This is a genomic window from Anaerocolumna xylanovorans DSM 12503, assembly GCF_900143645.1.
Lineage (GTDB): Bacteria > Bacillota > Clostridia > Lachnospirales > Lachnospiraceae > Anaerocolumna > Anaerocolumna xylanovorans.
Genome location: NZ_FRFD01000014.1, coordinates 57,672 through 158,289 on the forward strand (window position 1 = coordinate 57,672; position 100,618 = coordinate 158,289).

Below are 100,618 nucleotides of genomic sequence, written 5' to 3' on the forward strand. Positions count from 1 at the left end.
GGGCATCAACTCCCAGGGCATATACCACTGTGTTATCTTTACCTAACAGTAAGGTTACAACATCCCCGGTTTCATAGATGCCGCCTGCTGCAAACTGCTCCGCTGCAGCTGCCGTACTTAACGTATATTGGGTCCCCCCAATCGTCACATGGTCCGGTATAAGAGTATCACTTCCTATGGACTGAACGGTTCCGGTAACTTTGTTATCATAAGCCCAGATGGTTTTTTGCTTCGTGGAATAGTACAGTACATTATATTGATCAATTGCTGTTAGGGTGGATTTCTTCCCATCTTTATAATATGTAGCCCCAGCCAGCGCAAAAGGAATCTTCTGTTTCCAGTTATCCATTACGACTACAGGACCTTTCATAGAAGAATTAACTAAGGAAAGATAGTTGATATCACCGTTTGTATCAACCTTAATCCCAAGTGTTTCTCCATAAACCTTTCCGTCTTTTGTGCTTGCAGTCAGAACATTATAAAACAGATTGATACAGTCAGTTCTTGTTAACTTCTGACTGGCTGTCTTAGATATATTCTCATTCAGATTCTTCTTCGAATACAAGTTCATCATACCGGTGTATACATTGCCGGTAAAATCCGCATCGGTATATCCAAGGAGTTTAATGACACTATATACTGCTTCTTTTAAGGTAATAGCTGACGATGGCTTAAAGGAACCGTTTATGTAGCCGGACATATAACCCGCTTCAACTGCTGCCTGAATATAACCGGCGGCCCAATAGGTCTTCTTTACATCACTAAACAAGGTTACATTGGTTTTGGCTGTTACATAATCTTTCTTTGCGGACATATTAATTAGCATCTGTGAAAATTCTGCCCTGCTCACAGCTGCTGATAAAGCGTTGGTGCTTCCTTTATCCGTATTCATAATTCCCAGTTCATTCATTACTTTTTGTGCATTGCCGCTGTCTGCTTTTACTAAAACAGACGGATAAACTGCTGTAACAAGAACAGCTGCAATAAGTATTACCATTAGTAGTTTTCGCTGCATTTAATGTCTCCTTTTCAATAAAATTACTAATATCCACCAGTAAAATACATCTTAATTTTAAGAATAAGTAGTGATTTTTCTGTGAAGAAACCGTGAAAATTTTAAGGATAAATTAAGAATTCCGAAAAAATATCGTAATACTTTTGAAAGAATTGTAAGATGCTAAAGAAATGTGCCCCAAACTATTCACCGACTTAAACGGTAAAACTTAAAATCCCGTAAGATCATAACTTCGGCAATAATTCAGGATTAAATATGTGCTTTTACGACTCATAGTGTTATAATAATATCATTGCTGAAACATATAGGAGGACTTACGATGAAAAAACAAGATACTTACGATTATAAGAGAGTTGATGTGGTTAACTTAATTATTACAATTGCACTCGTTATATTACTCTGTATACAGAATGTCATTACCTACGGTATTGCCGGCAGTATTACTTCTTTATTATCCGGAGCTCTTATTTTGGTAATTTCATTTATTAATTACCTGGTTCCTATTAAACAAAATGTAAAAGCGTTAATATTTTCCATCCTTCCGGCATTGGTTATTACAGCCCTAATGTATACTGATAAATTTGAAGTGAACAACCATTATATACTGATATTGACAATTGCAATGGTGGGTCTTTATTTTAAAAAGGAGCTAATTGTGATTCACGGTATTTTCCTTAATGTTGCTCTCAACCTCGTATATGTTTTAAATCATGAAGGGGTTATGGGAATGGATACCGGTACAGGCAGTTATGTCAAAATCCTGCTTCTGATGAACGGTATTCTGGTTTTGCTGTTCTTTCTTGCAAAGTGGGGAAACGAGGTTGTAGGGAAAGCAAATGAAAAAGAGACGGAAGCCAGAAAGCTGTTGGAAACACTGGAGATTACGTTTCAGGCAATGGAAAAGGGATCAAAATCCTTAGATACCAATGTCAGTACTGTAAACACGCAATTATATGGAATCAGCACGGCCAGCAAGGATATTTTGAATTCGGTACAGCAGATGGCTGCTGCAATACAAGAGGAAGCAACCGGTGTATACCGGGTTAATGAATCCATGATAACTTCTATGCAGGTAATGAATCAAAGCATTGACATTTCGAAAGGTGTTGTGGCCAAATCCAGCGATATGGCAAATAAAGTAGAGGATGGATGGAATAAAATACATGAGGTTTCCAACCATATGAATACGGCAACCACAGCAATCGGTATGACGGCGGCAACCGTTAACGAACTGAAAGACAGTCTTGGGGAAATCAATACACTGTTAAACGGAATAAAAACAATCGCAGGACAGACTAATCTGTTAGCATTAAATGCATCCATTGAATCTGCCCGTGCAGGCGAGCAGGGAAAAGGCTTTGCCGTTGTAGCGGAACAGATTCGCGCATTATCGGAACAAAGCAAAGGAATCGTTGCAAATATTAATGATGTAACGGAGAGTATCTTTACAAAATCTGAACTCGCCTCAAAAATGTCTGTGGAGGGAGAAAAGGCTACAACAGATGGAATTAGCATTATTCAAGAGGTTGCAGAATATTTTACAGATATCAGGAATTCCTACATTGAAACCAATTCGGCATTATCAAAAAATATGAATCAAATAGCTGCAGCTGCAAAAGACTTCACTGAAATCCAGGAACAGATTACCCATATGGCCAGCATAGCAGAAGAAAACTCCGCATCTACACAAGAAATCTTTTCTATTATAGAAGATGAAAATTCCCAAATTAATGGAATCAATTCCTCTGTACAGGAGGTAACTAATCTAAGTAAGGTATTAAAGGAACTTTCTGTGAGATAATTATAAATGCATCCATATTGAGCTTTCTGCTTAATATGGATGCATTACTTTGACTTTATTTTTATCTTACAGCAACCCGGCAGGTTAAGAGCTTTCCTTCAACCTTTGCATAGATTACTACCCAGCCCTTTTTCTTTGCTTTTACCTTGCCAAAACGGCTTACTGTTGCTATTTTCTTATTTCCGCTATACCACTTTACTCTGCCATTTGGCCCCTTTATATAAAGTCTGCAGCTATTTCCTCTTGACAGCGTAAGCTTTTTGTGGCTGATATCAATTACCCTTACCCTGCATTTACGCTCTCTGCCGTCAAAACGGATACGGATAAAGGTTGTTCCCGGCCTGTACGCCGTTACCGTTCCAAAGATGCTGACATCTGCAACTTTTATATCAGTAGAAGAATAGGTTACTCTCTGATTGAGCCTGATAAGATAAAGATGGAATTCTTCACCTTTCTTTAAGACAACATCCTCTGCATTCATCTTCTCTGAAAACGGATCAAAGAGATTGGTTCTGTAATAAATGGAAGTATGGGGAATTACCAGATACCACAACAGCCCTACAAAAGCAATATAATAAATAATTGAGACTGGTCCCTGAAAACGGAATAAGCGAAAAAACTTGCTTTTCATTTCTTATCCTTTTTCGCTTTTCTTACTATATCTTATTCCAAAAGTCCAAATTTATTCAAAGGCCACACTCTAAGTATTACTTTCCCTCCGATATTATCCTTCTTAACAGGTCCGACCTCTTCATACCGGCTGTCAAAGCTTACTTCCCTGTTATCTCCCATAACAAAATATTCATCCTCTGCCAGGGTAATAGGATTCGCGGCAATTCCGGCTTTGGTTATAGGCTCCTTGCCGTAATGCTCTGATATTTTCTTATCATTGATATAGATGTCTTCCCCTTTAATCTGCACGGTTTCGCCCGGAAGCCCGATAACACGCTTTACATAGTACTCCTTATTCTCCCTGCCATAGGGATAGAACACGATAATATCAAAACGCTTTAAACCATCCAAATGGTAACTGATTTTCTCAACCATTAACTGGTCACCGTTGTGAAGGGTATCTTCCATAGAAGGTCCGTCTACGATTGTCTTTTGGATGACATAGGTAGGAATTATATATAAACAGACAAAGAAAATAATTGCATAGGTGATTAAGTCCTTTATAATAGACCGCCGCCTGGATTTTTTCATCTCTTTGGTTACATCACTGTCTAAAACCTGTACTTCTTCATTTGTTCCATTATTATCAGCCAGCTCCTCGTTTGCTTCCTTTGCAAAAGAATCGGCATATTCTTTTGGCTCCTGTTCCATATTCCGGTTTCCTTCCATTTCAATAATATAACTACTGGTGCTTTAAAACACCCACGCCATTAAGAGGCCATATTCTGACCCATGCTCTTCCTAAGATACTCTTTCTCTTAATCACGCCTACAGCAGGATTTCTGCTGTCCTTACTGTTATTGCGGTTATCTCCCAATGCAAAATACTCGTCAGATGCAAGCTTAACAGGTTCATTTGCAATACCGGCATCTTCTATTAAAGCATTCCCATAATCTTCTTTTAGTATTTCGCCATTGATATAAATATCGCTTCCGATGATTTGAACGGTTTCTCCCGGAAGTCCAATAACTCTTTTTATATAATATGTCTTTTTGTCCTCTGCGTAAGGCCTGAAAACAATAATGTCAAAACGCTTGGGATCTCCCGTTTCATAAGATATCTTTTCTAATATTAAATGATCTTCATTGTGAAGCGTCGCCTCCATGGAGCTTCCGCTTACCTCAATCTGCTGTCCCACATAATTATGGATTAACAGCACCGCTGCAATAATCAGTGCAAAATAGATTAACATATCCCTTATATCTTTGCCGTAACCGGATTTGCTGCTATCCTCTGTCTCTTCCTTCTTAGGGCTTTCCTGTCCGCCGGCAATTTCTTTCTCTTTTGCCTCCCCTTTAACCCGGGAAGCTTCCTCGTCTTCTATTATCTTCTTATCTTCCATTTTAACCTACCCCATGCATTTCGCAAACCAGAACCCCTGTTCATAAAAGAAGGCACTCCCGCTAAACAAGAATGCCTCTCTCTATTTATTCGGATTTGCTATCCTTTCCCGCTTCTTCATCATTTAGTATCTTAACCTTAGACTGATACATTTCTTCTACTGCTATGGATAAGGGCTTGGAAGTAGTAGTACGAACCAATGGTTCTGCTCCGCTGATTAACTGTCTGGCTCTTTTTGCTGTAGCAAGTACAATGGAGTAACGGCTGTTGACTACCGGCTGCTCTCCGGGTTCAACGTCACTGTTGACTACCTTCATTAAGTCTGTATAGGATGGATGTAACATATTGTTTTTCCTGCCTTTCGCTTTATATTAATTGAATTTATTATCAAATGGTATTTTTATTCTGAAATCTCTTTCATATTTACACGGTTTGAAATGGTGTCCGGCAGCAGGGATGATAACACCAGATGCCCGCTGTCCATAACCAGCACTGCTTTGGTTTTTCTTCCGCAGGTCGCATCAATAGCATTGCCTGCATCTTTGGCATTCTGAACCAGTCTTTTGATTGGGGCCGCCTCCGGACTGATGATACCGACTATTTTATCGGCATTTACTACATTTCCAAAACCAACATTAATTAATCGATTCACTTTGCCTCACCGCCTCATTTATTCAATGTTCTGAATCTGCTCTCTGATTTTTTCAATCTCTGTCTTTAAATCAATAGCCATATTGGTAATATCAATATTATTGGCTTTTGAAAGGATGGTATTGGCCTCCCTGTTCATTTCCTGGGCAATAAAATCCAGTCTTCTTCCGACTTCTTCCCCCTGATTTAAGCATAAGAGCATATTTTCAATGTGGCTTTTTAATCTGACGGTCTCCTCGTCCACGCAAATCTTATCTGCATAAACAGTAACCTCTGTAGCTAAAATACTTTCTTCTACCATGGTATCCCCCAAAAGCTCTTCCACCTTGCTTCTAATCTTTTCACGGTATTCGGTTACAAGCTGGGGTGATTTTTCTTCAATAGTATAGACTACTAAAAGCATACCATTTAATTTATCACTTAAGTCTTTCCTTAGATGTTCACCTTCCTGACTGCGGGATTCCACCATCTGCGTACAAGCACCGGTAACGGCTTCCTCAATCAGATGCCATATCTCCTGTTCATCAGACTGCTCTTCTTCCAATGTAAAAACTTCCGGATAGGAAGCCAGAACAGATACTGTTATATCATCCTTTATTTCAAAGGTAGCAGCCATCTTCTTTAGATTATCGTAATATTCCTTCGCTATGGTCTCGTTATATTTCACACAGACACTGTTTTCCTGATGTTCTTCATAGCTGATAAATACATCGACCTTACCACGGCTAAGGTATTTCTTCAAAATGCTTCGAATCCCAGCCTCATAAAAGCTTAGTTTCTTTGGTATCTTGATATTAATATCAAGGTACCTGTGGTTTACCGCTTTCATTTCCACAACAACCTTGCGCTCTGCATCTGCCTTCTCGCAGCGCCCGAAGCCAGTCATACTTTTTAACATGATTTCACGTTCTTTCATTATTCATTTTTATACCAGCCTTTTAAAGGCATTTCATCTAATTATAATGGAAATACCTGTACAAGTCAAGGTTTGAGTTTGAATTGATTACAGCAAATGCGGCCAGATAAATATTCACCGCTTCTTGCATGCCGCTTCATCAAATGGTATACTCTATATATCTGCTGGTTTCACTGATAAACCAGGTATTTTACAGATAGGATTAAATATTTGAAGGAGAATAAAAATGGCTCTGGACGGATTTGTAGTAGCCAACGTCGTTTCGGAATTAAGAGATAAGCTGGTTGACGGAAGAATATCCAAGATATCCCAGCCCGAAAAGGATGAATTGGTATTAACCATAAAAAGAGGAAAAGATAGTTATAAGCTTTATTTATCAGCCAATGCAAGCCTGCCGTTAATCTACTTAACGGAGGAATCCAAGCAAAATCCCATGGTAGCACCGAGCTTTTGCATGCTTTTGCGTAAGCATTTGAATAGTGCCAGAATTCTGGATATTTTACAGCCGGGACTGGAACGTATTATCCTGATTAAAATTGAACACTTAAATGAAATGGGGGATTTATGTATTAAGTACCTCATTATCGAAATTATGGGAAAACACAGTAACATTATCTTCTGCGATGAAAATGAGATTATTGTGGACAGTATCAAAAGAATCTCCCATATGGTAAGCTCTTTAAGGGAAGTACTTCCGGGAAGAACCTATGTAACCCCTAAGACCGGCGAGAAAGCAGACCCCCTTACCGTAACCTTTGATGAGTTTAAATCCAGCGTTCTTAGTAAGCCTATGCCCTTAGATAAGGCCATCTATTCTGGACTTACAGGCTTTAGCCCCCTTATGGCTTCGGAATTAATACACCGCGCTTCCTTAGACTTTTCTCCTGCTGCCAATGGACTGACAGAGGAAGAAGGCTTGCATTTATTCCGTAATTTTGAGCATATGAGGGAGGATTTAGTTAATCTGAAATTCACACCGAATATCGTCTATAGCGGCAAGGAACCGGTAGAATTTTCCTGCTTTCCCTTAAGCTGCTATAAGGATCTTGAAGTACGCACAGAGAATTCTGTGTCAAGGGTTTTGGAGACCTTTTACTCCTCCAAGAATACAGTCTCAAGAATACGCCAAAAGTCTACGGACCTTCGAAAGATTATAACAAACGCCATGGAAAGGGCGGTTAAAAAGTACGATTTACAGCTTAAGCAGCTAAAGGATACGGATAAAAGGGACAAGTACCGGATATACGGCGAGTTGATTAATACCTATGGCTATCAGGTAGAACCGGGAGCCAAGTCCTTTCAGGCTCTTAATTATTACAGCAATGAAGAAATTACCATTCCTTTGGATGAAACTCTTACACCTGCGGAGAATGCCAAGCGTTACTTTGAAAAGTATAACAAATTAAAGAGAACCTATGAAGCCCTGACAAAGCTTTCAGAGGAAACAAGGACAGATATCGAGCATCTGGATTCCATTAAGACTTCTTTGGATATTGCCCTGGCAGAGGAAGACCTTGCTGCTTTAAAAGAAGAACTTATGGAGTTTGGCTATATGAAGCGCAAATTTTTAAAAGCTCCCGGAAGCAAAGGCGGTGGTAAGGCTAAGGCTGCAAAAAAAGTCAACAGCAAGCCCTTCCACTATATTTCTTCCGATGGCTTCCATATGTATGTGGGTAAGAATAATTATCAGAATGACGAATTAACCTTTAAGTTCGCCACCGGTGGGGACTGGTGGTTCCACACCAAAAAAATCCCCGGCTCTCACGTTATCGTAAAGGCCAATGGAAGTCCCCTTCCCGACCGTACATTTGAGGAAGCAGCCAGCCTTGCTGCCTACTACTCCAAGGGCCGTGAGAATGACAAGGTAGAAATTGACTATACAGAGAAAAAGAACGTCAAAAAGCCAGGCGGAGCCAAACCCGGATTCGTTGTATACTATACCAACTATTCTATGGTAGCACCCCCAAGTATTGAGGGGCTAAAGAGCGCAGACTAAGGAGGCATTGTTTTGATAAGAGCAGATTACCATGTACATTCTGAATTTTCCAGTGACTCTACTACCCCTATGGAGGATATGATAGAGAAAGCAATTGAGATCGGCCTTGAGAGGATTTGTTTTACAGATCACATGGATTATGATTTTCCGGTAATATCAGATTATACTTTTGTATTCGAGCCAGAGGATTATTTTCGTAAACTGGCAGAATTAAAGGATAAGTACGAAGGAAAAATAAAGATACTACAGGGAGTCGAATTAGGCCTCCAACCCCATCTGGGTGAACGCTATCAAAAGCTGATACAGGATTATCCTTTTGATTTTATGATTGGTTCCACCCATTTGGTGAACAAGCTTGATCCCTATCTGCCAGAATACTGGGAAGGCCGCCTAAAGGAAGAAGGAGTACGCCTGTACTTTGAAGAAATAACAAAGAATCTTATCAATAATCCCTGCTTTCTCATAAACGGACACCTGGATTATATGATACGCTATGCCCCGGATACGAATAAGGATTTTACTTATAAGAATTACGCCGATACCATTGATACCATGCTTCAGACTATCATTGAAAAGGGCAAAGGTATTGAGATTAATACCTCCGGTTTTAAATACGGCCTGTCCGTTCCGCATCCTCATACGGATATCCTAAAGCGCTACAGAGAACTTGGCGGAGAATTGATAACCATAGGCTCCGATGCCCATAAAACAGAACATCTTGCCTTTGATTTTGACCGGGCAGAAAAACTTCTGCTGGATTTAGGCTTTCGCTATTATGCGGTATATGAAGAACAAAAACCAATCTTCCTGCCCTTCGGATATTAGACGGCTTAGAATGTCATTTATAAGGAGGAAAGTTATTTGGCACAGCAATATACCAGAAAAATGATTCGTGATGTATTTGTCAGGATGTTGAATGACCGGCAGCTTAATAAAATTACGGTTACAGATATTGTCACGGCTTGTGAAATCAACCGGAATACATTCTACTACCACTATCCTGACATCTACTCGGTACTGTCCGAAATCTTTCAAACAGAAATGCAAAAAGTAATCGATGAATATAACGATACCCGCTCCTGGGAAGAAAGCCTGGTATCGGCAATGAGTTTTGCTATAAAAAATAAAAAGGCCGTATATCATGTATATAACTCCATTCAAAAAGAGGAATTGGAAAAATATCTGTTTGAAATCTCAGGCAATGTAATGACGCATTATGTGGATACCGTCTGCCAGAATATTAATGCTTCTCCTGATGATAAGCACATAATTGTATTATTCTATCAATATGCCCTCACAGAAATGCTTATAAATTGGGTTGCTTCCGGCATGAAAGAGGAGCAAAAGCAAATCATTTACCGGACAGGCCTGTTATTTAACGGCAATATAGAACGCTCTTTGCACAAAAGTGCTGAACTAAGTGAGAAATAAATAATTTTTATACCAGGCAAATAGAGAGAAATGTCTAAAAATTCATCACGAAAGCGGATGTGCCCAAAATTCATACACCCGCTTTCTTTTACCTGTTGTCCCCCCTCCCCTTTCCCTATAGAATATCTCTATGATACAAAATTAAAGGAGGTATTCTTATGTATTACAGTAATGGCAATTATGAAGCTTTTGCACGTCCATTAAAACCGGAAGGAGTTGATAATAAATCCGCTTATCTTATCGGTTCCGGTCTTGCTGCACTGACAGCAGCCTGCTATCTGGTACGTGACGGTCAAATGAAAGGTGAACATATTCATATTCTGGAGAAAGATAAACTTCCAGGCGGCGCTTGTGACGGTTATAACTATGAAAATATCGGTTATGTGATGCGCGGCGGCCGTGAAATGGAAAGCCACTTTGAATGTATGTGGGATATCATGCGCTCCATCCCGTCTATAGAAACCAAAGATATTAGCGTATTGGATGAATATTACTGGCTTAATAAGCGCGATCCCAACTATTCCTTAATGCGTGCAACCATCAACCAGGGGGAGGATGCCCATACAGACGGTAAGTTCGGCCTGTCAGAAAAAGGTTCTATGGAGATCATGAAACTGTATTTTACTCCCGATGAAGCCCTCTATAATAAGCGCATTGATGAAATGTTCGACAGCGAAGTATTTGACAGTAATTTCTGGTTATACTGGCGCACTATGTTTGCCTTTGAGAATTGGCACAGCGCCCTGGAGATGAAGCTGTATCTAAGACGTTTTATTCATCTGATTCAAGGTCTGCCTGATTTTAAAGCCTTGAAATTCACAAAATATAACCAATATGAGTCCTTGATACTCCCTATGATAAAGTACCTGGAATCCCATAATGTCCAGTTCCATTATGATACAAAGGTTGTAAATGTGGAATTCGATATAGAAAAAGATAGGAAATTGGCCAAGAAAATTGTATTTATTCGTAATGAAAAGGAAGAACATATCCGCCTGACAGAAAATGATCTCGTATTTATTACAAACGGCGGCTGTGTTGAGAATTCCGCTCTCGGAGATCAAAACCATCCGGCACCCTTTCATTATGAGATTAAGACAGGTGGCGGCTGGGATATGTGGCGTAAAATTGCGGCTCAAGGCCCTGCTCTTGGAAATCCTGATAAGTTCTGCTCTAATCCCGAGCAAAGCAACTGGATGTCTGCTACTGTCACCACCCTTGATGATAGGATTCCGCCATACGTTGAGAAGATCTGCAAGCGTGATCCTTTCAGCGGAAATGTTGTTACCGGCGGTATCGTAACAGCAAAAGATTCCAACTGGCTCCTTAGCTGGACCTTTAACCGCCAGCCCCAATTTCGCAATCAGCCAAAAGACCAGCTGACCGGCTGGATTTACGGATTGTTCAGTGACAAGCCCGGAAATTATGTAAAGAAAACCATGCGCGAATGCACCGGTAAGGAGATCTGCATGGAATGGTTATACCATATGGGTGTACCTGAAAGCCAAATCGAAGAACTGGCACAGCACAGTGCAAATACAATACCCTGCATGATGCCTTATATAACAGCCTTCTTCATGCCCCGCAGCAAAGGAGACCGTCCCGATGTTGTTCCCGAAGGCAGTGTAAACTTTGCATTCCTTGGACAATTTGCGGAGATTAAACGAGACACGATATTCACTACGGAATATTCCTGCCGTACCGGTATGGAAGCGGTTTATACACTGCTTGATATTGACCGTGGCGTCCCTGAAGTATGGGCAAGCACTTTTGATGTGAGGAACCTTTTGAATGCAACGGTTCAGCTGCAGGATGGCAGGAGCTTATCAGAAACCAATCTTGATGAAAAACAAAAGGCTGCTATAAAAGAACTGCTTGGCAAAATCCATAATACAGATATTGAAAAGCTGCTGAAAGAATACCATGTTATTTAAATAATACCCTTATATATCGAAACAGACTTAAATTACGGTACGGATAAAAGTGAGCTTTGCAGGTACCAGACGGTCAGTCCCTCCGTTTGCTGCCTGCAAGGCTTTCATTAATATTATTCCACACTTCTTTTTTTAGAATTGTATTATGTCCCGATAAGCAGATGTCAAACTCCAATTCCTTATATTTATTGACCGTATCCTCATAAACTTCTCTGTCGCAATACAGGCTTGGTACGATATCCTCCTCGCTGTCGCCGACATTATCTCCTGCAAACAGCACCTTCTCTTCCTCGTCCAAAACGCTGATGGAATCAATTGTATGCCCGGGCGTATGGAATAATCTTATTCTGTCTTCTGTAAATATAAGTTCCTTATCGAATACCAGATTAGGAAGCCCCTTAAGAATCTCACCCATACGGTAATTGCCATTCTTTTGAAGCATTTCATCCCATTTGCTTTGAATCATATCTTTGCACAGCTTATGGGAGACTATTATACCTTCTTGAAAAGAACCGTTTCCCCATATATGATCCCAATGGTAATGGGTGTTTATCACAATGGTTTCTTTTCCTTTTAAATACTCTTTCATTGGTTCAATGCAAAGAGAACCCAGTCCTGTATCTATCAGGTAATTGTATTTTCTCCCCCGGATCAAATACAGGTTTAAGTCCCAGCCCGGCTCATCGTAGGTAAACAAAATCCCCCTGTTCTTTATTCTATTAATTCTCATCAAATCACTCTCCTCTTCCGTTTTATATACCCATTAAGTTTTCTTCCCCTTGGCTTTTGCCCACTAAAAAAACCGGATTTGTCATATTAATGAATACAAATCCGATTTCAATTCTTAAGCCCTTATGATGGTTCCTCCGCCAAGCACATAATCCCCGTCATAGAACACTACTGCCTGTCCGGGTGTTACTGCCCTTTGAGGTTCTTTAAAACAACATTCTACAAGGTCTTCACTGTTTTTGCGTATAACTGCCTTCGCGCCTCTGTGGTTATACCGGATCTTAACATCTACCTCCATCTCACCCTGTAAATCTTCTACAGACATGAAATTAAGATTGTTGGCATAAAGTTTCTCGGAAAAGACCTCTTCTCCCGTACCGATTACCACTTCATTCGTATCCGGACGGATATCTATTACAAATACCGGGTAGCCCAATGCAAGGTTTAGACCCTTACGCTGTCCGACGGTATAATGGATGATTCCCTTATGTCTTCCGATAATCCTTCCATCCGTAGTTACAAAATCACCTGCCTTGGCTTCCTCCCCTGTATATTCTTCAATGAACTTTGCGTAATCCTTATCGGGAATAAAGCATATTTCCTGGCTGTCCGGCTTGGAGGCAATCCTTAGATTAATCTTCTTTGCAATTTCTCTTATCTCATTCTTATTGTAGTCACCTACAGGCATCAGAGTATGGGATAATTGATGCTGAGTCAGGTTATATAAGGCATAGGTCTGGTCCTTTTCTGTCGTAACGGATTTTTGAAGTGTATACCTTCCATTCTCTAATTGCACTACCTTGGCATAATGTCCCGTTGCGATATAATCAGCTCCGATATCCAAAGAGCGCTTCAAAAGAGATTCCCATTTTACGTACCTGTTACAGGCAATACAGGGATTGGGGGTATTACCGCTTTGGTACTCCTTTACAAAGTAATCCATGACGGCACACTTAAACTCCTGTTTAAAATTCATAACATAGTAGGGAATCTCAAGGGCAAAAGAAACTCTTCTGGCATCATCTACAGCACTTAAGCCGCAGCAGCCGCCGCTTTCTTCCTGAAGAGACCTTTCCTCATCCTGCCATATCTGCATGGTAACTCCGATAACCTCATATCCGGCTTCCTTTAAGAGATAAGCAGCTACAGAGGAATCCACTCCTCCTGACATCCCGACTACTACTTTCTTCTTGTCCAAACTAATCCTCCTAGCTCCTATTGCGATACTGCTTAGTACTCTTCCCTTGGCTCTTCTTCACTGATATCAGACTTCGGTTTTTCCAGTCCTTCAATTACAATACTGTTCTTTTCTGCATAATCCCAAAGTGCTGCATGGATTGCTTCTTCAGCCAACAGAGAACAGTGAACCTTAACAGGAGGCAGCCCATCGAGAGCATCCATAACTGCCTTATTCGTAATCTTTAGTGCTTCATTGATGTTCTTACCCTTTACCAGCTCAGTTGCCATGCTGCTGGTAGCCACTGCAGCACCGCAACCAAAGGTCTTGAATTTTACATCCTTTATAATACCCTCTTCATCAATATCCAGATAGATACGCATGATATCACCGCATTTAGCATTTCCTACGGTACCGACACCACTGGCATCCTCTATCTCTCCAACGTTTCTGGGATTTGTGAAATGGTCCATTACTTTCTCACTGTACATCTTAATTCCTCCGCTATTTCCTACCATTTAGGAATTCTTTTATAATTTATATCTGTTCTGTATTTATTTTTATTTTGGGTTTATTTTATATTCCCATCCTGTTATTACTTTTCTGAAAACCACACGCAATGCATTTCTATGCTCTTACTGCCTGCTCATACCCTTTACAAAATCCTCATAAAGAGGTGACATGGAACGCAGCTTTGCAACAATCTCTTTGGTAGTATCCACTACATAATCCATCTCTTCTTTGGTATTATCTTCACAAAGTGTAAGACGCAAAGAGCCGTGTGCAATCTCATGAGGAAGTCCAATTGCTAAAAGCACATGGGAAGGATCCAGTGACCCGGAGGTACAGGCAGAGCCGCTGGAGGCACAGATATTTTGCATATCCAGCATGATTAAAAGGGATTCACCTTCAATAAATTGGAAAGCAAAGTTCGCATTGTTAGGCAATCTCTTGGTTCTGTGTCCGTTTAACCTTACATAAGGAACTTCCTTTAAAACCCTCTCTATGAGATAATCTCTTAATTCAATTTCTTTTTTCTGGCGTTCCTCCAGTGTACTCATGGCAATCTCAACCGCTTTGCCAAAGCCTACGATACCCGGTACATTTTCTGTTCCGGCTCTTCTTTGCCTCTCCTGGGCTCCGCCGTGTACAAAGGATCTTAACTTAAGACCTTTCCTTATATATAAGAAGCCAATGCCCTTAGGGCCGTTAAGCTTATGTCCGCTGGCACTAAGCATATCAATATTCATGTCTTTTACATCAATATTTACCTGTCCAAAAGCCTGAACCGCATCCGTATGAAAAAGAATATTGTTGGCCTTTGCAATTTCACCGATTTCCTTAATGGGCTGGATTGTTCCAATCTCATTGTTTGCTGCCATAATGGATATTAATATAGTAGTAGGTCTGATAGCCTTTTTTAATTCCTCTAATTTCACAACACCATTTTCATCTACATCAAGATAAGTAACTTCAAATCCCTTCTTCTCCAGGTATTCGCAGGTATGAAGGACAGCATGGTGCTCAATCTTGGAAGTGATAATGTGATTTCCCTTATCACTGTAGCTTTCAGCAGTGGCTTTTAAAGCCCAGTTATCAGACTCTGTTCCTCCGGCAGTAAAATAAACATCACTGCTCTCGGCATTTAATGCCTTGGCAATTGTATTCCTGGCTTCATCCACAGCTTTTTTATTCTGTGTGGCAAGCTCATAAACGCTGGAGGGGTTTCCAAAATACTCTGTAAAATAAGGTAACATAGCCTCCACTACAGCAGGACGTGTCTTTGTTGTAGCTGCATTGTCCAAATAAATCTTTTTTTCCATCTGTGTCATCTCCTAAATTGATATCTTATTGCCCGCATGAAGGCTTAATACGGGGTTCTCTGCCCTCAGACGCACTTTCATTTGTTATGCGCCTGCCCTCTTCCAGCAGTTCCGAGAGGAGCATAGTATCCACCGTATTGTTTATACTATCACTAATACGCATCCAGACATATTTTGTTACACATGAATTAGCCCCTACGCAGGTATTACTGCTGCCTTCAATCTCTGCACAGTCTACAGGATTTAAGTCTCCCTCAAGAGCTCTTAAGATATCTCCTACCGAAATTTCCTCCGGCTTCCTTGCCAGAACATAACCACCCTGGGCGCCACGGATACTGTTAACTATCCCCGCCTTCTTTAACTTGGCAATTAACTGCTCCAAATAGCTGATTGAGATACCCTGTCTTTCTGCAATAGAACTTAGAGCCACAGCTTCATCCTCACTGTTTAAAGCCAGGTCAACTACCGCTCTTAAGCCATATCTTCCTTTCGTAGATAATTTCATTGTACCACCTCTCTATTAGCTGCTGAAATCCCTACTATTTTATTTCCGAGTAAAATAGTGTACATTACACACATAATAGCATTGTCAATTATAAAAGTCAATATACTTTACCCTCTATTTTCTATTCTTTCTCCTTGCCGCCCTGAATATATTAATATGAATCAAAAGACTTCTAAAGGTTTGTGTAATCTATGTCGAAAAGCAAAAGTAACTTGATTAAAGGTACCATTATCCTAACCTTAGCCGGATTTTTAACCCGCATAGTCGGGTTCTTCTACCGCATTTTTTTATCCAACGCAATGGGTGCTGAGGCCCTTGGTGTATATCAGCTTGTATTTCCTATTTACAGTATATGTTTTACCATATTTGCTTCCGGCATACAGACTGCTATTTCTACTTTGGTAGCCAATGAGTTGGGAAAACAGCGTTATACGGGAATTATGAAGGTATTAAGAAACGGAGGGATCATATCCTTTTCTCTGGCACTTCTTCTCTCTTTCTTTACCTATCATTATTCCACCTTCCTCGCCGTACATATATTAAGGGAGCCGGCCACAGCCTCCTCCCTTAGAATTCTTGCCATATGCTTTCCCTTCTGCGGAATCACATCCTGCATAAACGGTTATTATTACGGGCTTAAAAAAGCCGGAATCCCTGCGACCACACAACTCTTAGAACAAATCATAAGAGTACTTGCCGTATACTTTATCGCTGCTTCTGCCGGCGGCGGCAACTTAAAGGTAACTTGCGACCTTGCCGTTCTTGGTATTGTATTCGGAGAAATAGCCTCACAGCTGTATAACGTAGGCTCCATGTTTTTAACTAAAACTTCCCGAAATATCAGACACTTATCCTCATCCTATGCAGCACTCAATACCTCCGGTTCCAGTCCTATGAATACCAAAGGCGACGGCTTAACCAGAGGCCTTATAAAGATGAGTATCCCTTTAACAGCTAATCGTCTGTTAATCAGTATTCTCCACAGCGTCGAAGCTATTTTGATCCCCGCTATGCTGAAAAAATATGGCTTAAGCAGCGAAGAAGCCCTAAGTATATTTGGTGTTTTAAGCGGTATGTCCCTGCCTTTTATATTATTTCCTTCCGCTATCACCAATTCTCTCTCCGTACTTTTGCTTCCTACTATCTCCGAAGCCCAGTCTGCCGGTCAAGACAGCCTGATAAAGCGGACTTCTGCCATCACTATAAAATACAGCCTGCTTATTGGTATCTTAAGCACCGGAATCTTTATAAGCTTTGGCAATGAACTGGGGAATCTGGTATATCACAACAGCCTGTCAGGAAGCTTTCTTATTATATTGGCATGGCTGTGCCCTTTTCTTTATATAACCACAACTCTTAACAGCATTATCAATGGCCTTGGGCTTGTTCACCTTACCTTTGTCGGTACTGTACTTGGGCTTATAATACGGATAGTTATCATAATTGCCCTCGTTCCTATGCAAGGAATAAATGGCTACCTGATAAGCCTTTTAGTAAGCCAGCTTATTATGACAGTCTTTGGAGCATACCTGGTTGTCAAGTACATCCATCCACCCTTTCAGGCAGCTGAAGTTATTGCAAAGCCCGGCATTATCGTTGCTTTATGCAGCTTCATGATCCACCGGTTCTATTTACATCTGCCTGCCGCCAGTCAAAGTCTGAAATCAGTATTACTTTTATGTGTTCTGCTTCTTTGCTCCAGTATGCTGCTTATGTATTTGACTAAAACTATAAGTTCTGAAGATTTTAAGTAAAAAGCTTAAAACTGCCCTTCCCCTCATCCTTTACGGAATAAAGAGCCTTATCCGCACAATTAATCAATTCCGTATAAGTAGTACCGTCTTCGGGATATAAAGAAATCCCGATACTGCCTGATACATATACTTCTTGCTCATCAATTGCATAGGCAGTGTCCAGGGCTTCCCGAAGAAGGTTGGCTTTATTAATAATACATTCCATGTTCTCCACATTCTGGGAGAATACAATAAATTCATCACCGCCGACGCGTCCGATGACCTCTTTAGGAAATATCCGTTTGATTTTGTCCATTATAAACACAAGGATATTATCACCGGCCAGATGCCCGTAGTTGTCATTCACATGTTTGAAATCATCAATATCTATCATCATTAATATATGTTTGGAGTTATTATTGCGTCTTAAATAATCGTCTATAATTTCTTTTGTAGTAACTTTATTATAAACACCCGTCAACAGGTCTCTTTTTGCCTTATATTCAAGCTTTTGCAATTCCTTTTTATGTAGATCAATATTTACCACTTTGCCGATAACGCTGACAGCATCCTTGTACTCATCATAGATAGTCTTTCCTCTGATATGGCACCATACAAATTCATTGTTTATATTTTTAATACGAAACTCTGCTTCAATCATTCCCTTTCCGCTACAGAGCGTTCTTGCAAAGAGTTTAAGGTCCTGATAATCTTCCGGATGGACCATGGATTTCTTATATGTATCCACCGCTGTAAAATTCTCAATTACAGGATTGCGTCCATAAACTTCCTTATACTTATCTGCAAAAATCATAATATCCCTCTCAACTTTGTATTCAAAAAGTATATCATTTGATATTTCTGCAGCAATCCGGTACCTTTCTTCCTCCAGCGTAAGCTTGTCCTGCATATCCTTTAGACTGGTCACATCCAATAAAACAGCCGACAGAGATTTTTCTCCATCTTTGTCAAGAGCAAAATTACCATTCAGCAGAATATTTATAACCTCTCCGCTGCGGGTAACCATGCGCAATTCAATCTGTATATAAGTGCCATTGGAAAATTCCTTCTTTAGACTTCGTATCTTCTCTTTATCCTCCTCATAAACAAATCTTAGGAAACAATTATCATATTCCAATTCAATTTCATTCTGTCCATAACCTATAATCTCATAGAATTTGGGGTTGGCATAGGTAATCTGATATCCTGACCCCAGTAAAAAATTGAAAAATCCTGCATGAACGCTTTTTGTTATATGTGCCAGCTCCGTTGTGGCTTTCTTCACCTGATTATTACAAAGGATGCTGCTGATAAAGCTTATTATCAACGACAGCAGGAAAAGCAAAAAAAGAAATACCACGCCACTCTTCCTGGTTGCCTCATATAACATTTCATTATCTTTTACTGCAAAATTTATCAAGAGTAAAATACTTGCCAATACTGCGAGTCCAAGAGAAATCCCAATGGTATTATTCAACCGCGGGATTCCCTTTTTAAGAATATTGTCTGTATTATTCTCCTTCATTTATCATCACCCTTCCAGATTAGTACAACAGCCCCCTAAACTACATGCAAAAAAAGCCCGTGCATATACATCGAGCTTAGCCTGCCGTATATCCTATTTCGTGCAACTGGCTGCCATATCTGTCTTAATACAGATTTAGACCCTAAGCTTTGCGTCCTCATCTTTCAATGAGTTTGCCAATATAGGTCTATTTTACTATATCATACTGCTATTTGCAAATTAAATCACATACCAAAATATTACATAATTCATCTTTTATCAGTGTCTGCTAATGTTTAGGGCTTCAGGAACTGTATTGACAAAACTTGATTTGTTCCTATTGCATAAAAAAGCCCCCGTTAATAAACGAGAGCCATAAGTAATAATATTTAGGTTTAGGTTAATGTCAGTTACATAGTCAGTTATACACTCCATCCCAGGCTGTCCTGCTGCATCCGGTAAAGCCGCTCATACAGTCCTTTCTTCTGCATTAATTCAGTGTGGTTTCCTTCCTCTGTGAGCTTTCCTTCTTCTAAAACGATGATTTTATCTGCACCTTCCACCGTTCGAAGCCTGTGTGCGATTACAATAACGGTCTTTCCCCGAATAAGCTTTGATATAGCCTGCTGAATCAGAACTTCATTTTCCGGGTCAAGAGATGCCGTTGCTTCATCCAGCAGGACAATGGGAGCATTTTTTAGCAAAGCACGGGCTATGGATATACGCTGCCTTTCTCCTCCCGAAAGGGTATATCCGTTCTCCCCCAGCATGGTATTATAACCCTCCGGTAATTTTGAAACAAATTCATCACAGCATGTGGCCTTTGCAGCCATCCTGACTTCCTTTTCCGAAGCATTCATATTTCCGATCCGGATGTTGTTATATACGGTATCATTAAATAGAATGACATCCTGAAAAACAAAAGACATATATCCCATCAGGTGCTCCGGATCCAGGGTTTTTATATCGATGCCGCCGATTTTAATGCATCCGCTGTTAACATCCCAGAATCTCGCTATGAGCTTTGAAACCGTACTTTTCCCGCAGCCCGAGGGTCCCACCAGTGCCGTAATGGCATTTGCAGGTATGGTCAGGGATAAATTCTTTATAACCGTATTTTCTTCCTGGCTTTGGTTATTATACGAAAAGGATACATTATCAAGCTGGATATTCCAGTCTTTCAGATGCTTCCCTGCATCCCCCTCCATTACGGAGGCATTCATCAGTATCCTCATACGCTTTGTAGCCGTCCGATGGTAGAACAGCTCCGGAAGCAGTGTAAGCTCAACGATAAGCGGACCATATATTTTTACTACAATTACAAAAAACATCAATAGGGGGATAAATTCAATTTTTCCCTTCGTCAGCAGGTAAGTCCCTGCGAATACGGTAATTCCTATTCCTGCCTGTAAAACCATCTGTGCGCCGGTAATAAAAATACCTGTACCCAGCTCCATCTGTATAGCCATCTTTTTTAGGAGGAGCAATGCCCTGTTAAGGGAAGAAAATTTGGCTCCGTCAAGCCCGCAGGATTTAATGACCTTAATTCCTTCCAGATATTCCTGTATCTGACCGGAGGCGTTTAATTTAGCCTCTATCTGCTTTTCGCTAAGACGTGTCTGGACCTTTTTGCTGCCCCAAATGATGCAGACCGAAACAGGGACCGTACAGAACATGGAAAGAGCCATCCTCCAGTCATATAACGCTGTCAGTATGCAGATGAACAGAATGGAGACGGCATTTGCAAACAACTGGGGAACAATATGACTTAGGACATGCTCTGTGGTTGCACAGTCTGCCATAATATTAGTTGTAAGCTCCGATAAGTCCCTGGTATTAAAAAAGCTCATAGGAAGCTTTCTTATCTGCTCTGCTACGCTTAATCGGGAATTTTCTGCTTCCAGATAGGAGGTAACATAGGTTTTCTTATACTCATACTTGCTGGCTAAGAAAACCACTATGGCTGCTGCAATCCCCCCTCCCCATAACATCCACAGGGCCGGGAGGTCAACGGCTTCACCGGTTAAGGGCTTTAATAACTGTGCGAAAATCTGTATGGTAATAATAAATGGCAGCATAAGTGCCAGATTCGACAAAGTGCAGGCTCCAATTGCTTTTTTTAAGTCAGCGTAACCTTTGTCCGTAAGCATCAGAAAACTTTTAAGCCTATGCATAGGTTTCCTCCTTTCTGTCCATCTTCCAGGAAAGTGTTTTGGTATACATGTTCCACATGTCATGATATTTTCCCTGTGCGTCCATTAGCTCATCATGGGTTCCCTGCTCTATAAGCATACCGTTATCCATCACAATAATCTTTCCGGCACTTCGTATTGTGGAAAGCCGGTGGGCAATCATAATAACCGTTTTTCCCTTCATAAGCCTTTCAAAGGCTTTCTGTATCAGGTGCTCATTTTCCGGGTCGGAAAATGCAGTCGCTTCATCCAGAACTATGATGGGCGCATCCTTTATAATTGCTCTTGCAATTGCGATACGCTGCCTTTCTCCTCCGGACAGATGTATCCCCTGGCTTCCGATAACTGTTTGATACTTTTCCGGCAGCTTTTCCACAAATTCATGGCACTGTGCGGCCTTTGCGGCTTCTATGACCTGTTCATCCGTCGCATTCAGATTCCCCATGCGGATATTTTCCATGACACTTAGCTTAAAAAGAAACACATCCTGAAAAACAAAAGAAACCTTCTCCATCAGATAATCACTTGCCAAGTCCCGGACATCTCTTCCCCCGATTTGGATGCTTCCCTCTGCCACATCAAAAAAACGGGGAATAAGACTTGCAATGGTAGTTTTTCCTCCGCCGGAGGGTCCGACAATGGCTGTAACCTGTCCCTGCTCTGCCTGAAAAGATACATCTGAAAGTGCCATTGTCTCCTGGTCTGTATAGGCAAAACTTACGTGCTTAAATTCAATATCATAACTTTTTATCCGTCCTCCCTGCTCCGGCTGGGGCAGCGGCGGCTGCGAAAGCACCTTATCCATTCTCTCCACACCTCCCATTATCTGCATGCCATTGGTGGTTACATACATGATTTTGGTCAGAATTGCCGCTATGGAGGGAACAAAGACCAGGTAAAAAATAAAGGTTCCCGCATAGGAGGTATAATCCTTTGTCCTCTGACTTAAAAGAATACCCACCGGCACCAAAAAGAGATAAACGTTATTTACTACGGTAATAAAGGCCGACATGGTATTCTCCCAGCTAAGAGTATATGGGATTACCATCTTTGTGTAATTCTTTATCGCATCATGCATCCTATGTAAAGAATATACCGTCTGTCCGAATGCCTTCACAACCGTAATGCCTCTGATGTATTCCACGGACGCATTATTCATATCCTCCAGGGCATCCTGATACTTTCCCATCATTCTTCTGGCTCCTTCGTTACTGTATCCCTTTATCTGTATATACAGCGCCAGTATAATACCTGCTATGGAAGCAAATCCCATACGCCAGTCGATTGCCAGAAGGATAATCAGCATAACAACCGGTGCCACAAGGGACGCCACAATATCCGGAAGCTGATGGGCAATAAATCCTTCTATTTTTTCTATATTCTCATCCATAATCTTACGCAGTTTCCCGCTGCCTGCAAGCACATGAAACCCAAGGGGGACCCTGGCAAGATGGGAAGCGAAGTTGACCTTTAGCTCATAGAGCGTACCAAAGGCTGCCAGATGGGAACACATTAATGCGGCAAAATAGATGAGGATGTTAAGCAAAATTCCTCCAATCGCAAGCCATCCGAGGCCTATAATACGCTGTACACTCATGGCAGAAAAATCCGGATACACCCCCACCAGCTCCAAAATAATATAATAAATTGCAATATAGGGAATAAAGCTGCATATTGCCGCCAGGGAAGACAGACACACAGAAGCTATGACCAATGTCTTTTTGGTGGCAGCCAGCTCAAGCAGCCTTGACATTCCAGTCTTTGATGCCACGGCCTTTTGTTGCTTCTTTTTCATGATAACTCCTTTCTACTCTTGGATTTTCTCCGGTTACATGATATAATCAAGTAGTTAGTTCTATCTAACCCATATATCTTATATTTCCAGAATTCAAAAAGCAATCTCTTTCCGTCAATTGTGAACGCAAGACGAAAATATATGAATGCAAGAAGAAAAGAGGTGCCATTTTATCAGTACAATATTAAATGAGTTGATTCTTCCTCCTATTTTTCAGCTTGATATGCAATTAGAGAAAGCCTTCCCTTATAAAAGCTGCGGTACTACATATTCCTTATTACCGGAGGCAGGTAAAGGATATTATTGGGTATACGGATATTCCGACCAGTTCGCAGTAGTTGTGTATAATATGTCTTTTAAAAAAACTATCACATCCGTATATGAACATCCCGCCTTCTACTCCATTGGAAGCTATGATAACACTACTGCCAGACTCGTTTCCTGTCAGATGAATACTTCCGCCCGCACGCTCCTTGGCTATTCCAGACCCAAAGAAATCTGGAAAGAAGTTCTTTACAAAGGGTATACAGGAAAAGGGGTCAGCATCTCCCTCTTAGAACCCTATGCAAGGAAGATGGCCGGTTTCTTTGATATCAGCATACAGGAGCTGGCACAGCGCTGTTTTTGCCTGGACGGGACGGCGAGAATTCCGGAGGCCGATATTATTTTAAAGCAATTGGAATCCTACACACCTACCGAGCGGTATGCTCATCATTATTATGAAAGCAAGTTAGTTGAACTTCTTACCGTCCTCTGCCAGCAATATGAATCAGCACCTCTCTTCCTGCCCAAAAAAGTCCTTCCGAAAAATGAAGCAGAGAATCTAAGCCGGGTCACTGACTACATTAATGCTCATTATACGGCTCCGGTTGATCTTGATGTGCTTTCTTCCACCGCATATATGGGCCGGACAAAGCTTTCTTTAGCTTTTAAACAGATGTATGGCATTACGATTACCCAATATGTCAGACAGCTGCGTGTTGAACACGCAAAATCACTTCTGAAAAACAAAGAGCTGTCCCTTGGAGAAATCGCCGCACAGGTAGGCTACCAGACTCAGGGAAGTTTTACCGACCTGTTTAAGGAAGCCACTGGCTTAACTCCTCGGGAATACCGTCATTTATTCTATTGATAAATTATCTCAACTAGGATAAAATGAAAGTAACTTTATAAAGTGGAGGTAATTCTATATGCAGATAAAAGAATCCGCAGAAAACTATTTAGAAATGATACTTATCCTGAAAGAACAAATCGGCCGGGTACGTTCTATCGATATTGCAAATGAATTAGGCTTCACAAAACCAAGTGTCAGTGTTGCAATGAAAAAGTTACGGGAAGGCGGATATATCCATGTAGACGAAAACGGATATATAACTCTAGAAGAAAAAGGCTATGAAATAGCCTCTCAAATATATGACCGTCACCAAACTCTTACCAATCTGCTGGTATCTGCAGGCGTCAGCAAGGATACCGCTGCCAAGGATGCCTGTAAGATTGAACATGTTATCAGCAGCGAAAGTTACCAGTGCATCAAACGTTATTTTCTGCAAAATAAATGATAGTCCTTATTAAACAGGGGATGCCGCAAAATCCTTCGGCATCCCCTGTTTTACTAAAATATTATGCTAGACTATTCTCCACCCCTCTGCCTTTTCTCTAATGGATATAAATTTCCGATAAAGTCCCTCACTTCCTACAAGTTCTTCGTGTCTGCCCTGCTGGGTTATTCTGCCTTCCTCCAAAACCAGAATCTGATCGGCTTCTTCAATAGTAGCCAATCTATGTGCAATGATTATAATCGTTTTATTACGCGTTAATTCACCGATTGCAGTTTGAATCTGGGCCTCATTTTCCGGATCAATGCTCGCCGTTGCTTCATCCAGGATAATAACCGGGGCATCTTTTAATATAGCTCTGGCTATGGAAACCCTCTGCTTTTCCCCTCCTGAAAGAGAAGCTCCTCCTTCTCCTATCACGGTATCATAACCATCCGGAAGTGCCAGGATGAAATCATGACATCTCGCTTTCTTCGCAGCTTCTACAATCTCTTCCATGGAAGCATCTTCCTTCCCAAACCTGATGTTGTTTGTAATTGTATCACGAAAGAGATACACGTTTTGGAACACCATTGAAATATTCTGTAACAGACTGTCACAGGTAAATTCTCTGACATCGTGTCCTCCCACCTTAACAGCTCCTGCATCCACATCATAAAACCTTGCAACCAGACTGCAGATTGTACTCTTCCCGCTTCCGGACGGCCCTATAACCGCTGTCGTTGTTTTCTCCGGTATCCGGAACGTAATATCATGAAGTATCTCCCGGTCCCCATAACCAAAGGAAACCTTATCAAAGACTATATCATAGCTGTTTAGATTGATTTCTTTTCCATCCTTGTCTAAAAACGGGGCCTTTTCCATATCCTCTAATTTATCTAATACTTCATCGATAACAGAAAGGATATGGGCAGCATCATTAATAGACTCTGCACCTCCAAAAATAGTAAAGGAGAAGAAGCATATCATCAAAAACATGGGCCCTCCCATTATTCCCTGCAATGCTTCCCATGCAGCTATAGTAACAAGTGCCACAGACGCACTTTTTAAGGAGAAAAGATGCAGGCAGTTCCATGGAACAAACCCATATTCATTTTTAATACAGATATTTTTACTATCCTTTGCTGCCTTCTTAAAATAGTTTATGGAAGCTCCTTCCTGCCCGAAAGATTTCACTACTGCCAATCCCCTTATATATTCGATGGAAGCTCCTGACAAATCCTCATTGGCTTTATGGATAACCGGTGCTGTTTCGGCACTCTGTTTTCCAATACCATGAAGCGCAAAAGCAGAAAGGATTACCCCTGCCATACATACTGCAGCCGCAGGGAAGGAAACAAAGGCCACAAAACAAATAATTGCTGCCACCTGCAGGTATCCGTTTACAACGGCATCAATCATCTTCATACCCTGCAGTTCCAAGGTCGACAGCTCCGTGGTAACAGCCGCCAGAATGTCTCCGGTTTTCTTTTCCGAAAAATATCCAAGGGAAACCCTTTTTAAGGTATCTCCTATTTGAATCCGCTGCTTTGCTGCCACTTCATATCCGATACTTTCCTGAAGTTTGTTTTTCCAATAGGTAAACAGAAACCGTAAGAAAATTGCAAGCACCATTCCTGCTATACTGTACCCAACATATGCTCTGCCTAAAATAGCCTCCCCTTTACTGTCTTCTATCATTTTCTCCAATAACCATGCGGCAAGCATAATTGGTGCAGCTGTACACCAGGAAGAAAGAAAAGAGCAGATGTATCCCAGATAAAGGCGCTTATTGTATTCTTTGGTCCAGCCTGTAATTCGTCCGATTGTATGAAACATTAACAGTCCTCCTTTTGCTTAGCTGTGCCGTAAGTTTTTTTGTCCATCGACTTCACAGCCCATTTTCTGGCTCCAATATGGGATTCCCACATATTTTTATAAAGCTCACATTTGGTTAATAATTCTTTCTGCGCTCCTGAATCTATAATTTTTCCGTCTGATAAAACCACAATCTGGTCCGCATTTTGAATAGTACTTAATCTATGTGCAATCACAAGCAGCGTCTTTCCCTTGGTTAAGGATAATATCGCCTCCTGGATTTTGGCTTCATTTTCCGGATCTGTAAAGGCAGTTGCCTCATCCAAAATTACAATCGGCGTATTTTTTAATATCATTCTTGCAATTGCAATCCGCTGCTTCTCCCCGCCTGAAAGCTGCTTTCCGGCCTCTCCGGCCGGTGTATCAAATCCTTTCTCAAGCCTGGTTATAAATTCCTCGCACTGTGCTGCTCTTGCTGCTGCTAGCACCTCTTCCTCTGCTGCTTCCGGCCTACCCATTCCAATATTTTCTTTTATAGAACAGTCAAAGAGGAAATTATCCTGTGTAACAAAGCTGACCAGATCTGACAGCTGTGAAAGCGGCAAATCCTTGATATCTTCTCCGCCAATCTCAATACTTCCGCCCGTTACATCCCAGAACCTTGCTATCAGCCTTGCTATTGTAGATTTCCCCCCGCCGGATGGTCCAACCAGCGCAGTAAAGCTTCCTTCCGGCAATGACATGGATATGTCCTTTAACACCATATCTTCTTTATTGCCAGTATAGGAAAAAGAAACATGTTTTAGTTCCACTCCATACCGGTTAATCTTTAGCCTCTGCTTTTTTTCTGTCAGTTCTTCCATATGAAGAATTTCATTAGCATCCTTTACCCCATACTCCATGGATTTACATTCATTGATAAACTGAACTGCCTTCATCAGCGGACCAACGATTCCCATTGCAAGTATCAGACAAAACGCAACCTCTTCTATAGCCAGCTTTCCGCTTATGTATAATGCCACACCTGCCGGAAGGGTTCCAAGAAAAGTACTCGGCAAAATAGACAAGGTCAGATTCATGGATTTCCAGGTACTTTGAAACCACGCTAATGTAAATTTTTGAAAAGACACTACTGCATCTGTAAATTTCGCATAAGATTTAGTCGTCTGGTTAAAAGTTTTTACAACTTCAATCCCCTCCACATATTCAACAATTACACTGTTTACATGGTCATTGGCCTTCATATAAGCCGCATATTGCCTGTTAAAGGTTTTCATCCCAATTGCCATCGGTATGGCTGCAGCCGGTATTGTTGCCATGGAAGCCAGTCCCATTCTCCAATCCACAGAAAACAGCGTAATAATAACTACTACCGGCAGCAGCAGATTTGAACTAAGCTCCGGAATCATGTGTGCCAGAGGCGGCTCAATGCTTTCTATTCTGTCTACGATCGTATTCTTTAAGTTTCCAATGGATTTGGCTTGTACTGCCCCAAGGGGTGCATGCATCAGTTTATCTGCTGTTTTAAGCCTTAGCCCCTCTAAAATCGTGTAAGCCGAGATATGTGACAGAACTGTTGAAATTCCATAAAAAAGGACTTTCAGGATATATCCCAGAAGGCATACTCCGCTCCACATAAGAATATTATCAAAACTTTTTTCTTCCGACAAAAAGCTTTTGATAATCTGATACACTCCCAGATATGGCAGGAATCCCCCTGCAACGCTGATGACAGCAAACAAAACGGACGCTGTCATTTTTCCTCTGCATGGCTTTGCAAAAGAAAGCAGTATTTTCAGCCAGTTTTCTTTTTTCATTTTATGATTTTCCTCCTATGACAAATAGTTCCTCTTCCTGATTTCCTGTAAGATAAAAAAATGGATTGCCAGTGTTACCTGACCACCCATATTTTATCGTGTTTTCCTGTGCAATTCCGCTCTCTAAAGACTATATCATACCATTTAGACCAAAGGTATTCCGGTATTCCAACGGGGATTTTCCCATTACTGCTTTAAATGCAACTGCAAATTTGCTTGGACTGTCATAACCAAGGCAGCCGGCAATTTCAGTCACAGTCATATCTTTTTGATTCTTAAGCATAACAGCAGCCCTGTTCATACGGTATACCCTCATATAGGTATTAATCGGACTTCCGTATACATTCTTAAAGCAGTTTTTCATGGGAGTGAGCGGTATATCAAAGCGTTCTGAGAGTTCTTCCTGAGTAAAGTGCTTTTCCGCATTTTCCGTCATCAGTTTTTGCATGGCTTTTATCTTCTCTACCTGGCTCTTATAAAAATACGGCTTCTCCTCCTGGTTTTGAGGCAGTTCCAATGCATCCAGATAGAGTAATAATTCAAATATTTTTATCTTGAAATAAGGGAGCCGGATTTTCACCGGAACCATATATAATTCACTGAAGATATGTTCGATGGAAGGTGCGTTGTGAATTATCATAGGATGTTCTCCGCCGCAGTATTTCTTTTGCAGAAAAGCAAGGTTTACAGGGAAATCCTTCATTTCTTTTGGCAGCGCTTCGGCAGCCAGATCCATATCAAACGTAATCATAAGCCCATGGTAATGGGATAACGGGAATTCAAAATGCCCCTGATGTGAAATCCTCCGATCCAGCTTTAAATCACCTGCTTCCACGTAGGAATATGTCCCCTGGCCGGAAAGATATTCAAGCCTTCCCTCCCTGCAATGGTCAATACAGAGCAGATTGCGGTTAGTAACAAAGGTGGAATCACAAAACCCCATATGATAATCATTATAGGAAATCGAAACGCCGGGAAACACCTGATACATTGTCATAATACCTTCACCGGATTCATTTTTCATCTGATAGATACAGCATTCTTCCGTTTCCATCAGAGGAACCAGCTGTGACTCTCCCAAAATTATATTTGACTGCATTCTAACTCCGCCTTTCTATGTTAATCCCCATGCATTTCGCAAGCTCGCTTGTGATACTGCCCAAATAGAAATTTGAAAAATGCAATGCATTTTTCAATCTATCCTCTTTAGTTACTTTATCTCCAATACCCTGTCACAGGCACACTGCATAAATTCCCTGTCATGTGTCACAACAAGTATAATATGGTTTGCATCAGCTAACTGTCTGATAACCTCCGATACTGCTCTCATATTGACATAATCCAGGCCGCTGGTCGGTTCATCAAAAATCAGGATTTTTTTTCCTGACAATATAGCAGTTGCTATAGCAAGACGCTGCTTCTGACCGCCGGAAAGCGCCATAGGGTGCTGTTCCAAAAAAGGAAGAAGCCCTAACTTCTCAAGTACACATCTTATCTGCTCCTCTGTATGCTCTCTGCCGGCCATTTTGCATTCTTCCAATACACTGTCTGAAAAAAGCTGATGGTTCACATCCTGCATGACCAGAAAACTCTGCTTTCTTCTTGACCTTGCAGACATTTCTTTCCCTTCCAAAAAGACCTTTCCGTCCCTTTCCCGTACTAATCCGCACAGGCAGCGGATTAGAGTAGTTTTTCCAATCCCATTATAACCGGTAATGGCAAGAATTTCTCCGGGAATGGCAGAGAATGAGAGCTTCCCAAAAACCGGGGGAGCTTTTTTATACCCGCAGGAAAGCTCTTCTGCAGACAGTCCATCCCGTCTCCCGCCAGGAAGAGCTTGGGGAAGAGTCACTTCCGCCTGTTGGATGCTTCTAAGACCCATGGATATCCGTGCGTCATCTGTCAGTTTATGAAACTCTTCTTTGGAAAACACACAGAGAATCTTCCCATTCTTTAGATAGAAAGCCCGGTCAATACAATCATATAAAAAATAAAGCCTGTGCTCTGCAACAATTACCGTATGTCCTTCCCTTTTCAATATACCGATTTGCTTCCTTAACCTTTCAATCGCCTGGGTATCCAGATTCGCAGTAGGTTCATCCAATACATAAACAGCCGGATTCATTGCATACACGGAGGCAAATGCAAGGGTTTGCTTTTCTCCCCCCGAAAGGCTGAAAATATTTCTTCCAAGGAGCTTCTTAAGCTGAAGTTTTTCTATTGTATCCTTTAACCGCTTTTTCATTTCTTCCGGCGGCATACCTTCATTTTCCATTCCGAATGACAGCTCGCTGTCCGTATCCAGATTAAAGAACTGGCTCTTTGGATTCTGAAACACAGAGCCCACTGATTTTGCCAGTTCATACAATTCCGTACCTGCCACATGCCTCCCCGACAGAAATACCTTCCCTTCCAGATTGTGTTTTTCACAAAAATGCGGTATCAGCCCATTAATCAGCTTTGTTACAGTCGTTTTCCCGCATCCTGACTCTCCGCAAAGCAGGATGCATTCTCCCTGCTTTATGTCAAGATTAATATTCTTTAATATTTTTTCCTTGTTTTCATAGCCAAAGGATATATTTTCAATAGATACCATAACCTTACTCCTTATTTTATCACAAAAGCTCCTGCCGTGAAAAGCAGCCCGATAAATCCGTATAAATAATCCGGCAAACGGAATTTTATTTCTGTAACACTTGTCTTCCTGATCGGATTCTCAATCCCCCTGGTCACTGCTGCAGCGGACAATTCTTCCGCTGTTGCAGTTGCCGATATCATGAGGGGAACAATAATTGCTTCTAATTTATCCGCACTCCTTATGTTCCTAAGCTTTATTGCATCTCTAATATAATGCACTTCCTCTTTTATAGCCGGAAAATACCGTATCGTCACGGATATGGGAATAATCAAATTTTGAGGAATACGCATTTTTCTCATTGCCAGAATAAACTGCCGTAAGGATATTACTTTTATCATGAAAGCACCTGCCATAAGACACGGAAACATCCTTCTTGAATAGTTAACCAGAAGGGTAAAGGCCGTAGTTATTGCCTTAGGCGCAGCCGGAAGCAAAAAGTATTGCAGCAGTAAAATGAATCCATAGGTAAAAATCCACTTAACAGCCATTCTATACTGTCCCATAAACAACATGATACACCCTAAAAAGCATATCCAGCCAACCTCTATCCATATGCTGCTCTGAAAAAAAGTAATCAAGTTTGCAAATATCAGCAGCATAAGGCAGGTTCGTGGATCCAGCACCTTAATTACAGATTCTTTTTCTTTCATGTTATACAATTCCCGCCTTTATGAAATGCTTCTGGAACATCTTTTTGCTGATTAACGATCCTGCGATTGCCCCGATAACCGGTGCAAGGAATAATACCAGCAGCATAGCAGGTGAGGAGAGTTTTTCCAGGGTAGTTATGTATTCTGCCGGCATTCCCTGCTCACTGATTTGTGATATGAATTTATCATGCATAAGCCAGATTGGCAGGGGAGAACCGGTCATTCCAAGCGAAAAACAGATAAAGGCAAGAAGATTTCCTTTAAAAGTGCTATAGCCGCTTAATGAACGAACTGCTTCACCCAGAATACAGCTGGCAGCAAAAGTTACTAGTATCACAACTGTGAACATGCCTGTAACAAAGTAAATCAAACCTGTTATAGTTCCCATTAAAATAACAGCTCCCATCTTTTGAACCTTTGAACACATAAGCATAAATGGAATTCCTGTAAGCAATGCGATAAATCCGGGCATGAGTATCCACATCATGGGATGCAGTCCGCCCATAAGCATAAAAATAAAATTGATAACAAAGTAAATTGCGGAAAAAATACCAATTGTAATGAGATCCTTTCCTTTTAAACTTCCCTTACCTGATGATTGAGCCATTTCTAATTCCTCCTACCGATTAGTTTAAACTAACTATTGTTGAAAATAAAAACGCCGTAAAAGCGTTCCCATTTTCAAATAGTAATAAAAGAAGTAAGAAATATCTGTCCCGATTAGACTTTTCTGTCCCATTCAGACATGGTTATTTTATGTTTCCAGGTATATACAGTCTTATGTGAATTTCTTGAATTCAGTTCCTTACTGCTGGTGTCCATGACCGGCATATTCGTTACATTTTCTAAGCGGTCAAGCTCTTTGCGCCATCCCCCATCTGCTTCATTTTCGCATATACCGCACCCTCTTTTCTTCCACGGAAAAAGCACGCATGACTGCAATTCCACGAATATATTCCAAGCATAGAAATGAACCAGTATGTCTTGACACACACTGGTTCATCTCCGAATTATATCCATTTTCTGTGCTTTCTGAATTTATGCCTCCAATTGCAGTATTCTGGTACATGCTTCTGCCATCAATTCAGCGTCGTGGGTAACGACAAAGATTATTTTACCCATTTTAGCAAGCCTCTTCATAAGTCCTGCAACAGACAGCATACTCTCATAATCCAGTCCGCTTGTCGGCTCATCAAATATCAGAATTTCTTTCTTACATATCATACTGACCGCTACCGCAACCCTCTGCTTTTGTCCTCCTGAGAGCGTATTCGGATGCCGGCTGCGGTATTCTGACAATCCCAGCTCCTGCATTGTCTTAGCCGCCAGTTCATAATCCGGATTTTGGATACCAAAGCTGCATTCATGTTCCACACTGTCCGCAAAAAGCTGGTAATTCACATCCTGCATTACCATATAGGAATGGGACAGCCTGGCTTTTTCTTTTAATGCAGTATTATTCCAGAGTATTTTTCCTGCCAGAGGCTTTAACAGTCCGCAAAGCGTTCTTGAAAAAGTTGATTTTCCAACTCCGTTATGTCCGGTTACTGCAATGATATCTCCTGTAAATGCCTTAAAATCAAGCTTGGATAAAACTACTTTTTTCCCATATCCAATAGCCAGGTCTTGAAATTCCAGCATTTCTTCCTTTTTTCCGCTGCTTTTTCCGTCAATACGCAATAATCCCTTATCCTTTTTATGTTCCATAGAGCGTAGCCCCATATGCTTCCGGTCTTCCATCGCTATCTTAAAAAATTCTTCTCCTGTCCATGTATGCTTTAATTCTCCTTTTTCAAGGTAAAAAATACGGTCTGCAAGCCCTCTTAGGTAATAGATACGATGCTCTGCAATGATAACTGTTTTCCCCTGCTGCTTTAACAGCGCTATATGCTTTCGCAAATCATCAATTGCATCTTCATCCAGGTTAGAAGACGGTTCATCCAGCAGGTATATATCCGGATTCATGGCATAAACGGAAGCAAATGCAATTTTTTGTTTTTCTCCTCCTGACAGCGAAAAGATGCTTCGTCCAAGAAGCTTCTCTATTCCAAGCTCCTCTGCTGTCTGATTAACTCTCTGCTGCATTTGCGTCTGCGGTACTCCATTGTTTTCCATCCCAAAGGCAATTTCTCCGTCAGTATCCATATTGAAAAACTGTGTCTTTGGATTCTGAAATACAGAACCTGCTTTTTCTGCTATCCGGTAAATCGGTTCTTCCGAAACTTCCCTGCCATCTATCCAAACTTCCCCGCTTAACTTTCCGGGAAAGAAAGCAGGAATCAGCCCATTGATTAACCTCGTAACAGTAGTTTTTCCACAGCCGCTGCGTCCTGTAAGAAGAATACACTCTCCTTTTTTTACCGTAAAATTCAAATCACGCAGTTTTCCCTCTCCTGAGCCTTCATATGCAAAGGATACCTGTTTAAATTCAATCATAACAAGCCTCTCCTTATCAACAATCCTATAATGAAATAAATCAGGATAAAGCAAACTGCCAATACATCCTTTACAGAAAAATTTATTTTTGTCAGGCAGGTTCTCGGATTTGGATTCTCAATCCCACGGGTTACCGATGCAATCGATAATTCATCTGCCGTATTCGAAGCTGCCATCATCATGGGAACATAGAGACATTCTGCGGTCATAACCGGGTGCATAATTGTCCCTTTTAACGAAGGAGAAACATCCCGCATTTTCATGGCATCTGTTATAGAGTTCCAGTCTTCCTTTACAACCGGCAGATAGCGCATCATAACGGCAAAGGGAATGACAAAGCTGTCGGGCATATGTATTTTGTAGAGTGCTGCCATAAATTCGCCCGTTTTTGTAGTTGCTATCATAATTCCCGCCATAAAACCACAGGGATACACTTTATTTACAAGTCCAAAGAACGCTATGAAAATAGCCTGCCATATTCCTGTCAAATGATAGATGCTAAGCTTTGTAGCAAGAAATATCAAACAGTAAGCAATCAGTCCAAAAAAAGTATAACGGTATTGCCCTGACAGCAGACCGAAAACTGCTGCCAGAATAACCAAAAACAATTCATAGGTAAGAGAGGGTGCAAACATCGTACACAGCACACACATGAAGAGCAGAACCAGCTTTGTACGCGGATCAAAACGGATTGCACTCATGCTGTGATTCCCGCCTTCTCAAATTGTTTCTTTAAAAGCTTAAGCCCGATTATGGCACTAAAGGCTGCAACTAAGATTGTTCCTCCCAAAATCACCGCCAGCATCCAATTCTGTGCTGCCGAATTCATGGTATCAATATAGCTTTTTGCTGTTCCCCCGTTCAGCATGTACTGGCTCCATGCTTTTTTATCCGCAAAGTAGCAGATATAAGTCCCTGTTGCACCAAGACTGATACAGATATAGGCAAGAACATTAAAAACCTTGCTCTTATAATTTTTACTTCCGGCAATAAGGTCTCCTGCAATCCCGCCGATAATATAACCAAGATCCATCGCCCAGTGCATTCCTGTTGCAAACCAGATGACGCCGCACAGGATACCCACAATTGCAATGGGACCTCTTTTGGGCACTTTTGCAATCAAGAGCATCAATACCGGACCGCCTAAAAGAGCCGAACCTAATGGCATATAGAAAGTAAGAACAGGATTTGGTGCAAAAACAATACCTCCTACTAGCATTGTAACAAAAAACAGTGCCGTAAAAATCCCGGTTGTGACAAGATCTTTTACCGTAAGACCTTTCCTGTTATAATATGACTGGCTCCTCATAAGATTATCCTCCTTGTGTTATGCACTACGATTGACGTTATTGCAATAACATGTTATTATTTAGTTAGTCGTTTCTAACTCCCATAACAAGATAGCATAATCAAATTGCTGTTTCAATATCACCCTCTCACTTTCGGCTAATCGTGATGGTAATACGTCCGATTGAGGTACACAAAATAATAAAATTTATAGCAAATCATAGTTTACTATTCAGGAAAGAGGTTAACATGAAAGATAGCCTGAATGAATTTTACAGCTCCCTGCTCACAGAGCGTGGATTTCTCCCGGTACCTTCCGGATCCAAATTCAGCACTTTGGGGCAAACCTTTGCTTTGTCTTCTGAAACCGGCAATGGCTACTACTGGGTTTATACGGAAAAAGATTTATTTGATATTAAGATACATGATTTTTATTTCCATGAAGACTATATATTTGAATGTAATATGCCGGAATGCTTAAGTGTTACTTATTACTATTCCATTTCCGGGCACGAATTAAATCCCTACCGGCGTATTAACGCAAACTGCGTCAAAAGCTATCTTGGCGGATATACTCCCTATAAAGCAATGATACATAAAAAAATACCGGTTAAATCCGTGGGCATCGAAATCCTGCCGGAATACTATAATAATTATTTAAAAGAAAAATATCCTGCAGAATATATCAGCCCTTATAAAGCCTTTTGTGCAATCGATGAAACTTCCAGCTTTCCTGAAATGACATTTCTCTTAAACCAGGTCTGGGATTACCGGGGCAGCGGTATCAGTGCCAAACTCTTCTACGAAGCCAAGGTTGCTGAAGCAGTTTCTCTTGTGGTTGAGCGTTTTCACAAGCTGTCTTCTTCGCCAAAGCATCTCTCCAAGAAGGACCTGGAACAGCTTCATAATGTTACCGCCTATATCAACGACCACGCAGCTTTTCCTTTACCTTTAGACCAACTGGCTAAGATTGCCTGTATGGGAATAACAAAGCTAAAGCAAACCTTTAAACAGGTAAACGGCTGCACTATTACAGAATACATCCAGCAGCAGCGCATGGAGCAGGCTGAGTTTTTGCTATCCCATACGGATTTAAGCATCTCCCAGATTTCCCAGACGGTGGGGTATTCTAATGCAAGCCGTTTTGCAGAGCTATTTCAGAGAAATGTAGGCATCCTGCCCGGAGAGTACCGGAAAATTATGAATTAACGGCTTGCAGATGTGGCACTGCCATGCCTTCCTTCGTACACCTCAAGTTTGTGCCGAGGATTTCGCAGGCACAAACTTGTGCGAAATGTTTTTTGATTCACACTAACACCCATGCATTTCGCAAGTTTACTTGCGAAACTGCCTAAATCAAAAGTGAAAAATGCTTTCTATTTTTCACACTACTCCCCAGGAGGCTGCTTCTTTTCTTTCGCTTACAAACCTCTTATAGATACCTTCTTCCTTTATTAATTCATCGTGCTTTCCCTTCTGCACAATACGTCCATCATCTACTACCAGTATCTGGTCTGCATGGCGTACTGTTTTCAGGCGGTGGGCAATCATGATAACTGTTTTATCTCTGGTCAGCTGCTCAAATGCCCTCTGCAGACGGTCTTCATTTTCCGGATCCACATTTGCAGTTGCTTCATCAAAAATGATAATCGGAGCATTCTTTAAAATAGCTCTTGCTATGGATATTCTCTGCTTTTCACCGCCGGAAAGGGCGAATCCATTTTCTCCGATTACCGTATCGTAATTCTGGGGCAGCTGCATGATAAACTCGTGACAGCAGGCTTTCTCTGCCGCTGCTATCACTTCCTTTCTGGTTGCCTTTGGATTTCCAAAGCGGATATTATTTTCAATTGTATCCTGGAACAGATACACATTCTGAAACACCATACTTATCTGGCTCATTAAAGATTCCAGTGTATATTCCCGTATGTCTGTTTTCCCTATGCAAATTTTTCCACCATCTACGTCCCAGAATCTTGCAATAAGGCTGCATATTGTTGTCTTGCCGGAACCGCTCGGCCCGATAATTGCAGTCATTGTTTTGTCTTTCATACTGACACTGACATCCTTTAAAATCTGACGCTGTTCATAGGAAAAATCTACGTGCTCTAAAATAATATCATGGGTCTCTGGCATTTGTTCTTTTCCCTTTTCATCCATAACCGGCGTATCATCCATTTGATTTGCCTGCTCAATAGAGCTTCCGCAAACACGAAGAATTGCTACTCCATGCCCCGCAGACTCTATTTGTTCAAAGATAATAAAGGATATGACAATAAACATAAGCGCATAGGTAAGCTCCATAGTTCCGTCAAAATAAAACAGCAGGGCAGCCGCCATCATGATTACACTGAAAATTCTTAAAATAGATTCCTGCATAATGTTATACGGTGTCAGCAGCTTTTCCATGGCAAGGTTGGTATTTTTACTGCTCTCGATAGCACGGTCAATCTTTTTATCATCTATCCTGGTCAAATTAAAGGACTTTACAATACTCATTCCCTGAATTGTTTCCAGAACTTTTTCTACAAGTTCGGCTTGTGCCTTCTGCCTTTTGGGGGCAGTATTCCGTGATTTCTTCTCCATGGAAGAAGTCACTATACAAAACAGCACAATCCCAACCACTGCAATTAGTCCCATTCTCCAGTCAAAAACCAGCATGTAGGCTGTAAATACAACGGTGGTGATAAATCCGCTTAATGTCAATACCATAACCATCGGTGCAGTCATCTCCACATCAGAAAGAACCGTTGTGCAGATACCGGTAATATTACCAAGGCTGCTCTGGTTAAAAAATCCCATTGGTATCAGCTTCATCTTATTGCCGATATAGACCCTTTTATTGGCAGCCATAAAATAACCTGCATGTGTCTGCTGCAGCTGTGAAAAATAGTTTGTGGCAATCTTTCCCGCAATGCTGATAACCATCAATATCAGAATATACCATATTATTTTTTTATCCACAGTTTTCGATACCAGCGCCTGTATTGTCAAAAAAATCGCACCAATCTGGAGCATATGGAATACAGCATTCAAAAATCCCACTGCAACTGATTTCTTAATGTTCTTTTGTTCTTCCCCTGCAAACCGCCAGATTTTTTTAAATATCTCTATCATGCCTCTTCACCATCCTTTACTCCAATATGTGCTTCCCACATTTTCCGGTAAAGCCCGGATTCTTCTAACAGCTGTGTATGGGTGCCCTTTGCAGGGATACTTCCCTGATCCACAAGCAGAATCTGGTGTGCACCTGTTATAGTAGACAGACGGTGTGCTATTATAATCAATGTTTTTCCCTGCACCAGCTTAGAAATAGCTTTCTGGATAACCGCTTCATTCTCCGGATCAATATACGCTGTCGCTTCATCAAGGATAACGATTGGCGCATCCTTTAACATTGCTCTTGCAATCGCAATTCTTTGCCTTTCACCGCCGGAAAGATGTGCTCCTCCGCCGCCTACAAGGGTGTCGTATCCATGTTCCAGTCTGCGGATAAATTCGTCACAGCCTGCCTTCTTTGCAGCCTCTTCCACTTCTCTGTCCGTAGCATTTTCCCTTCCCATGCGGATGTTTTCACGGATAGAATCATCAAAGAGGAAGTTGTCCTGGGATACATAGGCAATATTGTCTGATATCTGTGCAAGAGGCATCTCTCTGATATCTTTTCCGCCGATAAAGATATTTCCCTCTTCCACATCCCAAAAGCCGGCAATCAGTTTTGTAATTGTTGACTTTCCGCTTCCGCTTGGACCTACAAAAGCATTCACAGTCCCCTGCCTGATTGTCAGGCTGATATCATTTAATACATTTTTCTTTTCCTCTTCATAGGTAAAGGAAACATGCTCCATCCTGATATCTGTTCCATTCAGCTTTACCCTCTCTGCCGGATGATACTGCTCCTTGGCATTTAAAATAGTCTCTATGGATTCTATGATAGTTCCTGTCTGGGCAAGCGAATCCACATAGTTAGAGGCCGCCATAATCGGTCCTGCAATTCCCATGGACAGGATCATTACCATGATAAAGTCGGAAGAAGATACACTCCCATTCATATAAAACGCTAACCCCAAAGGTAATACGCCGATTAAAACTGCCGGGCTGATATTTCGATAGCAGGCCGAACCAATCTGGGCACTTTTCATCCAGTTATAAAAGAAGCCTGCATTTGCATTGACTGCATCCACATACCCGGCGTAGGCTTCCTTCCCCTGGTTAAATGCTTTTATTACTTCAATTCCATTTACATATTCCACAATAGAATCATTCATTTTTTTGCCCACCTGAACCGATTCTTTATACTTTTCCGGATATGTCTTCATGGTGGACATCATAAAAACCATTCCTATCGGCAGCGTTACTACAGAAATAAGTGCAAGCCTCCAATCAATATAAAACAGGGCAGCCAACAGCACTAAGGGAGCAAGGATATTGGATGTCATTTCCGGGAGTAAATGTGCCAGTGTCTTTTCCATGCTCTCAATCTGATCTACCAGTATACTTTTCCACCGTCCTATGGATTGCTCCTGCAGGGTTCCCATAGACAGGTTGGATAGTTTATGTACACATTTATTTCTCACTTCAGCCAATACAGCAAAGGTGGCAATATGTGACTGAGCAATAGAATATGAGGTAAGCAGTACTTTTCCTAAGCTTCCTGCCAGGGCCAAAATAAGCCATGGGATACACTTCTTCATATCTGCCGCCCCCTCAATCAGCATAATAATAATTTTCCCCGCGCAAAAGTATGGGATAAATCCCGCTGCAACACCAAGGACTGCCAATACCATCGATACCTTTAATCTGGTGTGCTGCGATTTTGCCAATAACCATATTCTCTTCAACGGACTTTCTTTTCTTTGTTCCATAAATCCTCCTTAAGTTAGTTTCATCTAACCTGAATTCAAAATAAAAATGTGCCATGGCACATTCTTAGCAGAGCGTCTTATACATGTATTCTCTCTATGATTCCCATTGATAGATTTTTGCAAAACCCGCATAATAGAATTCTCTTAACTGTTTTGCATACTGCATGCCGTCTTCCTTTTTCATATTATGACGCACCATTTCAAAAATACCGGAATAGTAAGCACTGGTTACAATATGGAGAAATTCCGGGCTGATATTTCCATTGCTGATTACATCATCTCCTGTACAGTCCATGTATTTAACGGTGTAATCCATTTCTATTTCCACCAGTTCATTCAGAAAATCTGAAAACTCTGTGCCCTCAGCGCACTCAAGAAGCAGTTTGAAAACATCATAATGCTTATAGATATATTCAACAAACTGCTCTGCTCCAGTCCCGCTATACCTAAATACATTCTTTTTCTGATAATCCGCATCTCTCTGATGAAAAGATTCCTGCACCTCTAAGAACCAGTCTTTAAACTCTTCTACTACCGGAGCAACAATGGCCTGGAACAGTCCTTCTTTGCTATGAAAACGGGTATAAATAGAACTGGTGCTGGTACCTGCTGCCAGTGCTATCGTACGCAAAGATGCATCCTTAAATCCTTTACTTAGAAATTCCGTTTTTGCGCATTCATACACCTTCTCATAAACTCCCTCAATCTGCTTTGCCATAGTTTTTCTCCTTTGATATATTTAAAACAGTGTTTCATAACACTGTTCTGAATATATAGCTTTCTTCCTCAAATGTCAATATTTATACAAGAACTTTTCTATTAATGATAATTCTTCTCATTAGTATCCGTTAGATGGTAATGCAGGATGTAAACCACCAGCTTTTTACCGAAAGTATTATGGACGAGGTCCTGCTTAGCATGAATGACAGAAAGGATATATCAGAGGAAGAGAAAGAAAAGCGTTCGGCTTAGATTACACCCATATGCACATGGATTTTTTTATATCCCCTTTTTAGCAATGAACTTCTCCTATTTATAAAAACAATGTCCGCTATCATCCTGGAACAAAAATATTAACTTTTTAAACCAAGACTTATTTCTTTCTGATTTTACATCTGCCGGATTACAAAAATATAAAGCTTTATTTATAACACCATTTTTTAATACTTTATCCACCGCTTCTTTTGTACTTTTTGCTATATTCACTGAATAATACCTTTTATCCCGTATTGGTGAAAACTGATTCTTTTGGAACACAACAGACTTTATATTATCCGGGAACACATCTGATCCAACTCTATTCAAAACTACGCTTACTATGTTCATTTTTGCTTCTAAGCTTTGGTTTGTACATTCCGCTTCCGTAATTCGCTCTAATATTTTTCTTTCTTTAGCAGTAATATCATAAACATATTCATCTATATCAAAGTCGTCTGAAATGAATGAGGCTAATTTAATTTCATCAACTCTACCTGATTCGGAGGTTATATTATTCTTGTCTGACTTATTACTATTACCCTTTACTTCTATAGGTGTGGGTGCACTGATCACCGATTCCAGGCGGTAAATCTCACCTTGTATTAGTCTTCTGCTCCCTGTTTGAACGGAAACTTTTTGATTATTAACCTCCCACTTAGAGCCGATCAGTAAGGTCGTAGCTGTTAATAGTACACAGCCACTTAGTAGACTTTTTCTTCTCATCGTGTCTATCCTTTCTTTTATATTTCATATTTTATTTATTACTTTTGAAGAATCCCTTTGCTAAAAACTTATAACTTGCATAACAATCTCCTATTGGCGTTACACAATAACCTTTCTCCTCTTAAAGAGGAATGCGCATTCCGAAATTTATATAAAGCGTTTGCAACCGCTAATTTTTGTTCCATTTTATGTTGTTTATTTGATTTTAAAAAACTTACCTAATTTATATACTCCCTCATATGAAAGGTTGTAATTGTTATATGTAAAATTTATTAATCCAAAACTTCTGCTGCCACATTCAGGACATCTTAGTTCTTCTCCATAGATATCATTATGTACTCGGTTAATTTCACTCTGGTGAAACACATGATTACATTTTCTGCATTGGCACATTTCCTTCCTACGTTCTTCCTTGTTTAAAATATTATCACCCCTTTATAGTTATCTTTTGGTCTATATTAATGATTATATTGCGTTTTTAATATTTGTTGCATATTTTATTGTTTATTGTTTTCTTTTTATATTTCAACATTTATATTTATATATCCAGCATCATTTTTAAAAACTAATTTGATATTATTTTCTCTAAATAATATATCTTCTAATAAATTTATGCCTATAGCACTTAATACATATGCATTATCAAATAATGTATATTGAAAGTCATCAAAAATCAAAACGTCATCATTCAATTCGGCAGTCAATATATTTAATTCGTATGTAATATTACTCTGACATTTTTCAGTGACTTTATACTGTTTTACATCGCATAACAGATTATAATACTCCAATTTCTCGATTAGTTCTTCGGCTTTGTCTAACATCATTCAGTAACAATCCCCCTTCTATTATTTTACTTGTATGGAAGGCAGATTTATGTTAGAATTAAATCATACCATCCGACTATGGATTATGGTAGCTTATAGAAGTGCAGATAACTTTGGACGGTGTTCTGCACTTCTATTTTTATTTTTTATCTAGAATCGAACGTTTGTTCTAATTCATTCTATCACACTATTCTGTACTAATCAACCCATAATGTTGAATTTTATGTTGAATATTTTCTTTGTTATCAAAATATAAAGGTGGTTTCCCACCGTTATATTTTACTCTATTAATTCAAGTATGTCTTTTATTTGCAGCCTGAACATTCTTGTAGTCATATTGGAACCAAACTCATAAATATAGTTCTGTATTTCACTTTCAAATTCATAATCTCTTCTATTAACTTTATTATACAGAGCCTGCTTAAATGTAATACCTCTCTCCGCAAACTTGCTTTTAATATAATTTATTAAGCCGCTTCTGTATATATTAGTTCCGTTAAACCATCTGTTTTTGATGACTTTTTGGGCGTCCCGCAATCTTTTTCCTAAAACAACATCACTTGCAGGTAAATCTTTTGCTCCTGTGCTGCACACCTTAAAAACATAGCAACTTTCATCATAATATTTTTTATCTAAACGTTTTATTTGTTCAAGTCCTTGCGGATGATAATAATGTTCTTCGTTGGCTTTTTTCATCAGCTTAATAAACAAATCGTCAACCTTAACAATTCTTCCGGTAATTAATTTTACTGTATGTTCTGTCTCATTTAAGTCATCCATTTTTAGATTTGATAGTTCTTCAAATTCATTACCGAGTACACTCATAAAAATAGCGTATGAAATAAATTTTAATGAATAATCATCGAACATATCAATGTACTTATATAAAGTTTCTCTTGTAATAAACTTACTTTCTAAAAATTCTAATGGAACTATCTCTGCAATAAAAGGCTCCATTATTTTTCTGTCATAAAAGTTTATTATGTTGTTACTCTCCACCAATCCTTCTTTCAGACACCATTGATAGTAATTAGTAAAGTAACTAAGAATTAAAAATAATGTTTTACGTGATCTGGAATTAAAAGATTTCAATAATTTTACTACCTCATCCATTGTAAAATTACATAAATCCTTTTCAAACTGTGCTTCGATTTTTTCAACACTTATGAAGTATCTTCTAATAATGGGTTTCGTGTTGACATCATATTTACAAAATGGGTCTGATAAATAACTCTCTTTTCTCTTTCTTCCTTCTACAATATCAAACATTTCCACCAACCTCTTTCATTATTTTATTTAAATCATTGTAGTTTCTTGGTACCGGTTTATCTTTAATTACCATTGAATTTAAAGTAGTTTGAAAAGACTCATCAGATATAATCTTTATTATATCTATTTTTCTGTTCCTATTTTGTTTTAATAAGTAGATATAACAAAACCACTCTTCTTTACTGAATGGCGTATTATCCCTACCGGTCTTTACTATTATACGATTCAAACTTTCTAATAAATATTCACTTACTAATATTTTTTGATTCTTCTCTTTCACAACTTCATTAAAAAATTCTGGTAATAAATCGTATAAGTACACATACATATTGTCATCTATAGTTCCATGAAGTAGATAGTCTCCAGAAGTATTAAGATGATTAATAATATACGTATAGGGGTTTCCCACATTTAATCTCACAACTTGAGTTTCTTTAAAATGATTCTTTTTGTCCATCTGTTCAATGTATCTGTTAGCGCTTTTTGTAGACAAAAAAACAATCCTAAATTCACACGGGAAATTCCAATTTCCATTCTTAATTTTGGAACGTATCTCTGCTAAATAATTGTGAAATCCTTCAATTAAATCTAATTGTATACCTTCAGGAATAATCAAGTCTTTTCCTCGAATTTCAACGGTCTTCTCATTAATTTCCGGATTAATATTTATGGTTCCCTGCACCGGAAAATACATACCGTCTACCATTCGATCCTGAATTTCTCCAACAGACCTCCAGTTAACGTCTAGTTGGCTTACCGGAACCCCGTTAGATTCTATCACAATTAAATCCCTTTGTGTTTCAGGATTAAATTTAAGTAAACCAAGTTTAGCCCACCGATATACTTCATTAATGTCAGTGTGGATGGTTATATAATTGTAGGGATTTATATCGGTTAAGTGCCAGTTTCCATCCTTTATTACGATGTTGAAATTTTGTTCTTTCTTAGGAATTGGCTTTTTGAATTCTTTCATTTCTATCTCGGTAAAATACTCTTCCTCATTCAAATCACTTGAATCTAATTCGGTATAATTTTCTAAACATAATGCTTTAATGGAACTCATTAGTTTATACAGCATGTCATAAGACAATGTCTCAATTCGAATTATTTCGTTTAATATATCAACGGTTATATTATATTCAACGCGAAAGTCACGAAACATTATTTTTTGTAATTCTTTTACTAATGTTTTTGGATGCAAACTTATATCTGTTAATTGAGCAATTTTTTCTTGTAAGACCATTCGTAACTTATCCTGAGCATCTTTATTCCGCATACTATTCTCCTCCTACAAAGATAATACAACATAATAGTATCATTAAATAATATTTATGTCAAACACTTTTTGTTGCATTATATACTTATTATATTGATATGCCCTAGCATATTGATAATCATTATAAGTTTTTATTTCAGATATATCTTACAGCAATTGAATATGAACACTCATATTTATGTTAAACATGTCTTTATCAGATATTACGCCTATTTTCTCCTAAAAAGAGATTTATCCATTCACTAACACATTCACATGGTATAACACCATTCTGTATATTTGTTGCATTTATTACACATTAAAATATAATGCCACAAGAAGAATATGTCAATACATTTTTATATTTTAATTCATTTAATAGCAGTTCTGCCTCTTTGATTTCAACCGTCTTCCCTTTCAATTGCCGGTTTTGGCATATGTCCCCAATGCGTAACTTCCCAGGTACCAGGAACTTTTATACCATCTATATACCAAACCCAGATTTCTTTGCGGCCATGCATTTCCTTTACGTATTTAGCTGCTTTCGTTTGAATTTCAACATTCCAGTAAGGACTGTAGACAGTTACTAAATATTCTATACCTGAAGCTAACTTGGGCGGTTCTTTTACGTTAATATTTATCCAAGAAAATTCCATACTTATTCTCCATAACTTTATTTAAGAAAATTATACTATAATATTAATAACATATTCAATCATTTAGATAAATCATATTGATAACTTTAAAACTATTCCTTTAAGAAAAAATCACTTAAAAATATTTAAAGCAAGGATTAACAGAAATAATATGCAACATATATTGACACAGAAATAATATAATGATATTCTGAAAGTGTGAGAATAACTAAAATACAATGTTAAAGGAGGAATGACTTATATTAAAACAAAAGTCTTCGCAGAAATTTATATTTAAAATTCATTCCACAAGATTAAGAAAATCACGTTGGGATTTAGAATTAGATATAAAAACAGCAATGTTAGGAGGGGAATTAATTTCATTAGCTGACAGTACCGTTCTTCGATTCATTGATGAGTTAAACGGATTTGAAGATAACGAAATGAAAGTAAAGGAATTAAAGGATAAAATAAAACAGGAAAGAAAGACCGGTAATAAAAAACCTTTAAAAGAATTATATGAGCAATTAAATACGCTTCAGTTTAAACCAGATTATATGTGTCTCATTATAGATAAAGGATCGGATTATTGGCATGCTTACAAAAATGGGTTTAAAATAAACGGGATAAAATATAAAAGACTGCTTGCTACTACTGGCGGAGTGAAAGGTAAAACTATAGTTTTTGTAAGTGAACGATTAAAGGATGCCTTAAGAAATAGAATTGACAATGGAAGGAATTTAAAAAAAGAAATAATACCGGCTAAATTCGGAGCATATGAAGCTTTAAGCTGCTCCTCTTCTGTTGTTGTTTCGGATCCATGCAATATTTTAGTCGTAAAAGATTGCGAAATTGACATTGTAGATGACGTGATTGCCTTAAATGACTTTAACGAAGGAGAACCAGAAATATTATACAAAAAGAATGAAGTGATACCTAAAAATGCAAGTGATGGTTTTGGATTGATGCTGCCATGGAGAGCTGCCAGATGGGCCCTGGATTTAGGAATAGATTATATCCCGTCCGGGTTTAATACAAGGGCATACGCATTTGAAAAGGGAATGTTGGTTACCTTTGACTTCATTGATTTTGCAAAAAAGCATAATAAATTTATAACTCATGATGCCTGGGGGAAAGAAGTTGACATTAGAGATTATGATGTTATTTTAACTACTTCTATGCTGAAATTATGGGATAGTTATTCCAGTTTTGATGACTACATATATAATTGCAAGAAAAACAACTACAAATTCTGTATTTCTAAAGTATGCCCGGAGGCATTGGATAACGAACGGGATTTGAATTATCAGTTTATACAAAGTTACAGATTGACTGATGAAGACATTCAAGAATTAATACAGCCTACGATTGATGAAATAAAAGATATCTTAGGAATGGATTATCGGAAAAGTTTATTGTTTTTAAAGGGAATTGGGCTTAATAGTGATAATATAAATATTTATGATTCAGATTTTATTACCTCATTAATGATAGATAAAAACATGATCAACGATCCTTATGTCAGAAACAGAATCCATTACTTGATTAAGAAAAGAATAAATGAAGCCAAAACCGGGGTTGTTAAAGTAAATGGGAATTATCAGATAGCTTGCGGAGACCCCTATGCATTATGCCAGAGTATTTTAGAACTGCCTGTTACCGGTATTCTTAAAAAGGGAGAGTTTTATTCTAAGTATTGGGCTGATAAAAATATCAACGAAGTTGTTTGTTTCCGTGCCCCAATGACATGCCATAATAACATTCGCAAATTACAAATTATTGATAATGATAATATCAGATATTGGTATAAATGGATTAAAACCATGCTGGTTTTTAATTCATGGGATACTGCTACCGATGCTATGAATGGAGAAGACTTTGATTCCGATCAGAATTTTACAACTGACAACGAAATTCTTTTACGGAATACAAGAGAGTTACCTACGATTATGTGTGCGCAGAAAAAGGCTGATAAAAAAATTATTATGGAAGACGATTTAGTTCAGGCAAACATCGATAGTTTTGGTGATGACATTGGGATGTACACCAATGGAATAACCGGTCAGTTTGACATTCAATCGCAATTTGATATCGAAAGTGAAGAATATAAGGTTTTGGGCTATCGAATCATGTGCGGGCAGCTATTTCAACAAAACGCAATTGATAAAGCAAAAGGGATAATATCAAGGCCAAGACCCTCTGAATGGTTTGATTACAGATTTAATGAAATAAAATTAAATGATACCGAAGAAGAAAAAAGTAAAAAAGAATTTAATCAAAATATCACCGCAGATAAGAAACCTTATTTCATGCGTTATATCTACCCGCAATTAATGAAATCTTATAATGATTATTTGGAAAGTTCAAATCAAAAATGTATTTGTGAATTCAAATTAACTCTAAATGAATTAATAGAAAAGCCAAATAAAACTATACAGGAATGTGATTTTTTAGACTATTACGAGAAGCGTATGCCGGTAAGTAATTATAATTGTATTGTTAATAAGATATGCAGAATACTTGAAGATCAATTTGACAATTACTTAATTAACTTTAAATCAGACGCAGAGTTTGATTATTCTATTCTAAAATCAGATTCTACCTATACTAAGCAGCAATATAAAACAATTAATACTCTGTATAAAGAATATTGTGATGAACTACAAAAGCATCAACAACGGGCAAAGAGAGAAAGGCTTAACAAAGACGATATTAATGAAACAAGAAATATATTAATGCAAAATTTCATGCAAAAATGTTTAACTGCCTGTCCTGATGACAATGTATTAACAAATATTGTTTTAGATATATGTTACAGTTCAAAAAAATCGAAACAATTTGCCTGGGATATTTGCGGCAGAACTATAATAGAAAATCTATTAAAACAAAATGATTATATGATCTGGTATCCTAAAGAATCAGATGAAGGCGATATTGAATTTAATGGGAAGAAATTCATTATGAAAAATAAGAAATTGGAGTGGAAAAATGATTAGAATATTATTAAATGAGAAAATATATGCTGAAAGATTATTAGAACAAGATACTCTGGATAGGAAAGCAACATTTGATTTGCGCATTCTGGCAAAATATCTTTATTATGAAAGAAACCTGACTCCAAATAAAATATATCTGGAATTAATAAAAATAATGGAAGAAAAGTATACTAATTTTTCTTTAGCGAAATGGCAGCCGCTTTTATTGGATTTATCAAAAAATGCAACAAAATATAATCTCATAGAAATTGAATACATACCAATTACTAAAAACGAGTTATTAACTATTGATAATGTAGCAAGTAAACCCATGCAAAGATTAGCATTTACTCTTCTTTGCCTTGCAAAGTATAGGAATATCATTAACCCCAATAATAATGACTGGGAAAATTATGAATTTAAAGAAATATTCAAAAGGGCTAACATACAGGCTACAAAGAAGGAACAGGGATTTATGATTCATGACCTAAGAAATACCGGACTCATAAAGATGAATAAGCTTGTTGATAATTTAAGTGTTAATGTTTGCTATATAGATAAAGAAGCTTCAGAAGAAGTTTTAAAGATTATGGATTTTCATAACCTGGGATATGAGTATTTAGTATATTGCGGTGAAAAATTCATTAGATGCAATAAATGCGGTACCTTAGTAAAGCAAAATAAACAGAACAATAGACTATACTGCAATGAATGCCAATTAGAAAAACAATTGGAATGGAACAGAAACTATATGAAAAAAGCACGCGAATGATAACTGTGGAGTTTTTTCAACCGCACTAAAGCCTGTAAAATCAATACTTCCAGACATCATGACATTATTTCTTATGTGTATAATAAACATAATATGCAACATATATTTCTAATCCGAGTGTAATATATTATCTTAGAGCAGAGGGTGCGGTCAATTGCTACGCACTCTTTTGCTGTCCAATTGGACTCAACAATTTATAAGTGAAAGGAATGATTAACCTGTTTTTAATCCGAAAACATGAAGCCATGTATTTAAGGTCGAAGGGAGTTTTTGTGCCGGAGTTTAATAAGACTCATAAACAAAAATACCTCCTTGTAGAAAATGGCAGAAATGAAAAGTTATTAGAAGCTTATAGAAAAAGCTTGAGCATTCATTAGCTCACAATAAAATAATAAAAATACTAAACTAAAAGGTTGGTGCTGCTTTTGATGATTGATGAATTAAAGATTTATAGAGGTGACGATTTGGCAGTTAGCAAAAATATTGTTCTACACCAGCCAACTCTTAATGAAATTTGTGATTATGGAGAAAAAGAATATTTCCATATGGTTTCTACTTTGACTTCGGTTGGCGCAGATTTAAAGTGGCAGCTTGATAATATAGGGATTGATTATACGAAAATAGATGATTTTGAATTATTCTACAAATTATTTATCAAAATGTTTACAGTCCGGCAAACCAGCATAATTTTTGGTGATACTCTGGACTTTACCAAGTTTGAGTTATGTACCAATACCTTAAACAACGAATTATGCTTAGTACAGCAGATATACAGCGAGGAAGAAGAATCCGAAAATATAGTAATTGATAAATTTACTTATTCAGTAATAACCGATTATTTACGAAAAATCCACGGCTTTAAAACAAATGAACAATTGCCGGCGAATGAATCCACTAAAAGAATACTTATTGAAGATGACAGAGATGCTTATTTATTAAATAAAAATAAAGAGCATCACTCATATTTATTAAATTTAATATCGGCAATGATAAATTCCGAGGGATTCAAATATGACCATACAAAAGTATGGAATATGAAAATAAACGCTTTCATGGACAGTATAAAGAGAATATCGAAAATCAAAAATGCAGACTTGTTACTGCAAAGTGGATATTCGGGTTATGGCATTAATTTAAAAGAGATAGACCAAAAACAATTAGATTGGTATGGAGAACTCAATTGAGTTTTTTATATATAATAAAAATCAAAATCTTAAGGAGGAATAACAATGTCTTTTAATCCTAATGAATTAGTATTAGAAAAAATCCGCGCCGTAGAAGAATATGACGTCGCAACCAACGAATTACTGGGTAGATATACTCAGATAGAATCTCCCACTCTTGCTACTACCGCAACTGGTACAAACGTTGTTGATAGTATGGGCAGTTCCATTATGACATTCTATAATGCTCAGTCTGGAACATTCGGATTCACAAATTCATTATTCAGCTTAGATTTGGCTGCAAGTCAGCTTGCATCTGAAAAAGCTGTTGCTTCCGCATCCAAAAAACTCACTATGCCTGTATCTGAAATTGTAGATATCAGTGCAGATAATAAGGTAGTTCTAAAGTACGCTCCGGTTGGTACTCCTGGTGCAGAGGTGAAATATGTTAAAGTAATTAATTCAGATAATACTTTTGGGGAAACCTATGAAATTTCCGCTACTGCCGGTGAAGGGAAGTTTACATTAGATGTTGCTACTAAAACGCTTACTCTTCCTTCCGGAGTAACTGGCCGAGTTTTCGTAAATTACACCAAGGAAACTACAACCGCTGTAAAGATTACGAAAACAACAGATGGTGTACCGGAGGTTAGATCACTTCTTATTCATGCCATTTTCCATGATCCTTGCAATAAGAATATTGTTTATTCCGGAGCTATTTGGTGTCCCAGAGCACAGATCGATCCTACAAACATAAGCATTAATTTAACATCTGAAGGAAAGCATGCAGCTTCTTATGTTTTACAGAAAGAATATTGCGCTAAGGAAAGTAAATTGTTTGAAATTATGGTTTCTGAAGATTAATACATAAGAGGTGATTTGGTGCCAAAAAATCAATATCATAATTGTGCCATATGCGGTGCTAAGTATCATTTTTGTTCAGGGTGCATGAATGTTAAAACTTATACCCCCTGGAGGACTATTGTAGATAATGTTGAGCATTATAAGATTTTTATTATTTTAAGAGATTACAATAATAAAAACATAGATAAAAGTACCGCAAAAAAACAATTGCAAAAATGTGATTTGAACGGATTGGAAAATTTTGTTGCAGAAGTAAAAGTTCTTATTGAAGACATTCTTTCTTATGAAGAATAAATGAAATAACCAAAGCAGCAAATCAAGAAAGTAATCCGCATTCTAACAGTGTGAATAGTATTTTATACGATAGGTATGTAAAATTCGCACATTACGAATTTTACATACCTATTTTTTTTACAAAAAAGATTTGAAAGGAGTTATTTTTTTGAAAGCAATAAGTGAATTGACCGGAAAAGAATATGAAACAGATGATTGTCATTTCTTTGGTAACGCAAAACAATCAGCAGCTTATAAATTATGGGGAGCTGCATTGATAGATTTAATTGCGACAGATGAAATGCGTTGGATATTTGTATTTACAAAGGCCGACCATCAAAATTTAAAAGCAAAATGGAATAACAATAAGATGTAGGAGGCAATTAAAATAAAACTATTAGCCTTAGATCAAAGCACGCGATTATCCGGATGGTGTGTTATGGATAACAGAATTTATGATTCAAGCGGCGTACTTTCAGTCGAAGATTTACATGATACATCAGAAAGAATGAAGTTAATGTATAACGAAATCAAGGAATTAATAAATAGAGTGAAGCCGGATATTGTACTTATTGAAGATACTCAATATCACCAAAACCCAGCAGCATTTAGAACATTATCACAGCTGCAGGGTCTCATAATGGCTTATTTGTTTGAATTTTATTTACCTTTTTATATAGTACCTGCTACCGCCTGGAAAAGCTGCTGTGGCATAAAAGGGGCACACAGAACAGAACAAAAAAAGAACACTCAAATTTATGTAAAAAATACATTTGGTATATCAGTATCGGAAGATGAAGCAGACAGTATTGGAATCGCAGTATACGGAAATCAACATATAGAGGCCACAAACAAGTAGGCCTTATTTTTATGAAAAATTGGAGGAAATATATGATTAAAACAAATCCCGGATTAAAAGAAATTACAATAGATATTAGAGGTGCTATAACAAGATTTATTACAGATGGATATTTCACAGAATTCGAAGATGGAAGTATTGAATATACGCCATATTTTAGAGATAGAAATGATGTGCTGGCATTTGCACTATTTGCACTAGACGGAGTTCAGTATGAAGATGGTGATGATATATTTGAATCTATAATAAAAGATGAAGAATTAGCAAATAAATTCAAGCTTTATAAAAACAACGGCAATTACCAATCTATTACTGAAGATATTTCCGATATGGTTGAATTTAAGAAACAGCAATTATTACATAAGTCAAAATTAGATGAAGCATTTGAATCCCTTAATACTCTCCTTGGGACTATGAATGAGAAATTAAGTCAGATCGATGCTAAGAGTATGGAGAAAGTCATCAAGAAATTCAACATTAAGGAAGTAATGAAGGAATATCAAAAATCTGGTGCCGGTGATGCTGTTAGAGACAAAGTAATCCAGGAGCAGGCCCAAAAAATAAAAGAATTAACAAATGAGATTTCAGCTCAAAGTGTATTGACTGATAAATAAACTGATTATAGCTATTATAAAAACATAGCTAATTTAAAAGGCCTCTCTCCTGCTGCCAATATATGGCGGTGAACTGGATGAATATTAGCACCTAACCACTGTTACTTCTAAATTTTATCCTGCATATGATAGCAGAAAAATAAGCAAAAATAAATCCTGCCTTTATTTTTGCTTATTCTCTACTATTAATATATCACCGACTTCACATTCAAGTATTATACACAGTCTTTCTAAAGTTTCAAATTTAATCGACTTCGTTTTACCATTACAAAGATTCCAGAAATTCGCATACGTATATCCCACTTCTTTTGCTACATCGGTGATACTTAATTTTTTCTCATATATTAAATTTATTATGTTTACTACCATATAACAACTCCTCTCGACTATAGTAATAGTCTAACATTATATCCTAAATCTGTCAATTTTATGTGATTTTCATTTTCTATTATAATATATATTATTATCAGTTTTTTATATTGTTTTCAATATAATTATTGACAAATAACTACTATGTTAGTACAATCATAGTATAATATTGGGAAGGAGTGGAAATAAATTTTAGAATTATGTAAATATATAAGAAATAATGCTATAAAAAGGGGGAATTTATACGGATTACGAAGATGTTGATATTTTTGAAATGCTAGAAAAACTAACAATGTTAAAATTTTATCGCGGAGTGCAAAATTTTAAACTAACTATAATCGATGATTATTCTGAATATGTACATAATACATTTGGACTGGAGTTTAGTGTTGATGATGATATTGTAACAATTTTCGATTATGATACGGAAACACTTCAAGAAAATTATATTACAGGGTTCATACTTGATAATATGACGAAAATTGTTTTCACTAAAAATCAATTTGAAATATATTTAAATACAGGCAAAATCATAATTAATATTATATAACTGACTAAGAGCTATTTGTTAAAACAGATGGCTCTTTTTTAATTGAACGCGCCCTCTTTTCTGTGGGCGTTTTTTGTTTACAGAAAATGTCTACCCAGAGAAAGGAGATAACTATAATGGACACAGTACTTTTGCAAGCTACCTTAGACATGCAGAAATCTCAGCAAGAAATTAATAAACAGATCAAAATACTAAAGATAGATCCAGTAAAAATGAACATTGATTTGGATAATAAGAGTGCTAAAAAAGGAATTGCGGAACTATCAAAGGAAAGTAAAGTTTTCCTGGAACAAAATAAATCTATTCTAAAAAATACAATAACCTCTTTTATGAATGACAATCCGGCTTTTAACGGTGAATTGAAAAATAGACTATTAGAAGTTCAAAAACAAATAGCTTCTGCAGATAATATAAAGCTTAGCGGATTGGAGAATGAATTCAAAAGTGTTACGGCTGAAGCCAAAGCTTTTGGCAAAACAGGAGATACATTCTTTTCAAAATTCAAAAAAAACATCCCCCAGATCTTAAGTGACCTTGGCTCAACAATGATTAAACAAATGATTTCCGATGTAGTCAATCTGGATAAATCTTTGGTAAACTTGCAGATAGCTACAGGTTATAACCACTCACAGGCAAAAGAATTACTCGGCACATACATTGATTTAGGTCAGCAGTTAGGCGCTACCGGAACAGAAGTTGCTGACATAGCTTCAGATTACCTTAATCAGGGAAGAACCGTCGCAGAAACAAATAAACTGGTAAAAGACTCGTTTATACTTTCAAAAATAGGAAATATGGAATCTGCTGATGCAACTTCCTACCTTACTACAATTATGAAGGGATATAATGTCGCTGCTTCAGATGTAATTGATATCATAGATAAACTGTCTGCCGTAGACACTGCATCAACTGCTGACCTTAATGGTTTAGCAGAAGGAATGAGCAAAACTGCCGGCAGTGCCAAGAGTGCCGGAGTAGAAATAGATAAGCTTGTCGGCTATCTGGCTGCTATTAGTAAAAACTCCGGTGAATCCATGTCTTCCGTCGGTGATGGATTAGATTCCATTTTCTCTCGTATGGAAAATATAAAATCAGGCAAATTAGCGGGTGCACAAAATAATGGAGAAGACCTTTCCAATGTTGAAACCGTATTAAAAGGTTTAGGCGTTAATTTAAGAGACTCCACTGATGGTTTCAGAGATTTGGATGATGTTTTAGATGAAGTAGCCGGTAAATGGGACACTTATGGGGAAACCAGCAAAAATGCATTGGCAAGTTCCTTTGCAGGCACGAATCATATGGAAGAATTTTTGGTACTAATGTCAAACTATAGAAACTCTGTGGAATATGCAAATACTGCTACGAGTAGTTCTGGAACAGCTATGGAGCAATTCGCTAACTATGAAGAATCCGTAGAGGCCAAAACAAAGCGTTTAACTGCATCATTTCAAGAATTCGCTAATAATACACTTGATAGTGGGGTTGTCAAGGGATTTCTTGATGCAACCAATGGAATAATTCAATTTGCTGATGCCATCGGAGCTTGGAATATTGCTTTACTTGCTGGGTTTATTGCATTAACGGAATTTTCAGACAGTGGACTTTCCAAATTATTTCTATCTCTTTCGGAAGGTATTAAAAATTTCGCTTTATCTGCAATAGGTAAAAGAACTGAAACAGCTGCAACAATAGAAGGAACTAGCGCAACACAAGCAAGTGTATTATCTAAAAACGCAGAAAGCTTATCGATAGATGCTAATACTTTATCTCTCAATGCAAATACAATTGCTACTAACGCTAATGCTGTTGCAAGAGGAGAATCTGCAACTACCAACTCAATATTATCATCTGAAAAGATGACTGAAGCAGCAACTGAAACAATGAATACTGCATCGGTAACAGCTAATACAGCTGCACAACAAGCTAATGCATTGGCTACAGGCACTGCTACGACAGCCACTACGATGCTTGGAACTGCGATGAAACTTGTTCCTTTGCTTGCTGTCGTTGTTGGAATAACAGCAATAGTGTCAGGAATCAAAGCACTTGTAGATTCTATTGAAACTGCTGATGAAAAAATAGACAAAGCAAATAAAATCGTTACAGAATTTACTTCTAACATAAATGATATTACTAGCCATAAAAAAAATTTAGAAGATTTAACAAATAGTTTTAATGAATTATCCAAAGGTGTTGATGAATATGGTAGAAATGTATCTCTAACCGCCAGTGAATATGAAAAGTATCAATCAATCATCAAGACTATAACAGACTTAAATCCTACATTAATTACTGGATATGATGAGGAGGGAAATATTCTTGTAAAGAAAAACGGATTAATTCAGGATTCTATTAATTTATTAAAAGCCGAATATGATCAAAAAATTAAGAATATGGCTAATTTTAGCAATGTTGAAACTGTAATAAATGGTGCAGTTGGTGAACATCAGAAAGCTAAAAAAGCACTTAATGAAATAAATGTTCCTGATGACTTAGCTTATTCTGGAACAAAAATTAATAGTGACGGTAGTACTGATTCCGGTTATATAAATCAGATTGATACTTATATTGCTGACGTTATCGGTAAAAAAAGATCTGATTGGGAAAATTTGTCTGAATACATAGTCAACAATTATGATGAGATATATGCTAATCTTGACAAAATCACTGCACGAGCCGGACAATCATCTAATGGTTGGCAAGGATTAGATAAAAATCAATTAAATTCACTAGTGTCTTACTTTCAAGAGTTAAGAATAGCTATTACTGACATGGATACGGCATCTAAATCCGCTGATTCTACTTTGCAATATGTAGCTATGGCTGAAGAAGCTTATAATAATTTATCGGATGCTCAAAAAAATTTTATTTCAAGCTATATAAATGGAATTTCAATTACAAGTGATACTACAGAACAAGACATAAAAAGTATTAGAAATAATATAATTGGTCTTGTAAGCACCTTGACATCTAGCGATAGTGAAGTAGGAAATTTAGCAGAACAATTATTTTCTCTCGATGAATCTGCTATGTCGCTGCAAGAGTACGAAAATCAAGTAGATTCTTTAATCACGTTAATTGCTAATGAATTAAAGGTCGATCCGGTAGAATTAAAGATTCAACTTGGTATTAATACGGATGAAGATCAACGGTTGCTAGAGAATATTAAATCAAAGGTATTAGAAACTAATGAAGAAGTTCAAGATTATATTACCACATTACCGAAATCAGACTTACTAATATTGTCCAAGTTAGACTTTAATCCGAGTGCTACAAAACAATCTCTCCAAGATGCAATAAATACATCTAAGGAAAGAGCAAGTCAAGAAGATAATAAAATAACTCTCTTTACTGATATCCAATCAACTGCAATAGATGATTTTCAATCTGCCATGTCAAAAATAAAATCTGCTTTATCAGATACATCATCACTATCTACTTCTGATATTCTTGATCTTATGCAACAATTCTCTTCCTTTGATTGGAAAAATTATGGAGTAACTGGCGTTGCTGGTGTTGGTGACATAACAAATGCATTAAGGGATTTAGCTAAACAACAATATGATGCACTCCCATCTGATATTGAAAGTAAAGAAGCACTTACTAAATTATATATTGATACAATTAGTACATCAGTAATTTCTGCTGAAAAACTTGCACAGCAGAAAGAAATACTGGCTGAAGCTGGCATAGATGCAAAAAACATTACTGCAGAAGAAATATTCCAATTATTAAGCGAAAAAACTGCATCTGAAGATACAAGAATTGCTTTAATGAATTTAGCCGCTCAAAAATTGAGTGTAAATAATGTTGCATTGTCCACTTCTGGTGACTTAACCAATTTGATATATCTAATGTCTATGGCAAACGCTACGACTGACGCATTAGTTGCATTACAAGCGGTAAAAGACCATAAAGTAGGAGCCGGTAAACCTGGAGATTTTGACAATTTAGTAAAAAAAGCTCAAGCGGAAGCTGATACTTTTCTAAAGAATTTTAACATTTCTCAAACTAACAAAAAATATTCTGGCAAAGATCAATTTTCAGATAAATTACTCGATGAACCCGAAAATGAGAGTACATTTTCTCAGCAGATAGACTGGATATCAAAATCTATAGATACCGCACAAAAAAAAATATCAGATTTTCAAGCAACTATGTCTGATACCGATTCTTATGAGAAACAAAAAGAGGATATTACTAATTTAATAACTTTGCAAAACGAATTGTCTGATACCTATTCTAAAGCAGCTGGCAAATATAACTCCTATTACACAGACGCTTTGAAAAAAATACCACGTAACTTACGAGCAGAATATAAAAAACGTATTGAAAATGGTGATACATTTGAAATAGAAGACTTTAGTGGTATTTCCGGTGATACCAGAGAACAGATTCTGAATGCAGTTACAGCAGCTCAAGGTTATTGGGAAAGTTATCAAGGTGTTTTGGATAAAATACAAGGTAATCAGAAGAATATTATTGAAAATAATGAAAAACTTAAAGGTATCCATGATTTAGAATATCAACAAAGCCAAAGCACTGTAGATTATAGAATAAGCAATACTGAAAATTCCAAAAAGAATATACTTAATACTATTGATGAAGCTGACGGTAAAGGAACTATAGATCAATATGAAAAACTAAAGAAAATTAATAACGAACTAATTGACTATTATGAAAATAAGAAGGAATTAGCTCAGGCAGAATTACTAAACACAGATAGTGAAGAGGAATATTCCAAAATCAATAAAGAACTTCAAGATGCTAAGGATAACATATCAACGCTAAAAAAGGAACAAAATGATTGGAATAATTCTATTTTACACATACCAATTAGTAACTTAGAGAAAGTAAATGAAGAATTACAAGATACTATTAGTACTTTAAACGATTTAAAGGATGATTATAATTCTGTAATCAGTGCTGTTACAAGTTCTTTAGATGATCAAATCAAATCTTATCAGAATGCTAAAGGTGAAGACGAAAAATATTATAATGGATTGATCAAAAATAAACAAGCTGAATTAGAAGCCTTTCAGGCTACTAATGATGCCAGAGAAAAAGAATTAGAGCTGCAGCAAGCGCAGTATGATTTGCAACGTGCACAAAACCAAAAAGTTAATAGGGTCTATAAAAAAGGCGAGGGATTTACGTATGAAGTAGATACTGATGCTATTAAAGAAGCACAAAGTAAAATAGATAGCCTCACTTATGATGCTATTATTAAAAATAAGCAAGATGAAATCAATGATCTCGAAGATGAAAAAGACAAGGTGCTGTCTTCCTATGATGTTCAAATTGATAAACTTAACGACATCAAAAATTCTTGGGATAATATAGCTGAAAATATTAAAAAAATAAATGATATGAATTTAGCTGATATGTTGCTTGGAAGCGGTTGGGAAAATAGGGTTTCAAATGGTGATACATCTGATTTTAATCTTATGGAAACACTTTATGGTTCAGTTGAAAAACAATTAGGTGATTTAGAAGCTCAAAAGGAATGTAACGAAAAAGCTATCCAGTCGTTAAACGAATATGCAAAAGTGTGGGAAAAAACTGAAAGTACAATTAATGAAGCTTACAATAAAATTCAAGATAAGGTAACCTCCACTTTAGATGAAACGGGTGCAACTGAGGCTCGTACACAAAAAACCAAAGATTATGCTAATGAATGGGAAAACGCAAAAGCGACTGTTTCAACAGCTCTAACATCTATAGAAGACTCAATGCTTGTCACCAAAGATAACGAAGCGATAATATTTGATGAAAGAATAACAACAGCCCAAGCCTTTGCAGAACAGTTTAAAGCTATCGCACAAGAATGTGCCAATGCTCTTGCTTCAATTCAGACTAACCTTGAAAAAGCTAAAACAGCTCAAGCGGAATTGGATAAGATTAATTCAAGTCCCCCTCTCTCTGCACCTTTAAAAGCTTCCATTGCGGCAACAGCTATTGTTTCTGCAAAGAAACGTCATTCAGGATTAGAATTGGGCTATGTAGGAGAAACTCCTTCTAATCATCAAGCTGACACATTCAAAATGCTTGCTCTTGATAAGTTAAAACCAGATGAGTTTATTAATGTCCTGAATACAGGTGAAGGTGTTATAACTCCCGAACAAATAGATAACGTAATGGCTAACTATACAACAGTTTTTAATGCAGGAGTTATTTCTGGAATATCACCGCTGAATAATATGATTCCTGATAATTCCAATTCCGGATTTTCTTATTCTATAGGGGAATTACATTTGCATGAAGTTCAAAACGTTGATAATTTAGCAGATGAAATTATATCTACGTTTGGTTCAAAAATTAATCAAAAGATTCACCGATAAATTTTTGTATTAGGCATCCATTATAAGAGGATGCCTTTTTTGAAAGGAAGGGAAAATGGGTAAAGCAACAAAAGCAATTGAAGAAATGCAAGATGCTATTTTACTTTCAATTAAAAAATTAATAGCCGATTCTGAATCGGTAAAGGTTATTAAATGTCGTGTAACGGAAGTAATAGACAGCAATAAATATAAAGTTTTTAATAATGGGAGTATTTATACAGTTAAAGCCAGATGGACATATAATATAAATGATATTGTTTATGTAATGGTATTGCCAAACAACTATAACGATATGTTTATTATTTATTAAATCATAGAAAGGAGTGATTAAAATAAAACCTATTATTTACAATATATCTGCATTTGATGCATTACTGGAACATACAATCACATTTATATACAATGGAAACCAACCATTTAGTAATACTTGTATTATAAGAAATAATACTACAAATATAGTGGTTTACCAAAATACACAAGAAACATTACAATTAAAGCATATTATACCCTCTAATGCATTAGCCAACGGTGCCCTATATAATATTAGTTTGTATATAACTGACCAGAGTGGAATCGTATCCGAAATGTCAGACGCAGTTCTTTTTTATTGTTATTCTACCCCCTCTTTTACAATTGATAATTTAATTCCAAATCAAGTTGTTAGGAATTCCTCTTATGAGATTACGCTAACATATAATCAGCCAGAGGGAGAAAGCTTACAGTATTTTCAGGTATTATTATATAACACTAATAAAAATCAAATTTGGACGTCTGGTGTCAAATATAATACAAATACTCTTTCGGCTAAGTTGAGTAGTTTGGAAGACAATGCCGTTTACTATGTTAGAGCTACTGGTTTAACAATTAATGGAATGGAGTTAGATACCGGATATATTTATTTTAGTGTTAATTATGTTCAGCCAAATGTTTATGCTCTTATTGCATTGGAAAACTTAAAAAATGAAGGTAGTGTAAAAATACAAAGTAATATTATTGCATTATCTGCGAAATGTAATGGAGGTGCTCCTAAATATATAAGCAATGATTATATAGATTTATCTTCTGGTAGTTACCTATATTTTGATGAAGGATTTTCTTTAAATGATAATTTTACAATTAATATAAAAGGTTATGGATTTAATTTATTTTCTACTATATTAGAAATGACAAATGGAAATGATACAATAAAATTACTCATGGGAAGAGGTGTATATGAAAGTGAAAATAATGGTCAGAGGATTTATTTCGAGTTAAATGTCCCAAGTGCATTTTCATATTATACCATAAGGAGCAATTATATAACCGTTTTTGCTGATGTCGTTTCTATATGGATTCGCAGAAAAAATAATGTGTATGATGTATATGCTGAAGTTTTATCTACAAATAATGTTGTTGATGGCGGCTCACCGACAAGTACTGATTATTATATAATAGATGGCGGCTTTCCAATGAGTAAAGATACTTTAATGGTTGACGGTGGAAATATATCGATTTAGAAAGGGGTGTAATAATGGTTTTATTATCAGGATTTTGTGGGGATAATCATAGTTTTGATTACACTCCAACAAATATAGAAAATTTAAATTATTTAAAAGTAAGAAATGGCGCTTACGATGAAGTGTTTATGTCAAAAACAGCAGATATTGAATACAAGGAAGAATCAAAAAATTGGGATTATGATACTTTATTTTATGCATTATTTCAAAACAATTTATTTGCCGGTAATGTCTCTTTTACAGCAGATATTGTATCAGCAATGCGGATTAAACGACGTAAAAGCAGCGAATACAATTGGGATACATTATTCGAAATACCAATAAGAACCAATAAGGACTTTGCATTTGAAAGATTCGATAAATATGTGCGAGGTAACACAGATTACGAATATTCTTTAGTGCCTATAATTAATTCTATAGAAGGAAACCTAAGTACTTCCTCTATTACTGCGAATTTTGAGGGTTTCTTTTTTATTGAGAAAGATACAATAATTTGTGCCATGTTAAATACAGAATTATCTCATCAAAGAAATAATAATGGAACCACTATTACTACTCTTGGAAGGCAATATCCTTTCAACATAAAAAATGGGAATGCAAATTATACGAGTGGTTCATTGAAAGCAACATTTATAGATATGATTGGATGTGATTTTGATATAAAAAATGGTTGGAACTTTAGAGAAAAAGTCGATAATTTTCTTACCAATGGGAAGCCTAAAATATTTAAAAATGCTGAAGGGAAAATGTGGATGGTATCAATTATTGACTCTATACCACAAGATTTTTCACATCATTGGCAAATGCCTATACATACAATAAATTGGGCAGAAATAGGAAATGCAGAAAATGTAGATGATATGTATGACAATGGATTTATCGATATTGACAGCAGATTAATTTAAGGCGGTGATTATATGTCAAATTATATTATAAAACAACAAGATATAGATATTCTTCGCCAATCAAATAAACAAATATTTTCGAAAATAGAATTACTGAATCATAATTTTAAAATTATAGATTCAATTGAGGGTAATTTAATTAGCGATTCTTTTTCGATAGATTCAAATTCTACCATTAGGCGCACTTATAACTGCGAGATTTATTTAAGCGATAAATCTTTAGTAGTTGGTGCAAATAAAAAAATATGGATTGACAAATTTATTAGACCGTATATAGGAATTATTCATCAGCGTTCAAATGAAATAGTTTGGTATTTAATGGGTACCTTTACTTTCAATGACAACACCTACTCTTTTGATTCTACATCGCGTAATTTATCTATGAAATGCGATGATTTGATGTGCACATTAAATGGAGATAGAGGTGGAGGAATGGAAGGATTAAACATTAAAATTGATGCAAACGCTTATATCCGAGATGTTTTAGTATCATTAATGAAAGATGCCGGTATGGCCAAATATCGTATCGAAGATATAGGTAAGACAATTCCACATGATTTAAAATATGAAACCGGAACTACATATTACCAAATATTAAAAGATATTGTCGAGTTATATGCTGGATATCAAATGTATTTTGATGTAGAAGGTGTTTTTGTAATAGAAAAAATACCGACATTAAAAAGTGATGGTGTTATCTTAGATGAAAATATAATTAATCCTTTGATTATATCTGAACAGACTAATAACTCCTTTAATAATGTATATAACGTTACACAAGTCTGGGGTTCTACAATTGATACAGATTATTATAGCCAAAGTTCATCTTCTATTGATGGGACAGCTTATACTGCTATCGTTGATAAAGTAATAGATCAATTAGATAATTTCAAGAAATATAGTGTAAAAATTTGTATAACTAATAAAGATAATCCCACCATAAACTTGAATAATTTAGGAGCAAAAAAAATTGTAAATGATAATGGGGAAGGCATTCCTAAAGGAAGATTATTCCCAAATACTGACTATGTTTTTAAATATAGGAAAGCAACGGATGATTTTTTATTATTAGGACAGTATCAAGCATATGGAGAATTTAAACAAACAGCATCTGATTGCATATTTTCAACTACAAATTTGAAATATGAAATTAAGCAAGTTTTATCATTCGATAATCTAGAATCTGATGATTTATGTCAACAACGAGCAGAATATGAAACATGGTTATCTACAAGAATGCAGGATTCAACAGCACTAAATATGGTCTGTATCCCATTTTTAGATGTAAATTCAAAAATATCATATACTTCATTTATAACGGAGATGACCGGTGATTATATAATTAAATCAATTAGCGGTTCTAATAGTGATTTTACGATGAATCTTACGATGATTACATTTAGTGAATTATATCCAGATATAGTTGGTAATACATAATTAAATAGAAAGGAGTGAAGATATTGGAGACAAGTATAATTAAACTGAAAAAAGGCACTACTTTTGAATGGAAAAATTCTACTAAGATTTTATCTGTGAATGAATGTGGAATAGAAGAAACCAGCGATGGTAAACTCTTACTGAAATTAGGAGATGGATTAAATAAATTCGACTCACTTCCATTTGTGCAAGATCCATATCGTAATGTGAAAGTAGTTGGTTTTGATAAAAAAATAGCTGATTATATTTGTGATGGAATAAGAGATGATGCAGAGTTGCAAAAGGCTATTGATGATTTAGACATTGCTAAAGGCGGAAGTATTTATGTAATGGCCGGTGAATATCACTATTCAAAAGCAGTGCGATTAAAATCAAATATTAAAATTGAGTTTAATAAAAATGCAAAAATCAAAATGGACGATCAAATTTTATCTATTATTACTTCTGATGTAAATGTAGGTAATACCACTGTTTCTATATCACCTAATGATATAAATAAGTTTCAAATCGGAATGGAAATAGGATTCATTCCAGACAACGTATTAGGCTATCGTGCAGGAGAAGATGCGTGTGTGATTACTGATATTAAAGATAATATAATAACATTTTCAATTTCTGCAACAAAACATCATTTAGAAAATGTCACGAAAATAGTTTCTCTTAATAGTTGCTTGGTTGCAGTAGATACAGTAACTACTACCCTTCATGATATTGAAATTATTGGTGGAAATTTTGATGGTAACAGAATAAATAATCCTATATGGGTTAGGGATATGCATCAGAATGGGATTATAACCGGCGGAGTACATAATCTTAAAATTAAAGATGTAAAGATACATAGTTTTAATTTTCAAAATATACATGTCAGCGGAACAATATTAAATGGTAATAATATAGGAACTGTAATTGAAAATTGTATTAGCTACGATAGTTCTGCATCCGGAATTACTTTAGATACTATACCAGAGGAAGTATGCATTATTAATTGTATCAGTTACGGTAACGGAAATTCCGGATTACAGTTGGTAGATGTAGATAAATGTACCATAATAGGCGGCTATTATAATGACAATTCATTTTGTGGAATTCGTTCAGCCCATGATGATATTCCCGTCACAGAAAACAAATTTATCGGGGTAACTGCTGTAAGAAATGGTCGCGGATTTGGCATTAGAAACAATTCCGGAACGATAATAAGTGGATGCAGTACTAAAGATAATAAGGAAGCTGGAATTTATCTAGAGGAAGACTGTATTGGGGTTCAAATATCTAGCTGCTTACTCGAATCAGAAGCTGTCGGAATCAAGGAATTAGAAATCGGAACATCTAAAAATGTTATATTTAATCCAATTTTTATTAATTGTATTACCAATTATTCTTTATCAAACGCTGGATTATTAGGAATTACCGATGGAATGTTTAATAGCAATAAAGTCGGAAAATTTAATAGAATAATATCCGATTCTATAAATAATCAATTTCAATTTGCAGAAAATGGAAGGACCAAATGGCATGCAGAATCAGTTGGCGGAATATTTAATCTTGTTGAATCTGGTGTATTAGAAAGACTTATAATCGCAGGAAACGAAACCAATTTACAGTCTAATTTCAAAACAAGAAAATTTGGATGCAATGGCAAAGAGAGTCAAGGCAGTGTTACTGTTAATCCTGAATTACCAACAAATATCACAACTGTTGATGCAGATACTTTGAATAGAACTAATGCTTTATTAAACCAGATTAGATCTACCCTTATCAATTGTGGGATATGTTCTTAATTATAAAATAATAATTACCAATCAATTCAAAGTCTTATTAATTAGAAAGGAGGAATTAACATATGTCAGTTTTATATCCAGAGTTGACAAACACAAAATTCCCAGATGAAATAGATACAATAAATAATTTTGTAGATATAACCCTTAGTACTCTCCCACTCGCAAAACGATATTATGAAAAATATAATTCAGGAGATATGGAAGGTGCTAAGCAAATATTAGCAGATAATCCAGATTTAAAATATTCGTATATTGGTGCTGCTACATTAAATCCAATTGTAGATTCAATTAAAGCACTTGAACTTTTTTATACACAAGATGTTCAAGAATATTTAGTTAATATAGTACAGCATAAAGGTGCTTTTTCTGCAAGTGCAAAATATAAGAAATATAATACCGTTAGTTATGTACATAATTCTGCTTTAGAAACATTTATGTGCATATCAAACAATACTCCTATCGGTATTATACCAACTGATACCTCTTACTGGGTTCCTTTAACTATGAGGGGTGAAAAGGGTGAGGCTGGTATTGGTCTAACAGCTTATGGTGATTGGAATTCAATTACTACATATCCCAAAGATGCGCTGGTTGCTTATAACAATGCATTATGGGGTGCAAAAGTTTCAAATACAGCCATAACTCCTTCAGTTGATACTATAGCTACATGGTATAAGGTAATAGATTTTTCATCTGATTATGCCGCATACATAGATAAAACAACAGGGGTTCGAAGAAAATTAGTGGTAGATAACAATAGAATTTTTTTAGAAGAGGTGATGTGAAATGGCAATTGGAGATAGAATTGAAATAGCATTGAAGTCTGATATACCAACTCAATTACCAGCTAATGGTGGTATAGCTGAAACAATTAGTACTACTCTTCCTATTACTAAAGGTGGAACTGGAGCTACAACAGCTGGAGGGGCACTAGTAAATTTAGGAGCTTGCCCAAGAGTTTCAAGGGCAAACTGGGTTGGTAATAGTGATACGATGGTAGTCGGAGAAATAGCCTGGAGAAATTACGGCAACAGCCATACTATATTTGATGCTTCCAGCTCTACTACACCTAGCGGTACAGCATGTAATCCTTCAAACTCAACCAATGCCTGGGCACTAGGCTATCCAACTTTAATGGGATTTAATGGAACCTCTACTCATGGCGTTAGGGTAGATAGTGCCAGAGTTGCGGACAGTGCCAGTAATATGAGTTTTGGAACCAATGATTTAGCTCCTGGTGTATCTGCATTATCTCATGGTTCATTTTACTTTATGTATGAATAGGAGGTATTTATGGCAAAAGGAATGTATGTCGGAGTAAATGGTGTTGCAAGAAAAGTTAAAAAGATGTATGTCGGTGTGAATAGTGTTGCAAGAAAAGTTAAAAAAGTTTATGTGGGAGTTAATGGAGTTGCAAGACTTGCATGGCAAGGAACTGTACCAGCTGGACAAGTTACCTTTACATCTTCTCAGTTATGGACAGTACCAGAGGGTGTTAGTAAAATTGATATTTTTTGTGTTGGTGGAGGCGGAGGTTCTTTGTCTACAGGTGGCTCTAAATATACTGCAATCACTGGTGCTGGAAGTGGATATACATCAACTGTTAAAAATATAAACGTTGTACCAGGTCAACAAATTCCTATAACTGTGGGCGCTGGTGGAACAGTAATAGAAACTAGTTCTTCTCCTAGCTATGGAAATGCAGGTGGTCAGAGCGTTTTTGGTTCATATTGCCATGCAAATGGAGGAGAGGGTGCCATGAATAATTCTAGCTATAACCACCCTATGTGTTTCTACCGTACCGATTCTAGTTCTTTACCCCCAAATCCAGACAAACCAAATAATTCAAATGGTGGTTCTGGAGGTGGCGGTGTAGGACTGGCATATTATTATGATAATGGCGAAACATATGTACCTATAACAATGTCCGGAGGAGTAGATGGAGCTATATCAGCTGCTTTTGGTTCTTATGCAAACAATACATATTTATACTGGTGGGGACATGGGCAAGGATATACAACTAAAGCTTTCGGAGAAGCTCAAAATACGCTATATTCCACTGGCGGTAGTGCAAATGCATCAACACCTCAAACTCCAAATACAGGCAATGGTGGAAATGGAGGACTTTCATATATCTGGACAGTAAATCCTGTTTATGGTACATCAGGTCAATCAGGTATAGTAATAGTCCGTTGGGCAGAACAAGAACAATAGAATAGAAAGGAAAAATAATATAGATGTGGTGTAATCAAATATTTAGCTTAATTAAAGATAAAGAAATACAAAATATAATTGTTTGTGATAATTATGAGGTCGCAAGTCAAATAGCACGATTCCAATATGGAGATGACGCTATTGCTATAGATACAACGCAATATCCATTAGGTGTAGGTTGTAAATACATAGATGGGTTATTTTACGAAGAAGATGGTGTTGCTATTATTAATAGAACTCTTACCGCGGATGAAGAAGCTGCTATTGCAAAAAAGAAGGTCGAAGCACTTGATGCCCAAATTAATCCTCAAATTAATTTTGATACATGTACTTTAGATGAATGTAAATTATGGCAGATTTCTTTAAGTAAAAAGAATCTTGAATTGTACTTAGCTGAACATCCTATTACTTCTAAGTGTCATGGTGGAGCAGAAAAACAGTATACAATCACAAAAGATAAACAAACACTACTTACACAAGAAATTATGGTAGCCCAATTAGCAGCACAGCCAGAAATAGAATATCGATCTAGTTGGAATGCAACTGGGGAAGAGTGCACCTATGATTGGACAATCACTGAATTGCAGCAACTTGCAACTGAAATGGCAATTGTTATAAAGCCTCTTATTAGTAAGCAGCAAAATATGGAAATTTCCATAAATTCCAAACAAACCAAAGAAGATATATTAACAGTTGACATTACATTTTAAAAATCTTGAATACTTTTTCTAGACTATTTGGAATTTTTATTTATTTAGGTGATACTGTCTCCCGCTCTCTGATAGAAATTATTTTAGATGATTTCCATCAGAGAGGTTCTTATAGATAAAGGCTAAGCTTGAGTGAATATTAATAAATAATTCCATAAGCTCCAATAATGGCTTAAATATTATACCTCTCATCTTATTTATTTCCAATTTAGAATGAAATTAATTAGAAAGGGGAACGTGATGTGATATGGAATGGTTATATAAGAATGCAGGACTTATTATAATTATATGTATTGCTTTAATTAACATTGGGGGATGGATTTGGTCTAATTTTAATAAGCTTTATAAAATCAAAAAAGACAACGAAAAATTCCATGAGACTGTGGTAAATCATACAAATCAAATAGATGATATGTCATTGATGCATAGAAAAGACTATGGGAAGTTAGATATCAAACTTGATACTATATCTTCTACACTCTCTCATTTTATAGAAGAAACAAAGAAAGATAATCAAGTTGCTTTACGAGATAAAGTATATGAAACATATAAACTAACTCTTCAAAAAGGCTATATACTGGAAAAAGATGCAAAAAATTATCATTATGCTCTGGAACGTTACAAGGCCAACCAAGGGAATAGTTATGTTTGCGAGGAAATTGAACCACGAATGAAAGATTTCAAAGTGTTCAACACCGATGAAGAGGCTGTTGATTATTTTGGGAAAGTAAAATGAAATTCTAACTAATAAAAAAAATTAAGGAATTCGAAGCAATCAAGAAATGAATAAGGTTACTATCATTGAGCCAACTACAGGCTCTTTTTTATTATAAGGAGATATCTTATGGATATTACATTATTTTTAATATTATTTACAGTTTGTGAGGTATTGACTCCACTTGTTGTAGAGGGGATCAAAGCTGAATTTAAAGGAATTGGAAAGTCATATAATGCCACCCTTATTGCATTAATTGTTTCTATTGTAGTTAGCGGGCTGTGCGGGATATTCGCATATATGGCAAAAGGAATTGATTTTACTGTTGTCAACGTATTTTATATTGGATTCCTTATGGCAGCTAATTGGCTTGGCTCAACATTGGGATATGATAAGATTAAGCAAACTTTGACAAATATAAAAAGTATAGATGCTACTGACGTAACCAAAGAATGATTTTAGCTTTTTATATTGTGTTTCAGCTTTGAGAGTGGTGAACTTTAACAACTTACTGCTCTCATTTCCCATGCCTAGAAAGGATAATTTCATGTTACCTATAATAAAATACTTAACTAAAACTAATTATACGGCAATGTCAAGCAGAAAAATTGAATACATAGTAATACATTATGTGGGAGCAGTTTCTTCTGCGAAAAATAATGCTATCTATTATAATTCTGTAAATAGAAATGCTTCCGCCCATTATTTCGTAGATGATACCGCAATTTATCAGGTTGTTGAAAATAAAGATAAGGCCTGGCACTGCGGCGGAGGCCTCCAGGGCACTGGGGGGCATAAATTCTATCAGCTATGCACAAATTCTAATAGTATAGGGATTGAAATGTGTTTAGATAAACCCATGCATATATCAGATATTACTATTAAAAATGTTACAGGACTCGTCCAATATCTAATGAAAAAATACAATATTCCGGAATCAAAGGTCATCAGGCACTATGATGTAACCGGAAAACTATGTCCAGCCATGTATGTAGATGAAACAAAGTGGATGGCGTTGAAGAAAATCTTAATAGGAACAAAGGAAGCCGCTTCCGCTATAGTTCCTGCTGTTTTCAATAATTCCGGTTGGTTAAAGCGATTACAGAAAACGATTGGAGCCAAACAGACCGGAATAGCTGATGAACAGACATTAAAAAAGACTCCTACTGTTAAGCGTGGTGATAATAGTGAGGTCGTTAAACTTATACAAGAGAAGCTCAAGGAAATAGGATTTAATCCTAATGGTGTTGATGGAGATTATGCAAATGAACCATATCATGGTATGTATAATGCTGTAATCAACTTTCAAAAATTTAAAGTAGGATTATTAAATCCAGATGGAGAATTTACTTCCGGCAAAAATTCCTGGAAGGTATTATTAGGGATTAAATAATTTTCCTTTTCATTCAAAATTAAACCCAAATTCTTGTTACTATTTCTCTTCTTTATGAAAAAATAATCCTCTTGAAATGATTAAGATTAAAAGTTATATATCATTTTTTGTCCCCTAAGACCGGTTAGCTTGCACCATGCCGGACACACAACGCAAAAATGCCCGGCTGAATAAAGTCAGTCGGGCATTTTTGCGTTGTTAATTTTAAAAGATGAAATATATTTTGGTGAGTAGAGCCTTTTTAAGAGCAAAAATTCAATGAAGCTTGGTTTATAAATCATAAAGAGTTACTCTGATTATTACCAAGTACACCTTATAGTTCATAGGGCGTTACCTGGTACACGTAATAATTGAGCCAGTTTGTATACAAGGCATTGGCATGTGCCCTCCAGGTAAGTTCCGGCCTTACATAGGTAAGTTCGTCCGGATAATAATTTCCCGGCAATTCTATTTCAAGGCCCTTATCTACATCCCTCTTATATTCCTTATCCAGGGTAAGCCTGTCATATTCGGGATGACCTGTAACAAATATCTGCTTACCGTTATCAGCTATTACAATGAAAGCCCCTGCTTCCTGGGACTTTGCAAGGATTGTAAGTTCCGGCTTCTTTAATATTTCCTCGGTAGATACGGTTGTGTATCTGGAATGAGGTGCATAAAAGACATCATCAAATCCTCTGACTAACGGTATCTTGCGGTTTAATACATGGTGCTTGTAGACACCGAATAATTTTTTCTCCAGATTTACCTTGGGGATACCATAATGATAGTAAAGCCCTGCCTGGGCTCCCCAGCATATATGGAAGGTGGAAGTTACATTGGCCTTTGACCAATCCATGATAGTCTTTAATTCTTCCCAGTATGTAACCTCCTCGAATTCCATCTGCTCTACCGGTGCTCCTGTGATAATCAAACCGTCGAATTTCAGATGCTTCACTTCGTCAAAATTAAGATAGAACTGGTCCAGATGATTGGAGGCGGTGTTCTTTCCAACATAGGAGGCTGTTGTCAGCAGAGTAATATCAACCTGTAAAGGAGTATTGGATAAGCTGCGCAGAAGCTGTACCTCTGTATCCTCCTTTAACGGCATGAGATTTAAAATGGCTATACGAAGCGGACGGATGTCCTGATGAATAGCCCTGGCTTTATCCATAATAAATATATTTTCATCTTCCAGCACACGTTTTGCCGGTAATTCACTTTGTACCTTTATTGGCATACTAACCTCTTTTCTAAGTATCCAATCTTTGATTGGATACTCGTTAATAGAATTATTACTCTCCCTGTTTCACCATTTTAAGTAACTCATCCTCTGTGATTATCTGTATCCCAAGCTCTTTTGCCTTCTTATTTTTGGAAGAAGAAGAGAGATTATCATTGTTTATCAGATAATCGGTTTTGGCTGTCACCGATCCGGTTACCTTGGCCCCCATTTCTTCTAAAAGCTCCTTTAAGGCATTCCTGTTTTCAAACTGCTCCAAAGAACCGGTAATTACAAAGGTTTTTCCCATCAGGGCGGAAGGAACTGTTTCTGTTTCTTTTTCCTGTATCTCAAGGGTTATTTCTTTCAGTAATTCTGCAATCATCTTTTGATTGCTTTCTTTCTTCATGAAATCCACAAAAGCCGTTGCTATAACATCACCGACACCGTTTATTCCGGTAAGCCTTTCTGCTTCTGCTGTCTGAATGAGAGTAAAATCACTCTGGTATTCACGGCAGATCAGCTTTGCTGTGGACAGACCGATTCCCGGTATTCCAAGGCTGTAAAGAAATCTCGCTGCTGTGGTATTTCTTGCCTTGTTTACAGAAGCTATGAGATTTTGATAGGACTTCTCCCCAAAACCCTCCATTTCTGTTATGATGTCCTTATATTCTTCCAAATGAAAGAGACCGGATACCTCATGAATGATACCCTTGCTTAAGAACTTTTCGATAGTAGCTTCTGAAAGCCCTTCGATATTCATAGCATCCCTGCCTACAAAATGGGTAAGGGATTTGATTTTTTTTGCAAGACATTCTTCATTTGTACAGACAAGTACCTTTACATCGTTTTCTTCTTTTATCTTTGTCTCCTGGCCGCATACGGGACATTTGTCCGGTATCATAATATTACCGCTTTGTGTTACGTTCTCTGCCACCTGTGGAATTATCATATTAGCCTTGTATACTTTGATGGTGTCACCGATACCAAGCTTAAGTCCTTCCATTATGCTGATATTATGAAGACTGGCACGGCTTACTGTCGTACCTTCCAGTTCAACCGGCTCAAAGACCGCTATTGGGTTAATAAGCCCTGTTCTGGAAGCACTCCACTCAATCTCCCTTAATTCCGTTTCCTTTATTTCATCCTTCCATTTAAAAGCAATGGAGTCTCTCGGAAACTTTGCTGTTGAGCCTAAGGAGACTCCATAGGCAATATCATCATAGGTTAGAACAAGTCCGTCCGAGGGCACATCCAAAGACGGAATCCTGGCTGCAAACCAGGCAACCGTATCCTCAAGGCTCTCCCTGGTTACTGTCTTACTTTCCACCGTATCAAAGCCTATACCCTGGAGCCACTGAAGCTGTTTTTCTCTGGAATTCTGAAAGTCGTCCACATTATCCGCTTTTACCAAAGTAAAGGCATAGTAATTTACATTTCGCTTTGCCGTTATCTCATTATTTAACTGTCTTACGCTGCCGCTGCACAGGTTTCTGGGATTTTTGTACTTTGCTTCTGTCTCCGGGATTTCTTCATTCATTTTTTCAAAATCAGAGTAACGGATTACCGCCTCTCCTCTTAATACAAGTTCACCGGTATAGGGGATTGTATGAGGCAGATTCTTAAATACTTTTGCGTTATTGGTAACAAGTTCCCCAATCTCACCATTTCCTCGTGTTACTGCCTGAAAAAGCTTTCCTTCCCGATAGGTTAATACAATAGTCAGCCCGTCCATTTTCCAGGAAAGCAATCCCTTTTGGTTATCAAGCCAGTCCTTAAGATTTTCTGTTTCCTTGGTCTTATCAAGGGATAACATTGGTGATTCATGCCTCATCTTTGGCAGTTCGCTTAGTACTTCATATCCTACTTTTATTGTAGGACTTCCGGTTAATACTGTTTTTGTTTCCTGTTCCAGCATGAGCAGTTCGTTATAGAGCTTATCGTATTCATAATTGCTTATTATTTCACGATCTTCCTGCTCATATGCTCTCCCTGCTTCATTCAACAGTTTAACAAGCTCTTTTTGCCTCTCCAGTTTCTCCTTCATATCCCTTTTTGATACCCTTCCTGTCTATAGTTTACTTTTTTCTGCCGCTGCCCCGCATCTTTCCCTTGGCAGCAGTATTCTCTTTATGACTGAATGTTCTTTTGGTATTAGCATCCTTTTTGATATTAACGTCCCTTTTGGTACTAACACCTTTTTTGGTATTAATATCTTTTTTAGTATTAATATCTTTTTTAGTATTAATATCTTTTTTAGTATTAATATTCTTGGGGGCCGGTCTGTTCTCTGTATATTTCTCATCTATAATTACTTCATTTACAGAGTCTTTGATAGCTTCTGTGAGACCAGCAATTTCCCTCTCCGTTACATTCCGGTATCCGCCTATCTGCAAATGCCCAAGCTGGATATTCATAATACGGATCCTTTTTAGTGTCAGAACCTTGTATCCTAAGTGTTCACACATTCTCCTGATTTGGCGGTTAAGTCCCTGGGTAAGGATTATCTGAAAGGTATATTTATCCAATGCTTTTATATTACAGGGTCTTGTAACCGTGTCAAGAATCGGAACACCTTCTGCCATTTTCTTTAAAAAGTCTGCCGTAATAGGCTTATCTATGGTAACTATATATTCCTTTTCATGATAATTGCCTGCCCGCAGAATTTTATTCACAATACTGCCGTCATTTGTCAGCAAAATTAATCCTTCGGAGTCTTTATCCAGTCTTCCGATGGGATATATTCTTTTATCAAACTTCAGGAAATCTATGATATTGTCCTTTTCCCGCCTGTCAGTGGTACAGACGATTCCTCTGGGTTTATTAAGCGCAATAAAGACAAGTCGGTTTTCTCTTTTAACGGGCAGCCCGTTTAAGAGTACGGTCTGTCCTTCTGTTACCTTCATACCAAGCTCCGCCGGCACTCCATCTACCGATACCTGCCCTTTTTCTATAAGCTTGTCAGCTTCCCTTCTGGAGCAGGCTCCCGAATCACTTAAATAACGGTTCAGCCTTATACCTTCTTCTCCTGTTGCTGGCGTTTCATCTATCTGTAATAATTTTTTCGTTCTCTTTGCCATAACGGCTCCTATCTGATACTTGTATTATTATACAAATACGTCTCAATTATTATAAGCTGATACCCATGCATATCACAATCTTGCTTACGATATTGCATAAATAATGGGTGTGAAAAATACAATGCGTTTTTCAGGCTATATTTCTTTATTATAACAGTCCATGGAAAAAAGTACAAGCATCTTGGGGGAAAGAAACAGCGAAGCTCCGGAAAATGCATCGCATTATCCGAGAACTTCGCTGCAATAATAGCAGATATTAATTTTTATTATTCGTTTGCAGAAACATTCTTCGCAGAATCTTCCAGCTTTGTATAAAACTCTGACAGAGAAGCATCCGTCTTAAGCGCAGTCTTAAACTTATCATTTACAGAAAAGATTAGTTCCTCAACATCAGAAGACGCACGAAGCTTTGTAAGAAATCCTTCCGTCTTTTCATCAATCTTGCCAAGATAAATATATAACTTTCCGTCATTGTTGGTCTTTACATAGTATTCATTCATGCCCGGTGCAGGAGTATCTATACTGGATAATTTGAGGTCATAATATACATAGACCACATAAGAGCCATCTTCCGGTCCCTTTTTCGTATAGCAGTCTATATTCTCATACTTATCAATGTATTTTGTCTTTCTGTTAATATCTTTTATATCCAAAAGCTCTGTGTTATCTACTATATCCTCAAATTTTTCAATCTTTCCGCTTAACTTTGCATTCAAATATTTCGTAATAAGTGCATTAATTTCTTCGTTTTCATTTTTTTGTAAAGGGTTACTTTCTACTGAAAACAAATTATCCCCATTTGCTGTATCTGAAGCAGGGGTTGGAGTCAGAGCATCTGTATTGAATATGGATGCTGAAGCCACAGCTGCTTTCGGAGTAGCATCATCGGAGGCATTACCGCTTTCTTCTGTGTCAGAAGCATTTAAGATTTTCGCCTGTCTTTCTACCGCAGTAGATTTGTTTTGTTCTTCTCTGGTGATGGAAAATGTAACCATTCCAATTCCCATAGTACAAACAGTAACCATTGCAATTATCTTTTTATATCTAAGTTTCATTGTTATCTCCTTTAAACTGTTCCAATCAATAATACATAGCAACTATAATATATGATAACAGACATTAGGAGATTTTGCAATACATTAATTTTATTTTCTGTAACATATTTAATAATTCCGTAACAATTTATGGCACATTATGGCATTTTTCCTATTTTTCGAAAAATTTAAAAAATTGCTTGCCCAAATACAAAATTTATTGTAGAATGTGTTTATGCATCTATAGCTCAGTGGATAGAGCAGAAGCTTCCGAAGCTTCGTGTCGGGGGTTCGAGTCCCTTTAGGTGCATTTTTTGTTGCCTTTTTTTATGATTCTCTCATTCATTACCGGAAACTTTTAACTTCTCAAAACACTCCTTGCACAGTGCCCGGTATTTCTCATTTCCGCCAATATCTATCTGCTCCCCTTTTGTCATTACTCTTCCGTTTTGATCAAACCTGGCATTAATTGTAGCTTTCTTTCCGCATTTACATACCGTTTTAATTTCCTGGATACTTTCAGAGAGCTCAACCAGTCTTTTGCTTCCGGGAAAAAGATGCTGGGTAAAATCGATTAACAGCCCAAAGCACATAACCGGCACCTTAAAGGATATCTGATACAATTCATTTACCTGTTCTTCACTTAAAAACTGTGCCTCGTCCACCATAACTACATCCGTTTTATCTATATCAAAGCAAGAATAAACAGAGCTGGAATCATCAAGGGTAATGCAGTCACTTTGAATACCCACTCTGGATCTTATAATGGATTCTCCGTCTCTGTCATCTACCTTTGGCTTTATTAATAAGACCCTGAACCCCTGCTCCTCATAATTATGCTTAATCATTAACAAATTGGCTGATTTGCTGCTGTTCATACAGCCGTATTTAAAATATAATTTAGACATTCTTCCTCCGCCTGTTCTTAAAAGATTACTTATGTACCTTAAGTCATAAACAATTATATCCGCTGCGGTATAATAATGCAAGCAAGAGCTGATACCGGTTTAAGGCAGCCACAGAGAATATTCCCTAAGACAGATGATGGTTTTAGCTTATATTTTCTGTGTTTTCCTTCTGGAATCACACCATGGACCTTTCTAAAAATATAAGTTAAAACCATCTGTATTTTGTAAATATGGTATTTTACTGAAACATATCATTTTTTGATACACTCTGAACCTTTACGTAAAGATTTAACTGGTTATTGCTGCTGTCACAGGTTGCAAGCATTACTTCTTTTATATCCTTGATTCCCTGGGCATGCATCTGCTTCTCCAGCCAGGCTTCGTTTTTCCCTGCCCACTTTAGATTATCCTGTAAAATCTTGCCGTCAATAATGACATTTGCCATAGGAAAACTCTGGGTCGGATTCAGGTTCATATCTTCCGGCGTAACGGGCCTGTTTTTTACCATGGGAAGGATACTTAACTTTCCGTTGGATTCCAATACTGCCGTATGCACTTCACTTAAATCAAAGTAGCCGCATACCCTGCACATAGAAAGGAATTCATCAACATCTATTTTGGCTTTCAGCATATTTTTTTCATATATCTTCCCATCTTGATACAGAATGAGAGAATGTCCTTCAAAAAACCTTCGTAATTTAATAGATTTACAGGTGAGAAGTGATATTATAATGCAAACTGCAGCATAGATGACCATAGCAAGAAGCGGCCTTCTATAGTCATCCTCCAGCGAAGTAGCCATTTCTGCAGCAATAGATCCGATGGTTATGCTTATTATATAATCAAACATACTAAGCTCTGACATTTCACGATCGCCCATAAGCTTGGTTAATATAAACAGAACTACAAGCGACCCCATTGATAAGAATGCAATTTTCAAAAATTCCATAGCTTTATTCCTCCTTGGGATTAAATTCACCTAATAGGATGTACAAATGCATTGAAATTATGAAAATATATTTTGAATAATGTTTTCTCTTTCACACTAACACCCATGCATATCGCAGGTCCTCCTGCGATACTGCTTAAATAGAAATGTGAAAAATATTTTTTATTTTTCACACTATGCCACAGTAATTCTTTTTTCTTCTTTGCAATAATAATAAATGCTGTCAGATAAATAGTCCTCTTCTGCTACCTGAGTCATATTGACCTCTTTTACCATTCTGGCCAGCTCTTCTTTCTCAAAAAGACCCGTATCCTTTATTGCTATAATTTCATGGATACTGCTTGGCAGTATATAGAAGTTTCCATTCAGCTTTTCTGCTAAAAGTTTTATAGGCTCCTTGTATAACAGGCAGCTTGCTCCATTTATTCCTATGGTATTGGAGATGACATACATAGAATGTCCCTCCTGAAAAGCAGCTTCTGTTGTCAAAGCTCTTATTTCCTCTTCCATGCTGTTTATCTTAACAGGAAATATTCTGGGTGTATTCTCTACTGCCTGTTCCATAACTGTCTTTAAGTTAACTTTCCATCGCTTTAAATGCCTGTTGGTTATGGGAATAGAACTGATATACTCACTGCTGTTTTGAATCATGTAATAAAAGGTTACTGCAAGATCCAAAAAGGGCAGATAGGGTATTTGGGATAACGTTCTTTTATTTTTCTCATAGTTTATAATTCTGTAGAATATATTTTCTTTTATTTCCCCATAATTCTTATCAATTATTTTATAAAACTTATCCTGCATATGCGTCTCCTTTATTTTAGTATTTTCTTTTGGAACAGCTTTGGGGAATACACCAGATAGAATAGAAAATGAATACAGCTTAGATTAACCGGAATGATATTGACAAATACTTTTGAACAAAAAACAGAGCAGCCATTAAGTTCATGTATAAATTATCATACAGGTATAATAACAGATTATACCAAATTTTTCAACAAAAACCCTTAAGAAAGATAAACAAAATCTCTTTTATATTTTATACATTTTGTCTAATTTTACCACTCACTGCAATGAACACCTGTGCCGGAAGGTAAAACATCCACATCGCAATTTCTGCAAAATCATATAACTTCCGAAAGACTGTATTTCCAACAGAAACAAATCCGCTCATATTATAGATTCCGACATTGATATCGCAAAAGAGGAACAAAATCATGCCCACCGCAAATACAAGGTTTTTTCTGTCCGGGCAGTATACTGCATTTTTTACGGCGGTAATGACATTATGCAAAATAGACAGGAAATAAAAAACAGCTATAGTCAATAACAGGTCAACCGGTACCTTAAGCTTATAGAGCATAAACAATACAAATGCCCACAATAGGACATTGGTAAGAAGACAGCCAAATATTCCTCTTTTTCCTCTGCTATTCTCCTTTCCCAAAAGCTGCAGACGTATCAAATAAAGTATCTGTACCACACAAAAGGTAAACATTCCAAAGGTAAAATCCTCTGTAAATAAAAGAAAGTAATCCGATATCCCCGTGAAAAGCAACGCACCGGCAAGAAGATAATTATCCGTTTTTCTATATTGGGTGGCACATGCCAAAACAAAAACATTGCACAAAAGGATGGATACAAACTTTAATACAGTTACCGTGCCTGACTTTGGATACCCGCAGATATCCCCTGTCATAAATATCAAATAAAGAAGCAGTTCGGCTGCTATAAAGCTTGGAACTCCTCTTCTGCTTTTAATAGACATAAACCCTGCCTCCTTCCTGCTGCCTTTAAATTATCAGAGTAATTATATTTCATAATCCAATATATGTCTATCATAAATGATACCACTTTCTGCTATACTTCTTAAGTGCTTTCATGTATAATATTTCCATTCAATGCTTTGCTGTTCATGAAAGGAGTTAAACAAAGATATTATGATTGAGATTAAATATGTTACCAAGCGATACGGCAGTACCCTTGCCAATAACGACATCAATCTGGCAGCCAGTGACGGTGAAATAACTGTTTTACTTGGCGCCAACGGAGCAGGCAAATCCACTTTGATTAAATGCATTTGCGGACTGCTGCGCTTTGAGGGTTCTATCATGATTAATGGCTTTGATAATCACAGTATTGAAGCCAAAAGACTGTTAGGCTATGTCCCTGAACTTCCTGCCATGTATCCTATGTTAACGGTTGAGGAACATCTCCAGTTTATTGCCAGGGCTTACCGGTTAAAGAACTGGGAGGAATATGGCAAGGACCTTATGACCCGCTTCGAATTGCTGGATAAGAAAGAGAAACTGGGACAGGAACTCTCAAAAGGTATGCAGCAAAAGGTCAGTATCTGCTGTGCTCTTTTGCCCCGCCCGAAGGCCGTTATCTTTGATGAACCCTTTGTGGGATTAGACCCCCATGCTATCAGAGAACTTAAGCAGATGATAACCGCTTTACGTGAAGCAGGGAATTCCATTATCATAAGTACTCACATGATCGAGAGCATGGAGGAGACCTGGGATACGACTTACATTATGAAGAACGGAAGTATTATGGAAAACAAAAAGCGAAAAGACCTTAAGGGCAGCAGCAGTCTGGAAGCTATCTATTTTGCCATTACAGAAGGCTCTGCGTATCCTGGCGGCAGCAGTTCAAAATAAACCGGAGGAGAAGTTAAAATCATGAACAGTATTTTATATCTGACCTCAAGAATCATAAAAAATAAATTTATCCGTTTACTTCACAAGCCTGCCCATCTGGTGCTTTACCTGTTTGCCTTCGGAGTTCTTGCCTATTCCTTGCTCATCTCTCTTGAAATGCCTGCCATTCAGGCCTCTTACGGTAAAATACAATGGCTTTGTATCTTTTTTGCCTTTTATCTCGTTATCTTTTATTTTAACGCCGTTTCAAAGGGTCTCTCCTCCGGCAGCAGTTTTTTTGATATGAGTGATGTCAACCTGCTGTTTTGCGCTCCCGTAAACCCCAAACACATACTGGTTTACGGAATCTGTTCACAGGCAGGCAAAAGCTTATTGGGAGGCATCTTCCTGTTATTACAGGCAAATACTTTTATTTCCATGGGACTTACGACTCTGGATTTGTTTCTTTTCTTTGGAGGATATGTGCTGGCACTTCTCCTGTTCGAATTCATGTCTCTGTCCATTTATATTATCTCCAATCAAAAGGGAAACCGTAAGAATATTATTAAAGCAATCGCCTTTGCACCCTTTCTTCTGCTGGGGCTGTTTTTTCTGTATAACTTTCAGGGAAGCGGTAATTTTAATATTGCTCTGCTTTCTTGTGTTGAGAAGGGAGCACTGAAACTGATTCCTGTGGCAGGCTGGATAACGGAAGGTCTTAGGAACTACCTGTCAGGAAATATGCAGGGAATGGGATATAACCTGATTTTGACCCTGCTTATGGGTATATTCTTTTTGGCTGTGATTATCCTGTACCACTCGGATTACTATGAGGATGTTTTAGTTGCCACAGAAACTGCCTTTGAAAAGAAAAGAGCAATCAGTGAGGGAAATATCAATGCTATGGCCAATACCTCTAAGAAAATAAGAAAAGGAAAAAGGGAACTAAAAGGAATGGGCCCAAAGGCTTTGTTCTACAAGCATCTTTTGGAATCCTCCCGAGGAAACCGATTCTTCTTATTTGACGGCAGTTCCTTTCTTATGATAGCCGGTGCCAATATCGCGGCTTATTTGGGTAAGAGCAGTGTAGGTCCCATTCTGGTACTTTCTATATCCATGTACTTACAGAGCTTCTTTATCGGCACAGGAAGAGGATTAAAGGAGCTTTATACTCATTATATTTATTTGATACCGGAGTCTTCTTTTAAGAAAATTATCTGGAGCAACGCCGAAGTGATTGTAAAGCATACTCTGGAAAGCATATTCATGTTTTTCCTGCCTCTGCTTTTTACAAATTGGAATCCAATGACTGCCATACTCTGTGCCTTGGTCCGCAGCCTGTTTTCAGTCTTCCTTGTTTCAGCCAATTTACTGTCACAGCGTATATTTAAGGATGTGATCAGTCAGGGCCTGTTAGTTATAATTTATTTACTCTTTATTATTTTTGCCATGGCTCCCGGTATTATTGCCGCCTTTTACTATGGTCTGTTTGCTTTAAGCCTGTGGGAAGCCCTCCTGTCTCTTTTGTTTTTCTATCTTAGCAGAGGAGTTCTTCATAACAGCGACATACCAACCCTTCAAAAAAAGAATTGAACTAAGCCAAAAGACGGTTGCATTTTATATCAGGCCTCACAAAAGAAGCTCTATAGCTTTCAGTGTATTACTGAAAGCTATAGAGCTTCTTCTATCATTTGAATTATGTTTGCAACAGCCACATCTCCATGTTAATAAAAATGCAGCAATATGTTTACCTTACCGATTACTTAACAAAAATGCTTCTGCCTGGTCTGCCGGCAGCGCTTCACTGTATAAATAACCCTGTGCCTTATTGCATCTCACGCTCTTTAAAAACTGCTCCTGTTCACAGCTTTCTATTCCTTCCGCTGTTACTGTCAGGTTCATGCTCTGTACCAGGGCTATGGTTGATTCTATAATACTCTTATTGAAATCATCCGTAAACAAAGTATCTAAAAAGCTCTTATCCATCTTAATATTACTGATGGGATATATTTTCAAATAATTCATAGAAGAATAACCTGTTCCAAAATCATCCAGGGCAAAGGATATGCCAAGCTCATTCAGGGCTTCTATAACATATCTGGCATGCTCACTCTCCTGCAAGGCTACAGATTCTGTTATCTCTAACTCTATGCTTGCCGCATTAACCCCTATCTGTTCTATGAGATCTTTTACCTTATGATAGAAGTCATTGTCCTTTAGCTGCCTTACCGATATATTTATACTTATAGTAAGATCCTTATAGCCCTTATCCTGCCATTCCTTTAGCTTCTTTAATGCTTCTTCTATAACGATCATACCAATTGGTACAATTAGACCGGTTTCTTCTGAGAGCTTTATAAATTCAGCCGGCTTTAAAATTCCTCTTTCGGAATGCTCCCATCTTACCCGAGCTTCAAAGCCCGTAATCTTATCCGTCTTTAAATCAATCTGCGGCTGGTAATAGACCACGAATTCCTTTTTCTCAATCGCACGCCTAAGTTCTGCCTGGTTCTGTATCTTTTCCATTATCCGGTCATTCATGGCAGGCTTAAAATATGCAAAGGTATTTTTGCCGGTTATTTTAGCAGAGTACATCGCAGTATCCGCACTTTTTAAAAGTACCTGTGCTGTCTTGCCGTCCTTTGGTGCCATCGCAATACCAATGCTTACGGTAACAAAATATTCTTTAAGGGATAACACAAAAGGATACTCGAATACCTTAAGAATCTTTTTAATCTTATCTTCATATTCACCGATATCGGTAAAGTTCTGTGTCAGAATGACAAATTCATCGCTTCCCAGCCTTGACAGAAAATCATTTTCATCAATGGACTGTTTCAACCGGTGGGTAATATCAATCAGCAGTTCATCTCCATAAGAGTGTCCCAGACTGTCAGTAATCTGCTTGAAATCATCCACATCAATATACATAAGAGCTACCACTTCTTCATTCCGAAGGGTTAACATGATATTATCCAAAAGCTCCGTTAATGCATAATGGTTCGGAAGCTGCGTCAAAAGATCCGTATATGCTGTTTTTTTGAGCTTCTCATTACTTTTCTTAAGCTCTTCATTCTTTGCCTGATATTGGTTTCTGGTATTTACGGCTTCTTCATAAGAGGCCTCCAGAATATGATATTCCTCTGCCAATTCCTCTTTCTGTCCTACCAAAGCTTTATAAGCCCTACTCTTTTTATAATGGAGGATTGCAAATACGATTAGGAGAAGTATCCCTATGCCAGCCACTATAAAGAATATATTACCAGTAAGATATGGAATAATATATTTCTTATCCTCCCCCTGTGACTCAAGATTAATCATAGCATTTAACATTATCGTACCCCAATTTTCCTGGACTCTCCTTTTATACAGAGCCTGTTTTACAACATATTATACCAATAAACCGTTGATATAGCAATCATTTTTTGCACTTTGCACAGTCGCACCTGATTTATCAGGTACTCTCCTGCCTGTCCGTCAGATACTTATCAATGGCAGCAGCAGCCTTTTTTCCTGCACCCATAGCCAGAATTACCGTAGCCGCACCAATTACCGCATCCCCCCCGGCAAAGACTCCTTCTTTTGTAGTCCTTCCTGTTTCCTCATCAGCAATGATACAATTGTATTTATTGATATCAAGCCCTTCCGTAGTAGAAGATATCAGGGGATTAGGGCTGGTTCCAAGTGACATGATTACCGTGTCCACCGGAAGCTCAAACTCTGAATCTTTTTTAGGCACCGGCCTTCTTCTTCCCGAAGCATCAGGCTCTAAAAGTTCCATCTCTTCGCATCTTATTCCGTTCACCCATCCGTTTTCATCCACAAGGATTTCTGTGGGATTTGTCAGGAATCTGAATATGATTCCTTCCTCCTTGGCATGATGGACCTCTTCTACCCTGGCAGGAAGCTCCTCTTCACTTCTTCTGTAAACGACATAAACCTTTGCCCCAAGCCTTAGAGCTGTTCTTGCAGCATCCATTGCCACGTTACCGCCGCCTACCACTGCTACCGTATGCCCTGCCGCAATGGGGGTATCATAACTGGAATCAAATGCCTTCATCAGGTTATTTCTAGTAAGATATTCATTGGCAGAAAATACACCGTTTGCATTCTCCCCCGGAATTCCCATAAACTTTGGAAGTCCTGCTCCTGAACCGATAAAAACAGCCTCAAAGCCCTCCTCTTCCATAAGCTCATCGATTGTAACGGATTTTCCGATTACCACATTGGTTTCTATTTTGACACCAAGAGCTTTTACATTCTCAATCTCACTCTTAACAACACTTTCCTTGGGAAGACGGAACTCCGGTATGCCATATACCAATACTCCGCCGGGTTCATGAAGCGCCTCGAATATTGTCACATCATACCCCATCTTTGCAAGGTCACCCGCGCAGGTTAAGCCGGCAGGACCGGAACCGATGACAGCTGCCTTTTTGCCGTTTCTTTCTGCGGTGTTATCCGGCTTAATGCCATTTTCTCTTGCCCAGTCGGCAGCATAACGCTCTAATTTACCGATAGATACAGGCTCTCCTTTTATCCCCCTGATACACCTTTCTTCACATTGGCTTTCCTGGGGACATACTCTTCCGCAAACCGCAGGAAGGGCTGAGTACTTGCTTAGAACCTTATAGGCGCCTTCCGGATTGCCTTTCTCAATTTCCCGTATAAAACCCGGAATATCAATATTAACAGGACATCCCCCGATACATCTGGCATTCATGCACTTTAAGCACCTCTGTGCTTCCAGCTTTGCTTCTTCCTCATTATATCCCAAACATACTTCTTCAAAGTTATGTGCTCTTACTTTCGGGTCCTGTTCTCTGACAGGTACTTTTTTTAATACATCCATTTCTTTAGCTCCTATCTATCCGTGGGGTCACTGCAGCCGCAGCCGCCTCCTTTATGGGTTTCTCCTTCTTTTTCCTTTAAAACGGCTCTTCCTTCGACAGTTTTGTACATCTGCTGCCTTTTCATGGACTCATCAAAATCCACCAGATGCCCGTCAAATTCCGGTCCGTCCACGCAGGCAAACTTCACCTTCCCGCCCACTGTCAGCCTGCACGCTCCGCACATTCCGGTTCCGTCCACCATAATGGGATTCATGCTTACAATGGTAGGAATCTTAAGTTCCTTTGTAAGGAGACAGACAAACTTCATCATAATGACGGGTCCGATGGCTATCACGCAGTCATAATGCTTTCCCTGGGTTTTTACAAGGTCTTTGATGCAGTCATTCACATTTCCCTTAAAGCCGTAGGAACCGTCATCCGTTGCCACATAGACATTCTTTGCAACCTTTTTCATTTCCTCTTCCAGAATAATCAGGTCTTTGTTTCTTGCTCCAATAATGCAGTCCACCTCATGTCCCTGTTCCTTCATCCATTTCACCTGTGGGTACACCGGTGCGGTACCGACACCGCCTGCCACAAATAATATCTTTTTTTCATGAAGCTCCGTGGAGGGCTCATCAATTAATTCCGATCTGTTTCCTAAGGGGCCGGCAAAATCCATAAATTCCTCCCCCTCTTCATAGCCAGCCATGCGTTTTGTTGACGAACCGAGTGCCTGAAATACGATTGTTACACTTCCTTTTTCCCTGTCATAATCACAAATGGTAAGTGGAATACGTTCTCCCTTTTCATCCATCTTAACTATGACAAATTGCCCCGGATAGCAGGATTTCGCTACTCTTTTTGCCTCAATATCCATCAGATAAATATTAGGCGCCAGGATTTCTTTTTTTAATATTTTATACATGACTTTTCCTCCTGCCTCTATCTCTCACCTGTTACTTTTTTGCATAATTATAAACTTTATACATTATCGCTTTTAATGTTTTACATTATAAAATATCCGGCATAAAAAATCTACCCTTTTCCTTCACAGAAAACTATAATTATTCAGTTTTCTATTTATAAATACTGGATGTTTTACACAAAATAAGATATAATGACCTTTAAGAATACAACAGATTCGGAGGGATACTATGTATACTATACTGGTTTGTGATGATGACAAAGAAATTGTAGATGCAATTCAAATATACTTAAGTGCAGAAGGCTATAGCATTATTAAGGCTTATAACGGCAAGGAAGCTCTGGACGTTATCGAGTCCACAGAGATTCACCTTGCTCTTTTAGATATTATGATGCCGGAAATGGACGGTATCCGTGTAACCATGAAATTAAGGGAAAACAACAGCACACTCCCCATTATCCTGCTGACTGCCAAGTCCGAGGACAGTGACAAAGTACTTGGGTTAAATGTCGGTGCCGATGATTATATTACCAAGCCCTTTAACCCTCTGGAGCTCATCGCAAGGGTAAAGTCTGCTTTAAGAAGATATACAAAGCTTGGCAGCATTGTATCCGAGGAACAAAATATCTATTCTTCCGGCGGACTTGTTGTAAATGATGACAGAAAAGAAGTTTATGTGGATGGAGAGCTGATCAAACTTACTCCCATTGAATATAATCTGTTAAAATTACTGGTCAAAAACAAGGGAAGGGTATATTCCATCAATGAAATCTATGAATTGATTTGGAATGAACCCTCTTATGGCGCAGATAATATTGTAGCAGTGCATATCAGACACATTCGTGAAAAGATTGAAATCAACCCAAAGGAACCGAAATATTTAAAGGTGGCCTGGGGTATTGGATACAAGGTTGAAAAATATTAGTCATTTGGGAAAGGCAGTGTTTTTATGAATAGAATCAAAGGCTCTGTGTATATTAAAATATTGATACATATAGCACTCTTTCTGTCGGGTTTAACTTTGACAATCGGGACTTACCATATTTTTACGTATCTTGATTCCTACACGACAAATATTATGGATTTTAAGGAAACTTCTGAATTCCAAAATAAGTTTTTAAAATATGTAGAGAGAGTTGCTGTGTATGTAGACTACAGGGAAAAAGGATATTCCGGCAGTATCGGCTTTGATTCCTCCTCTTCTGATATTTCCTCACTTTTTGAAAAAGAAGTGTACAACCCCAAAACAAAAAAGAAGAATACCGATGCCAGCAGTGAACAGGAAAAATTTGATTATTATAACGCTATCTTAAACCAGACCAACAGCAATTTCCTTTACTATGTAAAGAATATCAAAACAGGTGATGTCTATGCTTCTGCCGGTCTTGAAAACAAGGTCTATAAGACCAATGAGAAAGACAAAAACAAGATGACGCTCAAGGAATATCTGGAGCATGTCAAGCTGACCAACAGTGCATACCTTATTATCAATACGGAAACCGAAAAATATGCTACGAACGTAAACCGCAATTACCAGTACCTTAATGACGAAAATCTAAGCTGGGTTATTGATTATATCAAAGGAAATGTTATAAACGGAACGGACAACACGGAAACCAACCGCGGTGACTATATCATTTGCACCACTATTGTGAATAATTTCCCCAATAAAGCAGATGAATTCGGTACCATGTACCATCATTTTAATCTCCTTTACCGCAATTATTCCAATTCCCTGCATCCGGTTCCCATATCCTTTGTTATGCTCCTGGTATTTTTAATCCTCACCGTATTCTTTACCGGACATTCAAAGAATTCGGATGAGATTGTGCTGTTAGGCTTTGATAAGCTGAAAACGGAATCCGGCCTTATTCTGCTGACCGGCGGTATTGCCATCCTTTACACGGTTTCCGTAAAACTGTGCAAGTACCTGTATCACGGTTATAGTTTTGATTACTCTATTCTTCTTGGAATCGGGTATTCTATCCTGTATCCCTTTTGCATGTTCGGCCTTTTAAGCCTGGTCCGCAGAGTGAAAAAGAATATTCTGATTTCGGATTCCTACCTTCGTATCTTTGGACTTAAACTGAAGGATTTTATCAGGAAATTTTTCGCAGAAAGGAGCATTACCTTCCGCTTTGCCGGACTTCTCCTCCTTTTTGCCGCTATTGAGACCGCAGGCTTTCTTATCTATAAATTTGCCTTAGTTCCTCATCGGATACAGTTTTTTCTGATTGTCAGTATTCTGGGTTACCTGATTCTTTTCTATGTAACAATTAAGCAGGTAATTGATTTTAAGATAATAAGCCTGGAAACGAAAAAGCTGGCAGATGGCGATCTCAATCACAAGATACCGGTTGAAAATATGCATGAGCCTGCCCTTTCCCTTGCCCTCGACATTAATAATATCAGCGAAGGCTTTTCCGCCGCAGTGGATGAAAAGGTAAAAAGCGAACGCTTAAAGACTGAGCTTATTGCAAATGTCTCCCACGACATTAAGACACCTCTGACCTCCATTATTAATTATGTGGATTTGCTGAAAAAGGAGAATCTTAATAATGAAACCGCCAAAGGTTATCTGGACGTGCTTTCAGGTAAGACCTGGCGTCTTAAGACATTAATAGAAGACCTTGTAGAAGCCTCAAAAGCCTCTTCCGGCACTTTGGTATTAAATCTTGAGTGTTTAAATCTTGTAGAGCTCGTTAGACAGTCTCTTGGGGAATTTGAAGACAAGTTCGCCGACCATAAGATTGAGACGGTACTTACGGTATCACAGGAACCGCTTTATATTATGGCAGACGGCAGAAGCACCTACCGTATTATCGAAAATATATTTTCCAATGTTGTAAAATATGCCTTAAGCGGCACCAGAGCTTACATCAATATCTATGCCGAAGGGGACATGGCAGTAGTATCCGTAAAGAATATTTCGGCGGCCAAGCTTAATATCAGTTCGGAAGAGCTGATGGAACGCTTTGTAAGAGGTGATTCTTCAAGAAATACAGAAGGAAGCGGCCTTGGCCTGTCCATTTCCAAGAGCCTGGCTGCCGTACAGGAAGGAACCTTTGACATTGAGCTGGACGGTGATCTTTTTAAAGCTGTCTTAAAATTCGGCAAGCTGAACGACTACACCAATGAGATTAGAATAGCAAAGGAAAGTGACATCTTACACTAAGAGTCACTTTCCTCTTTTGTTAAGCCAAGCTTTAATTCCGAAAGATTTTCAGTCATAGCAAGAACATTATTCTTATACCGGTCATCAAAGGTTACTTCCTCCAAAAACCAATCCGGCATCTTAAAATCCTTTGCCTCCTCTTCTGACTTAAATTCTACTTCTGCAAAGATTAACCCTTTAAGCTCTCCTTCAAAGATATCCAGTTCTGCCTTCAGTCCATCAGAAAGAGGTATCAGATAGCGGTTCTTTGTTATCAGTCTGGAATCTGCCTTTTCCCGCAAATGGTAATATGCTTCTTTTGTAAGCGGAAGCTCCACTTCCTCACAGACAAGTGCGACTCTGCTGTCAGCCTGTACATTCAGTCTTGACTTATAGGTCATATAATATTCTTCATTGCTTTTTCTTATCCGAATAACAGGGTTCGTACAAAGATATCCCTGTTCAATTTTCTTTTTCTCATAGTCTGCAAGATTACCCGGCAGCCTGCGAAGCAAGAATTTTCTCTCTGTTTCCATGGATATTGATACCTCTTATATTTTTCTTTTATTATAACACCTTCTGACCGTTTATTACCAGTTGGAACCTTAAATCCAGCTTCTGGGCGGCCTTCTTGCATAAAACCATGCGGTCCAAAAATATTTCAAAATAATCCATCACCGAGGAGAACTCCGTATCAATAGTCAAGCTTAAGGTTATCTTATTCTTTTCTTCGTTTATAACTGTCTCTGCCTCTTTAACGGCATAATTTACCCGATCATGAATATCAAAGCTTGCCAGATCACGGTTTCTTACCCTGGTATAGCGTACATCCGTCTTATCTGCCAATATAAGAGCTGCTGCTACCTCATTTACCGGAAAGGCAGTATTCTCATCATGGTTTCCGATAGCGGATATAACTACCGCAATATCCTCCGCATCCACCCCCTGTCTGTCCAGAATACGAAATGCCATGACTGCCCCGCTCTGGGCATGGTCAACACGGTTTATCACATTCCCGATATCATGCATATAAGCCGCTATCTGTGCCAGTTCCACTGTTCTTTGCGGATACCCCATAGTGGTAAGTATATATTTTGCCTTTTCTGCCACAAGTCCCACATGGGCAAAACTGTGCTCGGTATATCCCAAAGCTCCCAAGGCTTCATCTGCTTTCTGTATATACGTCTTTATCTGTGGAATCTTCTTAATTTCACTATAAGTGATCAAACTATTACCTCCTGGAAGCCATTTTTGTCTTCCTGTTTTATATTTTACCTGCACGGATTTTTTATACGAAGATATAAATGCAGGGTGGTACCATTATAGCAGCAACATACTTTGCCAGTGTAAATTCTGTGTAAATTTCTTTACTCTCCAAACCCATGCATGGGGAATTTGCAATTGTAAATTCCCTGCCCAAATAGGAAGTGAAAATTGCCTTTTAATTTTCATATTATCACTGTTATTATATCAGATATTCACAAAAATGAAAAGAAATACAATACCGCATACATTTCTCTTGAAAATATTAAAAAAATATGTATAATTTATTAAGTGACTTTTAAGAAATCAGAAAGAATTATTTGCAAGGAGTACTTATGAGTATTTTAAACGTTGAAAATCTCACTCATGGCTTTGGTGACAGGGCTATTTTTAATAATGTATCTTTCCGCCTTTTAAAGGGGGAGCACATTGGACTGATTGGTGCCAATGGAGAAGGCAAATCCACTTTCATGAATATCGTTACGGGAAAGCTGATGCCGGATGAAGGCACCGTACAGTGGGCTAAGAATGTCAGAGTGGGATATCTTGACCAGCACTCCGTTCTGGAAAAAGGAATGACTATCAGGGAGGTCTTAAAATCTGCCTTTTCCTATCTCTTTGAACTGGAGAAGAAAATGAACGATTTATGCAATCAGATGGCTGATGCAGATTCCGATACTCTAATGGGTATTATGGAGGAGTTCGGTACCATACAGGAAACCCTTGATAACAATAATTTCTATATTATAGATACCAAAGTAGAAGAAATCAGTCATGCATTGGGACTTGATGCCATTGGCCTCGATATGGATGTAACAGAGCTTAGCGGCGGGCAGCGTACCAAGGTCCTCTTAGGAAAGCTGTTATTGGAAAAACCTGATATTCTGCTATTGGATGAGCCGACTAATTATCTGGATACCATCCACATTGAGTGGCTGAAACGCTACCTGAATGAATATGAGAATGCCTTTATCCTTATCTCCCATGATATTCCCTTCTTAAACAGCGTAATAAATATCATCTATCATGTGGAGAATACGGAGCTGACACGGTATGCCGGCAATTATGATAAATTTATGGAAGTCTACGAGATAAAGAAGGCACAGCTTGAAAGTGCTTATAAGAGACAGCAGCAGGAAATAAACGAACTTCAGGACTTCGTTGCCAGAAACAAGGCAAGAGTTTCCACCAGGAATATGGCAATGTCCAGGCAGAAGAAGCTGGACAAAATGGACGTTATTGAGCTTGCCAAAGAAAAGCCCAAGCCCGAATTTAACTTCAGAGAGGCCAGAGCCGCAGGACGGTATATCTTCCAGACAGAGCATCTTGTAATTGGTTATGACGAGCCTCTTTCAAAACCCCTGACACTTGCCATGGAGCGCGGGGATAAGATCGTACTAAAGGGCGCCAATGGTATCGGTAAGACAACGTTACTTAAGAGTATCATTGGTCTTATTTCCCCCCTGGAAGGTAAGGTTATCTTAGGTGATTATCTGTTTAAGGGATATTTTGAACAGGAAATGAGCGGTGCGAAAAATAATACCTGTATCGAGGAAATATGGCGTGAATTTCCTTCCTATTCCCAATATGAGGTACGTTCTGCCCTTGCCAAATGCGGCCTTACTACAAAGCATATCGAGAGCCAGGTAAGGGTCTTAAGCGGCGGTGAGCAGGCAAAAGTACGCTTATGCAAACTAATAAATAAGGAAACCAATATTCTTTTGTTAGATGAGCCTACCAACCATCTGGACGTTGATGCCAAAGATGAATTAAAACGCGCCCTTAAGGAATACCGCGGAAGTATCCTTCTTATCTGCCATGAGACTGACTTTTATGAAGACTTTGCAACGAAGGTCTGGGACTGCTCTAACTGGTCCACCAAAATATAAAAATAGAATGGCAGTAAGAGTATTTCTTAAAAAGTACTCTTACTGCCGTTTTCATAGTTTATATTTTAATAGTCCGCAGGAAATTTCCTATCCATTATAAGACATTCAGCAAAGAACGCATATCTATGCCTCTGCGGTGTCTTTTTTGTTTTCGACAAATATATAAAATTTGCTTAGGATATAATTTATAACGATTACAATTACAGCCAGCCCTGCCTTAACAGCCATGTTGTTCCAATGAATCAGGTTTACGAAAAGGAACAGCCCTCCCTCTTCTACTCCAAGGGAAAAGATTCGTGCAAGGAAGAACTTTGACATCTTCGATAATTCCTCTTTCAAAGAGGCCCTCTTATCCTGAAACACCCAACCGGCATTTACGAAATAAGCAAAGGTTACGGCCACCACCCAGGCTATAATATTGGCAATCAGATGGTTCATCATAACCTGGTAGCATAATCCATAATATGTGACCATATTAACTGCAGTTGTCATAACTCCGGCAATAACATAGACAATCGTTTCACGGTTCACTAACTTTTTCGCTATCTTCTTTATATTCATCAGCATTGATATACTTCTCCTTATGCTATTTTAGGGATACCAATTCACTCTTATTACTTAAAAATATAAGGCCATGGATTTTATTTTACCACATTGCAGTGTTTTAATAAACAAATTTATACTACCACTTCATAATATCTACAACTTCACCATCATAGCCAAATAATAGAGTCACCGCACTTCCTATCTTTATAGAAGCAAGTTTGTCAAAATCCATGTCTTCGCTCAAGTCATAGGGGTGTTCGACACCATCCGTATCCTTTATCTTTATACCCTTCGGAGAAAGTCTGTTCGGCGTAAACCCTGAAATTATCCCCTGCTGTCTATTGGCTATAACAAGCAAGTAAGGGTTGTTATTCCATATATCTGAAACTATGTATACCACATCGTTGTACATAATCTGGTTATAGTTTATTAAGTCTCCATCTTTTATTATGTTGCTATATCCTGTAAACCCGGATGGTCCAACCTTGGGGTTACTGTATACCGGATCAATAACAATTGCATATTCATATCCCGTTTTGCTTTTATTATAAGTAAATATGATTGATGTATCTACCTGTAAAATATCTTTGATGCTCTCCAGGCTAATATTTGTCCCATTATGGTAGTATAAAGTTTTATCAGAAAGAGTCCTGCTTTCTATTGCCGCTTCGTCTCCATTTTTGTACATAATCGTTGACTCTACCGAACTTAGAACGGTGACCGCTTCAGTTTCTCTAAGCCTTTCACCCGCTTCAATTATTGTATCATCAGCAATGGTAAGCTTGTATTCATTGCCCGTTTCAAGCTTTATACTGCCATCTACCAGGTAAAAAGTTCCCTGGTTGGTCCGTACCTGTCTAGAACCAGCTTTACCTGAAGAACTTGATTCGTCCAAAATTATACCTTGTACTTCCTTACCAGGTTCGTGGTCAAGTCCAATTATATCCACAACTTTATTGTCATATCCCATTAATGCGGCTATATTGTCATTCACCTTAAACGCACCTTTTGAACTGTTTATCTTATTTAATTCCATGTCTTTTCCAAGCTCCAACTCCTTGTCGTCAATCTTTATCCGGTTTGGAGACAGTTTATTCGGCAATATTTCTTTTAACTTACCTTCGGTTCTACTGCTTACAACCAGTATATATCTGTTGGAGCCCCATATATCAGTCACTTCATAAACAACATCATTATCTTCAAGCCCTGAAGCATCAATAATATCACCAGCCCTGACAATATCAGGATCATCGTAAAAGCTGATACTTCCAAGCCTTTTACTGGACTTATCAAAGTTCTTGCATATTTCAGGTTTTTTATATACAGGGTCAAAAATTACTGCATATTCGTACCCCACCTTATCATTATCATGAACTAATACCAAAGAGGAATCTGCCTGAAGAATATCCTGTATCCCTGTATAACCTTGCTTTTGTCCCTTGTAATAGTACTGGGTATTTTCAGGTAAAACTATCTTCTCTGTTTTACCTGCATTTTTGCAAGTTATTGTGGTACCAACAAAACTGCTTACCGTAACCTTTTTTGAAGGTTTGACCATATTCATAACTTTTAGTATTTTATCGTCATATATAATGAACCTGTATTTTGCTCCAAGCTCTATTTTGGACGTTGAATCCAATAGGTAGTAAGTACCTTTGTCCGTTGTTATTTGTGAATTGGCTAGGCTGTTAAGAATTTTTGAGTTTGCCAGAACAATAGCCTCCGTATATAAAGAAGGCACATCTTTAAGCATCTTATTAAGGTTTTCCAGCTTGTTGTTCTTAACATTGGTTATCCATATTTTGTCTATCATTACAGCGGCGGCCCATCTTTGAAGTTTATCGCCGCTCTTTAGCGCTATCCCCTGGCTCACCCCAAGGTTCCTTGCTTTTTTGACGCAACCACTATCAGGCACATTTTTTTCACTAAACCCGAGAACTCTCACAATAGCAATACAGGCTTGTGAGAAAGTTATATCCTCTTCCGGAGAAAAATTGCGTGCAGTAATGCCCTTCATAATCCCCTTCTTGTACGCAACAGCCACATAACCATTAAAGCTTGTACCTGCTTTCACATCATCAAAAATCCGTGTACCCTTAAGAGCTTTTGCCTCATCTGCATACCCTGCCGCCATAACTATTATCTTTGCAAACTGCTCTCTTGTAATATACCCTTTAGGCTTGAAAGCCTCATCTTCATTGCCTCTCATAAGTCCCAGCGCAGTCACTCTGTTCACGGCTCCGGCATACCATGAGTCTTGGGAAATATCATTAAATTCCGCATAAGATACCGTAGTTGTACACAACAGAAGAATAACTGCCGCTACAAAAGCCCTCGCAACAAATTTCCATTTACCAAACATAATACTCCCAGCCTTTCCTATCTCATCCGTAAGCTTTCCTTGACGCTCTTTGTGAAGGGATCAAGGAAAAATTCTATTATTTTTCTCTTCCCGGTCTTTACCTCTACCGTTGCTGTCATGCCTGGAACAATATTAACACATTTATCTACGACAAATACTTCCGTTTTATCCATTTGAACCTTGATTTTATAAACAGTTCCCAACTTTTGATCCTCATATGCATCAGGGCTTACGGCTATAACTTTTCCTTTGACAACCCCATACCTCTGAAAGGGAAATGTGTCAAACTTTATTTCTGTCTCTTGTCCAACCTTTATAAACCCAATATCCTGATTTAGTACCAATGCTTCCACAACAAGAGTGGCATCATCCGGAACGATGGACATGATGGGTTGTGCAGGTGTAACTACCCCTCCGATAGTATTGGTGGTCAATCCGTTAACGGTTCCGTCTACCGGTGAACTAAGTTTCTGGAATTTCAGCATTTCTTTTTCCTTATTTAATTGTGCTTCGATATCTATTATTTTTTTGTCCCTGTCCAGTATCAGATTGAGTAATTGATTTTCCCGGTCTTTTTGCAAAGCATTCAGTTCTTCCTCGTCAGCCTTCAGATCGGCCTTCGACTGCCGAACCTTAAGCACTTGTTTCTGGTAGCTGTTCTCTGCATCGAAAAGGTCATCATTCTTATCGTCCACATCTTCTTTCGGTGCTCCCACATCTTCATATAGAGCCTTTAAGTCTGATTGCTCCTCTGTCAACTTGGAACGTTTCTTCTCAATACCGGACAATTCATATTTGTCTATGTCTAATTGATCCTGGCTTTGTGATATCCTGGATTTTGCACTTTCTTCCTTCGCCTTGAATTCAGCCTCACTTGCTTCCATCTGCTGTCTTTCGGACTGCAGTATATCTTCCGGAAGCGTGGATGCAATCAGTATATTATCAATGCTTTTATTTTTCAGTTCGGCACTGTAAATGTCTTTTTCAAGTTTTGCAATATCCAGTGATTTTTGGGTGCTATCTATGTCTATCTGTTTTGTTGACGAATCCAATTCCATAAGAGGCTGGCCCATCTTTACCCGCTGTCCCTCACTTACATAAATTTTAGTAATTGTACTTAGCTCCAAAGGTTGGATGACTTTTACATTTCCTTCGGGAATTACTTTGCCTCTTGCTGTTGCCACTTCATCTATTTTTCCAACATATGACCACACCAGGGCAATAATTAAGATGGCAAATATTGTCCAAATAGTAAATCTTCCCAGAGGAGAAGGTGGTGTCTCCTCAATTTCCAATGCAGGAGGCAAAAATTCATATTCAAGGTTGTCTCTCTTAAAAAGCATATTATATTAAATCCCCCTTTCCTGCTGGCTGTAAAGATGACTGTAAAGACCTTTTCTGGCTAACAGCTCCTCATGGCTTCCGTATTCAATAAGGTTTCCACGGTCAATAGCCATTATTTTATGTGCGTCCCTTAATGTTGAAAGCCTGTGCGCAATGATAATAACCGTTCTTCCCTGACACATCAGTTTCAGGTTTCTTTGAATAATGCTTTCCGATTCATAATCCAATGCAGATGTAGCCTCATCAAAAATCAATATTCTTGGATTTGTGAGCAGCGCCCGGGCAATTGCAATTCTCTGCCTTTGTCCCCCCGAGAGTGCAGAACCTTTTTCACCGACCATCGTATCATAGCCTTCAGGAAGCTCAAGAATAAAATCATGTGCTCCCGCAATTTTCGCCACTCTCACAATCTCATTCATGCTTATGGAAGGATAATGAATTGAAATATTCTCACGTACTGTCCCATTAAATAAGAAGTTTTCCTGCAGCACAACGCCAATCTGCCTTCTTAGCCATGACGGGTCTGCAAGTGATATATCCACACCATCTATCAGTATCTTTCCGGCTTCCGGGATATAAAGCCTCTGCATAAGCTTAGAGATAGTGCTCTTTCCCGAGCCGCTCCTTCCTACAATTCCTATTATCATGCCCGGCCGTATATCAAAGGACATGTCCCTGATTACCTCAGGCCCGTCTATCCTGTACCTGAACCTGACCTTTTCAAATCTTATGTGCCCGTTAATGGCAGGCAGCTTTGCCTTGGCCGGGTCCATGGAAGGCTCGGGTGTCGTATTGAAAATATCTCCAAGCCTTTCTATGGATAAGCCTGTCTGCTGGAAATCCTGCCAAAGCTGTACAAGCCTTAAAATAGGATTACTGACTCTTCCCGACAGCATTCGAAAGGCCACCAACTGTCCCACACTTATATCTCCGGTCATTACAAGCCTGGCTCCAAGCCATAAGATTAGCAAATCCGATACTTTCTGGATAAACTGTCCTATTGCTCCGGCTACTCCTGATAATGTCGAGGTCTTAAAGCTGGACTTGATATAATTTGATATCAGCCCTTCCCACTTTTTTTGTGCTTCCGGCTCAAGAGCAAAGGATTTTACCGTCTGTACCCCCGTAACGGCTTCAACCAGGTAGGATTGCTGTTCTGCTCCGCAGTTAAACTTTTCATCCAGCCTGTGCTTTAATAAAGGGGTTACAATAAGAGAGAGAGCAACAAAAAAAGGGAGCGTTGCCAGCACTATAAAGGTAAGGCTGGTACTGTAAAAGAACATTACTGCTATGTATACGATAATAAACATCACATCCAGTACTGAGGTCAAGGGTGCTCCGGTTAAGAATTGTCTTATATTTTCCAATTCCCTGACTCTCGCTATGGTGTCCCCCACTCTTCTAACCTCAAAATACCGGAGCGGAAGCATAAAAAGATGTTTGAAGAGTCTTGCTCCAAGTGTTACATCAATTCTGCTGGTAGTATGTGTGAAAACATATGTCCGTGAAATATTGATAATGGCCTCAAAAACCGTCACAACTATTATTCCGATGGTAAGCACGTTAAGAGTTGTAATTCCTTTATGTACAAGCACCTTGTCAATGATTACCTGCATAAATACGGGTGTAACAAGTCCAAAAAGCTGTAATACCAGAGAAGCTATCAGCACTTCTGCCAAAGGCTTTCTGTATTTCCAGATGACTGGAAGAAACCATTTGATACCGAATTTATGGTCTGAACTTTTATACCCTCTTGGAGTAAGCAGTATTACACTGCCGTTCCATTTTTCGATAAACTCTTCTTTCGTTATAATTTTAGTTCTTCCCTCTACAGGATCAAGAACTAGTATTTTCTGTTCTTCGATTCCGGCCAGTATAATAAATTCACCTGACTTAAACTCTGCAATAGCAGGAAGAGGAAGCTTTGAGAGTCTTTCAAACTTAACTGGGGCATCTTTTGCCTTTAAACCCAGCTCTTTTGCCGCCCTTAACAAATCAATCCTTGACATGCCTTTTTCGCCTATGGCAAAGGCATGCTTTATCTGGTCAGGATCGGCGCTTATACCATGAAATTTGGCAAGCATAATAAAGCAGTTTAAACCTGTGTCAACTGCACTCCTGCTTTGTTCTCTGTTTGCATCTTCCGTACCTGATTCAGCTTCTACCCTGGTGTTAACTATTTTGTCCATATTATTTGACCTCAGTTAATATTCATTTTAGGTTTATCTTGTTATGTACGATATGCCAGCCTCAAACCGGCATAAAAATAGATTTATGCAAAGTGCACTTATTCTACATTCCGCATAAATCTATCTTTCCTCTCTAGCTTATGCTATCTACATATCCTGACATGTATTGCTTGAAGTATGTATTTCCTATGCATTCTGATGGGACCAGTATTGTGTCAGGATGGCCTGTACCTCTTCCGGCTTTTGTTGAATTGCCTGATTCCAGGATATGCCGCTTTGCTGGCTAAATACGGCCATAGACTGTATCAATTGGTCAACCTGGCTGTTGAGTAACTGACTTCCGTCAGAAGCCTTAAACACCTCTGTCTGGTATGCGGCCCCTGAATACCATGATTGTATGGTTAACTGGTCAGTTGTATTGGCATTTGAAACTTTAAGGCTGCTTCCATCCTTGCTGAATATTAGATTTAGTGTATTTTCTCCGATATCGACGATGTCTTTATTTCCACTTGTTGAATCATAATCGTATATGGTGTCCTGTCCATAATTCTTTTCCAGAGAATAGTTGTCGTTCCCGGTTCCTCCATCCATGTAATCATTTCCGGTTCCTCCATATAAGGTATCATTTCCGGATCCTCCATACAGTCGGTCATCTCCGTTTCCTCCATAGAGGGTGTCGTTCCCTCCTACTCCGGACAGAGTATCATTCCCTCCTAGTCCGTCTATGGTATCATCGCTTTCCTCATATCCTGTTATGATGTCATTTCCCTCCGTTACAGCCAGCACAGCATTCCTGATATAGGGGATATCCCAGATGGTCCCTTCTACAAAACTTATCTTCTCTATCTTATTGGTATTCGCTCCATAATTACCGCCGTTCTTATCATAATAGCTGAAGTATGCCTCTAACACTACCTTATC

The 100,618-nt window shown here is 37.9% G+C and carries 87 protein-coding genes, 1 tRNA gene and 1 riboswitch (1 of these 89 running past the window's edge); of the genes, 36 read left to right on the forward strand and 52 right to left on the reverse strand.

All coding sequences use genetic code 11. From position 1 onward, the window contains the following. A protein-coding gene (locus BUF11_RS20900; protein ID WP_084558800.1) for an S-layer homology domain-containing protein crosses the window boundary here: on the reverse strand, nt 1–1,015 show its 5' portion. The gene continues 851 nt to the left of window position 1, outside the view; 1,015 of the gene's 1,866 nt are visible here — the first part of the coding sequence; it begins with the start codon at nt 1,013–1,015; its stop codon lies off the left edge, out of view. Between the two features lie 319 nt (nt 1,016–1,334). Between BUF11_RS20900 and BUF11_RS20905 the strand changes: the two genes are divergently transcribed. After that, the gene (locus BUF11_RS20905; protein ID WP_073590825.1) at nt 1,335–2,816 is read left to right on the forward strand and encodes a methyl-accepting chemotaxis protein; all 1,482 of its coding nucleotides are present in this window, start codon (nt 1,335–1,337) and stop codon (nt 2,814–2,816) included. A gap of 61 nt (nt 2,817–2,877) precedes the next feature. Here BUF11_RS20905 and BUF11_RS20910 read toward each other — a convergent pair whose 3' ends face one another. The 6 genes from BUF11_RS20910 to BUF11_RS20935 form a co-directional block, all read right to left on the reverse strand. Then, nucleotides 2,878–3,447: an Ig-like domain-containing protein gene (locus BUF11_RS20910; protein WP_073590826.1), complete on the reverse strand. Its 570-nt coding sequence runs from the start codon at nt 3,445–3,447 to the stop codon at nt 2,878–2,880. A 32-nt stretch (nt 3,448–3,479) separates the two neighbouring features. Further along, nucleotides 3,480–4,139: a signal peptidase I gene (gene lepB, locus BUF11_RS20915; RefSeq protein WP_242952433.1), complete on the reverse strand. Its 660-nt coding sequence runs from the start codon at nt 4,137–4,139 to the stop codon at nt 3,480–3,482. Nucleotides 4,140–4,170: 31 nt separating this feature from the next. Then, on the reverse strand, nt 4,171–4,680 hold the full coding sequence (gene lepB, locus BUF11_RS20920) for a signal peptidase I (RefSeq protein ID WP_073590910.1): 510 nt from the start codon (nt 4,678–4,680) through the stop codon (nt 4,171–4,173). A 235-nt stretch (nt 4,681–4,915) separates the two neighbouring features. Further along, on the reverse strand, nt 4,916–5,173 hold the full coding sequence (gene rpoZ / locus BUF11_RS20925; RefSeq protein WP_073590827.1) for a DNA-directed RNA polymerase subunit omega: 258 nt from the start codon (nt 5,171–5,173) through the stop codon (nt 4,916–4,918). 56 nt (nt 5,174–5,229) lie between these two features. Continuing rightward, nucleotides 5,230–5,481: a DUF370 domain-containing protein gene (locus BUF11_RS20930; protein WP_073590828.1), complete on the reverse strand. Its 252-nt coding sequence runs from the start codon at nt 5,479–5,481 to the stop codon at nt 5,230–5,232. Between the two features lie 18 nt (nt 5,482–5,499). Beyond that, the gene (locus BUF11_RS20935) at nt 5,500–6,378 is read right to left on the reverse strand and encodes a YicC/YloC family endoribonuclease (RefSeq protein ID WP_073590911.1); all 879 of its coding nucleotides are present in this window, start codon (nt 6,376–6,378) and stop codon (nt 5,500–5,502) included. Between the two features lie 244 nt (nt 6,379–6,622). Here BUF11_RS20935 and BUF11_RS20940 point away from each other — a divergent pair, with 244 nt between their 5' ends. The 4 genes from BUF11_RS20940 to BUF11_RS20955 all read left to right on the forward strand — a co-directional run bounded on the left by BUF11_RS20940 (nt 6,623) and on the right by BUF11_RS20955 (nt 11,757). Continuing rightward, entirely contained in the window at nt 6,623–8,392 is a 1,770-nt protein-coding gene (locus BUF11_RS20940; RefSeq protein WP_073590829.1) for an Rqc2 family fibronectin-binding protein, read from the forward strand. A gap of 12 nt (nt 8,393–8,404) precedes the next feature. Next, a complete protein-coding gene (locus BUF11_RS20945) occupies nt 8,405–9,217 on the forward strand; it encodes a histidinol-phosphatase HisJ family protein (RefSeq protein ID WP_073590830.1) in 813 nt (270 codons plus the stop codon). Between the two features lie 36 nt (nt 9,218–9,253). Next, entirely contained in the window at nt 9,254–9,823 is a 570-nt protein-coding gene (locus BUF11_RS20950) for a TetR/AcrR family transcriptional regulator (RefSeq protein ID WP_073590831.1), read from the forward strand. A 158-nt stretch (nt 9,824–9,981) separates the two neighbouring features. Continuing rightward, nucleotides 9,982–11,757: an oleate hydratase gene (locus tag BUF11_RS20955; protein ID WP_073590832.1), complete on the forward strand. Its 1,776-nt coding sequence runs from the start codon at nt 9,982–9,984 to the stop codon at nt 11,755–11,757. A gap of 73 nt (nt 11,758–11,830) precedes the next feature. On the opposite strand, the gene BUF11_RS20960 is transcribed toward BUF11_RS20955, so the two are convergent. The 5 genes from BUF11_RS20960 to BUF11_RS20980 form a co-directional block, all read right to left on the reverse strand. After that, on the reverse strand, nt 11,831–12,487 hold the full coding sequence (locus BUF11_RS20960) for an MBL fold metallo-hydrolase (RefSeq protein WP_073590833.1): 657 nt from the start codon (nt 12,485–12,487) through the stop codon (nt 11,831–11,833). Nucleotides 12,488–12,601: 114 nt separating this feature from the next. Continuing rightward, a complete protein-coding gene (gene mnmA, locus BUF11_RS20965; protein ID WP_073590834.1) occupies nt 12,602–13,684 on the reverse strand; it encodes a tRNA 2-thiouridine(34) synthase MnmA in 1,083 nt (360 codons plus the stop codon). A 32-nt stretch (nt 13,685–13,716) separates the two neighbouring features. Further along, complete coding sequence (nifU, locus tag BUF11_RS20970; protein ID WP_073590835.1) at nt 13,717–14,154, reverse strand: Fe-S cluster assembly scaffold protein NifU; 438 nt, start codon at nt 14,152–14,154, stop codon at nt 13,717–13,719. Nucleotides 14,155–14,298: 144 nt separating this feature from the next. After that, a complete protein-coding gene (gene nifS, locus BUF11_RS20975) occupies nt 14,299–15,486 on the reverse strand; it encodes a cysteine desulfurase NifS (RefSeq protein WP_073590836.1) in 1,188 nt (395 codons plus the stop codon). A 25-nt stretch (nt 15,487–15,511) separates the two neighbouring features. After that, nucleotides 15,512–15,991: an RrF2 family transcriptional regulator gene (locus BUF11_RS20980; protein WP_073590837.1), complete on the reverse strand. Its 480-nt coding sequence runs from the start codon at nt 15,989–15,991 to the stop codon at nt 15,512–15,514. 191 nt (nt 15,992–16,182) lie between these two features. Here BUF11_RS20980 and BUF11_RS20985 point away from each other — a divergent pair, with 191 nt between their 5' ends. Then, a complete protein-coding gene (locus tag BUF11_RS20985; RefSeq protein ID WP_073590838.1) occupies nt 16,183–17,745 on the forward strand; it encodes a putative polysaccharide biosynthesis protein in 1,563 nt (520 codons plus the stop codon). Here the strand turns inward: BUF11_RS20985 and BUF11_RS20990 are convergent. From BUF11_RS20990 to BUF11_RS21000, 3 genes are all read right to left on the reverse strand, one after another. Continuing rightward, entirely contained in the window at nt 17,738–19,249 is a 1,512-nt protein-coding gene (locus tag BUF11_RS20990) for a sensor domain-containing diguanylate cyclase (protein WP_073590839.1), read from the reverse strand. The genes BUF11_RS20985 and BUF11_RS20990 overlap by 8 nt on opposite strands. Before the next feature lie 98 nt (nt 19,250–19,347). Further along, a riboswitch (cyclic di-GMP riboswitch) is annotated at nt 19,348–19,437 on the reverse strand. Between the two features lie 213 nt (nt 19,438–19,650). Next, the gene (locus BUF11_RS20995; RefSeq protein ID WP_073590840.1) at nt 19,651–21,402 is read right to left on the reverse strand and encodes an ABC transporter ATP-binding protein; all 1,752 of its coding nucleotides are present in this window, start codon (nt 21,400–21,402) and stop codon (nt 19,651–19,653) included. Beyond that, nucleotides 21,395–23,215 (reverse strand): ABC transporter ATP-binding protein, encoded by a 1,821-nt coding sequence (locus BUF11_RS21000; protein ID WP_073590841.1) that lies wholly within the window; start codon nt 23,213–23,215, stop codon nt 21,395–21,397. Before BUF11_RS21000 ends, BUF11_RS20995 begins: the two co-directional genes overlap by 8 nt. A 145-nt stretch (nt 23,216–23,360) precedes the next feature. On the opposite strand from BUF11_RS21000, the gene BUF11_RS21005 reads away from it, so the two are divergent. After that, nucleotides 23,361–24,347, forward strand: coding sequence for a helix-turn-helix domain-containing protein (locus tag BUF11_RS21005; RefSeq protein ID WP_073590842.1), 987 nt, complete (start codon nt 23,361–23,363; stop codon nt 24,345–24,347). 58 nt (nt 24,348–24,405) lie between these two features. After that, the gene (locus BUF11_RS21010) at nt 24,406–24,774 is read left to right on the forward strand and encodes a metal-dependent transcriptional regulator (protein ID WP_073590843.1); all 369 of its coding nucleotides are present in this window, start codon (nt 24,406–24,408) and stop codon (nt 24,772–24,774) included. Between the two features lie 66 nt (nt 24,775–24,840). On the opposite strand, the gene BUF11_RS21015 is transcribed toward BUF11_RS21010, so the two are convergent. From BUF11_RS21015 to BUF11_RS21060, 10 genes are all read right to left on the reverse strand, one after another. Continuing rightward, complete coding sequence (locus BUF11_RS21015) at nt 24,841–26,589, reverse strand: ABC transporter ATP-binding protein (RefSeq protein WP_073590844.1); 1,749 nt, start codon at nt 26,587–26,589, stop codon at nt 24,841–24,843. Next, nucleotides 26,589–28,385, reverse strand: coding sequence for an ABC transporter ATP-binding protein (locus BUF11_RS21020; protein ID WP_073590845.1), 1,797 nt, complete (start codon nt 28,383–28,385; stop codon nt 26,589–26,591). The genes BUF11_RS21015 and BUF11_RS21020 overlap by 1 nt, the downstream gene beginning before the upstream one ends. Nucleotides 28,386–28,515: 130 nt before the next feature. Continuing rightward, nucleotides 28,516–29,484, reverse strand: a complete 969-nt coding sequence (locus tag BUF11_RS21025; RefSeq protein WP_073590846.1) for a helix-turn-helix domain-containing protein — start codon at nt 29,482–29,484, stop codon at nt 28,516–28,518. A 111-nt stretch (nt 29,485–29,595) separates the two neighbouring features. Then, nucleotides 29,596–30,981, reverse strand: coding sequence for an ABC transporter ATP-binding protein (locus BUF11_RS21030; protein WP_073590847.1), 1,386 nt, complete (start codon nt 30,979–30,981; stop codon nt 29,596–29,598). 11 nt (nt 30,982–30,992) lie between these two features. Further along, nucleotides 30,993–31,673 (reverse strand): energy-coupling factor transporter transmembrane component T, encoded by a 681-nt coding sequence (locus BUF11_RS21035; RefSeq protein ID WP_073590848.1) that lies wholly within the window; start codon nt 31,671–31,673, stop codon nt 30,993–30,995. A gap of 1 nt (nt 31,674) precedes the next feature. After that, complete coding sequence (locus BUF11_RS21040; protein WP_073590849.1) at nt 31,675–32,280, reverse strand: MptD family putative ECF transporter S component; 606 nt, start codon at nt 32,278–32,280, stop codon at nt 31,675–31,677. Nucleotides 32,281–32,393: 113 nt separating this feature from the next. Beyond that, the gene (locus tag BUF11_RS21045) at nt 32,394–32,666 is read right to left on the reverse strand and encodes a hypothetical protein (protein ID WP_073590850.1); all 273 of its coding nucleotides are present in this window, start codon (nt 32,664–32,666) and stop codon (nt 32,394–32,396) included. A 45-nt stretch (nt 32,667–32,711) separates the two neighbouring features. Beyond that, on the reverse strand, nt 32,712–34,109 hold the full coding sequence (locus tag BUF11_RS21050) for an ABC transporter ATP-binding protein (protein WP_073590851.1): 1,398 nt from the start codon (nt 34,107–34,109) through the stop codon (nt 32,712–32,714). Next, on the reverse strand, nt 34,106–34,810 hold the full coding sequence (locus BUF11_RS21055; RefSeq protein ID WP_073590852.1) for an energy-coupling factor transporter transmembrane component T: 705 nt from the start codon (nt 34,808–34,810) through the stop codon (nt 34,106–34,108). Before BUF11_RS21055 ends, BUF11_RS21050 begins: the two co-directional genes overlap by 4 nt. After that, the gene (locus BUF11_RS21060) at nt 34,807–35,418 is read right to left on the reverse strand and encodes an MptD family putative ECF transporter S component (protein WP_073590853.1); all 612 of its coding nucleotides are present in this window, start codon (nt 35,416–35,418) and stop codon (nt 34,807–34,809) included. Before BUF11_RS21060 ends, BUF11_RS21055 begins: the two co-directional genes overlap by 4 nt. Nucleotides 35,419–35,645: 227 nt before the next feature. On the opposite strand from BUF11_RS21060, the gene BUF11_RS21065 reads away from it, so the two are divergent. Further along, complete coding sequence (locus tag BUF11_RS21065) at nt 35,646–36,605, forward strand: helix-turn-helix transcriptional regulator (RefSeq protein ID WP_073590854.1); 960 nt, start codon at nt 35,646–35,648, stop codon at nt 36,603–36,605. Between the two features lie 174 nt (nt 36,606–36,779). Here the strand turns inward: BUF11_RS21065 and BUF11_RS21070 are convergent, their stop codons facing one another. From BUF11_RS21070 to BUF11_RS21105, 8 genes are all read right to left on the reverse strand, one after another. Then, on the reverse strand, nt 36,780–38,513 hold the full coding sequence (locus tag BUF11_RS21070; protein ID WP_073590855.1) for an ABC transporter ATP-binding protein: 1,734 nt from the start codon (nt 38,511–38,513) through the stop codon (nt 36,780–36,782). Next, a complete protein-coding gene (locus tag BUF11_RS21075; RefSeq protein ID WP_073590856.1) occupies nt 38,510–40,261 on the reverse strand; it encodes an ABC transporter ATP-binding protein in 1,752 nt (583 codons plus the stop codon). The genes BUF11_RS21070 and BUF11_RS21075 overlap by 4 nt, the downstream gene beginning before the upstream one ends. 94 nt (nt 40,262–40,355) lie before the next feature. Continuing rightward, nucleotides 40,356–40,979, reverse strand: coding sequence for a TetR/AcrR family transcriptional regulator (locus tag BUF11_RS21080; RefSeq protein ID WP_073590857.1), 624 nt, complete (start codon nt 40,977–40,979; stop codon nt 40,356–40,358). 311 nt (nt 40,980–41,290) lie between these two features. Continuing rightward, complete coding sequence (locus BUF11_RS21085) at nt 41,291–41,962, reverse strand: cell wall hydrolase (RefSeq protein ID WP_073590858.1); 672 nt, start codon at nt 41,960–41,962, stop codon at nt 41,291–41,293. A gap of 518 nt (nt 41,963–42,480) precedes the next feature. Then, nucleotides 42,481–42,789, reverse strand: coding sequence for a hypothetical protein (locus BUF11_RS21090; RefSeq protein WP_073590859.1), 309 nt, complete (start codon nt 42,787–42,789; stop codon nt 42,481–42,483). 279 nt (nt 42,790–43,068) lie between these two features. Continuing rightward, nucleotides 43,069–44,058 (reverse strand): phage lytic cycle repressor MrpR family protein, encoded by a 990-nt coding sequence (locus BUF11_RS21095; protein ID WP_073590860.1) that lies wholly within the window; start codon nt 44,056–44,058, stop codon nt 43,069–43,071. Then, a complete protein-coding gene (locus tag BUF11_RS21100; protein ID WP_073590861.1) occupies nt 44,051–45,334 on the reverse strand; it encodes a hypothetical protein in 1,284 nt (427 codons plus the stop codon). The genes BUF11_RS21095 and BUF11_RS21100 overlap by 8 nt, the downstream gene beginning before the upstream one ends. A gap of 380 nt (nt 45,335–45,714) precedes the next feature. Beyond that, complete coding sequence (locus tag BUF11_RS21105; RefSeq protein WP_073590862.1) at nt 45,715–45,969, reverse strand: hypothetical protein; 255 nt, start codon at nt 45,967–45,969, stop codon at nt 45,715–45,717. A gap of 338 nt (nt 45,970–46,307) precedes the next feature. Between BUF11_RS21105 and BUF11_RS21110 the strand changes: the two genes are divergently transcribed. The 8 genes from BUF11_RS21110 (at nt 46,308) to BUF11_RS21145 (ending at nt 53,468) form a co-directional block, all read left to right on the forward strand. Then, complete coding sequence (locus BUF11_RS21110) at nt 46,308–48,944, forward strand: hypothetical protein (protein WP_139243478.1); 2,637 nt, start codon at nt 46,308–46,310, stop codon at nt 48,942–48,944. Continuing rightward, nucleotides 48,937–49,695 (forward strand): hypothetical protein, encoded by a 759-nt coding sequence (locus BUF11_RS21115; protein WP_073590864.1) that lies wholly within the window; start codon nt 48,937–48,939, stop codon nt 49,693–49,695. The genes BUF11_RS21110 and BUF11_RS21115 overlap by 8 nt, the downstream gene beginning before the upstream one ends. Nucleotides 49,696–50,120: 425 nt before the next feature. After that, complete coding sequence (locus tag BUF11_RS21120) at nt 50,121–50,879, forward strand: hypothetical protein (protein WP_139243479.1); 759 nt, start codon at nt 50,121–50,123, stop codon at nt 50,877–50,879. Nucleotides 50,880–50,924: 45 nt separating this feature from the next. Next, nucleotides 50,925–51,722, forward strand: a complete 798-nt coding sequence (locus BUF11_RS21125) for a hypothetical protein (RefSeq protein ID WP_073590866.1) — start codon at nt 50,925–50,927, stop codon at nt 51,720–51,722. A gap of 18 nt (nt 51,723–51,740) precedes the next feature. Next, entirely contained in the window at nt 51,741–52,016 is a 276-nt protein-coding gene (locus BUF11_RS21130) for a hypothetical protein (protein ID WP_073590867.1), read from the forward strand. Nucleotides 52,017–52,164: 148 nt separating this feature from the next. Continuing rightward, nucleotides 52,165–52,371, forward strand: a complete 207-nt coding sequence (locus BUF11_RS21135; protein ID WP_073590868.1) for a hypothetical protein — start codon at nt 52,165–52,167, stop codon at nt 52,369–52,371. Between the two features lie 12 nt (nt 52,372–52,383). Then, a complete protein-coding gene (locus BUF11_RS21140; RefSeq protein ID WP_278277170.1) occupies nt 52,384–52,854 on the forward strand; it encodes a crossover junction endodeoxyribonuclease RuvC in 471 nt (156 codons plus the stop codon). 32 nt (nt 52,855–52,886) lie between these two features. After that, complete coding sequence (locus BUF11_RS21145) at nt 52,887–53,468, forward strand: hypothetical protein (RefSeq protein ID WP_073590870.1); 582 nt, start codon at nt 52,887–52,889, stop codon at nt 53,466–53,468. 162 nt (nt 53,469–53,630) lie between these two features. On the opposite strand, the gene BUF11_RS21150 is transcribed toward BUF11_RS21145, so the two are convergent. Next, a complete protein-coding gene (locus BUF11_RS21150) occupies nt 53,631–53,837 on the reverse strand; it encodes a helix-turn-helix domain-containing protein (RefSeq protein ID WP_073590871.1) in 207 nt (68 codons plus the stop codon). 666 nt (nt 53,838–54,503) lie between these two features. On the opposite strand from BUF11_RS21150, the gene BUF11_RS21160 reads away from it, so the two are divergent. The 13 genes from BUF11_RS21160 (at nt 54,504) to BUF11_RS21220 (ending at nt 71,376) form a co-directional block, all read left to right on the forward strand. Then, nucleotides 54,504–60,728 (forward strand): phage tail tape measure protein, encoded by a 6,225-nt coding sequence (locus BUF11_RS21160; protein ID WP_073590873.1) that lies wholly within the window; start codon nt 54,504–54,506, stop codon nt 60,726–60,728. Nucleotides 60,729–60,783: 55 nt separating this feature from the next. Then, nucleotides 60,784–61,038 (forward strand): hypothetical protein, encoded by a 255-nt coding sequence (locus BUF11_RS21165; protein ID WP_073590874.1) that lies wholly within the window; start codon nt 60,784–60,786, stop codon nt 61,036–61,038. Between the two features lie 13 nt (nt 61,039–61,051). Continuing rightward, nucleotides 61,052–62,224 (forward strand): hypothetical protein, encoded by a 1,173-nt coding sequence (locus BUF11_RS21170; protein ID WP_073590875.1) that lies wholly within the window; start codon nt 61,052–61,054, stop codon nt 62,222–62,224. A 14-nt stretch (nt 62,225–62,238) separates the two neighbouring features. Beyond that, nucleotides 62,239–63,129, forward strand: coding sequence for a hypothetical protein (locus BUF11_RS21175; protein ID WP_084558804.1), 891 nt, complete (start codon nt 62,239–62,241; stop codon nt 63,127–63,129). Nucleotides 63,130–63,141: 12 nt separating this feature from the next. After that, nucleotides 63,142–64,566, forward strand: coding sequence for a DUF5048 domain-containing protein (locus BUF11_RS21180; RefSeq protein WP_073590877.1), 1,425 nt, complete (start codon nt 63,142–63,144; stop codon nt 64,564–64,566). Between the two features lie 23 nt (nt 64,567–64,589). Then, entirely contained in the window at nt 64,590–66,344 is a 1,755-nt protein-coding gene (locus BUF11_RS21185; protein WP_073590878.1) for a right-handed parallel beta-helix repeat-containing protein, read from the forward strand. 62 nt (nt 66,345–66,406) lie between these two features. Then, the gene (locus BUF11_RS21190; RefSeq protein ID WP_073590879.1) at nt 66,407–67,129 is read left to right on the forward strand and encodes a hypothetical protein; all 723 of its coding nucleotides are present in this window, start codon (nt 66,407–66,409) and stop codon (nt 67,127–67,129) included. Nucleotide 67,130: 1 nt separating this feature from the next. Beyond that, nucleotides 67,131–67,628, forward strand: a complete 498-nt coding sequence (locus BUF11_RS21195) for a hypothetical protein (protein ID WP_073590880.1) — start codon at nt 67,131–67,133, stop codon at nt 67,626–67,628. Nucleotides 67,629–67,637: 9 nt separating this feature from the next. Continuing rightward, the gene (locus BUF11_RS21200; protein WP_073590881.1) at nt 67,638–68,558 is read left to right on the forward strand and encodes a glycine-rich domain-containing protein; all 921 of its coding nucleotides are present in this window, start codon (nt 67,638–67,640) and stop codon (nt 68,556–68,558) included. A 23-nt stretch (nt 68,559–68,581) separates the two neighbouring features. Further along, the gene (locus tag BUF11_RS21205; protein ID WP_073590882.1) at nt 68,582–69,268 is read left to right on the forward strand and encodes a hypothetical protein; all 687 of its coding nucleotides are present in this window, start codon (nt 68,582–68,584) and stop codon (nt 69,266–69,268) included. Nucleotides 69,269–69,515: 247 nt separating this feature from the next. After that, entirely contained in the window at nt 69,516–70,004 is a 489-nt protein-coding gene (locus tag BUF11_RS21210) for a hypothetical protein (protein ID WP_073590883.1), read from the forward strand. A gap of 108 nt (nt 70,005–70,112) precedes the next feature. Further along, a complete protein-coding gene (locus tag BUF11_RS21215; RefSeq protein WP_073590884.1) occupies nt 70,113–70,439 on the forward strand; it encodes a hypothetical protein in 327 nt (108 codons plus the stop codon). 91 nt (nt 70,440–70,530) lie between these two features. Beyond that, complete coding sequence (locus BUF11_RS21220) at nt 70,531–71,376, forward strand: N-acetylmuramoyl-L-alanine amidase (RefSeq protein ID WP_073590885.1); 846 nt, start codon at nt 70,531–70,533, stop codon at nt 71,374–71,376. Nucleotides 71,377–71,689: 313 nt separating this feature from the next. On the opposite strand, the gene metA is transcribed toward BUF11_RS21220, so the two are convergent. The 4 genes from metA to BUF11_RS21240 all read right to left on the reverse strand — a co-directional run bounded on the left by metA (nt 71,690) and on the right by BUF11_RS21240 (nt 76,712). Then, the gene (metA, locus tag BUF11_RS21225; RefSeq protein WP_073590886.1) at nt 71,690–72,595 is read right to left on the reverse strand and encodes a homoserine O-acetyltransferase MetA; all 906 of its coding nucleotides are present in this window, start codon (nt 72,593–72,595) and stop codon (nt 71,690–71,692) included. A 55-nt stretch (nt 72,596–72,650) separates the two neighbouring features. Next, the gene (gene ligA, locus BUF11_RS21230) at nt 72,651–74,624 is read right to left on the reverse strand and encodes an NAD-dependent DNA ligase LigA (RefSeq protein WP_073590887.1); all 1,974 of its coding nucleotides are present in this window, start codon (nt 74,622–74,624) and stop codon (nt 72,651–72,653) included. Nucleotides 74,625–74,655: 31 nt separating this feature from the next. Then, on the reverse strand, nt 74,656–75,657 hold the full coding sequence (gene rluF / locus BUF11_RS21235) for a 23S rRNA pseudouridine(2604) synthase RluF (protein WP_073590888.1): 1,002 nt from the start codon (nt 75,655–75,657) through the stop codon (nt 74,656–74,658). 266 nt (nt 75,658–75,923) lie between these two features. Next, nucleotides 75,924–76,712 (reverse strand): hypothetical protein, encoded by a 789-nt coding sequence (locus BUF11_RS21240; RefSeq protein WP_073590889.1) that lies wholly within the window; start codon nt 76,710–76,712, stop codon nt 75,924–75,926. A 216-nt stretch (nt 76,713–76,928) separates the two neighbouring features. On the opposite strand from BUF11_RS21240, the gene BUF11_RS21245 reads away from it, so the two are divergent. Then, nucleotides 76,929–77,001, forward strand: a tRNA-Arg gene (locus tag BUF11_RS21245). A gap of 28 nt (nt 77,002–77,029) precedes the next feature. On the opposite strand, the gene BUF11_RS21250 is transcribed toward BUF11_RS21245, so the two are convergent. The 4 genes from BUF11_RS21250 to BUF11_RS21265 all read right to left on the reverse strand — a co-directional run bounded on the left by BUF11_RS21250 (nt 77,030) and on the right by BUF11_RS21265 (nt 80,316). Continuing rightward, nucleotides 77,030–77,599, reverse strand: a complete 570-nt coding sequence (locus tag BUF11_RS21250) for a thymidine kinase (protein ID WP_073590890.1) — start codon at nt 77,597–77,599, stop codon at nt 77,030–77,032. Between the two features lie 238 nt (nt 77,600–77,837). Further along, a complete protein-coding gene (locus tag BUF11_RS21255; protein ID WP_073590891.1) occupies nt 77,838–78,548 on the reverse strand; it encodes a DUF421 domain-containing protein in 711 nt (236 codons plus the stop codon). Between the two features lie 174 nt (nt 78,549–78,722). Further along, nucleotides 78,723–79,352, reverse strand: a complete 630-nt coding sequence (locus tag BUF11_RS21260) for a DUF5688 family protein (RefSeq protein ID WP_073590892.1) — start codon at nt 79,350–79,352, stop codon at nt 78,723–78,725. A 235-nt stretch (nt 79,353–79,587) separates the two neighbouring features. Further along, nucleotides 79,588–80,316 (reverse strand): lysoplasmalogenase family protein, encoded by a 729-nt coding sequence (locus BUF11_RS21265; protein WP_073590893.1) that lies wholly within the window; start codon nt 80,314–80,316, stop codon nt 79,588–79,590. 172 nt (nt 80,317–80,488) lie between these two features. Between BUF11_RS21265 and BUF11_RS21270 the strand changes: the two genes are divergently transcribed. Both BUF11_RS21270 and BUF11_RS21275 read left to right on the forward strand, forming a co-directional pair. Then, the gene (locus tag BUF11_RS21270; protein WP_073590894.1) at nt 80,489–81,211 is read left to right on the forward strand and encodes an ABC transporter ATP-binding protein; all 723 of its coding nucleotides are present in this window, start codon (nt 80,489–80,491) and stop codon (nt 81,209–81,211) included. Nucleotides 81,212–81,232: 21 nt separating this feature from the next. Then, entirely contained in the window at nt 81,233–82,783 is a 1,551-nt protein-coding gene (locus tag BUF11_RS21275; protein ID WP_073590895.1) for a putative ABC exporter domain-containing protein, read from the forward strand. Between the two features lie 159 nt (nt 82,784–82,942). On the opposite strand, the gene BUF11_RS21280 is transcribed toward BUF11_RS21275, so the two are convergent. The 3 genes from BUF11_RS21280 to BUF11_RS21290 all read right to left on the reverse strand — a co-directional run bounded on the left by BUF11_RS21280 (nt 82,943) and on the right by BUF11_RS21290 (nt 86,950). Continuing rightward, complete coding sequence (locus BUF11_RS21280; RefSeq protein ID WP_073590896.1) at nt 82,943–84,523, reverse strand: putative bifunctional diguanylate cyclase/phosphodiesterase; 1,581 nt, start codon at nt 84,521–84,523, stop codon at nt 82,943–82,945. A 121-nt stretch (nt 84,524–84,644) separates the two neighbouring features. Continuing rightward, nucleotides 84,645–86,042: an NADPH-dependent glutamate synthase gene (gltA, locus tag BUF11_RS21285; RefSeq protein WP_073590897.1), complete on the reverse strand. Its 1,398-nt coding sequence runs from the start codon at nt 86,040–86,042 to the stop codon at nt 84,645–84,647. Nucleotides 86,043–86,053: 11 nt separating this feature from the next. Then, entirely contained in the window at nt 86,054–86,950 is an 897-nt protein-coding gene (locus BUF11_RS21290) for a sulfide/dihydroorotate dehydrogenase-like FAD/NAD-binding protein (protein ID WP_073590898.1), read from the reverse strand. Nucleotides 86,951–87,179: 229 nt separating this feature from the next. On the opposite strand from BUF11_RS21290, the gene BUF11_RS21295 reads away from it, so the two are divergent. Together BUF11_RS21295 and BUF11_RS21300 are read left to right on the forward strand one after the other, a co-directional pair. Then, nucleotides 87,180–87,875 carry a response regulator transcription factor gene (locus tag BUF11_RS21295; protein ID WP_073590899.1) on the forward strand — a complete coding sequence of 232 codons (696 nt, stop codon included), beginning with the start codon at nt 87,180–87,182 and terminating at the stop codon, nt 87,873–87,875. A 24-nt stretch (nt 87,876–87,899) separates the two neighbouring features. Then, on the forward strand, nt 87,900–90,125 hold the full coding sequence (locus BUF11_RS21300; protein WP_073590900.1) for a sensor histidine kinase: 2,226 nt from the start codon (nt 87,900–87,902) through the stop codon (nt 90,123–90,125). Here BUF11_RS21300 and BUF11_RS21305 read toward each other — a convergent pair. Together BUF11_RS21305 and BUF11_RS21310 are read right to left on the reverse strand one after the other, a co-directional pair. After that, nucleotides 90,122–90,640 carry a CYTH domain-containing protein gene (locus BUF11_RS21305; protein ID WP_073590901.1) on the reverse strand — a complete coding sequence of 173 codons (519 nt, stop codon included), beginning with the start codon at nt 90,638–90,640 and terminating at the stop codon, nt 90,122–90,124. The two genes, BUF11_RS21300 and BUF11_RS21305, sit on opposite strands and share 4 nt — an antisense overlap. Before the next feature lie 31 nt (nt 90,641–90,671). Further along, nucleotides 90,672–91,331, reverse strand: a complete 660-nt coding sequence (locus BUF11_RS21310) for an HD domain-containing protein (RefSeq protein ID WP_073590902.1) — start codon at nt 91,329–91,331, stop codon at nt 90,672–90,674. Between the two features lie 371 nt (nt 91,332–91,702). Between BUF11_RS21310 and BUF11_RS21315 the strand changes: the two genes are divergently transcribed. Next, nucleotides 91,703–93,256 (forward strand): ABC-F family ATP-binding cassette domain-containing protein, encoded by a 1,554-nt coding sequence (locus tag BUF11_RS21315; RefSeq protein ID WP_073590903.1) that lies wholly within the window; start codon nt 91,703–91,705, stop codon nt 93,254–93,256. A gap of 123 nt (nt 93,257–93,379) precedes the next feature. On the opposite strand, the gene BUF11_RS21320 is transcribed toward BUF11_RS21315, so the two are convergent. From BUF11_RS21320 to BUF11_RS24990, 5 genes are all read right to left on the reverse strand, one after another. After that, nucleotides 93,380–93,823 (reverse strand): GtrA family protein, encoded by a 444-nt coding sequence (locus BUF11_RS21320; RefSeq protein WP_084558806.1) that lies wholly within the window; start codon nt 93,821–93,823, stop codon nt 93,380–93,382. 115 nt (nt 93,824–93,938) lie between these two features. Then, nucleotides 93,939–96,164 (reverse strand): S-layer homology domain-containing protein, encoded by a 2,226-nt coding sequence (locus BUF11_RS21325; protein WP_073590904.1) that lies wholly within the window; start codon nt 96,162–96,164, stop codon nt 93,939–93,941. A gap of 17 nt (nt 96,165–96,181) precedes the next feature. After that, entirely contained in the window at nt 96,182–97,507 is a 1,326-nt protein-coding gene (locus BUF11_RS21330) for an HlyD family type I secretion periplasmic adaptor subunit (RefSeq protein WP_084558807.1), read from the reverse strand. 6 nt (nt 97,508–97,513) lie between these two features. Next, the gene (locus BUF11_RS21335; RefSeq protein ID WP_073590905.1) at nt 97,514–99,697 is read right to left on the reverse strand and encodes a type I secretion system permease/ATPase; all 2,184 of its coding nucleotides are present in this window, start codon (nt 99,695–99,697) and stop codon (nt 97,514–97,516) included. A 186-nt stretch (nt 99,698–99,883) separates the two neighbouring features. Continuing rightward, a partial coding sequence (locus BUF11_RS24990; protein WP_278277169.1) for a calcium-binding protein occupies nt 99,884–100,618 on the reverse strand: 735 nt, incomplete at its 5' end.

Coding starts and splice junctions, on each gene's coding strand:
- nifU (WP_073590835.1), bottom strand. CDS start 14,154: ATGTACAGTGAGAAAGTAATGGACCATTTCACAAATCCCAGAAACGTT.
- BUF11_RS21320 (WP_084558806.1), bottom strand. CDS start 93,823: ATGCTGATGAATATAAAGAAGATAGCGAAAAAGTTAGTGAACCGTGAA.
- BUF11_RS21060 (WP_073590853.1), bottom strand. CDS start 35,418: ATGAGGAGCCAGTCATATTATAACAGGAAAGGTCTTACGGTAAAAGAT.
- BUF11_RS21020 (WP_073590845.1), bottom strand. CDS start 28,385: ATGAAAAAAGAAAACTGGCTGAAAATACTGCTTTCTTTTGCAAAGCCA.
- BUF11_RS21055 (WP_073590852.1), bottom strand. CDS start 34,810: ATGAGTGCAATCCGTTTTGATCCGCGTACAAAGCTGGTTCTGCTCTTC.
- BUF11_RS20935 (WP_073590911.1), bottom strand. CDS start 6,378: ATGTTAAAAAGTATGACTGGCTTCGGGCGCTGCGAGAAGGCAGATGCA.
- BUF11_RS21210 (WP_073590883.1), top strand. CDS start 69,516: ATGGAATGGTTATATAAGAATGCAGGACTTATTATAATTATATGTATT.
- BUF11_RS21315 (WP_073590903.1), top strand. CDS start 91,703: ATGAGTATTTTAAACGTTGAAAATCTCACTCATGGCTTTGGTGACAGG.
- nifS (WP_073590836.1), bottom strand. CDS start 15,486: ATGGAAAAAAAGATTTATTTGGACAATGCAGCTACAACAAAGACACGT.
- BUF11_RS21260 (WP_073590892.1), bottom strand. CDS start 79,352: ATGCAGGATAAGTTTTATAAAATAATTGATAAGAATTATGGGGAAATA.
- lepB (WP_073590910.1), bottom strand. CDS start 4,680: ATGTTAATCTATTTTGCACTGATTATTGCAGCGGTGCTGTTAATCCAT.
- BUF11_RS20980 (WP_073590837.1), bottom strand. CDS start 15,991: ATGAAATTATCTACGAAAGGAAGATATGGCTTAAGAGCGGTAGTTGAC.
- BUF11_RS20960 (WP_073590833.1), bottom strand. CDS start 12,487: ATGAGAATTAATAGAATAAAGAACAGGGGGATTTTGTTTACCTACGAT.
- BUF11_RS21070 (WP_073590855.1), bottom strand. CDS start 38,513: ATGATAGAGATATTTAAAAAAATCTGGCGGTTTGCAGGGGAAGAACAA.
- BUF11_RS21015 (WP_073590844.1), bottom strand. CDS start 26,589: ATGTTTCATACAATCGGACGAATTACAGGCTGGACCAAAGAATACAAT.
- BUF11_RS21165 (WP_073590874.1), top strand. CDS start 60,784: ATGGGTAAAGCAACAAAAGCAATTGAAGAAATGCAAGATGCTATTTTA.
- BUF11_RS21295 (WP_073590899.1), top strand. CDS start 87,180: ATGTATACTATACTGGTTTGTGATGATGACAAAGAAATTGTAGATGCA.
- BUF11_RS21025 (WP_073590846.1), bottom strand. CDS start 29,484: ATGCAGTCAAATATAATTTTGGGAGAGTCACAGCTGGTTCCTCTGATG.
- BUF11_RS21200 (WP_073590881.1), top strand. CDS start 67,638: ATGGCAAAAGGAATGTATGTCGGAGTAAATGGTGTTGCAAGAAAAGTT.
- BUF11_RS21160 (WP_073590873.1), top strand. CDS start 54,504: ATGGACACAGTACTTTTGCAAGCTACCTTAGACATGCAGAAATCTCAG.
- BUF11_RS20990 (WP_073590839.1), bottom strand. CDS start 19,249: ATGAAGGAGAATAATACAGACAATATTCTTAAAAAGGGAATCCCGCGG.
- BUF11_RS21290 (WP_073590898.1), bottom strand. CDS start 86,950: ATGTATAAAATATTAAAAAAAGAAATCCTGGCGCCTAATATTTATCTG.
- BUF11_RS21085 (WP_073590858.1), bottom strand. CDS start 41,962: ATGAGAAGAAAAAGTCTACTAAGTGGCTGTGTACTATTAACAGCTACG.
- BUF11_RS21255 (WP_073590891.1), bottom strand. CDS start 78,548: ATGGAATTTTTGAAAATTGCATTCTTATCAATGGGGTCGCTTGTAGTT.
- BUF11_RS21270 (WP_073590894.1), top strand. CDS start 80,489: ATGATTGAGATTAAATATGTTACCAAGCGATACGGCAGTACCCTTGCC.
- BUF11_RS21180 (WP_073590877.1), top strand. CDS start 63,142: ATGTCAAATTATATTATAAAACAACAAGATATAGATATTCTTCGCCAA.
- BUF11_RS21220 (WP_073590885.1), top strand. CDS start 70,531: ATGTTACCTATAATAAAATACTTAACTAAAACTAATTATACGGCAATG.
- BUF11_RS21275 (WP_073590895.1), top strand. CDS start 81,233: ATGAACAGTATTTTATATCTGACCTCAAGAATCATAAAAAATAAATTT.
- rpoZ (WP_073590827.1), bottom strand. CDS start 5,173: ATGTTACATCCATCCTATACAGACTTAATGAAGGTAGTCAACAGTGAC.
- BUF11_RS20905 (WP_073590825.1), top strand. CDS start 1,335: ATGAAAAAACAAGATACTTACGATTATAAGAGAGTTGATGTGGTTAAC.
- BUF11_RS21000 (WP_073590841.1), bottom strand. CDS start 23,215: ATGAAAAAGAAGCAACAAAAGGCCGTGGCATCAAAGACTGGAATGTCA.
- BUF11_RS21005 (WP_073590842.1), top strand. CDS start 23,361: ATGCAAGAAGAAAAGAGGTGCCATTTTATCAGTACAATATTAAATGAG.
- BUF11_RS21105 (WP_073590862.1), bottom strand. CDS start 45,969: ATGGAATTTTCTTGGATAAATATTAACGTAAAAGAACCGCCCAAGTTA.
- BUF11_RS21125 (WP_073590866.1), top strand. CDS start 50,925: ATGTCTTTTAATCCTAATGAATTAGTATTAGAAAAAATCCGCGCCGTA.
- BUF11_RS21050 (WP_073590851.1), bottom strand. CDS start 34,109: ATGATTGAATTTAAACAGGTATCCTTTGCATATGAAGGCTCAGGAGAG.
- BUF11_RS21215 (WP_073590884.1), top strand. CDS start 70,113: ATGGATATTACATTATTTTTAATATTATTTACAGTTTGTGAGGTATTG.
- BUF11_RS21195 (WP_073590880.1), top strand. CDS start 67,131: ATGGCAATTGGAGATAGAATTGAAATAGCATTGAAGTCTGATATACCA.
- BUF11_RS21080 (WP_073590857.1), bottom strand. CDS start 40,979: ATGGCAAAGCAGATTGAGGGAGTTTATGAGAAGGTGTATGAATGCGCA.
- BUF11_RS21035 (WP_073590848.1), bottom strand. CDS start 31,673: ATGAAAGAAAAAGAATCTGTAATTAAGGTGCTGGATCCACGAACCTGC.
- BUF11_RS21095 (WP_073590860.1), bottom strand. CDS start 44,058: ATGTTTGATATTGTAGAAGGAAGAAAGAGAAAAGAGAGTTATTTATCA.
- BUF11_RS21110 (WP_139243478.1), top strand. CDS start 46,308: ATGTTAGGAGGGGAATTAATTTCATTAGCTGACAGTACCGTTCTTCGA.
- BUF11_RS21325 (WP_073590904.1), bottom strand. CDS start 96,164: ATGTTTGGTAAATGGAAATTTGTTGCGAGGGCTTTTGTAGCGGCAGTT.
- BUF11_RS21300 (WP_073590900.1), top strand. CDS start 87,900: ATGAATAGAATCAAAGGCTCTGTGTATATTAAAATATTGATACATATA.
- BUF11_RS20940 (WP_073590829.1), top strand. CDS start 6,623: ATGGCTCTGGACGGATTTGTAGTAGCCAACGTCGTTTCGGAATTAAGA.
- BUF11_RS20995 (WP_073590840.1), bottom strand. CDS start 21,402: ATGCATAGGCTTAAAAGTTTTCTGATGCTTACGGACAAAGGTTACGCT.
- BUF11_RS21075 (WP_073590856.1), bottom strand. CDS start 40,261: ATGGAACAAAGAAAAGAAAGTCCGTTGAAGAGAATATGGTTATTGGCA.
- ligA (WP_073590887.1), bottom strand. CDS start 74,624: ATGAAGGAGAAACTGGAGAGGCAAAAAGAGCTTGTTAAACTGTTGAAT.
- BUF11_RS21090 (WP_073590859.1), bottom strand. CDS start 42,789: ATGATGTTAGACAAAGCCGAAGAACTAATCGAGAAATTGGAGTATTAT.
- BUF11_RS21175 (WP_084558804.1), top strand. CDS start 62,239: ATGGTTTTATTATCAGGATTTTGTGGGGATAATCATAGTTTTGATTAC.
- BUF11_RS21280 (WP_073590896.1), bottom strand. CDS start 84,523: ATGTTAAATGCTATGATTAATCTTGAGTCACAGGGGGAGGATAAGAAA.
- BUF11_RS21115 (WP_073590864.1), top strand. CDS start 48,937: ATGATTAGAATATTATTAAATGAGAAAATATATGCTGAAAGATTATTA.
- rluF (WP_073590888.1), bottom strand. CDS start 75,657: ATGGCAAAGAGAACGAAAAAATTATTACAGATAGATGAAACGCCAGCA.
- BUF11_RS21150 (WP_073590871.1), bottom strand. CDS start 53,837: ATGGTAGTAAACATAATAAATTTAATATATGAGAAAAAATTAAGTATC.
- gltA (WP_073590897.1), bottom strand. CDS start 86,042: ATGGATGTATTAAAAAAAGTACCTGTCAGAGAACAGGACCCGAAAGTA.
- BUF11_RS21205 (WP_073590882.1), top strand. CDS start 68,582: ATGTGGTGTAATCAAATATTTAGCTTAATTAAAGATAAAGAAATACAA.
- metA (WP_073590886.1), bottom strand. CDS start 72,595: ATGCCAATAAAGGTACAAAGTGAATTACCGGCAAAACGTGTGCTGGAA.
- BUF11_RS21145 (WP_073590870.1), top strand. CDS start 52,887: ATGATTAAAACAAATCCCGGATTAAAAGAAATTACAATAGATATTAGA.
- BUF11_RS20910 (WP_073590826.1), bottom strand. CDS start 3,447: ATGAAAAGCAAGTTTTTTCGCTTATTCCGTTTTCAGGGACCAGTCTCA.
- BUF11_RS21335 (WP_073590905.1), bottom strand. CDS start 99,697: ATGGACAAAATAGTTAACACCAGGGTAGAAGCTGAATCAGGTACGGAA.
- lepB (WP_242952433.1), bottom strand. CDS start 4,139: ATGGAACAGGAGCCAAAAGAATATGCCGATTCTTTTGCAAAGGAAGCA.
- BUF11_RS21100 (WP_073590861.1), bottom strand. CDS start 45,334: ATGCGGAATAAAGATGCTCAGGATAAGTTACGAATGGTCTTACAAGAA.
- BUF11_RS21240 (WP_073590889.1), bottom strand. CDS start 76,712: ATGAAACTTAGATATAAAAAGATAATTGCAATGGTTACTGTTTGTACT.
- BUF11_RS21190 (WP_073590879.1), top strand. CDS start 66,407: ATGTCAGTTTTATATCCAGAGTTGACAAACACAAAATTCCCAGATGAA.
- BUF11_RS21010 (WP_073590843.1), top strand. CDS start 24,406: ATGCAGATAAAAGAATCCGCAGAAAACTATTTAGAAATGATACTTATC.
- BUF11_RS21030 (WP_073590847.1), bottom strand. CDS start 30,981: ATGGTATCTATTGAAAATATATCCTTTGGCTATGAAAACAAGGAAAAA.
- BUF11_RS20985 (WP_073590838.1), top strand. CDS start 16,183: ATGTCGAAAAGCAAAAGTAACTTGATTAAAGGTACCATTATCCTAACC.
- BUF11_RS21265 (WP_073590893.1), bottom strand. CDS start 80,316: ATGTCTATTAAAAGCAGAAGAGGAGTTCCAAGCTTTATAGCAGCCGAA.
- BUF11_RS20955 (WP_073590832.1), top strand. CDS start 9,982: ATGTATTACAGTAATGGCAATTATGAAGCTTTTGCACGTCCATTAAAA.
- BUF11_RS21040 (WP_073590849.1), bottom strand. CDS start 32,280: ATGGCTCAATCATCAGGTAAGGGAAGTTTAAAAGGAAAGGATCTCATT.
- BUF11_RS21305 (WP_073590901.1), bottom strand. CDS start 90,640: ATGGAAACAGAGAGAAAATTCTTGCTTCGCAGGCTGCCGGGTAATCTT.
- BUF11_RS21250 (WP_073590890.1), bottom strand. CDS start 77,599: ATGTCTAAATTATATTTTAAATACGGCTGTATGAACAGCAGCAAATCA.
- BUF11_RS21065 (WP_073590854.1), top strand. CDS start 35,646: ATGAAAGATAGCCTGAATGAATTTTACAGCTCCCTGCTCACAGAGCGT.
- BUF11_RS21330 (WP_084558807.1), bottom strand. CDS start 97,507: ATGCTTTTTAAGAGAGACAACCTTGAATATGAATTTTTGCCTCCTGCA.